The following is a 115,343-nucleotide window of genomic DNA, read 5'->3' as shown; positions in this document are numbered from 1 at the left end:
TGAATTCACTATCCAGATTTTAAGAAGAGGGTTTTTTGTATGGCGACAATGAAGGATGTTGCCCAGCTTGCCGGCGTATCAACTGCCACCGTTTCTCGTGCGTTGATGAACCCGGAAAAAGTGTCTTCTTCGACGCGTAAACGTGTGGAAGAAGCGGTTTTAGAAGCGGGTTATTCTCCAAATTCTTTAGCGAGAAACTTACGCCGAAATGAATCAAAAACGATCGTGACGATCGTACCTGACATTTGCGATCCATACTTCTCTGAAATTATTCGTGGTATTGAAGATGCCGCGATGGAGCATGGTTACCTTGTGTTACTTGGCGACAGTGGTCAGCAAAAGAAACGAGAGCATTCATTCGTCAATTTAGTCTTTACCAAACAAGCGGACGGCATGTTACTGCTTGGTACTGATCTGCCGTTTGATGTGAGTAAACCTGAGCAGAAAAATTTACCGCCGATGGTCATGGCGTGTGAGTTTGCCCCCGAACTTGAATTGCCAACCGTTCATATTGATAACTTAACGTCTGCGTTTGAGGCTGTGAACTATTTGACTCAGATGGGACATAAGCGCATTGCTGAAATTGCAGGGCCCAAAAGTGCGGCGCTATGCTCGTTCCGTCATCAAGGTTACCAGCAGGCATTACGCCGCGCAGGATTAACCATGAATGAAGATTATTGTATGTCAGGTGATTTTTCGTTTGAAGCTGGCGCGCACATTGTGACGCAATTATTGGCGCTGCCCCAAGCCCCCACGGCTATTTTTTGTCATAACGACACCATGGCGATTGGCGCAATTCAAAAAGCGAAACGCCTTGGCTTGCGCGTACCACAAGATTTATCGGTGGTTGGCTTTGACGATATTCAGTTCGCACAATATTGCGATCCACCATTAACGACAATTTCTCAGCCGCGCTATGAAATTGGGCGCCAAGCCATGCTGATGATGCTAGATGTATTACGTGGCCACGATGTTCAAGCAGGTTCACGTTTACTGGACGCTTCTTTAGTCGTGCGAGAAAGCACGGCACCGCCGCGTTCAGTACAGTGACGCCGATTGCGCTTTCGTCGTTTAATTTCGTCGTTTAATGATGTTTTCTGGGACAGTTTGTATTTCAATACTGTTCTATCCCAGAAAACTGCATTACCATGTGACATAAATTGTTAACTCTAGAATTCCTGTGGCTAATAAAGATTATGTAAGACGTGGTCGTAGTCAAAGTAAGCCGACCAAAAAAACGGCGCCAAAGCGTAAGCCGTGGCGCAGTGGTTTAATTGCTGTGATAGCGGTGTGTGCCTTTGGGTATGGTTTATCTGTGTTAAATTCAGATCCTGAGCCTAAAGCGCCACCTAAGCAGACTTCAGTACCTAAACCTGTAACGCAAAAAGTCGTTAAAGATAAAGAAAGCACTTTACCTCCTCCGCCGACGGAGAAGTGGCACTACGTGGACTCTCTTCCAAGTCGAGAGATTGAAGTGGTGCCGAAAGAGCTTAAAGTGTCTAAGATTCCTTATGTGATGCAATGTGGCGCATTTAAAACTATGCAGCAAGCTCAGCAGCGCAAAGCAAAAATTGCCTTTCAAGGCTTGAGCAGCCTGATTCGTAAACGTGAAGGCAGTAGCTGGTTTAGAATCGTACTTGGGCCTTATAAATTTAAACGTGAAGCAGAGAGTGATCGTCACAAGCTGCAACGCGCTAAAATCGAACCCTGCATTATCCTCAAAGATAACCAACAGTAATCTAACAATGCCACGTCATAGACTCTTGACGTGGCATTGTTTTTTCTCCCCTTGAATTCTTGCATCATGAACCCTATATAGGTTCTAACTCCATAGTGAAAAAAGATAAGAGGCTCTGACGTGACTACCATCGTTTCTGTACGCCGTAATAATAAAGTTGTCATCGCTGGTGACGGACAAGTATCACTGGGTAATACCGTGATGAAGGGCAACGCGAAGAAAATTCGTCGTCTATACAATAACAAAGTACTGGCTGGTTTTGCTGGTGGTACAGCAGATGCGTTTACTCTGTTTGAGCGGTTTGAAAGCAAACTGCAGATGCATCAAGGTCACTTGACGAAAGCGGCAGTAGAAATGGCGAAAGAATGGCGTAGTGATCGCGCGCTGCGACGTCTAGAAGCGATTTTGGCTGTGGCTGATGAAACGGCATCACTTATTATTACAGGTAATGGTGATGTACTGCAGCCAGAGAACGATTTGATTGCGATTGGATCTGGCGGTAACTTTGCTCAGTCTGCGGCAATTGCCTTGTTGGAAAACACCGAATTAGATGCACGCACTATCTGTGAGAAATCATTAAATATTGCCGGTGATATTTGTGTCTTCACTAACCATAATCATACGATCGAAGAACTCGAATATACCGAAGATGGTCAACCTGTGGCGGCGTTACCGAACGGGTAATCAATCAAGATAGTGATTTGTCACTGAATAAAAGGATTATGTATATGTCTGAAATGACACCTCGTGAAATTGTTGACGAACTAAACCGTCATATTATTGGCCAAGACACAGCAAAACGTTCTGTGGCTTTAGCACTACGCAACCGCTGGCGCCGCATGCAGCTTGATGAAAGCTTGCGTTCAGAAGTGAGCCCAAAAAACATTTTGATGATTGGTCCGACAGGCGTCGGTAAAACCGAAATTGCTCGCCGCTTAGCAAAATTGGCGAATGCACCCTTCATCAAGGTGGAAGCGACGAAATTCACCGAAGTGGGCTATGTGGGTAAAGAAGTTGATACCATCATACGTGATCTTACGGAAGTAGCGGTTAAGATGACTCGTGAGCAAGAAATGGAAAAAATGAAGTTTCGAGCTGAAGAGTTAGCAGAAGATCGCATTCTTGATGTGTTGATCCCACCAGCACGTGATGGTTGGGGGAAAACCGAAGAGCAAGAGCCAAAAGAATCTTCAGCACGTCAGTCATTTCGTAAGAAATTACGCGAAGGCCAATTAGACGATAAAGAAATCGAGATTGATGTGGCCGCACCACAAGCAGGTGTTGAGATCATGGCACCACCCGGTATGGAAGAAATGACCAACCAGCTACAAGGTCTGTTCCAGAACATGGGTAATGACACTACGAAAAAACGCAAAATGACGATCAAAGAGGCGTTTAAAGCCTTAACCGAAGAAGAAGCCGCTAAGCTGGTGAATACGGAAGATCTGAAAGAACAAGCGATTTTCAATGTGGAAAACCACGGCATTGTCTTCATCGATGAAGTCGATAAAATTTGTAAGAGTGGTCAAGGTTCTGGCCCTGATGTCTCTCGCGAAGGTGTACAACGTGACTTGCTGCCGTTGATTGAAGGGAGCAGCGTTAACACTAAGCATGGCATGGTGCACACGGATCATATTCTATTTATTACATCTGGGGCATTCCAAGTATCAAAGCCATCAGATTTGATTCCTGAACTACAAGGTCGTCTACCGATCCGCGTTGAACTCGATGCGCTATCAAGCCATGATTTTCGTCGTATTTTGACCGAGCCAAAAGCCTCTCTCACTGAGCAATATATTGCTTTGATGAAAACTGAAGATGTTCAGGTTACGTTTACTGAAGATGGTATCAAGAAAATTGCGGAAGCCGCATGGCAGGTCAATGAGACAACCGAAAACATTGGTGCACGCCGTCTACACACAGTGATGGAACGTTTAATGGATGAGATCTCTTATTCTGCGACGGAAAAAACAGGTGAGCATTTTGAAATTGACGGTGAATACGTCACATCTCGCCTAGGTGAATTGATTGAAGATGAAGATTTAAGTCGTTTTATTCTTTAATAAATTGATCAAAAACAAAGCATTGAAAGCCTGCCATATCGGCAGGCTTTTTTATGGGTAGGGTTGTGCATATACTGGCGCTATGGTCATCCACTGAGTGTCATTATGAATAATTCTCTGCGTATTTGGTTTGATGCAGCACGCCCCAAAACTTTACCTTTAGCGTTTGTATCTATCTTAACCGGTAGTGCGTTAGCCTTTTCGGCTGGGCATTTTTCATTACCTATTGCGTTACTGGCGTTGCTGACGGCGACCTTGCTACAAATCCTATCTAATCTTGCCAATGATTATGGCGACGCAGTGCAAGGGACGGATAATGAAAAACGGTTAGGTCCGATGCGAGCACTGCAATCAGGTGCGGTGAGCCTCCAAGATATGAAGCAGGCTATTTATTTGAATATAGCGCTGACCGTGATAATGGGGCTCGGTTTACTGTTATTTGCACTCGACAGCTTACAAAATATTTTGATATTTATTGGTTTAGGATTGTTGGCGATGGCGGCCGCCATCGCTTACACCGTCGGTAATAAACCATATGGTTACGTAGGGTTAGGGGATTTATCAGTCTTCACCTTCTTTGGTTTTTTGGGAGTGTCGGGGACGTATTTTTTACACACCGGCACTATTGATATGTCTTTGGTGTTACCTTCACTCGGTTGTGGTTTTTTGGCGGTTGCGGTATTAAACGTAAACAACATGCGTGACATTGAAAACGATGAACAGTGCGGTAAACGCACAATGGCCGTTCGCCTAGGTCAAGAGATGGCGAAACGCTATCATTATCTTTTGCTCGCCGGAGCGGTCGTAGCGTTTAGTGGCTACTTGCTTATGCAAGGTAAACCAGTGTGGATTAGTGTCCCATTTTTATTAAGCTTAATTTCGGTAATTAAACACAGCCGCGAGCTATGGTTTACACGCCAACCTGCCGACATTGCGCCAATGTTGCCTGTGATAGTGAAATGCTCGGTAATTACTAACCTATTGTTTGTAACAGTCGTTATTGTACAAACTCTGACAAGTTAATTTGCATCGAGTCATTGCAATGACCTAATGACTCGATATACTCGTACTAGGCTTTCACTAAGAGAACTCAGCTATGGAATACAACACCTCTGCACTATGTGATGTTTATCTCGATCAAGTAGATGTCGTGGAACCGCTTTTCAGTAATTTTGGCGGCAGTGCATCCTTTGCCGGACAAATCACTACAGTTAAATGTTTTGAAGATAACGGGCTAATTCGTGCCACATTAGAACAAGATGGTGTCGGACGTGTGTTATTGATTGATGGCGGTGGCTCTTTGCGCCGAGCATTGATTGATGCTGAGTTAGCTGCACTAGCCGAAGAAAACGAGTGGGAAGGCATTGTTGTGTACGGTAGCGTGCGTGAAGTCGATGAGCTAGAAGACATTGGCGTTGGCATTCAAGCTATGGCTTCAATTCCTGTTGGCGCGGCGGGCATTGCAACCGGTGAAGTCGATGTGGCTGTGAACTTTGGCGGAGTCACTTTCCTGCCGGAAGATTACTTATACGCAGATAATACCGGTATCATCTTGTCTCAAGAACCACTAGATCTTGAGACTGTCGACGAGCCTGAAGACGACGATAGCGTATTGGATGAGTTAGAAACGGCTTAACTGCGTGACTCATCATCCCAAAAGGAAAGTCGCATTAAATGCGGCTTTTTTTATGTTTATAATCTATTCAGAGGAGTCGGAAACCGAGCTGCTTATGTGGTGACGTTTAAGCTGCAACGTATAGCAATACCCCAAGATTCCACCTAAGATATTCCCCATCGCAATACCTGCAAATAATCCTTCGGCACCATATAGATACGATCCCAACCATGCACACGGTAAGGCTAACGCGAATAAGCGAAGTACGCTCCATGCCAGTGAGCTTTTCGGTTGATGAAGCGCGTTGAGTGCGGATATTAACATCATCACCACCCCTTGAAAGCCATAGCTGATCGGAACCAGTAACAGGTACTGACTTAAATAATGCTGCACCTGATGATCATGAGAAAAGAGTGTCGCTAGAGCGGAATTGAGTGGCAGCATGATAGCAAAGAGCCCACACTGAAACACCACACTAAAGCGCATACTGAGAAAGAGTCCAGAAAAACTGCGCTGGGGGTTGTGGGCGCCTAAGTTTTGCGACATAAACGGTGTTAACGCTGAGGTTAGCGACATGGTGACTAAAATAAGGAGTGATTCAATCCGCTGAGCGGCGCCATAAGCGGCGACAGCAGCATTGCCATGCTGTGAGAGTAAGCTCATGAGAATCGCACCAAATAAAGGTGTCATGGCGGTTGAAAATCCAGCCGGGGTGCCAATTTTTAAAATGCAGCGCCAGTGCCTTATTATTTGGGCGCAACATGGTCGGCAGAGCAGTTGTTTACGACGAATTAATACAAATACAATTCCAGAGCAGGCGAAAACCCAAGAAAAACCACTTGCAATGGCTGCGCCTTGAATACCAAGTTGCGGAAAAGGACCATAGCCGAAAATCAATAAAGGATCGAGCGCACCATTAATCACCCCAGAGCCAACCATGATGACCGCTGGAGTTTTGGTATCACCACTGGAGCGAATCGCGCTACTTCCGACCATCGGGATAACGAGTAGCGGAATCGCCACATACCATATCGACATATACTGATTGATGAGAGGTAGCAGCGTGCTATTTGCGCCTATCAAGGAAAAGAGCCGATCAATGGTCAACCATCCGAACGTAGAGGCTAGGGTAATCAGTCCCGCTGCCAATAAGATGCCGTGGGTGGTAAATAATGCTGCTTGGCGATGCTGGCCTTTACCGAGTAAACGACCCACATGCGTTGACACGCCAACCCCTAAGCCCATACCAATGCAGTTCAGTGCAAAGGTAATCGGAAAGGTAAAGCTCACTGCTGCGAGTGGCGCAGTCCCTAATAAAGAAATGAAAAAAGTGTCCACCAGATTGAACATCAATACTGCTAGCATGCCAAGTGTGGTTGGAATGGCCATCTTGCGCAGTACGACGCCGATAGGAGCAGAAAGGAGTCCGTGTTTATCTAACATAGAAGAGGCAATCTGAAGGAACAAAGGAGCACAGGATACTTGATTATCCCGCTAGGCTCTAGGTAAGTCTTTTGGTTTTTACAATAAAAAAAGCGAGCCAATAAGCTCGCTTTTTAGAATACAACGTGTGTGTATTGAGAGACGAATTACGCTTTTTTCGCTTCTGCTGCTGCCGCTGCGATAGCTGCGAAGCTGTCTGCTTTTAGTGACGCACCGCCAACCAAAGCACCATCAATATCAGGGTTTTGGAAGTAAGATTGCGCGTTTTCAGGCTTAACAGAACCACCGTATTGGATGATAAGCTGTTCAGCAACAGCGGCATCATGTTTAGCAACGTGGCTACGGATGAATGCGTGGATACGTTGTGCATCGTCGGCTGTTGCCGCTTTACCAGTACCGATTGCCCAGATTGGTTCGTATGCAATGATGGCACCGTTGAATGCTTCAATACCACAGTGATTAATTACGGCATCGATTTGACGAGAAACAACAGATTCTGTTTCGCCCGCTTCGTTTTGAGCATCAGATTCACCAATACACAGTACCGGAATTAGACCGTTTTCTTTTAGAAAAGCAAATTTCTTCGCGACGAACTCGTCAGATTCTTCGTGGTATTCACGACGCTCTGAGTGACCGATAATGATATGAGTCGCACCGAAATCTTTCAGCATTTCAGGTGACATATCACCAGTGAAAGCACCGCTGTTATTCACGTCAGTGTTTTGTGCACCTAGAATAAGCTTGCTCGCGTTTTCTTTGATCAGGCGTTCTGCTTGGTCAATGTAAAGAGCAGGTGGAGCGACAACGACATCAACACCATCGATATCTGCAGTCGCAGTGTTTAGTCCATTAAGAAGTTCAGTAACCATTGCTTTGCTACCGTTTAGTTTCCAGTTACCCATCACTACAGGACGACGCATAGGAATATCTCCGCTTTTCATTAATTAAAAAAATACTGGCTCTGAATATACCAGATAAAATTCGTCAGATCATGATGAGAGTCATGTCTTTCTCGGTTTATTGGTAAGCGCCGGTGTCTGATAGAAAAAAGAATAGATAAGCGTAATCAATCTCTCGGCTTTTTAGGGCGCGATTGACTATAGTTGATCATACCACGGTAAAAAATATGGATGTGAAGCATGCCGAATTTAATTATGGAATACTCGGATTCAGTGGATGAGCGAGTCAATGTGCAAAAGCTGTTAGAAGACTTACACCAGTTAGCTCTGGATTGTGGCTTATTTGCTAAAAGCGATGTGAAATCTCGGGCGATTGGCTGCCATGATTGGTTGATTGGCGAGGAGCAAGACTCGCAAGACTTCATTCACCTCACGGTCGAAATGTTATTCGGGAGAACGCAAGAACAAAAGCGCACCTTAGGGGAGCAGTTAATGGCCGTGTTGCAACAAGAAGCCAGCAATGTACGCAGCCTTAGTCTTAATATGCGTGATATGGATAGAGAAACATTTATTAAAGTCATCCAATCAACCTAGAGGGCGAGTTATGACAGTAAAATGGTTAATTTCATCGTTTGAAGGTCGCATACCAAGGCAGCTCTTTTGGTCGTGGAATGCCGTTTATTATGGCGTAATTATCTGTAGTTTAACGTTTGTTTCCCCGTTTATACCTACCTTATCCGCGTATGTATTACCGGTGGTGTTGCTAGTGTTGTTGGTCCCTGATTTAGCGGTTACTGCAAAGCGCTGGCACGATCGTAATAAAAGTAATAAGTGGTTATTGCTGAGCATACCTTTAATCATTAGTCGTTTGATGATGCCAGGGCAAATGGTCGGTGAAGGCGGGATTGTTGCCGGGCCATCAACCGTGGTTCAGTTGTTTTCTTTTTTTAGCTTATTATGTGGATTAGCGATCTTTATCGAGTGTGGATTACGCAAAGGCAATCCGCTTCGTAACCAATATGGAGAGCCTTACGTACATGACTCTTCAACCGAGCAAGAGGACAGTTCAGTCTAATCATTTACATTATATCTGCCTGTCATCACCTTCTTGCCGCCCCATAAAGTGACCGTCATACATCCTGTGCGGTCACGTTATATGCGTATTTTTCGAAAAGGTATAATATCGGCGCAGACTGGTGGCTGAGTGTCTTCTTCTCCATCCAGAGCATGGCGAAATTTCGCCATTTGCGTCGAAAGCTCATTCATCAGTGTCACATTGGCCTGGGTGGGGGTTTTACACCGTCCGACCACTAAATCGATATGGCTTTGTTGGGCGCGCAAGCGGTGCTGCATGTGTTGGGAAGTCGCATCAATGAGAGCATCACACATTGAGCGTTTAAAATGGTTAAACCCGTTTGGATCTTGTTCCGCCATGGCTACCAGCTCTTCAAATGGCGGAAGTTCTTGTTGTGGCCTTTCATTGCTCATGGCACTTTCCTCTTGCAAACTTATCGATGAACGCCCCTCACTTCCTATTAAGTTTAGGGAGAAACGGCAAATTAGCAGAGGAATAACTGAATTGTCGCAAAAATGAAAAAATAGTTAGCGGCGTGCAATTATTTTGTACGCACATCGTCTTTGCCCATCAATGATGTGTTCAGTACGTGTCACATCATAATCTTCGCCGAGTAAGGTTTGGAAAATGGTTAGTTCAGAATCACACAAATTCCGGCATTTTCTAGCGGCTTTGCAGATAGGGCAGTGATTTTCATATAACATATAGCCTTCGGGAGTTGCTTCAAACTCAGCCATATATCCTTCGCTTTCCCGTAATTCAACCAGCGTCACTAACTTACTTTCGATTGAATCACATGCTTGCATCGCAGCTTGATACGCTTCGAGTGTTTTGGCTTCGCGCTCAGCGGTGACTTTGGCAAGCCCCTCAGCCCCAAATAACTGCTCAACTGCATCAATGACTTGAATGGTTAATTCACCGTGCCTATCGGTAAATTTATCATGGCCAATTTGAGTGAGCGACCAATGACGAGTCGGGCGGCCAACTTTGGCTTTCACATCATGAAAAGCCAACACACCCTCTTCTTCTAAACTCTGCAAGTGCTGCCGAGCACCCATTGTCGTGATGCTGAGATCGTCGGCAAGTTGTTTTGCAGTGACCACACCTTCTCGCTTAATCGTATGCAAAATTTTGTCAACGGTTTTCATGTTGCTCCTCTAGTGAGGGTGAGTATTGACACACCTCATGAACAAAAAATCCAGAATTCTTATGCTCATTATGAAGTATCGATTTAGGTTGTTAAAGGGAAGTCTGGGGTTGCTTTCAAGAGGGATCAGTAAGACAGAGGTCATAGTGAACAGTTATCGAATGAAAATGTTAATCAAATCACATTTTTTTTCTGGTTCCCCCTTGGGTTAAATCAATTTATCCCCCACATATCAAACACAAGCTGAGCGATCAGCGTTTTATTAACTACAAGACGGAAAATCTTAATCAGGAGAGACGACAGATGAACATTCGTCCATTACATGACCGAGTTATCGTTGAACGCAAAGAAGTTGAATCAAAATCTGCTGGCGGCATTGTCCTAACAGGCTCTGCGGCTGAAAAATCGACGCGCGGTGAAGTTGTTGCCGTCGGTAAAGGTCGTATTCTAGAAAATGGCACAGTATTACCTCTTGATGTAAAAGTCGGTGATACGGTTATTTTCAGCGAAGGCTATGGCACTAAGTCAGAAAAAATTGAAGGCAAGGATGTCTTGATTCTGTCAGAAAACGATATTCTGGCAATCGTTGAGTAATTGCTCTGAAAAACGAACCAACAAAAACGAATTTAAAAGAGGAAATACAAAATGGCTGCTAAAGACGTAAGATTTGGTAATGATGCACGCATTAAAATGCTAGAAGGCGTAAATGTTCTAGCGGATGCAGTAAAAGTCACACTAGGCCCTAAAGGCCGTAATGTTGTGCTGGATAAATCTTTCGGTGCTCCAACGATTACTAAAGATGGCGTTTCTGTTGCGCGTGAAATTGAACTGGAAGACAAGTTCCAGAACATGGGCGCACAAATGGTTAAAGAAGTTGCTTCGCAAGCGAACGACGCAGCGGGTGACGGTACTACAACAGCAACAGTTCTTGCGCAATCTATTATTAGCGAAGGTTTGAAAGCGGTTGCTGCGGGTATGAACCCAATGGATCTTAAACGCGGTATCGAAAAAGCCGTAACCCACGCCGTTGAAGAATTGAAAAAACTGTCTGTTGATTGTACTGAATCAAGCGCAATTGCACAGGTAGGTACTATTTCTGCAAACTCTGACTCTACAGTCGGTGCTCTGATTGCAGAAGCGATGGAAAAAGTGGGTCGTGATGGTGTTATCACGGTAGAAGAAGGTCAAGGTCTGCAAGACGAGCTTGATGTGGTTGAAGGCATGCAGTTCGATCGCGGTTACCTATCTCCTTACTTCATCAATAACCAAGAAGCGGGTTCTGTTGATCTAGAAAGCCCATTCATCCTATTGGTTGATAAGAAAGTATCGAACATTCGTGAACTTCTTCCTGTATTGGAAGCGGTAGCGAAGACTTCTCGTCCGTTACTTATCATTGCGGAAGACGTAGAAGGCGAAGCGCTAGCGACATTGGTTGTTAACAACATGCGCGGCATCGTGAAAGTTGCAGCGGTTAAAGCACCAGGCTTTGGTGACCGTCGTAAAGCAATGCTACAAGATATTGCTACGCTAACTGGCGGTACGGTTATCTCTGAAGAGATCGGTCTAGAAGTTGAAAAAACCGCCTTGGAAGATCTTGGTCAAGCGAAGCGTGTGACTATCACCAAAGAAAGCAGCACCATCATTAATGGTTCTGGCGAGCAAGACATGATCGAAGGTCGCGTTGTGCAAATTCGTCAACAAATCGAAGAAGCAACCTCTGACTACGACAAAGAAAAACTTCAAGAGCGTGTCGCGAAACTGGCGGGCGGCGTTGCCGTGATTAAAGTTGGCGCAGCAACTGAAGTTGAAATGAAAGAGAAGAAAGACCGTGTTGAAGATGCCCTTCACGCGACTCGCGCAGCCGTTGAAGAAGGCGTTGTTGCTGGTGGTGGTGTCGCACTTGTCCGCGCTGCATCAGAACTAGCTGGCCTTACTGGTGACAACGAAGAACAAAACGTGGGTATCCGCGTTGCCCTTCGCGCAATGGAATCACCACTTCGTCAAATCGTTAACAACGCAGGCGATGAAGAATCAGTGGTTGCCAATAACGTGAAAGCGGGCGAAGGTAACTACGGTTACAACGCCGCAACAGGTGAGTACGGCGACTTAATCGCAATGGGTATTTTGGATCCAACCAAAGTGACTCGTAGTGCACTTCAGTTCGCTGCATCTGTCGCTTCTCTGATGATCACAACCGAAGCGATGGTAACTGATCTACCACAAAATGATGCCGGTTCAGCCCCTGATATGGGCGGAATGGGTGGCATGGGCGGAATGGGCGGCATGATGTAATCATCTAGCTCATATACTATAGCATCCTAAGAAGCCCGCAAAGCTATGTTTTGCGGGCTTTTTTATTGATTTTACTTCCTATTCCATCCGATAATATTTTACAACTTCCAAAAAGAACAAGGTATTAATGAGGGGTATCACTGAAATATTCAGTTTGATTTTATTCATATTTAATATGTATACCCCTCATGTAATGGTCCACTAATACTGGAGAGTTCTTAAGCCGCTTTTTTCATCTTTGCATAATGTTCGTGTGGAGTCATATAGTTGAGTCCGCTGTGCTTTCGCTTGTAATTGTAAAAATTAAGATAACTTTGTACTGCTGATATGACCGACTGATGATTGATAAAATTCAGTACGTTCAAGTGCTCCGACTTAAGTGTCCTAAAAAATCGCTCCATTACAGAGTTATCCCAACAATTCCCTCTTCTGCTCATACTTTGTTTTATATTTAAAGCACTTAAACGATTTCTAAAAGCATGAGAACTAAAATGGCAACCCTGATCTGAATGCACCATCAACTCACCTGTCATCGGTTTCTTATTTATGATTGCTTGATTGAGTGCAGCAAGCGTTAACTTTGTATCAGGCGAGCGTGATAACGCATATCCCACAACTTCTTTCGTGGCTAAATCCATAACACATGCGAGATAACTCCAACCTTGATGAGAACGAATATACGTCACATCTGTCACCCAATGAGTATTGTATGTCTCAGGATTAAAGTGCCGGTTAAGTAAGTTCGGTGCATATCGCTTTTCATCACCAAAATCAGGATAGTAATGCTTCCTTTTTGGGTAACGGACATAAATATTGAGTTTATTCATTAATTTAGCAACTCTATACAAACTTACATAAGTGCCTTGCTCTTTAAGTTCTTCTCTAATGCGCCGCTTGCCATAGGTGTGATTCGACTCACTTGCAATCACACGGATTTGATGACGTAATCGCGCGTCACTCTGTTTATCGCTTCTTTGGTAGTAAAAACTACTCAATGGCACTTCAAGAGCGTGACATATTTCGGAGACAGTGTAACGAGAGTGCGCTTTCTTCATTTGCCTTACGGCTTCTTGCTTCAATTGTCTCGCATGAACAAAGCGCTGGCTTTTTTTAATATGTCGATGTTTCGATTTGCTCTAGCTAGCTGTTTTTCAAGCTCTTGTATTCGTTGTTGCTCAGGAGTTAAGGCTTTTTGATTTTGCGGTGTAATACCTTGCTTTTCAGCTTTGTATTGCCGCTTCCAGCGGACAACAGCCGAAGAGCATGCCCCAGATATTTCTTGAATCTGTTGATTAGAGTAGCCATCTTCAACCATCATTTTTGCGTATTCTAGTTTTTGCTGATCGGAGATAATAATTCTTTCTTTTCGTTGCATCATAAACCTCAGTTAATCATTTGATTATAAGGCTTAATTGCTTTCCAAGATAATCGTACCATTACATAGGTAATCTTCACATTGATAACATTGACGCAGGGCAAGACAGGTCTACACTCAATACATATTCTGGTATGAAGGAGTAAGGAAATGGGGGTTAAAAAGTCATCACAACAGGTTAGCACACCACGAAGACGATTTGTTCAAGGCTTAATTGCAGGAGGTGTACTCATTGATAACATTGACGCAGGGCAAGACAGGTCTACACTCAATACATATTCTGGTATGAAGGAGTAAGGAAATGGGGGTTAAAAAGTCATCACAACAGGTTAGCACACCACGAAGACGATTTGTTCAAGGCTTAATTGCAGGAGGTGTACTCATTGATAACATTGACGTAGGGCAAGACAGGTCTACACTCAATACATATTCTGGTATGAAGGAGTAAGGAAATGGGGGTTAAAAAGTCATCACAACAGGTTAGCACACCACGAAGACGATTTGTTCAAGGCTTAATTGCAGGAGGTGTACTTGCTGCTTTTCCGAGTGTATTACATGCTGCATCATCTTTAGTAGCAGGAACAATAACAGGCACTGTGCCCGAACTTAGCGGCAAAGTAATTGATCTGGTTATAGATGAATCGCCGGTTAACTTTACTGGCGTAGTACGTATGGCGACAACTATCAATGGCTCTATACCCGCCCCTACCTTGCGCCTCAAAGAAGGCGATGACGTTACTATTAGAGTAACAAATAAGTTATCAGTACCGAGTTCAATTCATTGGCATGGCATTATTTTACCGTATCAAATGGATGGCGTACCTGGTATCAGTTTTAAAGGCATTATGCCTGGCGAAACCTTTGTTTATAAATTTAAATTACAACAAAGCGGTACATATTGGTATCACTCACATAGTGGCTTTCAAGAAATGACTGGCATGTACGGTGCATTAATTATTGAACCGCGAGAAAAAGATATTATTAGTGCAGATAACGAGCATGTTATTCAATTATCTGATTGGACTGATGATGACCCAATGGCGCTGTTCCGCAAATTAAAAATACAGAGTGATGTATTTAACTTCAATCAGCCCACTGTTCCAGAATTTTTTGATGACGTTTCAAATAGCGGTGTTTCGAATGCTTTGCAACGCCGCAAAATGTGGAATCAAATGAGAATGAATCCTACAGATTTAGCTGACTTATCTGCATCAGCAATGACCTTTTTAATGAACGGTAGTACGCCAATGTCAAATTGGCGAGGAATGTTTAAAGTTGGAGAAAAAGTAAGACTTAGGTTTATTAATGGCTCAAGCAATACTTTTTTTGACGTTCGTATTCCCGAACTAAAACTAACAGTTGTACAAGCTGATGGGCAAAACGTTGAACCAGTGACAGTTGATGAATTTAGATTCGGCCCTGGTGAGACCTACGACGTAATTGTTGAGCCTAAAAATGATGCCTATACGATTTTTGCTCAAAGTATGGATCGCTCTGGTTACGCAAAAGGAACTTTATCAAGCTCGCCTAATATTGATGCGCCAGTACCTGCACTTGACCCTGTTGAATGGTTAACGATGACCGATATGATGGGCAATATGACCCACGGCGGTGAGCATTCTGCAATGGCAGGTATGGCAGGTATGGCTGGCATGTCAGGTATGAACTCTAAAGAAATGGATCATAGCGCTATGGAGCACGGTGCAATGGCGATGGATCATAGCAAACATGGTATGTCTGAAAACCCATTGGCAGTTGCCAGCACTAAAGTGCGTCATGCCAAAACGGAGTATGGAGCTTCAGTTGATATGCGCGTTGATATGCCTAGAACAAATCTTGATGATCCTGGTATTGGTTTACGTAAAAATGGTCGCCGTGTTTTAACACTTGCAGATTTACACTCACTTGAAGGGATCACTAACCAGCAAGAGCCAGAAGCTGAAATTGAGTTGCATTTAACCGGAAATATGGAACGTTATAGCTGGTCATTTGATGGCTTAGAATTTGGTAAAAGCACGCCAGTGCATATGAAGCATAACCAACGTTTAAGAGTTATTTTACAAAACGATACCATGATGACGCACCCTATGCATCTGCATGGTATGTGGAGTGATTTAGAAAACGAGCAAGGTGATGTGCAAGTGCGACGTCATACAATACCTGTTCAACCCGCACAAAGAATCAGCTTTTTAACCACCCCTCACGATGTAGGGCGCTGGGCTTGGCATTGCCATTTATTATTCCATATGGATGCCGGCATGTTTAGAGAGGTAGTCGTATCATGAAACAATTAAAACTATCTAAATCATTTAGTTTATTAATGTTAACTGGGGCTTCATTAATTAGTTTCCCTTTATTAGCGCAAAGTGAAATGGCACAAATGAATAGCGCTAAGATGCAACCACAAGGAGGAAGTGCACCTAAAGATGCAAGAGACCCCCATGCTTACTCTGCGGGAACAACTTTAACAGAAGGCCCATATGCGCTTGAGGGCAATGAGCGATTAACACTCGCTGATGAGCATCCATTTTACGCATTACTAGGCGATCGTCTTGAATATAACGAGCAAGCAAACGCAGGTGTATTTGACTTACAAGCATGGTACGGCACTACCTTTGATCGATTGGTAATTAAAACCGAGGGTGATTTCAGCGAAGGAAGTATTGAAGAAAACCAAACCGATATTTTATGGGGTCACGCCGTATCAGCATATTGGGATACTCAAGCAGGTGTTCGTCTTGATTACAATAAAGAAGGTGAAAATCGGCAATGGTTGGCTTTTGGCTTACAAGGTTTAGCCCCTTATTGGTTTGAACTTGATATGACAGCATACGTAGGTGAGCGAGGCAATACCGCATTTACGTTAGAGGCAGAGTACGAACTACTACTCACGCAAAAGCTAATTATACAACCGCGAGCCGAAATTACACTTTATGGCAAAAAAGATAAACAAAACGAGCTTGGAAGTGGCCTATCAAGCAGCGCGATTGGCTTTAGGGTTCGTTATGAATTTACACGCCAGTTTGCGCCCTATATTGGCGTTGAATGGAGCAATAAATTTGGCAATACCGCCGACTATGCCACATCAAGAGGACAAAGTAGCAACAACACCGCATTTGTTGCGGGTATTAAATTTTGGTTTTAATCATTTTAAATAAGAGGTAATTATGAAGTTTTTTAACTCTGCAGTAGCCATTTTAGGTTTAGTGCTTACATTTTCCGCATCAGCGCATATATCACTCAAGCAATCAATACCTGCACAAGAAGCCATGTTAATGCAAGGACCAGAGGAACTTTCGTTAATTTTTAGTGGTGAAGTAAGGCTAGCAAAAGTCATCATCAAAGATGAAAAAAATAAAACAATAAACTTTGATTTCAAACCCAGCGCCACCCCAAGCACAGACTTTAATTGGTCATTACCGAGCCTAGCCCAAGGCACTTACACGGTTAAATGGACAGCACTGGGTGGTGATGGACATAAAATGACTGGCACGTTTAGATTTATGGTACATAAAAATGAATCGCATAAGATGATGTAAGAACAATCTAATACCCACAGCAAACATAATCATTGAGGAGCAACATCATGCAATTAAGTGAATGGTCAGTGCTCTTACTATTATTAAAACTAGCAAGCTATATAGCAATTGTAGGGCTTGCGGGCACTTTATTAATGCGCTTTATGTGTGGCAACAGCAATGTTGCAGGGCATCACTTAATTAGCTTTCATCAGTTCTTAAAACGTTGGCAAATTACGTGTGTAGTTACAGGTAGTATTGCTGCACTTTTACAAGTACCTATAGAAGCTGGAGCAATGGCTGAATCAGGCTTTATGGGAATGTTTGACCCCTTTATGCTTGAAATTGTTTGGCAATCAATCATAGGTGACCAAGCAAGGTTTAGAATACCAGCGCTTATTATTGCTCTAATTAGCGCATGTATGTGGAATGTGGAATCAGATGATAACGTAGCAGGTTATAAAAACGGTGCCGTTATACTAATCATGCTTGGGTTTATCGCTTATAGCTTCACTTTTACTGGGCACAGTGCAAACGAAAATGGGTTAGTGAAAAGTATTTTAACCTTTCACCTTATTGCCATTGCGAGCTGGTTAGGGTCATTGTGGCCGCTTTACAAAAGCTGCACTTTACTACCTACCAGTGAAGTAAAGCGGTTAATGCATTACTTTGGTCAACTCGCTATTGTTATTGTATTTGTACTACTTATTTCGGGCTTAACTCTGCTCCTGCAGTACCTAGAGTCATTTTCTGCATTGTTTACATCAGATTATGGGCAACTAATTTTATTAAAGCTGTTACTCGTCAGCGCGATGCTGCTCCTAGGTGCATGGCATAAGCTTTTTTTAGTCCCGCAAATCACTCAACAACACCATATAAGTATATTAAAACGCTCGATTACTGTTGAAATAGTAATTGCCCTGTTTGTGCTTATTACAACAAGTGTATTTACCACACTTGTTGGTCCGCCTATTTAACGATTAATAAAAAGGGAAACGTATGTTAATTAAATCCTTTAATTTAAAAATTTTATTGCTACTAATTTTTAGCACTGTTAGTTCTTTTACTGTTAGTGCACATGACGATGAAAAATATTCAAAAAAAGGCAAGGCCTTTGTCAATGTTGATAGCGAGGCTGCAAAAACAGTTAGCCTATTTCATGCATCTCTAAAACAAGGTAATCGCGAAGCTGATCTGCTCCAGCCAGACTGGACACTTCATTAAGCGACATTTTGCTGTTCAAAGTTAACAGGGCTTAGATACCCAAGAGCACTGTGCCTTCTTGTCCGATTATAATCAACCTCTATGTACTCGAAGATCGTTTGACGCATCTGGTCTCTCGTCATAATCGGCTCATATTGGATCGCTTCAACTTTCATCGAATGGAAGAAGCTCTCAACACAAGCATTGTCCCAGCAGTTTCCTTTCCTACTCATACTTTGCTTTAGATTATAAACAGTTATGAGGTCTCGATAATCTTTTGAGCAGTACTGACTACCTCGATCACTATGAACGATAACCTGCTCAGGAAATTCGCGACGGAACAAAGCCATTGATAGAGCATCACAGACCAGCGTAGCCGTCATTCTGGTATCCATAGACCATCCGATTACTTGTCTTGAGTAAAGGTCAATAATTACTGCCAAGTACAACCAGCCTTCGCTTGTCGCAACATAGGTGATGTCTCCCGCCCATTTTTCATTCGGAGCCGCTGCGTGCTCCATGCACGCAAAAGCCCCGTGATGATTCACGGGGCTTTTTTAATGCCTGCTAATAATGACTGACATCATTAAGATCGTCAGCTAAGGCCATGATATTGAACAACACCTAGTTCGTGACTTCTTGGTTTGCATCATTCCTCAGGTGCTGGTTATGTTATTGAACCATGATCACTAAGTGAACCTGCGGTTCTAGTAACTTTATGTTTTCGTTGCATTGCAAATGTTTTAATATGCGCGCGTGACACTCGGCCGTGATATGTGGCTGCTGTGTTTACAGTTTGATTATTGAGTAGGGCGCGAGCATTGCTCACCATTTTACTGAGCGTTGGGCGGGTCAAAACTCCGTGCGCCGGACGTATATTTGTTATGGAGTTATTTACAAAGGTTTATTATGAAAGATATATTTTTCTTCAACTCGATGCTCACTCCTAAAATTATCACTTTTGTTTATTGGCTAATGCTTCTAACTTCATTGATTTCTGGTTTAGGGATGATGTTTACCGCATATGGCGGCGGCTTTTTAAGCGGCTTAGGTATTATTATTGGCGGTGCGATTGGCGCAAGAATTTGGTGTGAGCTATTAATGGTTTTATTTAAAATTCACGAAAACCTACAAAAAATCGCTAATAAATCAGAATAAGATCATTTTTTGACTAAAGGCTATTATGGCGACTTTTTTGTGTTTAACTATGATCAGTAGATAAACACAACACTCTATGATGATAGTTACGATGTTCGATAAAATGATGTTGGTGCATGTCTGAGTGAACTCATGAGCATTCTCCTTATTCGCGAAAGCCCTGTGATTATTCACGGGGCTTTTTTGATGCCTTTATTCCTGCGAGATTGATGCGTAGAAGCCTGAACCAGACTTATTGTTATATGCCGACCACACCGAAGGTGAAAACCCGCTCGGAGTTATCCAAATTCAACGTATGTCAGAGCGGGCTGCACAGATCACTTAACACACTTACGCGGCTTCTTCGCTGAGCGCTTATCAATGAAAATTTCTGCGTACATATAGCGAGCGATGCAAATACTCGGTATGGTTAAGATATAAGTAGGGATGAGAAGTTAAGGATCGATAATATGAAAATTAGTCAGTTACAGCATACTGGCGAGTCGGCCTCATTACGGATAGATGAATGGGACATTGCACCGGGTCAGCATTGGGGCGTGTTTTCAACACATAGCCATGGCTCGTCATTACTGGTGAGTTTGCTTGCCAAGCAGCAAATACCAGAACGGGGCATAATTAGCGAAGCACCCGAGCGTATTGGCTGTGTGTCTTTGCATGAGCAGCAAAAGCTTTTAGATATTGAACTGGCGCGGGATGATACCGATTTTCTCGATCAAATTGATTATGGTACCAGTGTTGAAGGACTGATTTTAGAAGCCGGCTGTACGCGCAGTGAGCTGGAAGTGTTACTTGAGAAGACGGATTTAACCCAGTTACGTTTACGCGGTTTTCGTCAGCTCTCGACCGGCGAAACTCGGCGTTTAATGTTAGCGCGCGCATTAGCCACGCAGCCACAGATGTTGATTCTCGATGAGCCATATACTGGGCTCGATACTCACCATCGTCAGCAACTCTCCGCGTTACTGACTGAGCTTGCCAAGCAGATGACCTTAATAGTGGTGACCTCGCGCGAAGATGAACTGCCTGATTTCATCTCCCACATTGCCGTTTTTAATGAGCAAGCGCTCTCGCAAATCATGACGCGTGAGCAATGGCTTAATAATCCGTTGCTTGAGCAAATGAAGGCATTGTCTGCCGAGCGCAGTGACGCTTTGGTGGCTCTCATGGAAGCGGCGCCGAGCGAGGATCGTTACCCAAACCCACGCGTCATTATGCGTGATGTGGCGGTGGAATATGTCGATGCGCCGATTTTTTCTGGTGTCAACTGGGAGATTAAAGCGGGTCAGCATTGGCAAATCCGTGGCCCGAATGGCTGCGGCAAAAGTACCTTGCTTGGGCTCATTTTAGGGGATCACCCCCAGTGCTACAGCAATGATATTACCGTATTGGGGATGCAGCGCGGCAGTGGTGAAACCATCTGGGATGTGAAAAAGCACATTGGTTTGGTGTCTTCGGCTTTGCATTTACAATATCGCGTTGATTGCTCGGCGCTCGATGTGTTGTGCTCAGGGTTTTATGATTCGATTGGTTTGTATCAAAAGCCGAGTGCCAAAGAAGTGCAATTAGCGCAGCAGTGGTTAGCGTTGTTGGAAATGGCTGACATGGCGAAAGCCAGCTTTCGCAGTCTCGACTATGGACGTCAGAGGCTGCTCTTGATTGGCCGTGCGTTGATTAAGCAGCCGGCGTTACTGGTGTTAGATGAGCCGTATCAAGGCTTAGATTATATCAATCGTAAGTTGGTATTCCAGGCGCTTAATCGGATTGCGACGCTACACATGACACAGCTGATTTACGTCACCCACTATGAAGAAGATGCACTGCCGGCGATTGATCACTTTGTCGATTTTATTGCCAATGAGGGCAAGCCGGGGTATCACGTCGCGATTTATCAGGCGTAGTCACTCACTTACTTATTTACGAGGAGAGTCTTCACGCTCTCCTCGCGTTGTGAGGCGGCCTAATTTTTTGCTGAACGCCACGACGCAGACTTTGTAACGAGTTTTCAGTGTGTAAACTCATGCGATTATTTATGCTATCGATAAGGATTTTAAATCGAGCAAGTTAGATCACTCTAAATGCAGATCTAGTAGGGTCTTACTGGGGCGTCCACCAATTTCACGTGTCAGTTTGGGCATCAAATAGCCGGATACTTGCTCAATCACACCGGCCATGATGTGTTTCGCTTGGGCATCGCTAATGAAAAAGTGCGCGGCACCTTGTACCTTATCAAGTACATGCATGTAGTAAGGCAAAATACCCGCAGCAAATAACGCTTCGCTGAGATTAACTTGTGCGCTCACGCTATCGTTCACGCCCTTTAACATCACGCCCTGATTGAGCAAGGTGACATTGGCTTGCTTAAGCTTACTCATTTGCTGCGTAAACTCATCATCAATTTCTTGTGCATGATTAACATGGGTCACCATGATGGTTTGCAAGTGTGTGTTAGCCAACAGGTGACACAGCTCATCGGTGATGCGCGCAGGAATGACGACGGGTAAGCGTGAATGAATGCGTAAACGTTTTACGTGAGCGATTTGCTCGATACGTTCAATCAACCATGCCAGTTCTTGATCTTTAGCCATTAACGGATCGCCGCCAGAGAGGATAACTTCGTTAATGTGTGGGTGCGCCGCGATATAATCGAGACTCTCTTGCCATACCGATTTGGAGCCTTTGTTGTCGGCGTAAGGAAAGTGACGGCGAAAACAGTAGCGACAATTGACCGCACAGCCGCCTTTTAAAATCAATAACGCACGATTGTTGTACTTGTGCAGCAAACCCGGTTGTTCATTATCTTGCTCTGCCAGTGGGTCGACTGAAAACCCTTCGTGCACGTCAAACTCTTCTGATAACGGCAGTACTTGGCGTAATAGCGGATCATATGCGTTACCTTTTTCCATACGCGCGACAAAACTGCGTGGTACACGTAGCGAAAATAGCTGGCGCGCAGCAAACCCAGATTCCCATGGTGATGGGTCTATATCCAGTTGTTTGAGCAACGTAGCGGGATCTGAGATCGCATTCGCTAATTGTTTGAGCCAGTTTTGCTCAACAGAATCGATTTTTCGGGTTATGATGTGCGACATTGATTGAAACTCTAAGAATGTAAAGAGGATATAATGGCTACTGTTAGCACGAATGAATTTAAAGGCGGTCTTAAGATTATGCTTGATAATGAGCCTTGCGCCATTCTCGAAAACGAGTATGTGAAGCCAGGTAAAGGTCAAGCGTTTAACCGTGTTAAAATCCGTAAACTGCTGAGCGGAAAAGTGATCGAAAAAACGTTCAAGTCAGGCGACACCGTTGAAGTGGCTGATGTACTAGACGTGGATCTAGACTACCTATACAACGATGGCGAATTCTTCCACTTTATGGATAGCCAAACGTTTGAACAAATCGGTGCTGATGCCGCTGCAGTGGGTGAAAATGCGAAATGGTTGGTTGAAAACAACTCATGTACGCTAACCCTGTGGAATGGTAACCCAATTACTGTAACACCACCAAACTTTGTTGAGTTGGAAGTAACAGAAACTGATCCAGGCTTGAAAGGTGATACTCAAGGTACGGGCGGTAAACCTGCTACTGTTACAACGGGTGCTGTGGTTCGTGTACCACTATTTATCCAAATTGGTGAAGTGATTCGCGTTGATACGCGTTCAGCAGAATACGTTGGCCGTGTTAAATAACATGACTCATACAGAAAAAGGAGCGCATGGCGCTCCTTTTTTATGTAGCAAAGGTGAGTTATATAATGCCAAGGATATTCCACCACGCGAGCCCTGTTGCCATAAAGAGCACGCCACTACTTATAGCGATAACTAAACCAATTCGCATCCACTCGCCGTCCGTGTGGTAACCGTAACCGATCAATAATGGGTTTCTTGCGTGGCTATAGGTGGCGAGATTACAACCTAAAGAGCTGATACCCGCAATCGATAGTACCGCCAGCATCGGACTGACGTGCAAGGTGATCAGTGCGCCAATAAAGACTGGGGTAATCGCGACGACTTTGGCGGTCGCGGATGCAAAAAAATAGGCTAAAAATAAGTAGAACGTCATCATCGCCAGTAAGAATACAATAGGACTAGCACCGCCGAGTGTTTCCCCAAGAAATCCAGAGATTTGATGGCCCACCCAATCGGTGAAGCCTAAACGCTTTAAGTTATTGGCCATACCCATTAACACGGCGAACCACACTAAGGTATCCCAAGCGCCTTTTTCGCTTTTAATATCGTCCCAGTTTAATACTCCAAGCAGCAAAATTGCCGATAGGCCAATAAACGCCGCAGCGGTCGAGTAGAGCCCTAGGCTAGAGCCGCCGACCCAGCCAATGATTAACCCCACAAATACAAAGACCAGTTTCCATTCCATCACGCTCATTTTCCCCATTGTCGCTAATTCGGTTTTGGCAAACTGAGTCGCTTCGGGAGTTTCTCGGGTTTCAGGTTTGATCACTTTGTAGAGCAAGAAAGGCAGCACTACGAGGATAAATAATGCTGGCACTAATAAATACGCCGCCCAATGGGCAAAGTCTAACTGAATACCAGCGACGCTTGAGGCTATGCCAATTAAGGCGAGATTGCCTGAAAAGCCAGTTTGGAACCCTACGGCAGAGGCATCATTAATTGCGGCTGAAGAAGAAATTAAAAATTGCCCTAGCTTACGGTCATCCGCTTTGATGGTTTTTGCTAAGGAGTTGGCAATTGGAGAGACAATCGCTGAACGGGCGGTATTACTGGGCGTCGCCGGGGCAATTAAGAAATCCGCCACACCTAAACAGTACGCGACACGCAATGTCGACTGACCAAATTTACTTAGCAATAAGAGTGCGATCCGCCGTCCTAAGCCGGTTTTAATGAAGGCGCGAGCAATCGTAAACGCAATGATAATCAGCCAAATCAAAGGATTGTTAAAGTGCGTCATGCCATCAGTAACGGCTTCTTTCGGTGTGGCTGCGCCGCCAGCTCTCAGTACAATAAAGAAGGCTAAACTGAGAATGGCTAACGCTCCTGTTGGCATTACATTGGTAATGATCCCGGCAATCGTGGCCACGAAAATAATCGCTGTGTGGTATGCGGGAAGCGTTAGTCCTTGTGGAGGAGTGAACTGCCACACTATGGTTGCAATCAGAAGAATACTGATTAGTGGTATGGGTTTGGCTGCTATCCAGTTATGAGTGGTGGGATGAGACATAGAATGCACCTCGATTCAAATAAGAATGTGATGATATAACTGGGTGTTAAGATTTCAACACTCGTTGTGTGTCGGTTGGCGTAGTGTCTACCGGCTTTGGGGTGAATAAGGCGCCGCATTGGATACGTGCGGCGCTTGAGTGATTACCACAGCAGTATGATAAAGAGCACACCGATTAGAGTGAATAAGGCGCTGATGGCATAGCACGCTATTTTTCCGATGGTACCTGTATGAATTTTTAAATCATGCATACCGTGGTGAACGCGGTGCATGGCATGCCACATGGGAAGGGCAATACTTGCAATGATAAATAATGCTCCGAATAAATGCGTGACAAAAAATCTCGCCCGATCATAGTCGAAAGATGCTTTATCAATGACACCAAGCGGAACGAGTAAACCAATCACGAGAATGGTAATTGGAGATAACATGGCAAACCATGTGCCGCCTGCGCCAAATAAGCTCCACCAAATGGGTTCATCTGAGCGCTTAGGTTGAGTATTAATCATAAGTGTCTCCTTAGACGACATACAAAACAATCAGTGAAATTACGGCAACAATGCCCCACTGGGTGGCAATAATGAGTTTATTACTCACTAGCTGGCCTTTGATGCGGATAGGCACGACTTGCGGCATCATCTTAAAGTACGTGAACGCATGGAACAGACTGCCTGCTAGTGCAATGCAGTTGATGATGATGACAACTGGGTTTTGCATGAATTGTAGCCAGTGTTGCCACGATTCCGGTCCTTTCACGAGTGAGCCTAAGCCGATCGTGAGAAAAAGAGTAAAAAGAATCAGCGGTAGTACGGTGGCTTCACGCACCATGTAGTATTGATAAAATGGATGACCCTGCCACCAAGTGCGTTTGGTTTCTCGAATATACGGTTTACGGTTACTCATTATTTAGGCCTCCTGTGGTTTTAACATGGCAATCATGAAATCTTTGGTCGACTCCACTTTGCCTTGGTTGACCGCGGCTGCAGGATCCACGTGTTTTGGGCAGACTTGTGAGCAGTAACCGACAAAGGTACAGCCCCATGCGCCGTTATCACCGTTAATGAGCTTCATACGCTCCGCTTTACCGTTATCACGAGTATCGAGATTGTAACGGTGGGCTAATGTCAGCGCGGCTGGGCCTAAAAAGTCTGGGTTTAAGCCAAACTGCGGGCAGGCGGCGTAACAGAGTCCACAGTTAATGCAGGCAGCAAACTGTTTGTAACGCGCCATTTGATCGGGGGTTTGTGAGTTGGTGCCTTCGGCCACAGTACGGTCATTACCTAAGATATACGGTTTGATGGCTTCTAAGCGCTCAATGAACGGCGTCATATCGACAATCAAATCTTTTTCGATAGGGAAATTGGCTAGCGGCTCTAAGGTTACGCCATTTGGATAATCCCTTAGAAAAACTTTGCACGCGAGCTTAGGCACATTATTAATCATCATGCCGCAAGAGCCGCATATCGCCATACGACATGACCAGCGATAGGATAACTCTTTGTCGAGATTATCTTTAATGTAGCCGATGGCGTCTAACACTGACATGGTGTCATCGTAGGGCACATCAAAGGTTTGCAGATGAGGCTCATCATCCGTGGCCGGATCGTAGCGTAAAATAGTGACGGCTTTAATATTGGACATATTATTTCTCCTCCACGCTAGCTTTCTTAGCGGCGGCTTTTTCTGCAGCGTCGCCATATAAGCGTTCTTGAGGTTGAGATTTCGTGATGGTCACAGGGCTGTAATCAATGCGAGGTGATTGTTCCGCATCGTAGTAAGCCAATGTATGTTTTAGGTAATTTTGGTCATCACGGCTTTGGCAGCCGTCATCAAGGCGTTGGTGTGCGCCGCGTGATTCTTTACGTTGGTAGGCTGAGTGCACCATGGCTTCTGCCACATCTAAGCCATAACCGACTTCAATGGCATACAAGAGATCAGTATTAAAGACTTTGCCTTTATCTTTGATACTAATGCGTTGATAGCGCGCTTTAAGTTCTTTGATTTTATCCATGGTCTGTTGCATCAAGTGTTCTTCGCGGTAAATACCACATCCGGCTTCCATACTGTGACCCATTTCCGTGCGGATATCGGCCCAGTTTTCATCACCTTCTTGATTCATTAGGCGTTGAATGCGCGCTTCAACTTCTTGAACTTGTGCTTGGATGGCGTCTTCGTTCCAGCCCACAAACGTATTGGCATGTTTGACGGCGTTTTCTCCGGCCACTCGGCCGAAGACGACAAATTCTGCTAAGGAGTTTGAGCCTAAACGGTTGGCGCCATGCAGGCCTGATGATGCACATTCGCCCACGGCATACAGGCCTTTGATGCGTGTTTCACAATTGAGGTTGGCTTCGATACCGCCCATGGTGTAATGCACGGTTGGACGGATAGGAATCGGCTCTTTCGCTGGATCTACATTGACGTAGGCTTTGGCTAATTCACAGATGAAAGGGAGGCGCTCGTTCAGATACTCTTCACCTAGATGACGTAAATCGAGCAGGACAACATCACCAAGAGGGTGCTCAATCGTGTTGCCTTTTTGTTGTTCGTGCCAGAACGCTTGTGAGACTTTGTCACGTGGGCCTAATTCCATGTATTTGTTTTTAGGTTCGCCGACTGGGGTTTCTGGGCCCATACCATAGTCTTGTAGGTAACGATAACCATGTTTGTTAATGATGATACCGCCTTCACCACGGCAGCCTTCGGTCATCAAAATACCTGTGCCAGGAAGACCGGTTGGGTGATATTGCACAAATTCCATGTCTCTCAGCGGAATGCCATGACGATAGGCCAATGCCATGCCATCGCCAGTGACAATCCCGCCGTTAGTATTGCAATGATAAACCCGTCCGGCGCCACCTGTGGCTAAGACAACCGACTTGGCTTTAATTACCACCAGTTCGCCTTCTGACATATGCAGGCAAACAAGACCTTGAATTTCGCCTTCGTGCTCAATGAGATCGACCACGAAATATTCATCAAAACGTTTAATATTAGGGTACTTGATAGAGGTTTGAAAAAGCGTATGTAGCATATGGAAGCCAGTTTTATCGGCGGCAAACCAAGTACGTTCGATTTTCATTCCCCCAAAGCGGCGTACGTTGACGTCACCGTTTTCTTTACGACTCCACGGGCATCCCCAATGCTCCATTTGGATCATTTCATTGGTAGAGTGGGAAACAAAATAGTCAACGACGTCTTGATCACAGAGCCAGTCGCCACCACCAACGGTATCATTGAAGTGATTGTCGAGTGAGTCTTCGTCTTTGACGACCGCGGCGGAGCCACCTTCGGCTGCGACGGTGTGTGAGCGCATCGGATACACTTTAGAAATTAACGCGACTTCTAGATCAGGGTTGGCTTCTGCAGCGGCGATTGCGGTACGAAGACCCGCGCCACCTGCACCGATAATTGCGATATCTGTGGTGATTGTTTTCACAGTTATCCTCCCAGTAATGAGTGTAAAGCCGGACCGATTATGGTTGGCTAGTACCAGTGTTGTGATGAGGTCTCGCCACTACGCTTATGAGTGTTGGCGCGTAGGATGCGATGACCGCATACGTTTTTTCATCTGCTGGGAACAGTGTATGGAAAGCGACAGGCGCAAAAATTGATTTAAAAGGGTATTTACTGCGGTCTTTACTTTAGAAACATTAAAGTCACAGCTAAATGTGACCACATTCACATTTAATTCTGGTATAAATGTTTTGAAAGGTCATTGATATCAATACATCCACGAAAGGGTCACCTATGCAGCAATCAGGTCTTAATGATTGGACGCCGACGGCGTCTATTGAACAATTAAAAGCACGTGCTGGCATCTTGCATGCTATTCGTCAGTTTTTCCTGGCGCGCGATGTTTTGGAAGTGGATACGCCAACATTAAGCCATGCCACCGTGACCGATATTCATTTGCATACGTTTAAAACCCACTTCATTGGGCCAGATTTTGCCGATGGCCAAGCGGTCTACTTGATGACTAGTCCTGAATATCATATGAAGCGTTTATTGGCCGCCGGTAGCGGTTCGATTTATCAAATTAATAAAGCATTTCGTAATGAAGAAAATGGTCGTTACCACAACCCTGAGTTCACCATGCTTGAGTGGTACCGAGTGGGGTTTACCCATGTTGAACTCATGCGTGAAATGGATGATCTGTTGAGGTTGGTACTCAATACAGAGCCGGCGCAGACCATGAGTTATCAGCAAGCGTTTCAAAATACACTCAGTCTTTGTCCTTTAGAGGCCTCGCTGGAGGAACTTAAAGTGACCGCGAGCAACTTAGGGCTAGCCGACATTACTTGTGATGAAACCGATAGAGATACGGTGTTGCAATTGCTCTTTAGTGTGGGAGTTGAGCCTCATATTGGTCAAACAGCGCCCGCATTTGTGTATGATTTCCCAGCTTCACAAGCCGCATTAGCGAAGATTAATCCCCAAGACACACGAGTGGCCGAGCGGTTTGAAGTGTATTTCAAAGGCATTGAGCTCGCGAACGGCTTTCATGAGTTGGATAATGCGCAGGAGCAGCGGGCACGTTTTGAAGCGGATAACCAAAAACGCCTTGCCATGGGATTAGCCGCTCAACCTATTGATGAGCACTTACTGGCAGCGTTAGAGCATGGTTTGCCAGCATGCGCCGGAGTCGCTTTAGGTATTGATCGTTTGATCATGCTGGCGTTGGGCAAGGATCATATTGATACCGTGACAGCGTTTCCGTTTCCTCGCGCCTAATCGAGATCGCAGTTTGCACGTATGCTCGTGAGTTTCGCGTGCTTAATGCAAGGTAAACGCTCGCGTCATAGGGGTAACCTCGGTATACTTCTTATCTATTTTTGAACCGTCACTTAAAGAGCTCAGAATATGTCAGAGTACATTGATTTTTTCCATGAACATTTAGTCCTATCGGTCGTTTGGGTAGCCTTAGCCGGCGCATTGATCTTTAGTTACTACAAGTCTGCAACGAGTTCGTTTAAGACTATCTCGCCGTCAGAGTTAACCAACTTAACGAACCGTGAAAATGGTGTTGTGCTTGATGTCCGTAGCCGAGAAGAGTTTAAGCGTGGCCACATTACGGGTGCGTTAAACATCAAACCTGCTGATTTGAAAGAGGGGAATTTTGCAGGACTTGAAAGTCACAAATCCGACCCCATTATTGTGGTATGTAAAACGGGTCAAACTGCTCAGCAATCAGCAGATGTGCTGGCGAAAGCCGGTTTTGAACAAGTAAGTGTATTAAAAAGCGGATTGATTTCTTGGAATGAAGCAAATCTGCCACTTGTTCGTGGTAAAAAGTAACCACACGTTGACCCGCTCAGAGAATGTTGGCGAAAAAATAAGCATGTGGCGATAGGTTCTGTGATACGTCCCGCGTATTACTGTTCAAAAATCGTTATTTTATTGGCTCTTCGATAATCTCTGAACGTATTTTTGACCCGAATAAAATCGAATTAAGGACATTACAATGGCTGAAGAAGCACAACAAAACTTCACAATTCAACGCATCTACCTAAAAGATGTGTCTTTCGAAGCGCCAAACTCTCCAGAAGTATTCCAAAATGATTGGAATCCAGATGTGAACTTGGATCTTGACACGCAAAGCCGTGAGCTGGGTGAGTCAACTTACGAAGTGGTACTTCGTTTGACTGTCACAGTGAAAAACTCAGAAGACACCGCTTTCCTATGTGAAGTTCAACAAGCCGGTATTTTCACAGCAGAACAAATGGAAGAAGGTCAACTTGCCCATTGTCTAGGTGCATTCTGCCCTAATATCTTGTTCCCATATGCGCGTGAAACGATTTCTAGCCTAGTTGTGAAAGGTACATTCCCACAACTTAACCTAGCGCCAGTGAACTTTGATGCATTGTTCATGAACTACTTGCAGCAGCAAGCAGAAGAACAAGGTGTTGAACTAGACGCTTAAGCGCTAGCTTCACTCAATAGTACGAAAAAAATGCACACCGTGATTGTTAAATAACAATACGTTGTGCGTTTTTGTTTTAGACTCTATATTCCATTCCTTTTCGTCAGGCAACGCTATGCAAGATTCACAAGTACATAATTCTTACGCAAAACCCATTTCTATGGTTGTGATTGGTGCGGGCTCTTATGGCACGGCCTTGGCTATCTCGTTAGCTCGCCATGGCGAAAATGTGGTGCTTTGGGGGCATAACCCAGAAACCATGGCACGTTTAGACGCTGAGCGTGCCAATCATGCCTTGCTTCCTGATGCGCCATTTCCAGAGTCCTTGATCATTGAATCGGATCTCAATACGGCATTACAAGCTTGTCGTGATGTGTTGGTGGTCGTTCCAAGCCATGTGTTTGGTGATGTGCTCACCAAGATGCAGCCGCACTTACGGCACGATTCTCGTATCTGCTGGGCAACTAAAGGGTTAGAGCCAGGTACTGGACGTTTATTGCAAGATGTTGTCTTTGATGTGTTAGGACAGTCTCATTCGCTGGCGGTGCTTTCTGGGCCGACGTTTGCGAAGGAGCTGGCGAAAGGTATGCCGACGGCGATCTCTGTGGCCTCACCTGATGCCCAATTCTTAAATGACTTACAAGATAAAATTCACTGTAGCCGTTCGTTTCGTGTGTATGCCAATGATGATTTTATTGGCATGCAATTGGGTGGTGCGGTAAAAAATGTAATTGCAATTGGTGCCGGCATGTCAGATGGTATTGGTTTTGGTGCCAATGCTCGTACGGCGCTTATTACCCGCGGTTTAGCAGAAATGACACGCTTAGGTAGTGCATTAGGGGCGCAACCGGAAACTTTCATGGGGATGGCAGGGTTAGGGGATTTAGTGTTAACCTGCACAGATAATCAATCTCGTAACCGCCGTTTTGGTCTGGCGTTAGGCGCAGGCAAGGATGTTGATGTTGCCCAAGAAGAGATTGGCCAGGTAGTCGAAGGCTACCGTAACACCCAAGAAGTGTGGTTACTTGCTCAACGTGTAGGTGTCGAAATGCCCATCGTTGAACAAATTTATCAGGTACTTTATCAAGGTAAAGATGCTCATGTTGCCGCTCAAGATCTGTTAGCGCGCGACAAAAAATCAGAGCGAAACTAAGATTAAGTCGTTATCCAAATTATAAAATAAGTGGATATTTCTATGTCCGTCTTAAGGGAACTTAGGGCAGAGTGAATTCATTATGAAGCAATGCGCACAAACAAAAGTCTGGAAATCGGTTATTGATGAGTCACGCAAGCAGGCAGAACAAGAGCCAATGCTGGCGAGTTTTTATCATGCCACGATCATTAAACACGATAGTTTACAATCCGCGTTAAGTTACATTCTCGCTAACCGATTAAATACCCCCTCGATGCCCGCCATGGCAGTACGAGAGGTTATCGAAGAAGCATTCGCGTCTGACAGCAATATTGCGGATGCCGCCGCATGCGATATTTGCGCGACGGTCAATCGAGATCCGGCTGTCTCTATGTATTCTGTACCGTTATTGTATCTCAAAGGATATCACGCGCTGCAAGGTTATCGTGTGGCTAATTGGTTATGGAAGCAAGGCCGTATTGCGTTGGCGATGTACTTTCAAAATCAAATATCTGTGGCATGCCAAGTGGATATTCACCCTGCCGCGACAATTGGCCGAGGCATTATGCTCGATCATGCGACAGGCATCGTCATTGGCGAAACAGCCGTCATTTATGATGATGTATCTATTCTGCAAGATGTCACGCTTGGTGGTACAGGTAAAGAATCCGGTGATCGTCATCCTAAGATTCGTGAAGGCGTGATGATTGGCGCTGGTGCGAAAATACTCGGTAATATCGAAGTGGGCGAGGGGGCTAAGATTGGCTCTTGCTCTGTAGTTTTGCAACCAGTGCCGCCTCACACGACTGTGGCGGGAGTGCCCGCCAAAATTGTCGGTCGTCCCATGTCACAAAGACCGTCTTTCGATATGGATCAGCAGTTTAATGGGCGAGCACAAAACTTTATGTATGGTGATGGCATTTAGGTTTCCCCTGTGAACACATGACAGGATCGGCTTTCATGGCTCACCGCTTTGTGCGGTGAAAAACACAACATGAGCCATATAAAAAAGGATGATGTTTTACCATCATCCTTTTTTTATGCCTGCTGATTATTCACTAATCGTTTCTAGTTCAGCTAATGCTTCTTCGGCCCATTGTATCCAAGCTTGGCGAAGGAGTAGATTACGACGCAACGTAAGTCTCTCTAAACGTTGGGTGTTGTCTAGCTCGGCTGGCGCTGAGTAATGTGCCGCTTCAATATCTTGGTAGTGTGCGACCAATTTTTTTGACTCTTCAATCAAATCGACCAGTTGAATACGGAAGGGTGCTGACGGCTGTATTGCACAAGCCATAAGCTTGGCGCTAAATTCGTCACGAACGGTAGGGTGTTTGGTTGGTTGATCAAACCATTCACCTAATGCACTGCGTCCTGCATCGGTAATGGAGTAGACTTTACGATCAGGTTTACCATCCTGTGGTTCTAAGACACAAGAGACTAAGCCCGTTTGTCCCATTTTATTGAGTTCACGGTAAACTTGTTGGTGGCTTGCTTTCCAAAAATATCCGATGCTTGCGGAAAACTCTTTCGTGATATCGTAGCCCGTTGCATCGCGTGTACTTAGAACGGTAAGAATTACGTGTGGTAATGACATGTGTTTAATCCAAGTGTTAATCAAACTTTAATGTTGAGCCTAAACGTCAGCCGTGCTTCTTGTGGCACTATTCTTTGAGCGTTTAAGCGGCCTTGCGCACTTCCCGTTGTGCATTGGTGCTGCCTTTAAAGCCATTATCACCTAGACATGCGATTTATAATTAGTAGATGAACATCGCGTTGAGAACGTAGTATATCTAAATAATACGCACAAGGTAGAACAGCAATCAGGATCTAGATAAAAAACTGATAATAATCTCAGTAGTGGTTGTTAGGTAATATAAAAGGCCGCACAGCTGCGACCTTTTGGGGCTTTTACAGAATATTATACTGATTGTTATCCAGTATTACGCATACCTGCCGCAATTCCTGCAATAGTTGCCATGAGCGCTTCTTCGAGTTCTGCTGAAGGAGTTTCTGTTTTACGCGTACGATATAACAGCTCTACTTGTAGCATGTTAAGGGGTTCAACATAGATGTTACGTAAGCTTATTGATTCGTGTCCCCATGGGTCGCTTTGCATCAAGTTATCGTTATTCTCGACATTTAATATCGTCTTGATGTCTTTTTTCAATTGAATACGTAAATGTTCACCGAGTGGGCGTAGCTCTTCATCGACCAAACGCTCATCGTAATGCTGAGCAATATCGGCATTGCACTTGGTAAATAGCATTTCTAGCATACCAAGACGCGTTGAGAAGAATGGCCATTCACGGCACATTTCTTCGAGCAGTGCTTGGTGCCCTTTATCAATTGAATACTGAATCGCTTCGCCTGCGCCTAACCAAGCGGGTAGAACTAAGCGGTTTTGACTCCAAGAGAATATCCATGGAATCGCACGTAGGCTTTCAACACCGCCATTTGGGTTACGTTTGGATGGGCGAGAACCCAGCGGTAATTTTCCTAGCTCTAGCTCTGGAGTTGCTTGGCGGAAATACGGTACAAATTGTGGTTGTTCACGCACTACTTTTCGATAAGCATCACAAGAGACTTGTGAAAGAACTTCCATTAAATCACGCCATTCTTGTTTAGGTGCTGGTGGCGGTAGGAGATTCGCTTCTAAAATCGCACTGGCATACATATTGAAGCTATTAACGGCGATTTCAGGCAGGCCAAGTTTGAAGCGGATCATTTCACCTTGTTCAGTGACTCGTAGGCCGCCTTTGAGGCTGCTCGGCGGTTGAGAAAGTAAGGCTGCATGCGCAGGAGCACCGCCACGCCCAATTGTACCGCCACGCCCATGGAATAGGCGAAGATCGACGCCAGACTCTTCACAGACGCGAACTAAAGATTCCATCGCATGATATTGTGCCCAGCCTGCCGCCATGCCGCCAGCATCTTTAGCGGAGTCAGAATAACCAATCATGATCATCTGCTTGTTATTAATAAAGCCTCGGTAGAGGTCGATATCCATTAATTGCTGGGTGACCGCTTCTGCATTATTCAAATCTTCCAAGGTTTCGAACAATGGACATACATCAATACGATATGGGCAGCCAACTTCTTGTAAAATTAAGTGTACCGCTAGGACATCAGACGCGGTTCTCGCCATAGAAATAATGTAAGCACCAAATGCATCGCGCGGCTGAGATGCAACGATTTTACAGGTATCAATGACTTCTTGAACGTCTGCCGATGGTTGCCAGTTGGTGGGCAGTAATGGGCGCTTTGAGGCTAGCTCAGTGGTTAAGAAAGACAGTTTATCTTGTTCGCTCCAATGCGCGTAGTCACCAATGCCAAGATGACGCGTTAGCTCAGAAAGGACATCGGCATGGCGTGTACTTTCTTGGCGAATATCGAGTTGAACAAGATGTACACCAAATGTCTTAATACGGCGCAAAGTATCGAGGAGTGAACCATCGGCGATAACGCCCATGCCACATTCATGCAATGACTCGTAGCAGGTTAATAACGGTGTCCAAAGCTGTTCGGAATAGCGTAATGGTGCTTTTTCTGCAAGGACTTGCCCATGAATTTTGGCATCCAGAACATCTTTCGTCTGTTGCAATAAATCACGCAGTTGTTTCAGAATTTCACGGTAGGGTTCGTGTGCGTCTGGGCCAGCGAGTTCACGCACTTTATCATTACATTTAATCATCGACAGTTCGCTGATTAACTCATTGATATCCCCTAAGTATAAATCTGCCGCTTTCCAACGAGACATGCGCAGCACTTCACGTGTGATGGTGTGAGTGACATGTGGGTTACCATCGCGGTCACCGCCCATCCACGATGAGAAATGGATCGGTCTGGCATCGATCGGCAAAGCTTCACCATAGTAATTGATGCAACGTTCACTTAAGTCTCGTAAGAAATCCGGAGCGGCTTTCCATAGCGAGTTTTCGACGACTGCAAATCCAGACTTGGCTTCATCAAGTGGTGTTGGGCGCTGTTTACGCACCACATCAGAGTGCCAAGCTTGCGCAATTAATTGCTCAAGGCGTAGTTCAGTGCGGCGACGTTCTTTCGGTGATAGCTCGCTGAGCTCAAGATCAGACAAACATTCGTTAATTTTGACGAGTTTGTTGATCATGGTACGACGTGTAATTTCGGTTGGGTGCGCCGTGAGAACTAGCTCAATGTCTAGCTCGCGAATCGCTTGGCCGCTATCGATTTTACTAATATTATTGCTATCGAGTTTCTCAAGCAGCGCGTCAATCGGGTCGGTTGACATGGTATTCGCGTCACAGTGACGAGAAATAGAGTGGTATTGGTCAGCGATATTAGTGAGGTTAAGAAATTGGTTAAATGCTTTCGCAATCGACGGCATTTGGTCGTCAGGAAGGGATTCAATTTCTTCAATCAGATGTTGCCTATCTTCGTGGTTACCTGACCGGGCAGATTTAGATAACTTTCTGATTTTTTCTACTTTTTTCAATATAACATCGCCGTCAGCATCTTGAATGGTTTTACCCAGAAGATGCCCTAGCATGCTCACGTTGCTTTTGAGAGCGGCGTAGTTCTCTTTCATGTTCTCGTCGTCCTGTTTTTAAAAAATGACATCCAATGTTGTTTTTATTAACGCTTCAATCTAACCCTGTTTGTGACTCCTCGTCAAATTAAGGGGAAGAATTATCTTCCTAATTTACTTTCCATTGATATAAAACAGGTTGCCCCGTTGTAAGAGAACCTTGGTGCTATCAACACTGCATCCAAGGCGCTCATTAGGCTCGGTGGATAGTTAAAAACAATATTTCCACATGGTTTTAGATAACACATCAATGGTTGGATCGATAAACTCAAACGCTAGGAATTCATCCGGTTGGTGCGCTTGCTCAATGGAACCTGGACCGAGCACTAAGGTTGGGCAGACCTCTTGTAAGAATGGCGCTTCAGTACAGTAGTTCACCGTTTGTGCTTCCAATTGACTAAGTTCGCTCATTTGGGTCACGAATGGGTGGTCATGAGCACATTCATAACCAGGAATGGGAGCATGTAGTGGGGTAATGTCGATACGTCCGGGCCACTTGCTAGCGACTTCTTTGAGGGCGTCGGTGAGTAAGTTATGCAAACCATCTAAGCTCATACCAGGAAGCGGGCGCACATCATAGTGTAGTTCGCAGCAGCCACAAATACGGTTGGGGCTATCACCACCATGAATATGACCAAGGTTGAGTGTCGGTGAGGGGATTTCAAAGCCGGGGTGATGATAAGTCCGAGATAATTGATCGCGTAATTGCAGCATTGGTGCTAATACTTCATGCATGATCTCAATGGCATTAACGCCATACGCTGGATTGGATGAATGCCCAGATTTTCCGGTAATACGAATGGCATTAGCTACATGTCCTTTATGACCGTATACCGGTGTTAAGCTAGTCGGCTCACCAATAATGCAATAATCCGGCTTGAATGGTGTGGTGGCAGAAAAATGACGCGCGCCAAGCATGGTAGTTTCTTCATCACACGTCGCCAAAATATAGAGCGGTTTTTTCTGGTGAGACCAATCCTCAATCTTTTTCACCGCTTCCATAACGAACGCAAAGAAACCTTTCATGTCGGCGGTTCCCAAACCATAAAAGCGCTGGTTATCTTGGGTTAATGCATGAGGATTATAATTCCAACGACCTTCATCAAATGGCACAGTATCTGTGTGTCCTGCCATTAATAGGCCGCCTTCGCCTTCTCCTTTTTTTGCCATTAAGTTGATTTTACCGGGTTCAACCTCTTCGCTTTCTACTTGAAAACCGAGCGCTGTAAGCCAGTCGGCCATTTTTTCGCACACCTTGGCATTACCTTCATCTAAGCTCGGATCTGAGGAGCTGATAGAGGAAGTTGAAATTAATCCTTCATAAACCTCGAGAAAACTAGGTATTTGCATAGAAACTTGGCTCCTACTATTGACAGAAATAGATTGAAAAGGTAAAACACATATTAAATCACTTTTTATGAATAAAAAACCGAAATCAGCTTTATTTTAAAAATTTATAATCATAAGTTGAGAGCAGTTTTCACAAGAATACAGTGGGTGTATCACGATGCTAAAAACGACAATTGTTGGCGCAAGCGGCTACGCAGGTTCAGAACTGGCTCTTATGGTGAAAAAACACCCAGAGCTAACGCTATCAGGTTTATTTGTTTCCGCCAATAGTGTTGATGCTGGCAAACCTATGTCGCAGTTATATGGCAAGTTACTTGGTTTAGTCGATGAGCCAGTTGAGCCATTAACGGATGTTGTTGCTGTTGCCAAAGAAAGTGATGTGGTTTTTTTAGCGACTGCCCACCAAGTGAGCCACGATTTAGCGCCTATTTTTTTAGAACATGACTGTCAGGTATTTGACTTGTCTGGTGCGTACCGTGTCGATGATGCGAATTTTTATTCTTCTTATTATGGCTTTGAACATCAACACCCTCAGTGGTTAGAAAAAGCCGTTTATGGCTTAGCGGAATGGAACGCTGATGCCATTAAACAAACGCCGCTTGTTGCTGTTGCAGGTTGTTACCCCACCGCCTCTCAATTGGCGATTAAACCTTTATTAGCGTCTCAATGTGTTGATAACCAGCAGTGGCCAGTGATTAACGCGGTGAGCGGCGTGTCGGGCGCAGGACGCAAAGCGTCAATGACAAACAGTTTTTGTGAAGTCAGTTTAGCGGCTTATGGTGTGTTTACGCATCGCCATCAACCTGAGATTGCTGAGCATTTGGGGTGTGATGTTATCTTTACTCCACATTTAGGCAACTTTAAGCGTGGTATTTTGGCGACGATTACCATGAAATTAAAACCGGGCGTGACGGCAGCTGACGTCGCTGACGCTTATGATAGCGCTTATGCTGATAAGCCTGCCGTTCGGCTTGTTGGCGACACATTACCAACGATTGATAATGTTGCTAATACACCGTTTTGCGATATTGGTTGGAAGGTACAAGGTCAGCACATCATCGTGGTATCTGCCATTGATAACCTGTTGAAAGGTGCCTCTTCGCAAGCAATGCAATGTCTGAATATCCATTATGGTTTCAATGAACTCACGGCTTTGGTTTAAGGGGTAGACATGTCAGATACTAAGCAAAGTCCACTCGTTGTTAAGCTCGGCGGCGCGGCATTAGAAAATCATGACACGTTGGCGGCATTATTTACAGCGATTGGGTCTTATCAGCAGCAAGCGAATCGTCCTATTGTTATCGTACATGGTGGCGGTTACTTGGTTGATGACCTAATGGAAAAATTGCACATTGAAACGGTGAAAAAAGACGGTTTACGTGTCACTCCTTATGATCAAATTCCAGTTATTGCCGGTGCTTTAGCTGGTACAGCAAACAAAATGCTGCAAGGGCATGCGATTAAAAATGGTTTAAATGCTGTCGGCCTGTGCCTTGCTGATGGTGGTTTATGCCAAGTGGAAGAGCTGCACCCTGAGCTTGGTGCAGTGGGTAAAGCATCAGCCGGCGATGCGACCGTTTTAAAAGCGATGTTAAGCCAACACACGTTACCGATTATCAGTTCTATTGGCTTAACGACCAATGGACAAATGATGAATGTCAATGCAGATCAAGCTGCTGTTGCAGTGGCACAAGCGTTAGAAGCAGAGTTAGTCCTTTTATCGGATGTGAGTGGTGTTCTTGATGCTCAAGGTCAGTTGCTGACGTCTTTAAATGAATCCCAAGCTGATGCTTTGATTAAAAGCCATGTGATTACCGATGGCATGATCGTCAAAGTGCAAGCGGCATTAGGTGCAGCCAAAGATCTTGGTCGCCCAATAGAGGTCGCGACTTGGCGTTACCCTGAAAAGCTGACTGAGCTTTTTGCGGGTCAAAGTATTGGTACGCAGTTTTTACCGCAGTAATCAAAAAATTTAATACAAACAATCCTGAGCGAAATACGTTTAGGTGATGTGGAGAAAAATTATGAGCAAAGTAGAAGTCAAAAAAGTTGTTGTCGCTTATTCTGGTGGTCTTGATACGTCGGTTATCATTCCATGGTTGAAAGAGAACTACGGCTGTGAAGTTATCGCATTTGTGGCGGATGTCGGTCAAGGTGACGAAGAGTTAGTGGGTATTGAAGAAAAAGCGATCGCTTCTGGTGCATCAGAGTGTTACGTCGCGGATCTGAAAGCGGAAATGGTAAAAGACTATATCTACCCAACGCTAAAAACGGGCGCTTACTATGAAGGTAAATACCTACTTGGTACGTCAATGGCTCGTCCGATTATTGCCAAAGCGCAAGTTGAAGTGGCACGTAAAGTGGGCGCGGATGCACTTGCTCATGGTTGTACCGGTAAAGGTAATGACCAAGTACGTTTTGAAGGTGCTTTTGCGGCACTCGCCCCAGATCTTCACGTAATTGCGCCTTGGCGTGAGTGGGATCTTGTGAGCCGTGAAGAGTGCCTAGATTACCTTGCCGAACGTAACATCCCTTGTGCCGCATCTCTGACAAAAATCTATTCTCGTGACGCGAATGCATGGCACATCTCAACTGAAGGCGGTGTACTAGAAAGCACTTGGAATGCGCCAAACGAAGATTGCTGGGTATGGACTGTTGATGCTGAGCAAGCGCCAAACGAAGCTGAGTATGTAACGTTAAACGTTGAGAAAGGCGAAGTTGTGGCTATCGACGGCAAAGCTGTTACGCCATACGAAGCATTATTAGACCTTAATGAAAAGGGTGCAAAACACGGCGTTGGTCGTATCGACATCGTAGAAAACCGTTTGGTTGGTATGAAGTCTCGTGGTTGTTACGAAACTCCAGGAGGTACCATCATGATGGAAGCGTTACGTTCTGTTGAGCAGCTCGTACTGGATAAAGCTTCATTTGAGTTCCGTGAAGAACTAGGCATTAAAGCGGCGCAGTTGGTTTACGATGGTCGTTGGTTCACGCCTTTATGTGAATCAGTAATGGCAGCGTCTGAGTCATTGGCACAAGATGTAAACGGTGAAGTTGTGATCAAACTGTACAAAGGTCAGGCGGTTGCTACTCAAAAACGCTCTGATAACAGCTTGTACTCAGAAGAGTTTGCAACGTTTGGTGAAGACGAAGTTTACGACCAAAGCCATGCCGGTGGTTTCATCCGTTTATACTCTCTCGCGAGTCGTATCCGTGCAATGAACGCTGCAAAGAAGTAAAATAACCGTAGTAAAAGATAAATAACAATACTAATAAAGGGAGCAGCAACGCATGCTCCCTAAATTAATCCTCACTGGCAGAAAGAAGCAATCTAGTCACCTCCTTAGTGATTAGGCACTAAAGTTTTAGGAGAAACGCAATGGCATTATGGGGCGGAAGATTCACCCAAGCAGCAGACACCAGATTTAAACAATTTAATGATTCATTGCGCTTTGATTACCGACTAGCAGAACAAGACATTGTCGGTTCTATTGCTTGGTCTAAAGCTTTACTGTCTGTGAATGTTTTGACAGAAGAAGAACAGCAGCGTCTAGAACTTGCATTGAATGAACTTAAAATGGAAGTAATGGAAGATCCTGAGCAAATTCTGGCGTCTGACGCAGAAGATATCCACTCATGGGTTGAGCAGCAGTTGATTAATAAAGTGGGGGATTTAGGTAAAAAACTTCATACCGGTCGTTCACGTAATGATCAAGTCGCGACTGATTTAAAGCTGTGGTGTCGTCAGCAAGGTCGTCAAGTACTTATGACATTAGATCAAATGCAAAACCAATTGGTGAATGTCGCTTCTCAACACCATGACACGGTGCTACCTGGATATACACACTTACAACGTGCTCAACCCGTCACGTTTGCGCACTGGTGTTTGGCTTACTCTGAAATGTTCGAGCGTGATTATTCACGTTTAGAAGATGCCATTAAACGTTTAGATACTTGCCCATTAGGTTCTGGCGCACTCGCAGGAACCGCTTATGCGATTGACCGTGAAAATCTTGCCTATAACTTAGGGTTCCGCCGTGCGACACGTAACTCATTGGATTCGGTTTCTGATCGTGACCATGTGATGGAGCTTATGTCTGTAGCGTCGATTTCTATGCTGCACTTATCACGTATGGCGGAAGATTTAATCTTCTATAACTCAGGTGAGTCCGGTTTTATTGAGTTAGCTGATACGGTAACGTCTGGCTCATCATTGATGCCGCAAAAGAAAAACCCAGATGCCTTGGAATTAATCCGTGGTAAAACTGGTCGTGTTTACGGCTCGCTCGCTGGCATGATGATGACGGTAAAAGCGCTACCACTTGCTTATAACAAAGATATGCAAGAAGACAAAGAAGGTTTGTTTGATGCATTGGATACGTGGAACGAGTGCATGGCCATGGCCGCTTTGTGTTTTGAAGGCATTAAGATTAACAAAGAACGTACTTTAGAAGCAGCGAAACAAGGCTATGCGAATGCCACTGAGCTGGCGGATTATCTGGTATCAAAAGGCATTCCATTCCGTGAAGCCCACCATATTGTCGGTGTTGCGGTGGTTGAAGCGATTCGTCGTGGCATGCCACTGGAAGATTTAAGTTTAGACGAGTTAAAAGTATTTTCTCCGGTAATCGAAGAGGATGTCTACGAAATACTGACGATTGAGTCTTGTTTGTCGAAGCGGTGTGCCAAAGGCGGTGTTGCCCCTCATCAAGTGCGTTATGCGGTTGAAGAAGCGCAGAAGCGTTTGGATACGCGTGTGAGTTCAGACATTCAGGTACGTCCGGCTCGTTTGACCGATGTGGAGTCTCTTGAAGGTATGGTCGCTTATTGGGCGAACATGGGGGAGAACTTACCTCGTTCAAGAAACGAAATTGTGCGCGATATTGGTTCATTTGCGGTCGTGGAACATAACGGAGAAATTACTGGGTGTGCCTCTTTGTATGTCTATGATTCTGGATTAGCGGAAATCCGCTCTTTAGGGGTTGAGGCAGGATGGCAAGGTCAAGGGCAGGGCGCAGCGATTGTCCACTATCTCGTCAACAAAGCTCGTAATATGGCCATTAATAAGGTGTTTGTCTTAACACGTACACCTGAGTTCTTTATGAAGCAAGATTTCTTACCGACATCGAAAATGCTATTGCCAGAGAAAGTCTTGAAAGATTGTGAGCAATGCCCGCGTCAACATGCTTGTGATGAAGTCGCGTTAGAAGTTAATTTGAACGAGCAATTGATCATGCAAACGACATCGTTGTAATGTCTCGCATAATGCTTGGTGTCGAAAATTATCTTCACTAAGGAACCAAACAAAAAAAGCAGGGTCTATTTAAGGACCACTGCTTTTTCTTAGAATGTTCTAAGAGGCCTCAAAGCTACTTATTCTAGTTTTGAGGTTTTTTTGTGCCTATTTATTGTTGATCGCCGTCGTGTCGCTTTTTTAAAGGTAAGACGACAAACTTCATCCATAAATGGAGAAATAAAAGTACGTTACAAGCAAAGCCTGCGAAGAGTAAGGCGATAGAGCCAATACTACTTGGTGTCTCTTTAAACCATACGAACCATACCACCCAGCAGATAACGGATAATGAGGTCAGTTGATCCATACACCGTTTGCAGCGGCCAAGTTTTTTCCAAAACCAATTTTCAGAGCAGTCACGACAAGCCATAACCTAGATAACCTCAATGCGTCTATACGATGAGTATATCGCTTTGGGGTTTTATCTGACAAATCGATGGGGCTTAATGATAAAAAAAAGCCCGAGTGGATGGCTCGGGCGAAAGTGCAGGGTGCGTTATTGTTTTGTTATTATTATAGGATTATTGATATCAGTACTTAGCAGCCAGGGCCGCAGTCTAAGCAATGTTTCACCATTTCTGGACCTAGGTGTAATTTTGCGTTCACATCTCTGAGTGCGGTGCGTACGCCTTCTTCAATCACTGGGTGATAAAATGGCATATCGAGCATTTCTGAAATGGTCATTTTATTTTGATGTGCCCAAGCTAATAAATGCGCTAAGTGTTCGGCATTCGGCCCCATCATTTCTGCGCCAAGGAAACGTCCAGTGCCTTGCTCTGCATACACGTGCAGCAAACCTTTATTGCGTAACATGACGCGAGAACGGCCTTGTCCTTCGAAAGACACTTCACCTGTCTCAAAACAGCCACAGTTACCAAGACGTTGTTGTAGTTGGCGATGTGTTTCACCGACCATCGCTATTTGAGGATCTGAGAATACGGCTGAAATGGTGGAGCGACGCAGTCCGGCGCGAATATCAGGGAAGCGTCCAGCGTTATCGCCCGCAATACGTGCTTGATCCGCCGCTTCATGCAGTAACGGTAATTGATTACTGGCATCGCCAGCAATGAAAATATGCTTGGCTGACGTCTGTAGTGTGAAGGTGTCTGCTGTCGGTACACCACGCTCATCTAACTGTAATGAAGTATGTTCTAAGCCCAGCTTATCGACATTAGGACGGCGACCAGTGGCTGCTAATACGTAATCGGTAATAAAGGTTTCTTGTGAACCATCAAGATTGGTAAAGCGAATCATGACCTTATCGCTATGCTCGACGCGCGTCATATTGTCAATTTGCACGTTCGGGTCGAGGTAAAACTCTTCTTGAAAGGCTTCTTTGGCGTAGTTCATCACTTTAGGGTCGGTTAATGGGCCCACTTGCCCACCTAGGCCGAACACCTTCACTTTAACGCCAAGGCGGTGTAATGCTTGCCCAAGTTCTAAACCAATGACACCAGGGCCGAAGACAGCAACGGAATGCGGTAAGTCATCCCATGCAAAAACATCATCGTTAATGATCAGGCGATCGCCCAATTCATTCCAAACCGCAGGATAAGCAGGGCGTGAACCCGTAGCAATAACGATGCGATCTGCGGTTATTTCGGTATGATCATCAACAATAAGTATATGATCATCTTTAAATTTCGCGTAACCACTGATCTTGTCACTGGCCGGAATTTCTTCAACACCTTCTAAGACAAACCCAACGAAGCGATCGCGCTCTCGTTTGACGCGGTCCATCACTTCACGACCATTAATCACAGCAGGACCATTGGGATGCACACCAAACGCAGGCGCTTTTTCTATGTTGTGAGCACTTTCTGCAGCGGCAATAAGTAGTTTGGACGGCATACAACCCACACGTGCACACGTGGTCCCAAATGGGCCGCCTTCAATCATTACCACATTTTCATTGTGAGCTTTGGCTGCACGATACGCACCCAGTCCTGCTGTGCCACCGCCAATGACGGCCACATTTACTTGAATTTTTTGCATAACGGGTCCTTAGCAATGAATGACTTCATTACTGATAAACATAATTTCTGAATATCGGACCGGTTAAGGTCCTGAGTTAGGAAGGCAGGGAGAGGTGAGCCTCTCCCTTAATGTATCGATGAATTAAGCTAAGTAAGCTTCAAGTTCTTCGCTACCACCGATGTGTTTACCACCGATAAAGACTTGAGGAACGGTGTCACGGCCAGTAATGGCACGCACACTTACGGTAGTGGCATCTTGACCAAGTACAACTTCTTCGTATTGAAGGTGTGCATCGTGCAACGCTTGTTTCGCTTTAGCACAGTAAGTACAACCTGGTTTAGTGAACACTGTGATTGATTCTTGAGTTTTGTGCGCCGGTGCAATGTGGCGGAGCATAGTGTCTGCATCTGACACTTTGAACGGGTCGCCTGGTTCATTTGGCTCGCTAAAGATTTTCTCTACAACGCCATCTTTTACTAGCATGCTGTAGCGCCATGAACGCTTGCCAAAGCCGAGATCGTTTTTCTCAACCAGCATACCCATACCGTCAGTAAATTCGCCGTTACCATCAGGAATAAACGTAATGTTGTTGGCTTCTTGGCTGGCTTTCCATGCGTTCATAACAAAGGTATCGTTAACAGAAACACATAGGATGTCATCAACGCCGTATTGCTTAAATACAGAGTGCAACTCGTTGTAACGTGGTAGATGGCTTGATGAACAAGTAGGGGTAAACGCACCTGGTAAGCTAAATACGATAACGGTCTTACCTTTGAATAGCTCATCTGTGGTGACGTTAACCCATGCATCGCCTTGGCGAGTTGGGAAAGTGACTTGAGGGACGGTTTGGCCTTCTTTTGCGATAGTCATAAAATCGTATTCCTATTTAGTAGTATTCGTATATAGAGCTTAGTTGTTACTAGCTTGTTTTGATGTGATTAAGATAATACAAATGCTTTGATAGTCATAATCGTTTAATGCTATTGTTTTAATAGGTTTGTTCTATGTGGAGAAGCAATGAATATTCGTGACTTTGAATATCTAGTAGCGTTGGCGGAGCATCAACATTTTCGTAAAGCGGCCGAGGCTTGTTTTGTCAGCCAACCAACCCTAAGCGGGCAAATCCGCAAGCTCGAAGATGAATTAGGTAGTGTACTCTTAGAACGTAGTAGCCGCAGAGTTCTGTTTACTGATTCAGGCTTGAAGTTGGTACAGCAGGCGAAACGTATTTTAAGTGAAGTAAAAATGTTTAAGGAAATGGCCAGTGAACAGGGCGGTTCGATGAGTGGGCCGATCCACATGGGGTTTATTCCAACTTTAGGACCTTATTTGTTGCCCAAAGTGGTCCCAGAGCTTAAAAAACAATTTCCAGACTTAGAGCTGTATTTGCATGAAGCCCAAACCCAGCAATTGGTACATTTACTGGAAGAAGGCAAGTTAGACTGCTTAGTATTAGCGTCTGTACAAGAAACTGAGGCCTTTAAAGAAATCGAATTCTATATTGAGCCATTAAGTATTGCTGTTCCCTGTGATCATGCGTGGGCTGAGTATGATGAAGTAAATATGCAAGCTCTCAAAGGGCATACGGTGTTATCACTTGGGGATGGGCATTGTTTACGCGATCAAGCTCTAGGTTTCTGTTTTGCTGCTGGAGCAAAAGATGATGAAAGCTTTAAAGCCACCAGTTTAGAAACCTTGCGTAATATGGTAGCCGCGGGTAGTGGTATTACGTTATTGCCAGAACTGTCTTTACCGGACGCCAAGCAAAAAGATGGTGTTGCTTATGTAAAAGCGGTTAATCCGGTGCCATCGCGCCGTTTGGTTGTTGTGTATCGACCAGGGTCACCATTGAAAGATCGTTTTGAGCAACTAGCCGAAGTGATGGAGCAGCGTTTGTATGGGCTGCGAAAACAGGCTTCTGGAGAATAAAAAAAAGCTGACCGAGAGGTCAGCTTTTTTATGTTGAGCGCTTAAAACAAGCTATCGCCACCATCACTTGGTGAGGTATAGATATTATTTGATTGGCTATCAGACACGTATTCTGTTGGCTGAGTCCCATCAATGAAGTACTCAAACATTGATGTATAGTCGGATTTGTTCGTTAACAGTCCTGTCGCCCTGTCAATACGTACACGGACAATGCCATCTGGCACGTGTTTGTGTTGAGCGGGCACATCCGCCAAAGCGTGCTTCATAAAGTCAATCCACGCTGGTTGTGCGGTTTTTGCACCAGATTCACCACCATGCATATCATTTTTGATATTTGGGTTGGCTGTTGTATGGCCAAGGTTGCGACTATGATTGTCAAACCCTACCCAAGAGGTTGCAACCAGATCAGGCCCAAAGCCATCATACCAAGTATCTTTGGAATCATTGGTTGTACCGGTTTTACCACCAATATCACGGCGGTGGAGAGCTTGAGCTCGCCAGCCGGTACCGTTCCAGCCGGTACCATGACTCCAGTTACCGCCACCCCAGATGTTGCTATACATCATTTCACGCACTAAAAATGCATTCTGAGCTGAAATAACGCGAGGGGCGTAGTGAACATCGCTGTCGGCATCTTGTTCATCAAACCCAGCGGTATTATCGTTGCTTTGACATTCCTTATCGCAGATAACATTAGGTTTCGCTTTGTACTCGGTTTTACCAAATGGCCCATCGACTTTTTGGATAAAGAAGTGATCCACATAATAACCGCCGTTAGCAAAGACAGAGTACCCTTGTGCTAGTTTCATTGGGGTTAGGCTACCTGCGCCCAAAGCAATGGTCTCAGAACGTGGTAACTTGTCTAAATCAAATCCAAAGCGAGTTAAATAGTGACGCGCCTTTTCTAAGCCAACCTCACGTAATGTTCTCACTGCCATGACGTTTTTCGACTGGGCAAGGCCGATACGAATACGCGTAGGGCCGCGATAGCGTGGTGGCGAGTTCTGCGGACGCCATGCTGTACCTTGACTCTTATCCCATTTATTAATCGGGGCGTCATTGACTAACGTCGCCAAGGTCATGCCACTATCTAATGCTGCTGAGTAGATGAATGGTTTAATACTCGAACCCACTTGTCTTACCGATTGGGTTGCGCGATTAAATTTATTATGTACAAAGTTAAAGCCACCCACGAGTGCTTTCACGCCGCCATTTTCTGGATTCATGGCGATGAATGCGGTATTCGCTCTCGGCACCTGACTTAATTTCCAGTGGCTAAACTGCTCGCGATCTAATTGATTGGGATCTTCTGACGACAAGTCGTCCGGTTGATCGCTACCAGGTAGAGGTTGTACCCAGATTTGATCGCCTTGACTGAGAATATCACTCGCACTTTGTGGTAATGGACCTTGGCGATCGTCAGTAATATAACGACGTGCCCAGTTCATATCTTGCCACGCAATCACTTGCGTGCCGTGATGCTTAACCACAACCGTCGCTGTTTTGTCATCCACCTTAGTCACGATTGCTGGATATAGCTCGCCGTAAGTCGGCTCGTCATCAAGGTAATGTTTAATTTTATCGGTATCCCAAGCTTTGCTTGGCGTTTTCCATAGCTGGTTAATAGCTCCACGGAAACCATGACGCTCATCGTAGTTCAGTAAGTTAGTGACCGCTGCTTTATTAGCCGCTTCTTGCAGTTTTGAGTCAATGGTGGTGTAGACCTTTTTCCCTGAGGTATAGACATCATCACCATATTTTTTCACCATCCATGAACGTGCCATTTCGGCAACATATGGCGCATTAAGTTGGACTTCAGCTCCATGGTAGCTGGCAACGATTTTCTCTGATTTCGCCTGATTATATTGCTCACGAGTGATGTAATGCTCATCAAGCATACGAGCTAATACAACATTACGACGGTGTGTTGCACGTCGTAATGAATAAATAGGGTTCATAGTTGAAGGTGCTTTTGGTAAACCTGCAATCGTGGCCATTTCACTTAATGTCAGATCTTTAACTTCTTTACCAAAATACACTTGTGCTGCTGCGCCGACACCATAAGCACGGTAGCCTAAGTAAATTTTGTTTAAGTACAAATCAAGAATTTCGTCTTTCGTTAAGAGTTGTTCAATATGTACCGCAATAAAGATTTCTTTGATCTTACGAATGATTTTCTTCTCATTTGAGAGGAAGAAGTTACGAGCAAGCTGTTGGGTAATCGTACTCGCCCCTTGTGACGCGCTACCCGAGATCATTACCGCAACAGCAGCACGGGCAATACCAATTGGATCGAAGCCATAATGTTCGTAAAAGCGCGAATCTTCGGTCGCAATGAAGGCATCGATCAGCTCTTTCGGCATTTGATCAATTTTTAAAGGAATACGGCGCTTTTCGCCAAACTGAGCCATCAGTTTGCCGTCTTGGCTATACACCTGCATTGGAGTTTGTAGTTTCACATCTTTTAATGTCGCGACATCGGGTAGTTCAGGTTTTACGTATAAATAAAAACCAAAAACAGTCGTGGCTCCAAGAATGATGCAAATTAATGAGAATATTAATAAACGCTTTATGAACTTCACCGGAGAATCCCTGTTTAATAGAGGCTGCTGTTTAGCAAACCCTTGTACTCTAGTGTTCTAGTCAGCTTGAGGCAATCATTTGTGTATTAACTTTTCATGCACAAACAAGCTGGGCACCTGGAATCACTGGAGCGGAGCTGCATGGGTATATCATCACGAGTTACAGGTATTGATTTTGGTCACCATAGCATAAAAGCGGTGACTTTAACGCCGTCAAGCCATCATACGTATAACGTAGTGGCATGTTCTGAGCTACCCGTTCCCGATTGTATTTTCGCTGATAATGGCATGCTGGGTTATCAGAAAATTGTAAAGAAACTCAAAGAACTAAAAAAGACTTTCCCGCGATTTAGTCGCAAAGTCGCGATAACCTTATCCGACTCAGCCATAATTACCAAGGAATTACAATTAGATAGCTACGAAAATCCAGACGAAAAATTGTTAGCTATCATGAGTGAACAATGCGGTATTTTACCTGAAGAATTAGCCATCGATTATCTTGCTTTGCCCTATGAGGCGAATTTATCAGGTTTTGGGCCAACTTACCGAGTGTTTGCAACGCGCAAAACACTGATTAATAACCGCGTGAAAGCACTAAAAGCGGCTGGTTTAATACCTTACTTGATCAATAGCCATAGCCAAGGTTTGTTGCAGTTGTATCAATCTTTAAGCAGGGGCTCCACGCTTGCTACCAGTGTGTTGCTGTATATTGGTCACAAGCAGGCCACGCTTTGTTTTTGTTCGCAAAGCCAAGACTTGTGTTTTCATACTTTTTCTTATGCCGCGTTTGAGCCATCGGCGTCTGTCGTTTATCCACAGGAGTGGTTAACGCGTATTACTCCTTCTATCCAACGATTCCAATCTTTGTATATGCGAGCTGCCCCACAGTGTGTGTGGATCGCTGGTATAGGGAGTGATGATGGCCAAGCGGTGGCAAGGCTAGGGCGGCAACTTGATTGGCCATGCCAAATGTTGTCCTGGAACGGTTTTTTACATCATGTTGAACACCACCCGCGGTGTAATGCACGCTTTGCTGGCGCGGTTGGGATTGCAATGCAGGGATTGTGTTGGCAGAGAAATCATCATGCATGAGGTAATGAATCTCTTGCCTTGGCGTGAGGCGTATCAACGGCATTGTCAGTGGCGGCTATTGATAATGCTGAGCCTATTGATTACCAGCGTTATGTTGAGTATTTACCTGCCTTTTATGTGGTTTCAACATGAGAAATTACAGCTGCAAAATGAGCAACATCACTGGCAAGAAAAAGCACGTCAATTACAGCCTAAGTATAAAAAATGGCAAATGGAATCCCAACATGATCGACAGGTTAAGTCGGATTTTTACCGTTTATCGCAGCGTATTCACCGGCATAACCAACTAATTGTGTTAATGAATAAGATGCCGAAACTATTACCTCAAGGGACCCACCTTGAGAGCATGCGATGGTTTCAACAGCAGATAGAAATTGTGGGAGCCACTGACAATAAGGCGGCTTTGCAGCAGTTAGTGAGCGCCTTACAAGCGATACCAGAATTTGAGCGTGTCACCTTATCATCGGTCATGGTGACAAAGCGTCAGCCCGTTGAACATGTGTTTAAGCTTAAAATTGACCAGCCGAGGGAATCTGCGGATGAGGTACGTTAAATACTGGGTTCAGTCTGTCATTTTACGGTATTCATGGCGTCAACAGCTGGGGGGATTCCTTGGCCTGTGGGGGATAATTCAATGCCTCATCGTGCTTTTGCTATGGCGCCCGTCTTACCAACAATTACAGGATCACCAGCAACGAGTACGGCTTGAACAACAGCGATGGGAGCAACGCCATCAGCGGGTAATGATGTGGCAACACTCGCATCGTACCGCCATGGTTATGAAGCATCAATTGGCACAAGTGCAGCGCGCGTCTTATCAACCTGATGTTGTCACTTGGTTTACTCAGCAGGCGCGGCATGTGGGATTAGTCGTTGAGTACGTCATGGTGAGTAGCGCTCATTCATCTGGCGCTGTGACAGAAATTCGCTTCAAAGTCATTGGTCACTATCGGCTGTTGGGTGAGTTAATCAATGTACTGACGCACTACGGACGTGATGTAGAGATGCTCGAACTTAAGTGGCAATCTCGTTCTCAAACACAAGATAGTATCAGGTTATCAGGGCGCTTGCGGATATTGCCATGGTCTAAGGCGGTCGCTCATGATTAGGTGGGTAATATGGCTGTTGTTGATAGCAGCAACCAAGGGTGCCTTGGCTATTCAAGGCCAAACACAGATAATTGACGATTTTAGCGACAGTTCACGCCATTCCTCTACTGTGACAACACTCCCTGATTTGCGAGGGGTTGTTGCTAAACATTCGCCTTTTATACTCAGTGGCGCGCAGGAAGTCGGCGTTAGCGTCAGCCTCTCTACTTGTGTTATTTATGGCCGCAGCCCCCAGTCACAGCGTTCATCGTTTGAAAACATCGCTCCTACCCATCATCGATTTGAGTTACAGGGGATTGTTCAAGAGCACGGAGAGTATTTTGCGATTATTGGTTTGCCATCAAAACAACTAATTTGGGTGCAGGCAGGGGATGATTTGTTACACGGCCAAGCGTTGGTACAACAAGTGAACGCGCTGGGCGTTGCTATTCTAGAGCGTTCTGATAATGGGCGCTGTGATCAATCCTGGTTGTCATTATCGTCAAAGGAGGAAAGCGATGAACACTAGATTATGGAGTGTGATTATGTATTGGTGTCGCGGTGGACTCTTGTTATGGACGATGATGTCGTTTCCAGCTTTGGCTCAGGATGAAGTACGCGATACCTCATCGAATCTCATATCATTACAGTTTCAATCAATCGAAGTGAGAAGAGTCTTAACACTATTGGCACAAAAGCATGGATTTAATGTGGTGATTGATGAGGAAGTCACCGGAACTATTTCGGTGAATTTACATAATGTGCCTTGGCAGCGTGCGCTAGACACCATTTTAAGGATGAAGGGTCTAAGTTATCAAGCGGATAATAATGTGTTGTGGGTAGCACCGCTCAACGTGATTCAGAATTATCAGAGCAAGGCCAATGCTTTAGCTGAGCATCGGCAATACCAGAAAATTCCTGTTCATTACGCTAAAGCTGATGAGCTGATTGAAGTAATAACTGCAAAAAATGGAGAGGATGTTTTATCGACCACAGGCAGTGTACAAGTGGATAAAAGGACAAATTCGTTATTGTTACACGATACCGCGACCCATATACAGCGCGTAAAAGAGCTGGTGTCTATGCTCGATGTTCCGATGAAACAAGTATTGATTGAAGCGCGTATCGTGACGATGAGCCAAGGCGAGCTAGTTGATATTGGTGTTCGGTGGGGAACCTTTCAAGGACAGCGTCCTACGAAGATCGCTGGAACTCTAGAGGGGCTGCGCCCGACGCAGGAAAACAGTATTACCGATGATCTCACAGTGCAATTACCCAGTGCCTCCCCACGAGCGGCCAGCATTGCGTTTCAGGTGGCGACATTGGGGCCTAATACCTTGTTAGATCTTGAGCTTTCGGCTTTACAAAGCGAGTCGAAAGCGGAAATTATTTCGAGTCCGCGTTTACTGACCACCAATGAAAAACCTGCCTATATTGAACAAGGTACTGAAATTCCCTATTTAGAAGCGGCGTCTAGTGGAGCGACGTCGGTTTCTTTTCGCAAGGCGGTACTCAGTTTGAAGGTGACTCCGCATATTACACCTAACAATCAAATGCTGTTAGATTTGAATGTAACTCAAGACCGGCCCGGAAGTTCAGTGGCAATTGGTACGGGCGATGCCGTAGCGATTCAAACGCAGCGAATTGGCACTCAGGTAATGGTCAATGATGGCGAAACGATCGTTTTAGGTGGAATTTATCAACACAGCTTAACGAAAGGGGTGGAAAAAGTACCACTCTTGGGTGACTTACCGCTGCTCGGACAGCTATTTCGGCGTAGTTATGAAGAAAAAGACAAAAATGAATTGGTGATATTTGTGACGCCAAAGGTTGTTATTCAATAACTTAGCAAAATAAATGCAACAATCTTTAAAATTAAAGTTGCATTACTGGAGTCAGATCTAGATAATTTCGGGTCTTATCACGAAATATCTGTGAGGAATAGGTGCCGCAAGCATTCCTATCGTTTTATTCTGTCTGGACAATCTTGCGGCGATGTCATTGAATTAACGTTGTAAATTACTGCTAAACATGGCTGAAAAACGCAATATTTTTCTTGTTGGGCCTATGGGCGCTGGCAAAAGTACAATTGGTAGACACCTTGCTCAACAACTCCATATGGATTTTGTTGACTCAGACACGGTTATCGAAGAGCGCACTGGTGCGGATATCTCTTGGGTATTTGATGTCGAAGGTGAAGAAGGTTTCCGCAAACGCGAAGAAACTGTTATCAACGACCTAACGGAGCAGCAAGGTATTGTGCTCGCAACTGGTGGTGGCTCAGTAATGAGTAAAGAAAACCGCAACCGCCTATCTGCGCGTGGGATTGTGGTTTACTTAGAAACCACGATAGAAAAACAGTTAGCCCGCACAAACCGAGACAAAAAACGTCCTTTGCTGCAAACGGATCAACCACGCGAGGTATTAGAAGCACTAGCGGAAGAACGTAATCCGCAGTATGAAGAAGTCGCCGACATTGTCGTGCGTACTGATGATCAAAGTGCAAAAGTGGTAGCCAACCAGATTGTAAAAATGCTAGAAGAACATTAATAAGTTCTTTTTTGCACAGGAGTCGATCCCATGGAACGGATTACGGTCAATTTAGGTGAACGTAGTTACCCAATCTCCATTGGCGCCGGGTTATTTAATAATCCGGCGCTGCTTTGTTTATCTGAAAAACAGAAAGTGCTGGTGATAAGTAATGTCACTGTTGCGCCGTTGTACGCAGATAAAATAGTGTCGATGTTAGATTCATTACAATGTGAATCTTCTGTCTTAGCACTGCCGGATGGTGAGAAGTATAAAAGCCTCGACACCTTCAACACCGTGATGACTTACTTGCTTGAGCATAATTACAGCAGAGATGTCGTAGTGATTGCTTTAGGTGGTGGCGTTATCGGTGATTTGGTGGGCTTTGCTGCATCTTGCTATCAGCGTGGTGTGGATTTTATTCAGATCCCAACGACATTATTGTCGCAGGTGGATTCTTCTGTCGGTGGTAAAACCGCAGTGAATCATCCTATGGGTAAGAATATGATTGGTGCATTTTATCAACCACAATCGGTTCTGATTGATACAGAATGCCTAAAAACGTTACCTCAGCGTGAGTTAGCGGCAGGTATGGCGGAAGTGATTAAATACGGCATCATTTATGATGGCGAGTTTTTTGCTTGGCTCGAAGCGAATATGGACTCCTTGTATGCACTTGACGAACAAGCTTTGGCGTATGCCATTGCGCGTTGCTGTGCAATCAAAGCTGAAGTGGTAGCAAAAGATGAAAAAGAAGCAGGCATTCGTGCTTTGCTTAATCTTGGACATACTTTTGGTCATGCCATCGAAGCGGAACTCGGTTATGGTAATTGGCTACACGGCGAAGCGGTCGCCGCTGGTACGGTTATGGCTGCACGCACTGCTCAGCTTGAAGGGTTACTTTCTGCAGAGCAAGTTGAACGAATCATTGCTATCTTTAAAAAAGCGCAACTTCCCGTAGAGACGCCGGCAAGTATGTCGTTTGATGATTTTATTAAGCATATGATGCGCGATAAAAAAGTATTGGCAGGGGAGCTACGTCTGATTCTTCCGACAACCATAGGAAGAGCAGAAGTAGTGAAAGGGGTCTCAAATGAGATCATGGCTCAAGCAATTGAGCTTGGACGTTAACCTAAATTCTGTCATTATTGGTGAGACGCTGTTAAATCAATAGGATGACTCGATGAACTTGGCGCATGAACTGGAATTAGATTCGCAAACTGAATTGTTGGAGCGGTTACAGCTGCTGACAAGGTTTGGTTCCAATTTAGTGAATGTTTATGGCAGCGAAGGCGCGGGTAAATCTTGGCTAGCGCAACGCTACCTTGAAGAGTATGCCGATGACACCAACCAAGCGTTGGTGTTATGTCATCCACAACAAACCGATGAACAGCGTCGTACCACCATCCTTTCTCAACTGGTTTCTGAACCTCTCTTTAATCCTAAAGATTCGCTTATTGATAGTTTCTCGGCTTTATTTGCGGACAGTCGCTGTAATATTGCTGTGGCTATTGACGATGCTCATTTATTGTCAGAGACCTTAGTGTCTGAACTCTGGATGTGGATTCTCGAATGCCAAGATAATCCTGCCTGGACAATTAATGTGATGTTATTTGTCGAGTCCAATCGTTTAGAAACACTACTAACTCGCTTAACTTACGGGCAAGAATTAAAACCTATCGATCTGGAAATTGAGCGGTTAAGTGAAGAAGAGGCGGATCGGTTATTTGAAAATCGAGTTATGCGGTTTATTGAGGATGCGATGGAAAAACGCGTCCGTAACGCATATAAAAAAGTCCAACGCACACCGGGAGCGATTATGGCATTGGCTGATAAAAAAACTGAAAAACGAGTTGTTGTTAAGTCTATTGTTGGTTCGCCGTTTAATATTGCGCTGCTGGTGGTGATCATTACCTTATTAATTGGCGCTGGATATTGGTGGATGCTTTCTCAACCAGAACCGGGAGAAAATAGCCACACTGGCGTTAAAAAAGTCGTCGAGCAAACCGCTATCCCAACGTTACCCCAAACAGATTCGTCATCAAGTAATACTTCCGACCCGGTGACTTCTCAACCGCAAACACCACGCTCATCGACCGTGGTCGGTACGCATGCTCAGCCAAGCTCTACATCGCAAGAGCAAGTTGATACGATTCCTAATGATGATGCCTCATCGTTACCTCCTGAAGTCAAAGAAGATATGACAGGAGTAGGGGGTAAACCAGAAGATGAGCAGAACCGAGTTGTCATTAATTCTGATGTGGTTGATGCGTTAGTCGATGATGGTGATAAAAAGCCACAACCGAGCAATATGGCGCAAGCTCAGCAGCAAGCCGAGCAGCAACAAGATGAATTATCTCAATCTTTTGATGCTGCACGTGCGGATCTTAACAGCATGTCGCCACGTAGTTACACGTTACAGTTGGCGGCGGCCAAATCGTTAAGTGAAGTTCGTAAGTTTTTGAATGAGTTCCAATTGGATGGCAGCGTTAATGTTTATCCCACTCTGCGTAGTGGGACGACATGGTATATCATTACGTATGAAAATTATCCGACGATTCAGATGGCCAGGGACGCGGTGAGTACACTTCCAGGGCGACTACAGTCTTTAGGGCCTTGGGCGAAGTCTTTACGTCAAGTGCAAAGAGAGTTAACTCGTACGAAATAAACCTGAGCTTCGCATGAAAATATGTTACATTCCGCCACCTTATTTGGTGGCGATTGAATTAGAGCAGTAGATGAAAAAGCAGCGTGCCTTTCTGAAGTGGGCTGGTGGTAAATTTGGTTTGGTAGAAGATATTCAACGTAACCTACCAGAGGCAGATCAGTTAGTGGAACCTTTTGTTGGGGCAGGATCGATTTTCCTGAATACCGATTATCAACATTATCTGTTAGCCGATATCAATCCGGACTTGATCAATCTATATAACCTGATAAAAACTGAGCCTGATCGCTATATAGCGGAGGCCAGACGATGGTTTGTGCCTGAAAACAATCGCAAAGAAGCCTACCTAGATGTACGCCAAACTTTTAATGGCACGAATGATATCTTTTATCGTTCGTTAGCCTTTTTATATATGAACCGTTTTGGTTTTAATGGCTTATGCCGTTATAACAAAAAAGGGGGATTCAATGTCCCGTTTGGTTCGTATAAAAAACCGTACTTTCCTGAAAAAGAACTGTGGTTTTTTGCTGAAAAAGCGCAACAAGCCGAGTTTGTTTGCACCACGTATGAAAACACGTTTGCTCAAGCGGCAGATAACAGTGTGGTGTATTGCGATCCCCCGTATGCGCCATTATCGACGACAGCAAACTTTACCTCATATTCTGGTAATGGTTTTACACTTGATGATCAAGCGAAGCTGGCCGATGTTGCCGAGCGGACTTCGATTGAGCGCGGTATACCAGTCTTAATATCGAATCATGATACTTTACTAACACGTCGTCTGTATCATGGTGCGCACCTTGATGTCGTCAAGGTTAAGCGCACGATCAGCCGGAACGGCGGTGGGCGTAATAAAGTCGATGAATTGCTCGCATTATTCGATATATCAGCGGTTAAAAAATCGCAAAAATAATCGCCTTATAAGAGTCGCACGCGTTTGACTAGGATCTTCCCTCTGCCTTATGTAGAATGATCTGACATTGATTGGTACGCGTGCATGATTGCTCGAGAGGTTAAGAATGAAAGATTTCATTATTGCTCCATCCATCTTATCTGCTGATTTAGCCCGATTAGGTGAGGATGTCGAAAGGGTTCTTGCTGCAGGAGCTGATGTTATCCACTTTGATGTTATGGATAACCATTACGTTCCCAACCTGACTTTCGGCGCTCCGTTATGTAAAGCCCTGCGTGATTACGGCATTACTGCTCCGATTGACGTTCATTTAATGGTGAAACCGGTCGATCGCATTATCCCTGATTTTGCTAAAGCTGGTGCTTCGATGATCACCTTTCATGTCGAGGCTTCTGAGCACGTCGATCGAACTTTACAGCTGATTAAAGAGCAGGGCTGTAAAGCTGGCGTAGTCATCAATCCCGGCACACCGTTACATTATCTTGATCATATAATGGATAAACTCGATATGATTTTATTAATGTCGGTGAATCCTGGTTTCGGTGGGCAGTCGTTTATCCCTCATACTCTTGATAAGCTGCGTGCCGTACGTCAGCGCATTATCCATAGCGGTCATGATATTCGTTTAGAAATTGATGGTGGTGTAAAAGTGGATAACATTCGAGAAATTGCTGAAGCTGGCGCTGATGTATTTGTTGCCGGTTCCGCTATCTTTGGTCAACCCGATTATGATGCGGTGATTAAAGCAATGCGTGATGAGTTAGCGCATGTGCCTAAGTGTAAGCAAAACGTGTTACCAGAGCGTTCTTAACATCCATTAAGTTGTAGGATAAATATTGTGACGATTAAGTTAATAGCCTTTGATCTCGATGGCACTCTTTTAGACAGCGTGCCAGATTTAGCCGTTGCGGCGGACCAAACTGTACAAGCCTTAGGCTTTTCTAGTGTTGCAGAAGAGCAAGTACGAGATTATGTGGGCAATGGTGCCGATTTATTGATTGGACGGGCGCTCAGTCAAAGTATGCAAGTTTCCGCAGAACTTAGCCCAGAATTGCTCAAGCGAGCTCGGGTTATGTTTGATGATAACTATGGTAAAACCGGCCATAAAAATAGTCACTTGTATCCAAATGTACGTGACACATTAAATACGTTACACCAAGCAGGCTATGTTTTAGCGGTGGTGACGAATAAACCATCGCAGTTTGTCCCTGACATTTTGGCGCAACATGAGATTGATGGTTTCTTTTCTGATGTTCTAGGCGGTGATGCCTTTACAGAGAAAAAGCCTAATCCAATGCCACTGAATTATTTGCTTGAGAAGTACCAAGTGAGCCCAGAGCAAATGCTCATGGTTGGTGATTCTAAAAATGATATTTTGGCGGCTAAAAATGCCGGCTGTGCATCGTTTGGTTTAACTTATGGTTATAACCATGGAGAGCCAATTGAGCAATCACAACCAACATATGTCGCTGATAATGTTAGTGAGCTATTGAAGATTGTTAATCTAGCTGAGTAATTTTATACTTTACCCCTAGTAAAATACTCGCCAGTGAGTACACTGGATGACCGTATGGATTCTATGCCATACGGTTTTATTATTTTTATCGTCTCTTTTTCTCTTATTTGGTAACAAGGAAATCATTCTCATGAGCAAGCCCATCGTATTGAGTGGTGTTCAACCGTCAGGTGAACTTAGTATCGGTAATTATTTGGGTGCGCTACGTCAGTGGCAGCAAATGCAAGATGATTATGATTGCCAATATTGTGTTGTAGATTTGCATGCGATTACGGTTCGCCAAGATCCACAGGCACTGCGTGAGGCCACTTTAGATGCGCTCGCGATTTGCCTTGCGGTGGGTGTTGATCCAAAGAAAAGCACACTATTTGTGCAATCCCATGTGCCTGAACATGCGCAACTTGCCTGGATTTTGAATTGCTACACGCAAATGGGCGAGCTTAACCGTATGACCCAATTTAAAGATAAATCGGCTCGTTACGCGAATGATGTGAATGTCGGCTTGTTTGATTATCCAGTATTAATGGCTGCTGATATCTTGTTATATGGCGCTCATCAAGTACCAGTTGGTAGTGACCAAAAACAGCACCTTGAATTAGCCCGTGATATTGCGACGCGTTTTAATAATGTGTATAGCCCAGAAAGCCCGTTGTTCACTGTACCAGAGCCGCATATTGCGCAAGTCAATGCGCGAGTGATGAGCCTGCAAGATGCGACTAAGAAAATGTCTAAGTCAGACGATAATCGTAAGAACGTGATAACGTTGCTTGAAGAGCCGAAATCGATCATTAAGAAAATTAATAAAGCGCAAACGGATGCCCAAACGCCACCACGTATTGCCCATGATATTGAAAATAAAGCCGGTATTTCGAATTTGATGGGGCTGTATTCTGCTGCGACAGGTAAAACTTTTGCAGAAATTGAAGCAGAATACGAAGGCGTCGAAATGTATGGTCCATTTAAGAAAGACGTCGGTAATGCGCTGGTTGAAATGTTGGCTCCTGTGCAGGCCGAATACCATCGTATTCGTGAAGATCGTGCGTATCTAGATAGCGTTATGCGTGAAGGTGCTCAAAAAGCTTCTGAAAAAGCGCATAAGACTTTAGTCAAAGTACAGGAAGCGGTTGGCTTCGTAACACGACCATAAGATATTTATTTAAAACAAAGACTTTAAATAAAGCCTCAGTTTATGAACTGGGGTTTTTTTTATCTGATGATCGAGAATATTGTGCGATGTGATGCATTCCTTACATTGGATTCTGGAAGGAAAGATGTATTTATTAAAAATTGATAGGTCGCTTATAAGTCAATGTCTTACCATGACAAGGTATCATATGCATAGAAATGCGCTTACTTATACTTAGGAAAAGATGAGAATGAATCAGCGAACTAAATTAATTATATGTGCTTGGTTGGGCGCCATGTTTACCAGCTATGTTCAGGCGGATGTTCTCATCTCAGAATATATAGAAGGCAGCGGGTATAACAAAGCGTTAGAGATCGTGAATACTGGCGCCGAGCCCGTCAGCCTAGACGGCTATACGCTGAAAAAATCAACCAATGGTGCGACTACTTGGGGCGTATCCTTACCACTCGATGGTTATCAGCTTGCTTCTGAGCAAACCTTGGTCATAGTGAATAGCCGAGCGGAAGAGAGCCTATTAAGCCAAGCCGATATTACTGGAAGCGCTATCACGGGGTTTAATGGCAATGATCCGATTGGATTATTTTTTAATGGTGCATTACATGATGTGATTGGTGTCGTAGGGAGTACGGCTTACTGGGGTAAAGATGTGACGCTTATACGCCGCGAAACCTCGCAGGCAAGCGAAGAATATCAACCAGAACAATGGCAAGAATATGCGACCGATGATTTTTCTGGTTTAGGGGAGTGGGCCCCTGCCACTGATGATGATTCCAGCTCGGAAAGCGGATTTACCTGCACTTTACCCAATGGTCAAGATCCCGATTTTACACCTATTTATGACATTCAAGGCTCTGGTTCACGCTCTCCTTTAGTGCCTAGGGGCGCGAATCAATCGCCAGATTCCTACTATGTTAAAGGGGTCGTGAGCGCGGTAACTTATGGGCTTACTAAAGGCTTTTATCTACAATCGCTGCAAGCCGATAGCGATATTCATACCTCTGAAGGGGTCTTTGTGTTTACCAACCAGTCTCAATCTAACCTGCAACCAGGCGATGTGGTTTGTGTACAAGGCATTGTTCAAGAGTACTACCAACTGACCCAGTTAGTGCCTAATGACCAAAACTGGAAAGTCCTTGGGCACCAGCAAGTCCCACAAGCACAAGATATTGAAGTTGATTCCAGTGATAAGTCATTTGCAGAGACTCTTGAACGTTATGAGGGCATGTTAGTGCGCTTGCCGATGTCTTTGGATATGAGAATTACACGTACATTTGGTTTCGATTACGACGCGTATCGCAATAATATGGTATTAGCGCAAGGGCAAGTCAATTATCATCCCAATCAATTTTACCCTGCTGCGAGTGAGCAAAGTCAAGCTACACAGCGAGCTAATCAACAGCGGACATTAGTGATTGAAACCGATAATCAAGCTTCTGGTGGTGACATTCCTTACTATCCAGATTTTGCACGAGTTGATCGTGACCAAGATGGTTCGGCGGATGATTATTTACGCATAAACGATACGATTGCGAATTTAGAGGGGGTGATTACTTATAGTTATTCGAATTATCGTCTATTAGTCAATAACATCATCAGTGAGCAAGACATTACCCATAACACGCCGCGAACCGATTCTCCTCAGGTTGGCAAGGGAGATGTAAGAATTGCCTCGTTTAATGTACTTAATTATTTCACCTCGCCATTTAATGGTGATCCTAACCAGTTTGGCAGTAATCGTGGGGCAGAGAGTTATCGTGAATTTGAGCGACAACAAGAAAAAATAGTGACAGCATTGGATCATCTTGATGCTGATATTGTCGGCTTAATGGAAATTGAAAATAACGGGTTTGGAGATGGCGCAGCTATACGTCAACTGGTTACACAACTGAATTTACGTCAATCGGATTACGATCAATACGACTTTGTACGTGTTGACTCAAATCAAGATGGAGTGGCCGATGAAAATGATTCCGTTGGAACGGATGCGATTGCGGTTGGTGTGATATATCGACCACACAAAGTGTCATTACAGACAACCCGTGTGATTGCGATGCCAGAGCAAAATGCCCCATCTATCCGTGATAGTGATGGTAACGTTATTGATAATGGGCATCATCAGCAGCGTGATTCATTAGCGCCGACATTTCGAGTGATTAACAGTGGGGATGTTCTGACCGTCGCGGTGAATCATTTTAAGTCGAAAGGCTCGAAGTGCTGGGAAGATAATGCTCCCGTGAGTGACGGTGGTCAAGCGGGGAGCGATCCGGATCAACAAGGTTCCTGTGAGAATTTTCGCGTAGCGGCAGCGGTAGCACTGGGTGATGCTTTGCAAAACATAGATGGCTACAAAGTCGTTTTGGGCGATATGAACTCTTATGCGAAAGAGGACCCAATTTTAGTTTTAACCGACTACTCACAAGACAAGTATGATAAAAAGATTCATGCCGCACGTAATACTTACATTGCTGGCCAGCAGCAATTTGGTGATGCAGGTGCAACGATTACTCACAGTTATGGATACTTGAACGCCGTGCCGATGTATCATCCGAAAAGTTGGAGCTATTCCTATAACAATACTGTGGGTACGCTGGATCACATACTGATTAGTCCTGACTTAAAATCTCGGGTTGTTGGAGCGAATGAATGGCATATTAATGCGGACGAATCGACGTTATTTGATTATACCGATGACAATAAAGCAGATGACTTTCCTCATTATGGTGACCAGTTCCGCGCCTCGGATCATAACCCTGCCGTGCTGGAGTTACGTTTCCAAGAGTAGTCTGTATCAGAAGGCCACTCTCAGAATAAAGAAAGGCAAGTCATAGGCTTGCCTTTCTTATTGTCTGCGGCACAATACTCGCAATGACAATATAGCCATCATGGAAAAACCAGTGCTGTTAATTATCGATAACTATGACTCTTTTACTTATAACCTTTATCAGTACTTTTGCGAGTTGGGTGTAGACGTTCAAGTCAAACGCAATGATGCAGTGACTCTTGATGACATAGAGGCCTTGTCACCGACGCATTTGGTCATTTCGCCTGGTCCTGGCACGCCAAACGATGCTGGTATTTCGCTACAAGTGATTGAGCATTTTTCAGGGCGAATTCCGATATTAGGCGTGTGTTTGGGGCATCAAGCGATAGCGCAGGCTTTTGGTGGTCATGTGGTACGGGCTAAAGCGGTAATGCATGGTAAGACATCGCCGATTCGTCACAACGCAACCAGTGTATTTCGTGGCTTAGCCAATCCATTGACTGTGACACGCTATCACTCACTGATAGTGGATAAAACATCGCTACCCGAGTGCTTTGAGTTAACCGCTTGGACTGAAAGTAACAGTGGGGAGTGTGATGAAATTATGGGATTCCAACATCGAACGTTAGCCGTTGAGGCGGTACAGTTTCATCCTGAGTCAATTAAAACTCAGCAAGGACATGAGTTGTTGCAAAACTTTTTAGATCGCTAGTCGCGACTCACCCGATGACTAACTCACAGTGCAACGCTGTTTGAGATCACTTCTCACTCTATTTCTAAGGGTATTTTTGCGTGTGATTGGAAATGAACAATTATGCGCAATATTTTCCACTATTCACTTCAAGCCCTGCTATTTAATTAAAAACCTAATGATTCTAAGTGCATCTTGAAAATTGGGTAAATAAATTTTTATTTTAAATGCATAAATAATCAAAAGTAGTTAAGGTATACAACGAAGCTTTTGAGATTACAGCAGAAGCAACTATTGAAAATAGAAAAATTTTATCAATACAATGTGGATAGTTCTTGAGCACCATGTGAAATCTTATGTGTAGTCTAAAATATAAGTAATTGTTCATGATGCCGCATGTGTACCTTAAGGGGATGTGCAATGACAACGGAAATGAAAGTAGATCGTAGTGTATTCGATGATGTGATGGTGCCTTGTTATAGTCCGATGGAGTTTGTTCCTGTGGAAGGCAAAGGCTCTCGAGTATGGGATCAAGAAGGTAAAGAATATATTGATTTTGCAGGTGGCATTGCGGTGAGTTGCTTAGGTCATTGCCACCCGGCGATGGTAGAGGCGTTAACGGAGCAAAGCAAAAAATTATGGCATCTTAGTAATGTGATGACCAATGAGCCTGCGTTACGTTTAGCGAGCAAACTAGTGGAACACACCTTTGCTGAAAAAGTGTTTTTTGCTAACTCTGGCGCAGAAGCCAACGAAGCGGCGCTCAAGCTAGCACGTCGTTATGCCGCTGATGTATATGGAGCAGAAAAGACGGAAATTTTAGCTTTCGTCCAAGGTTTTCATGGTCGAACATTTTTCACGGTTACAGTCGGTGGGCAAACGTCATACTCTGATGGTTTTGGGCCTAAACCAGCAGATGTGACACACATTCCATACAATGATATTGATGCGCTAAAAGCTCACCTTTCTGATAACACCTGTGCCGTGATGATGGAACCATTACAAGGTGAGGGTGGGATTGTATCGCCAGACCCTGAGTTTGTTCAGCAAGTCCGCCAATTATGTGATGAGCATAATGCCTTACTTATTTTTGATGAAGTACAAACAGGCAATGGCCGCACTGGCGACTTGTATGCGTATCAAGGGTTAGGTGTTACTCCCGATATTTTGAGTACCGCTAAATCATTAGGCGCAGGGTTCCCAATTGGTGCCATGCTGACCACGACCGCTATCGCGAGCCACTTTAAAGTGGGAGTGCACGGTTCTACCTACGGAGGCAACCCACTCGGTTGTGCGGTGGCTAATGCGGCGCTAGATATTATTACCCAGCCAGAGACTTTAGCAGGAATCAAAGAGCGTGAAGTCTTATTTAAGGCGGGTTTAGAGCGTTTAAATCAAAAATATCATATTTTTAGTGATATCCGCGGTAAAGGTTTGTTAGTGGGAGCCGAACTGAATGAAGCTTGGCAAGGGCGCGCTCGTGACATTTTAGTCGCCGCCGGGAAACACGGTTTAATGTTATTGGTTGCTGGGGCTAACGTGGTGCGTTTAACGCCATCACTGGTGATCCCTGAGCAAGATATTGAAGAAGGTTTAGCTCGCCTAGATAAAGCAATTGCCACGCTAGTGTGAGTGGGTATTACCACCTCGTAAAATGCGCAATGTGCAGAGTGTGTGGTGATAAACGCAGTAGGGCCCGATATGGGCCCTTAGCATCTGGAGGGAAAGTTGATGCTAGTGATTCGCCCTATCGCAATGTCAGATTATGAAGCACTCCATCGGTGTGCGGTTGAGTCAGGTCATGGTTTTACCTCACTGCCAGTTAATGAAGTTTTGCTAAAAAATCGTATTCAACACTCTGAAAACAGTTTCGCTAAAGCGTCGGTTAATGAGCCCGGCGATGAAGGATATCTGATGGTTGGTGTTGACTCGGTAACGGGAGAAGTCGCTGGTACGACAGGCATTGAAGCAGCAGTTGGTTGGGATGTGCCTTTTTACTCTTATCATATCAGCACCATTGTGCATTCTTCACGGCGCTTAAACGTAAAAAATATCGTTAAATTGCTAACTTTTGGGAATAATTATACTGGGTGTTCTGAAATATGTACGTTATTTCTGCGTCCTCAATTTCGTGGCGGCTTGAATGGTCGTCTATTATCTAAATGCCGATTACTGATGTTGGCAGAACATCCTGAACGCTTTTCGCGTACTATTTTTGCGGAAATGCGTGGTGTTTCAAATGCTGATGGGCATTCACCATTTTGGCAGTGGCTACAGCAGCACTTCTTTTCTATTGATTTCACCATGGCTGATTATCTTACCGGCACAGGTAAAAAAGGTTTTATTGCCGATCTCATGCCCAAGCTCCCTATCTACGTCAATTTATTGAGTCCCGAAGCACAAGCGGTCATTGGTAAGGTTCATGAGAATACAAAGCCTGCATTACGCTTATTAGAGCAAGAAGGGTTTGTATGTCGAAACTATATCGATATTTTTGATGGCGGCCCAACGGTCGAGTGTGATCGTGACCATATAGAGTCAGTGCGGCTATCGCAGTGCTACTCGGTAGAAATAGCTGACCATACCAGTTGTCGGGATTACTTGCTGACTAATACGGAATTTCAATGTTTTCGAGCGACAGCGGCCAAAGCGGCTGTCAATGTAGAGAACCAAAGCGTCATTATCGCGCCTGATGTTGCTCAGGCATTGCTCGTGACTACGGGGGATCGGGTGCGCATATTGGCATGTTAGCTCAATAAGGAATGACACCATGACACATTGGATTGCAGGAGTATGGGTAAAAGGGAAAGGAGACGCATTGTGCTCGATGACACCTTATGATGCGAGCCTATTATGGCAAGGCAGCAGCGCGACTACCCAGCAAGTGGAGTCAGCCGTTAAAGCGGCACGTTTGGCGTTGCTGGAGTGGCGACAATACACGTTTGCTCAGCGTGAGGCATATGTCAGTGCGTTTATTGAAGAAGTTAAGCGTAATAAAGAACGGATCGCCGAAACGATTGCAAAAGAAACAGGTAAGCCCATCTGGGAAACTCGCACTGAAGTGGCAGCCATGATCGGTAAAGCCTCAATCTCCGCGCAGGCGTTTCATGAAAGGACAGGAGAGCGAGCGCGGTCAGTGAATGGCAGTCAGGTTGTATTACGTCATAGACCACTTGGCGTTATGGCGGTATTTGGTCCGTATAATTTCCCTTGTCACTTACCGAATGGTCATATTATTCCTGCGTTATTAGCAGGTAACACCGTTGTATTTAAACCTTCCGAGCAAACTCCCTTAAGTGGTGAAGTCATGGTGCGTTTATGGCAGCAAGCTGGCTTACCTGAAGGGGTTCTCAATCTTGTGCAGGGGGCTAAGGACACCGGTATAGCACTGTCGCAATCGAAAGAGATTGATGGACTCTTATTTACTGGAAGTGCCCAGACCGGGCAATTATTACATCAGCAGTTTGCTGGGCAGCCAGGAAAAATGTTAGCTCTAGAAATGGGGGGGAATAATCCTTTAGTCGTCTCTGAACAGTATGGCGATCTCGATGCTAGCGTATATACCATTGTCCAATCAGCATTTTTGAGTGCAGGTCAGCGTTGTACCTGTGCGCGTCGGCTGTTGATTCCTGAAGGAGAGCAAGGCGACCGTTTGTTAGAGCGGTTAGTTGATATTACACAACGTATTGTAATGGGGACACCTTTCGCTGAGCCCGCCCCATTTATGGGGACGCTGATCTCCGAATCTGCCGCTAAGTGTATTCTACAAGCACAAGCTCATTTGCAATCTTTGGGTGGCTACTCATTACTTGAAGCCCAACAGGGCCAGCATGCTTTTGTTTCTCCGGGAATTATTGATGTCAGCGTGATTGCTGATTTACCGGATGAAGAATATTTTGGTCCTCTTCTACAAGTTATTCGTTATCAAACCTTTGAACAAGCCGTTGAGCTAGCTAATGACACTCGGTTTGGTTTATCTGCAGGTTTAATCTCTACCGATGATAGCGAATGGGCATACTTTATTGACCATATTCGTGCGGGGATTGTGAACCGTAACCGTCCATTGACGGGGGCCAGCAGTGATGCGCCATTTGGTGGTCCTGGTGATTCGGGTAACCTACGGCCAAGTGCTTACTATGCCGCCGATTATTGTGCTTACCCGATGGCATCGATGGAAGGGACTCACACTTTACTACCGGAACAACTGAGTCCTGGCTTACATTTTAGTGATTAATACCAGTATCGATTTAATAAGTTGATATGAAGAGGAGAAAGCATCATGCATATTCATGACGTATTTGAGGCGCTATGGAAAGATTATACTGAGCGATTATGTCCTTCAGCATCAAAAGTGCATGCATTGCTGCAGGAAGATTCGCAATTAATTAACGATCATATTGCGCTACGTACGTTTGCGTATCGTGATATTGGGTTAGATGTATTAGCACAGCCTTTTATTCAATTAGGTTATCAAGCAGAAGGTGAGTACCATTTTGAATCTAAGCATCTGTATGCGAAGTATCTACGTCATCCTGATCCCACACGTCCTAAAGTGTTTATTAGTGAATTACTGGTTGAGGAATGCAGTCCTGCGCTGCAAAACATTGTCGCCAAGTTAATTCGACAGATTGATGACCTACCGTGGTCGACTCCTGATCTGTTGTGGCAAGGTCGGCCGTGGGATGTGACCTATTCTGAATATTTTGAGCTTGCGCAAGAGAGTGAGTACGCCGCATGGGTGGCCGCCCATGGTTACGGTGCCAATCACTTTACGGTAAGTGTTAATCAGCTTAAGCGCTTCACGAGTGTGGAAGCGGTCAATGAATATCTCAAACAATCCGGTTTTATACTCAATGAGGCGGGAGGCGTGGTTAAAGGGACACCACAAGTTTTACTTGAGCAGTCCTCCACCATGGCCGATGACGTAGCCGTCATCTTTGCGGATATGGACGCGACCATCCCCGGTGGGTTTTATGAGTTTGCTAAACGTTATCCGCAACAAGATGGTGAGCTTTATCAAGGTTTCGTTGCGGCGAATGCCGATAAAATATTTGAAAGTACGGATAGACAACAATAGCCATGGATTAGGCATAAAAAACCACCGTGTAGGTGCGGTGGTTTTGGGAGATACGAACGACGTTAAAACTTAACGTGTACCGTAAACAACAATGGTTTTACCGTGGGCAGAAATCAAGTTCTGCTCTTCTAGCATTTTTAATATACGGCCCACTGTTTCGCGAGAGCAACCAACGATTTGGCCGATCTCTTGGCGCGTAATCTTGATTTGCATACCGTCTGGGTGAGTCATTGCATCTGGTTGTTTCGCTAGGTTTAATAGCGTTTGAGCAATACGACCCGTCACGTCTAGGAAGGCAAGATCACCGACCTTTTGACTTGTAACTTGAAGACGACTTGCCATTTGACCAGAGAGACGCATCAGAATATCAGGGTTAACCTGAATTAACTGACGGAATTTCTTGAATGAAATTTCAGCCACTTCACAAGGTGACTTAGCACGAACCCAAGCGGTACGTTCCTGTCCTTCCTCAAAAAGACCAAGTTCACCAATAAAGTCACCTTGGTTCAAGTAGGAAAGGATCATCTCCTTGCCTTCTTCATCTTTAATCAATACCGCCACTGAGCCTTTCACAATGTAGTACAATGTTTCAGCCTTCTCGCCCGCATGAATTAGCGTGCTTTTAGAAGGGTACTTATGAATGTGACAATGTGAAAGAAACCACTCTAAAGTTGGGTCGGTTTGAGGTTTACCTAGAACCATAATATCTCACTTCCTCTGCAGGGTACGCTTGCCGCTATCCATATTTAATTTAGCGAAGCCTCATGACTTCCCAGAATAAGAAGAGTTTGGATTCACCGCAAGTTTTCTTTGTTTCCGTTATGAAATAGTATCCTTTTTCACGCGGAATTTCTTGATTTAAATCGCTTACAAAGAGGGATTTACTGCGCAAAAATGTGCTTATGATCACGGTATGAAAAGTAAGCGACATTTACGTGTAATCAATTACCCAATTTTTCCGCTTTCGATGAGTTGTTGCAGGATTGGACGCACAATTAGCTCCATTGCGAAACTCATTTTTCCACCTGGAACAACAATCGTATTATGCCTAGACATAAATGAACCATCAATCATAGAAAGTAGATATGGAAAGTCGACATTTTTGATACCACGCAGACGAATCACCACAAAACTTTCATCTAAACTCGGAATCCCTTTGGCATTGAGCGGGTTGGAAGTATCAACGGTGGGGACGCGTTGAAAGTTGATGTGAGTGCGAGAAAACTGTGGCGTAATATAGTTGAGGTAATCGTCCATAGAGCGAACGATGGAGTCCATGACTGCTTCGCGCGAATGGCCACGGTCACGAGTGTCTCGGACGTATTTTTGAATCCATTCCAAGTTCACTATCGGAACCATACCGATCAGAAAATCGACATGCTGGGCAACATTAATATCGCCATCGACAACACCACCATGTAAGCCCTCATAAAATAGGACATCGGTTTGCTCTGGTATGTCTTGCCATGGAGTGAATGTACCTGGCATTTGGTTATAAGGGACGGCTTCATCAAAGCTGTGTAGGTAGCGACGAATTTTCCCCGAACCATCTTTGCCATATTGACGGAAAAACTCGCCGAGTGAAGCAAAGTCATTAGCTTGTGGGCCAAAATAACTAATATGACGCCCTTGCTCTCGTGCTTTACGGATCGCCACATCCATTTCTGGTCGGGTATAACGATGAAAACTGTCGCCTTCGACCCAAGCGGGTTTGACCGACATCATATTAAACATTTTACGAAATGCTTCTGATGTGGTGGTAGTTCCAGCTCCAGAGGAGCCAGTGACTGCAATAATGGGATGTTTCGCTGACATGACAAACCTTGTCTTAATGATTCCTGACTAAAACGAATGAGTCGTGGTGGATTTACTATAGCACGGAATAACGCTCTGTCCTTGAGCCTGATTTACAGGTCGCGTTTTATATCGACTGTTTCATGTAACTCCGAGTACACCACCATGGCGTCACCGGATTGAATCTGCTGTTTAACTTGTTGTACCTTTTGATCTAACGTTACTTCTTGTGAGCCGTAATCTGTGCCTTCACGAAGGACAAATTCACGAATGAGATTGTCGAGTGTGTCGGCATCAATTTGTTGCCAAGGGATGATCATAATATCCTCATTGAAATAGTTTCGCGCCAGTATGTCATGCTGTTAGGATTTTTCCAGTCTACGATGATGTCTCTTCATGGAGGTAGTGCGCATAATAGGCAGGTAAACTTTCTTCTAACCAATAATGAGGTTGTCGCCAGTTACCACTGACAAATCCCACGTGACCACCATGCTCTGTCAAACAATAATGGATATGACTAGGAAGCGTAAACGTGGGAATGACAGATTCATTCATAAATGGGTCATCTTTCGCTTGAATAAAACGCGTCGGTACCGTGATGTCGTTTAAACGTTGCATACCAGAGCATTGTTGATAATAGTCGTTAGCGCTGGCAAACCCGTGCAACGGGGCGGTAATCAGCTCATCAAAATCTGATAAACGGCGTAGTTGTTTGATGTCGTTTTTCTCAATACCTAAAAGCGGTTTAAGTAAGTGTATTTTGAGCAATGCATTGCGTTTTAATGAGTCCATTAAATAGCGGCGATACACTCGTGAAACACCTTGTTCAATACGCTCAGAACAAGCTGCGAGATCCAGAGGGGCTGAAATAATCGTTGCTGCACTTACGATAGGATCATGATTAAAGCGTGCCAGATAATTTGTCAGCATATTGCCGCCCAAAGAGACGCCAGCTGCAATAATAGGCCGGTTAGGACATAAGCGTTTGACATGCTCCAGAGTTAAGCGGGCATCGTCGGTTTCTCCAGAGTGATAAGCGCGGGCTTGTCGATTAGGTCGTCCGCTACATCCGCGAAAGTGCATCAGTACGGCTATCCATCCCTGCTGCTTAAAGGCATGCATGAGACCATTGGCATACGGGCTTTCAAAACTGCCTTCAAGGCCGTGGAATAAAACGAAAACTGGCTTTTTTGAATGTTTGACAGCGCGATAGTCCACACTCCAAGCGAGGTCGAGAAAATCGGCATCTGGCGTATCAATGGTTTCTCTGTAGGGAGTAAACAAAGGCTTACGACGGAAAAAACGCGGTAATATGGTTTGCAAATGAGGATTGGTCATTCCGATCGCAGGAGTAAAAACATCCATGGTATTGAGTACCTTGCGTTATAAATTGTGTGATTGAGACGAGACAGGCTGAATAAAAATACGTACTAAGCGTTCTGCTCCCAATTGTAGGCAATATTGTTCGACCAGGTGTGGATGTTCACAATCGGTAAGGGTGAGCGAATTAATGCAGTTCACCAATGCAGTCTGCTGCTGTTTTTCAAGTTGTAGCTCAAAGTGCAGGGTTTCTTTGTATAAAGAGTCGCTAACGTGTACTTTGAGTTTACGTCTTAGTTCGCGGTAATCGCGTAACAACGACTCTATATTACCCAAACTTTGGGTTATTTTGCTCCAATCCTGCGGCGCAAACGTCAACTTGGCTTCATCGAGCCATTTCAGCATAAGAAGTAAGTTGACGTTACCATGGAAATGGTTTTGTAAGTGTAAACATGCCTCTTTTATTTCTCGCGCACTATAGTATTGCAAACTAAATTGCCAAAGTTGGTCAAGTGTTAAGGGCAAACGGGCATGTTGACTCATTACTGGTTATATTCCTGCTCCATCGCTTCGAGGGTTTCTTGCTCCATCATCCACTCCATCTCGACTTGTTCCAGTTCGGATTTACTGGTGGCTTGCTTGGCGAGAATATCAGTGAGTTTGGCTTTATTTTGTGCTTCATATAATTGCGCATCTGAAAGCGATTCTTCGGCTGCGGCAATTTGAGCATTCAATTTATCGAGCTTAGTTTCGAGTTGTGTCAGCTTTTTGCGAATTGGTCCAGTTTGTTTGCGAAATTCTGCATCGCGGCGCTTTTGCTCTTTTTTGGCCGCAGCGCTGTTGCCTGTATCTTTATCTGGAGTGCTATTCGCTTCTGACACTTCTTTGCGATCAATTTTCTGCTGTTCGGTCAACCATTTGTAGTAATCATTTAAATCGCCATCAAATGGCACGACTTGCTGATCATGAACGAGGTAAAGATCATCGGTCGTAGCACGTAGTAAGTAGCGATCGTGGCTGACAATCACCATTGCCCCTTCATAACTTTGTAGGGCCATAGTTAAAGCTTGGCGCATATCTAAATCAAGGTGGTTGGTTGGTTCATCAAGTAATAATAAGTTGGGTTTTTGCCAAACTAACAACGCGAGAACCAAGCGAGCTTTTTCGCCACCAGAGAATGGGCCTACCGGATCGAGTGCTTTTTCGCCTTGGAAGCCAAAGCTACCCAGGTAGTCACGCAGTTGTTGTTCTGTGTGATGACTCGCCACTTGCATTAGGTGCTGTAGTGGGGTTTCTTCTGGGTGAAGCGTTTCTAACTGATGCTGGGCAAAGTAACCAATTTTTACGCCTTGCGAGTAGCTCAGCTTACCGGCTTGCGGAGATAAATCATCGGATAATAGTTTGATGAGGGTTGATTTACCTGCGCCGTTACGTCCAAGTAGCCCAATGCGACTTCCGGGTACTAAGTTAAAGCGGATATTTTTCAGAATGAGTTTATCGCCATACCCTGCATGAACTTCATCCATCATAATGATTGGGTTTGGTAACGCATGTGGTTCACGGAATTCGAAGGTAAATGGGTTATCAAATTGTGCCGGTAACACTTTTTCCATTTTTTCGAGAGCTTTGATTCGACTTTGCGCTTGGCGAGCTTTAGATGCTTTATAGCGGAAGCGATCAATATAGCTTTGCATATGCGACATTTGTTTCTGCTGCTTTTCAAATGAGGCTTGTTGTAGCAGCAGCTTTTGAGCACGTTGAGTTTCAAACGATGAATAGTTACCCGTGTATTCGTTGAGTTGGTGATTCTCAATCTGCACGATACGGTTCACTATCGGGTCGAGAAAATCTCGGTCGTGAGAAATAATGATCAGTGTGCCTGGGTAGTTTTGTAACCAGCGTTCTAACCACATGACAGCATCTAAATCCAAGTGGTTGGTCGGCTCATCGAGCAGCAGTAGATCGGAGCGACACAGTAGAGCTTGTGCTAAGTTTAAACGCATACGCCACCCCCCAGAGAACTGGGTGAGATGCCATTGCATTTTTTCTTGGGTAAAGCCGAGGCCATCCAATAACTCGGCAGCACGCGCATTGATGCTATAGCCTCCGATAGTTTCCATCTTGCCATGCAACTCAGCGACAAGATTGCCATTATCTTCGAGGTTTGCTTGTTCGAGATCTTTCTCAAGTCGACGGTACTCGCGGTCACCATCAATCACATAATCGAGGGCGGTACGCTCTAATGCCGGGGTTTCTTGTGCAACCCAAGCGAGTTCCCACTGAGTCGGCTGGCTTAAGCTGCCACCATCGAGGGTTAATTCATCTTTGAGTAATGCAAATAGTGTGGATTTACCACAGCCGTTTTTGCCAACAAGGCCGACCTTGTCGCCAGGGTGAATCGTTGCGGATGCACCGTCTAGCAGCGGTTTACCGCCACGGAGTAACTGTATGTCTGAGAAGATAATCATATAGGTTGCTTTTCCTCGAAATTGCGCAAGGAATAGTAGGGGTTATCAGGATAAATGTCGATCATTATACAAATTGGGTTATGATACTAAAGACTTTAGAAAACACGTCTGGAGAGGGAGTCAGATATGAACGACCCACATTTATCGACAAAACCCTTACCAAAAATACTGATCATATATGCGCATCCAGATCCAGATCAGTCGGTAGCGAATAAGGTACTAATCCGTAAGGCTCGTCAGTTAGAACATGTCACCATTGTGGACTTGTACGCCACATATCCAGATTTTTTTATTGATGTCCACGCTGAGCATCAGCGGCTGTTATCTCATGATGTGATTGTTTTTCAGCACCCCTTGTATATGTATTCATGTCCCTCATTACTTAAAGAATGGATTGATTGTGTGCTAGGTAAGGGATTTGCTTTTGGCGACTATAGTGCACTCAAAGGTAAATATTGGCGACATGTCATTACCACGGGGGGACGAGAAGATGCGTTTAGTACTCGGGGTTATAACCGCTTTACCATTCATGACTTATTACGACCTTTTGAAATTACGTCGGCGTTGTGTCAAACCCATTGGGTTGAGCCTTTAGTTTTATATTGGGCCCGCAATGTTTCGGACCTTGAGCGTTATCACCAAGCAGAACATTATAAGCAATGGCTAGATAATCCAGAATTGAGTTAGGAGAACGTATGGCAACATCAACAACCGAGTTGTTACAAAGTGGCTCGATTTTCTTAGCTGCTGCTGTGGTTGCGGTGCCGTTGGCGCAGCGATTAGGGCTAGGATCAGTTATCGGCTATTTATTAGCAGGTGTCGCGATTGGTCCTTGGGGCTTAGGTTTAATTAGAGATGTTCAAGCTATTTTGCATTTCGCCGAGTTTGGCGTGGTGTTGTTATTGTTTTTAATCGGATTAGAGCTCAATCCTAAACAACTTTGGCGAATGCGGATTCCGATTTTGGGAGTCGGCGGAGCGCAAGTCGTGATAACCACCGGCATACTCTCGAGTCTGACTTATACCTTAGGTCTGGATTGGCGAACCAGTTTAGTGATTGGGATGGGGCTCGCATTATCATCGACGGCCATTGCACTTCGCGTGATTGATGAGCAAGATCTTTCACGCACGGAAGCCGGGCAAACGGGTTTTTCTGTTTTGTTGTTCCAAGATATTGCCGTGATTCCGATGTTGGCGCTGATGCCTGCTCTAGCCGGAGTAACCGGAGGGAGTTGGATAGATGGTTTGTGGATGATCTTGGGCATTGTTGGCCTTATGGTGGGTGGACATTATTTATTAAACCCCATTTTTCGTTACATCATACTGACTGGAGTACGTGAGCTATTCACGGTGGCGTCCTTATTGTTGGTGATCGGCATTGCGTTAATGATGGAGCAAATTGGTCTATCCATGGCGCTCGGGGCATTCATTGCTGGTGTGTTGCTCGCGGAAAGTGAATTTCGCCACGAGTTAGAAGTGGCGATTGAGCCTTTTAAAGGGTTATTACTGGGTCTGTTCTTTATCGCCGTTGGTATGTCCGTGGATCTTGGATTGTTACTGGTACACCCTTGGATGATTCTTGGTTGTGTTATTGCTCTGGTAGCGATTAAGGGAGGCATTTTATATCTATTGGCTCGGGTGGCCGGTATTGGTTCGGGTTCAAGAAGTAAAATGGCCGCTATTTTAAGCCAAGGTGGCGAATTTGCGTTTGTCATTTTTACCGCGGCCCAAGCGGATAAATTATTGTCGCAAGATCAAGTCGATTATTTGCTTGTGATCGTGAGTTTATCGATGGTGACGACACCCTTGATTTTAAAAGCTCAGCAATACTGCTTATCTCGTCAACTTAACCAGCAAGATAGAGAAGACTTATCGCATGATGTAGAAGATAAAGAACCTCGGGTTATTATTGCCGGTTTCGGCCGATTTGGTCAGGTGATTGGCCGGTTATTGTATGCGAATAAAATTAAATTGACCGTTTTGGAAAGCGATGCCAGCCAGATAAAGTTGCTACGTAAGTTTGGTTATAAGGTGTTTTATGGTGATGCATCGAGTTTAGAACTGTTACGAGCGGCAGGAGCTGATAAAGCCGAAGCGATTGTTATTTGTACGGATGTGCCACAAGAAGTACTGAATATCGTGAATTTATGCCAACAACATTTTCCGAACTTAAAAATACTGGCACGGGCACGCAGCCGAGTAGAGGCATATCAATTGATTAATTTGGATGTGTCGGGCTACTCGCGAGAAACCTTTTTAGGTGCGTTAGATTTAGGTCGTAAAGCGCTAGTGGCGCTGGGTATGCATCCATATCAAGCAAGGCGAGCAGAAAATCATTTTGAACGCTTGGATACGGCAATGCTCACGCAGTTATTGCCACAGCAAGGCGAAGATAAAAAACTGTCATTACGAGCTAAAGAAGCACGCAAGGAATTGGAAGAAATTTTTGGGCGAGAAATGGAAAGTGATCGCCGCGCTTTTGGTCAATGGGATGAGGAGTAACAAGACCATGACAATCAAAAAACGTTTTATTGCTGGTGCAAATTGTCCGAGTTGTCATGCTCAGGATACACTGCGCTGGTGGATTGAAAATAATATCGAGATGGTCGAATGTGTGGAATGTCAGCACACAGATCAGCGAGTTCCAAAGGAAGCACAGAGCTCGAAACACACTCAAGAGCACATGATTGGTATTTTTAAGCCAGAATAATTGAGATTCTTGTGAGGATCTTCATAATACACTGTATCTAATATATGCTTTAGCTAAATATAAAGCTAAACAAACTCGACTCTTTGGAGCTGTTATGAAAATTGAAAATGATGTGGTAGCAAGTCTCGCGTACCAAGTAAAACTAGAAGACGGTGTGGTTGTTGATCAGTCAACAACTGAAGCTCCACTAGATTACCTACACGGTAAAGGCAACCTAATTGTTGGTCTAGAACGTGAACTTGAAGGTAAAGAAGCTGGCGATGCATTCTCTGTTACTGTGTCTCCAGATGATGCATACGGCGAACACAGCGATATGTTAGTACAACGTGTTCCAGCTGATGTATTCCAAGGCGTTGATGAGATCGAAGTCGGTATGCGTTTTCTAGCTGACACAGACCAAGGTCCTGTGCCAGTTGAAATCACTGAAGTAGACGGCGACGAAGTTGTGGTTGATGGTAACCACATGCTAGCAGGCAAAACGTTGACGTTTGACGTAGAAGTAGTTGCCGTACGCGCTGCGACAGCAGAAGAACTTGAACATGGTCATACACATCAAGATGATGGCCATGTACACGATGAAAACTGTTCTCACTAATTCATTGATACCAACGCCCATATGTGGGGCGTTATTCAGTGAATAAGTTGCTCAGTAAGCGCAAACTGATCCATTCGGTTTGCGCTTTTTTTATTGATTAGATACGAACGGATTAACAGGAAGTCATGATGTCAAAGCCATTTTCGATTGCGATTCACGGTGGTGCAGGAACCATCTTACGTGAAAAAATGACCCAAGAATTACAAGATGAATTTTTACATCAACTCGAAAAGTCACTGCGTGCAGGGCATAAGGTATTAGCCCAAGGTGGCAGTGCGGTAGACGCAGTGGTCAGTGCGGTCACGGTAATGGAAGATTCACCACTATTTAATGCCGGCAAAGGTGCGGTAATGACCAGTAAAGAAATGGTAGAAATGGATGCGTCTATCATGGATGGTCAAGATCACAATGTGGGTGCGATTGCCGGAGTGCAGCATATTAAAAACCCGATTCATCTGGCCCGGCAAGTGATGCAAGACAGTGAGCATGTATTTTTGATTGGTGAAGGGGCAGAAGCATTTGCATTTGATAACGGTTATGCGTTTACCGAGCAAGACTACTTCTTTACGGAGCGTCGCTACGAGCAATTACTGAGAATGAAACAAGCACAAGGTTTTGCACTTTCAGAGTCTGAATACCCTGATGACGATAAACATGGCACCGTGGGCGCGGTTGCACTTGATCAGCAGGGCAACCTGGCAGCTGCAACCAGTACGGGCGGGGTCACTAATAAGCAATATGGCCGTGTCGGTGACTCGCCGATTATTGGTGCAGGAACCTACGCGGAAAACGGCAATGTTGCAGTCTCTTGTACTGGAATGGGGGAGTTTTTTATTCGTAAAATGGTTGCTGGAGATGTTGCGGCTCGTATGCGTTATTTACAAGAAGATATCGCAACTGCGTGCGACACCATTATTCAAGGAGAGCTGAAACGTATCGGTGGTGAAGGTGGTTTAGTCGCGATGGATGCACAAGGTCAAGCCCACTTTTCGATGAATAGTTCGGGGATGTATCGTGGCGCAATCGATACCGTTGGAAACTTGACTGTAAAAATCTATTCAGATGAATAAGTTATATATAAAGATCTAAAAGTAATAAAGAGGGTTTTTTTATTACTTTTTCTTGCTTAAAAAGTGACTGCATCGCCCATCGATCAGTGCTAGAATCCTTTTTTAACTAGCAATCAGACTGGAAAAATGGGAAATAATGTAGTCGTCCTCGGCACTCAATGGGGTGACGAAGGAAAAGGAAAAATAGTTGATCTTCTGACGGAAGACGCAAAATACGTTGTTCGCTATCAAGGTGGCCATAATGCGGGTCACACGCTTGTTATTGATGGTGAAAAAACAGTCCTCCACCTTATTCCATCAGGTATCCTTCATAAAAATGTAAAATGCATCATTGGTAATGGCGTTGTTGTTTCGCCGGATGCAATGTTGCATGAAATGAAAGAACTTGAAGATCGCGGTGTCCCTGTCCGTGAAAACCTTTATATTTCTGAAGCATGCCCGCTAATTCTGCCATATCACATTGCCTTAGATCAGGCACGTGAAGCGGCGCTTGGTAAGAAAGCTATTGGTACAACTGGACGTGGTATCGGCCCGGCATACGAAGATAAAGTGGCTCGTCGTGGCCTACGTGTCGGCGATCTTGCTAACAAAGAAACGTTTGCAGAAAAGCTGAAAACGGTGATGGAATATCATAACTTCCAGCTTGAACATTTCTATAAAGTAGAACCGGTAAGTTACGAAGACGTTCTTGAGCAAGCAATGAGCTATGCTGATTTGCTAACCTCTATGGTTATCGATGTGACCGATGAACTTGATGGCGCTCGTAAACGTGGTGATAAAATCATGTTTGAAGGCGCGCAAGGTACATTGCTTGATATCGATCACGGTACTTACCCTTACGTGACGTCTTCTAATACGACAGCAGGTGGCGTAGCTGCCGGCTCTGGTTTCGGTCCGGCTCACTTAGGTTACATTTGCGGTATTGTAAAAGCTTACTGTACACGTGTTGGTGCTGGCCCATTCCCGACAGAATTATCTGACGATGTCGGTTATCACTTAGGTACTAAAGGTGCTGAGTTTGGTGCAACCACTGGCCGTCAACGTCGTTGTGGTTGGTTTGATGCTGTGGCTCTACGCCGTGCAGTACAAATTAACTCTGTGACTGGCTTCTGTTTGACCAAGCTTGATGTACTTGATGGCTTAGAAGAAGTGAAGATCTGTACCGGTTACCAGCTTGCTGATGGCACAGTCTTAGAAGTCTCGCCACTGGCGGCTGATGCATACGAAAACATTACTCCGATTTATGAAACTCTGCCAGGTTGGTCGGATATTACGTTTGGTGTGACATCGATTGATGGGCTTCCTCAAGCTGCTCTTGATTATATTAAGCGCATCGAAGAGTTAACGGGTGTTCCAGTTGATATGATTTCTACTGGCCCTGACCGCCGCGAAACGATTATTAAGTCTCACCCATTTGAAGCTTAATGACATGTTCGTTTAAAAAAAACCGACTTACGAGTCGGTTTTTTTGTATCTATACTTAGTCGTATACATTCTCAATGGCAAAAAATTGCCGCTGATCGACAAGTTTTGCCTAAAGAGATAACAGGCTTGGTCGATAAAAGTAACAGATTAGCCAGTATGCCCCCGTATACTTTAAATTAATGGCTAAGTTATGAACTAAGAGTGCAGCAATGAAGCTACGATTTGTCGCGGCTTCGCTGATGTTGGGCCTATGTGCATCACTTCCCGTTGCGAAAGCGAACGAAATGGGTGATGTTGGCAAGCCGGTGCCAATCTACAGCGAGTCTGAGCTCATCAGGTTGATTGAGCAAAATAAACACTTACAGCGTGTTAAGGCGGACAAGTGCCAATTGGTCGAGGACATTATTGCTCGTGCCACGCGGATTAATTTGCCATCTTATGAGTTCCTGTACGGCGATATGCTGTCTTGGGGGGTATGTGTTGATAAAGATATTGAGCTTGGGTTGTATTATATTAAAAGTGCGGCTCATCAAGGCTTGCCATCGGCTTTAGAACGGATGGGGAGTTATTACGCACATGGCACCTTTGTCCAACAAGATCGTGAACGCGCCATCCCATATTTAAGAGAAGCCGCCGGTATGGGCGATCTGAATGCGCGAATTCAGTTAGCTGAGCTGTTATTGCGTGATTATGGGAGTCCACTTGATTATGAAGACGCTTATCGTTGGCTATATAACTCAGTCACTGATAGTCAGCGCCAACACAAACGCATTGCCCTGCTACGTGAAGGACTAGAGCAGCGTATGCCGCAAAATATTATTGCGCGCGCTAAACGTAAAGAAACGTATTGGTAACCAGCAGGGACGAGCCCTGCTGATGAGACATACGATACGGCTATTGTCTCGCTGCTAATGCGACTTTCTGTTCCTGTTTTTGCAGTTCATACATCGCACGATATCGACCCTGTTCGATATTCATCAATGACTGATGATTGCCTTCTTCGATCAACTCCCCGTCATCTAATACCAAAATAGTGTCAGCATTACGTATGGTGGATAAGCGGTGAGCGACGACTATCATGGTGACTTTTCCATATAAATTCGCTAACGCTTTTTGTACCACCTGTTCGGTTTCACTGTCGACATTGGCCGTCGCCTCGTCGAGTAGTAATATTTTAGGTGAGCCAGCCAATGCACGAGCAATGATTAATTGTTGCCGTTGCCCGGTAGATAAACGCGAGCCGCCTTCACCAAGGTGCGTTTGATAGCCATCAGGCATCTCCATGATGACCTCGTGTAAGTGGGCATCTTGTGCGGCAATCTCAACTTGCTGTGCCGTGAGTTCTCGACCCATTGCAATATTGTCAAAAATACTTGAAGCCAAAATGAAAGGTTCTTGAGGAATGAATCCAATACCTTGCCTTAACATGTCATGGCTAAACTCGCTTAAGTTGTGCTTATCGACTTGGATACTGCCTGATTGTGGCTGGTAGAAATTTAGTAGCAGGCTTAATAAGGTACTTTTCCCGCTGCCTGTATGGCCGATGACCGCAAAGAAGCGCCCTGCAGGAATGTCGATATTGATATTTTTAAGCACTGGTTTGTCAGGGTTGTAACCAAAGACAACATGATTAATGCTGATATGTCCATCGCTAAGCTGCGCGTTGGTATGCGGGGTATCCGCTAAAGCGGTCTCACTGAGTAACGTGTTGACGCGACTCCCCGCGACCATAGCTTGTTGGTAAAGGCTAAATTGCTGCGCAATTTCCATTAAAGGTTGGGTGAAACGCCCTAAATAATTAAGATAGGCATATAAAACCCCAATCTCTGTCACGCCTTGCACCACTTTTATACCAAAAAACCACACGATCGCCGCAGTGACCACGACACTCATTAAATTGATGGCAGGCCGCAGTAATAAGCTAGCCATGGTCATTGTTTTTAAGCGAGTACGATAGTGGCGGTTGTTGATACGATTAAACTGATTGAGCTTTGATTCCTGTTGATTAGTCGATTGAATGACTGCCATACCACCAATCGATTCACTGATTGTGGCATTGATATCGGAGCGTAGCTGACGGCTTTCAGCGACCACGCTGCCACTAAGTTTCTGGTAAATATAGATAATAATGGCAACGGCTGGCATTAACGCTAACGCAATCAGCATTAATTGCAGGTCTAAAATCGCCATCGCAATTAAAATACCGAACAACATTATGACGTTAGAAACGACATTCGATAAAAATTGCACATAAACGTCTTTGATAGATTCCGTATCATTGGTGATGCGACTGACCAGTTGTCCGGTACGGGCATAATCGAAATAGGCCATGGGTAAATTTAATACGTGATGAAAAGCACGTTTACGAATATCTAAAACCGCATTGAGTGCAAGGTCGACAAACTTGAGCGTTTGTTGATACTTCAAAATCGTAGAAAGAAGAATACTCACCACATAGAGTAGAGTAATCCCAATCACTGGCCATTTAGGATACGTATCTGGGATGATGAAATTATCAATAAAAACTTTCGAAATCATCGGTCCAATGACATCGAGCGCAGTGGCAAATACGACGAGAGATAACGCTTTATAAAGTAGTGGGCGGTCTTGAAACACATAACCAATGAGTAGGTTAAATGCCCCAGCAGTATGTTTGGCTGATTTAGTCTTCGTCATGATAGTCCTTATCTAACGCTTGCTCCATTTGTTGATAGGCGACCATTTGAGAATACCACCCGCTATTTTGACTCAGTTGCTGATGGGTGCCGCGTTCGGTAATTCTCCCATGGGATAGCACGATAATTTCATTCGCGTGCTCAATCGCAGAGAGTCGGTGCGTGATAATGATGACACTCTGTGATTCTCTAGCACGTAAATGGTTAATAATGGTCTGTTCGGTGCCGACATCCACTGCCGATAGCGCATCATCCAGTATGAGAATGGGCGCTTCGCTAATGAGCGCTCGAGCAATCGAGACACGCTGTCGTTGACCGCCTGATAATGTCACGCCACGCTCACCCACTAAGGTTTGATAGCCTTCCGGAAACTGCACAATATCATCATGAATAGCGGCTAAGCGTGCGGCTTCGTAAATATCTTCATCACTGGCGTTGGGCTTACCCATGCGAATGTTTTCTAAAATTGAGGTACTAAATAAAAACGCATCTTGTGGGACATAGGCAAACTGTTCTCGCAAAGCGTGTAAGGAAATGTCTTGCAAAGGCATGCCACTCAGCTTTATCTCGCCAGTATCGATGTCCCAGTAGCGCATTAATAATTGAAGTAACGTTGATTTTCCCGCCCCGGTAGGCCCGGCAATGCCGAGTACACTTTGCTCTGGTAAGTGTAGGTCGATATTGCTCAAGCTTGGCTGTTGGCTGTTCGGGTAAGTAAACGTTAAAGAATCAATCGTCACCTCATGACTATGAGGGACGTTTTCGCCTGAATCTTCAATCGTGTCCGGTAAAGACAGTAATTCATATAAACGGCCAATCGCAGCATTACCACGTTGTAAAATATTCATGAGCCAGCCAAACGCAAACATCGGCCAAATCAGTTGTGATAAATACAAACTAAAGCTGGTGAGCTGGCCAACCGTCAATTGCTCTTTATGTATGAGCCACCCACCCATCAATAAGGTGAGGAGCATAGAAGACCCTAAGCTAATTTGAATAACGGGATCAAATTTAGCTTCTGAGCGTTCAACATGATAATTACTTTGTGCCGCTTGTTCTGCAATGTTATCAAACTGCTGTTTTTCAATTGCTTCTCGCCCCATGGCTTTAATCATTCTTACGCCGACAATCGCTTGTTGAGTTTGCTCATTTAGCGTCGAGAATTTATCTAATGTATCGCGAAACTGATGGTGAATGGTACTGGATAAACGATAAAAGAACAGCCCCATAAATGGGAAAGGAATCAAGGCAACGGCGGCTAGACGCCAGTCAATGAACACAAACATCATTACGACCACGAGAAGAAACGTACTCATACCGTCAAAACCGGATAAAATACCTTCTCCGGCGGCAGATTCTACCGCATCTATATCATTGGTTGCTCGCGCCATTAAGTCACCCGTAGAGTGAGCACTGTAGAAAGCTTGGCCTTGTTTGGTGAGGCGTTGATAAAACTGACGACGAAAAAGGTTCGCTAAATGGAAAGAAGTGCCAAATAACAGGCGTCTCCAGCCATAACGTAAGAGATAAATCGCGATCCCACAAAAGAGTAATATCAGAAGGTAGTGTTGGGTATTATCCATGCTATGAGTCGCAAGTATTTGGTCGACAGAGCGTCCGATAACCCAAGGGATTGCCATATTTAATAAGCCGACTATAAATAACATAGTCAGAGCCAGTGAATAGGTATACCAATAGCGCCGGAAAAACCAGCCTAGGCGTCGGAAAAGCAGCATAAGGTGTCCATTCCTTTGATAAGATGTTATTGTAGACAGTTAGATATAGCACCACCATAGATATGAATTTGAGTATTCGCCCACGGGTAACAACGTCATGGTTCGACACTGATGACATAAGCAATTTAGTGACTATGGTATGCTAGTTAGAGTAACATTTTTTATACAGCTGTATCAGGTTTTTCTATCAGTAACTGTAGCTTAGGCATTGACTCAGATATACTAACAACAGCTTCCTTCCTATCAAGCACAATTAGGCCAATCTATGTCAGAGAAGACCAATCAAGACCCATTTGCTGAGCGTGAATCGCAGAATTACGAGAACCCTATTCCGAGCCGAGAATACATTCTCGAGTTTCTGAGAACAGCGAATGTTCCCATGAACCGCAATGATTTATTTGCCGCATTAGAATTGCAAGGTGAAGATCATTATGAAGGCTTACGCCGTCGCTTAAGAGCCATGGAGCGTGATGGACAGCTAGTATTCACTCGCCGGCAGTGTTATGTCTTGCCAGAAAAACTCGAGCTCATAAAAGGGTATGTCATTGGACACCGTGATGGGTTTGGTTGGGTCCGCCCAGAAGGTAGCCTTGGCAAAGACAACGACATCCTGTTACCGCATCACCAAATGAAAACGATTATTCATGGTGATTACGTGTTGGTGCAGCCGTCAGGTACTGACAAAAGAGGGCGTAAAGAAGGCCGCTTGATTCGAATTTTGGAAGCGAGAAATGGACAAATTGTTGGACGTTTCTTCTTCGAACAAGGCTGCTCATATGTCGTGCCTGATGACTCTCGTATTCATCAAGATATTCTGATCCCCGATGAACACCGTTTCGGTGCGCGTATGGGCAATGTGGTGGTGATTGAGATCACTGATCGTGGTGCGCGTAACCGCAGCATGATGGGAAAAGTCGTGGAAGTCCTTGGCGAAAATATGGCTCCGGGAATGGAAACACAAATTGCTATCCATACTCACCAGCTGCCGTGTGAGTGGCCTGAAGAGGTGACCAAGCAAATTGAACATCTTGGTGAAGACGTTCCTGAAGACGCAAAGCAAGGTCGTGTAGATTTACGTGACCTACCATTAGTGACGATTGATGGTGAAGATGCACGCGACTTTGATGACGCCGTATATTGTGAAGCGAAGAAAGGTGGCGGTTGGCGTCTTTGGGTAGCGATTGCTGATGTGAGCTATTACGTTCGCCCTGGCAGTGCCTTGGATAAAGAAGCAATTAACCGTGGTAACTCGGTTTACTTCCCATCACAAGTTGTGCCTATGCTACCGGAAGTGCTGTCTAACGGATTGTGTTCGTTGAATCCTCAAGTGGATCGCCTATGTATGGTGTGTGAGATGACCATTTCAGAAGCGGGTAAGCTATCAGGCTACAAGCACTATGAAGCTGTCATGAACTCCCATGCACGGCTTACCTACAACAAAGTGTCTCATATCCTTCAAGGTGATGAAGATTTACGCGAACGTTATCAAGCGAATGTCCCTCATTTAGAAGAACTTCATCGCATGTATAAAGTGCTGAAGAAAACGCGTGATCAACGTGGCGCGATTGAGTTTGAAACGGTTGAAACGAAATTCATTTTCAATGCTGAGCGTAAAATCGACAGAATTGAGCCTGTGGTACGTAACGATGCTCATAAAATCATTGAAGAATGTATGATTTTAGCCAACGTAGCGTCTGCGTCTTACGTGGAAAAGGCTAAGGAACCCGCGTTATATCGTGTTCATGAAGCCCCAGGCGAGCAACGCTTAGTTGGTTTCCGTGATTTCCTAAGCGAGTTAGGCCTAAATCTGACTGGTGGGCTTGAACCGTCTCCAACGGATTATGCCGACTTAATGCATCAAATTGGTGATCGCCCAGATAAAGAATTGATTCAAACGATGCTGCTGCGTTCAATGAAACAGGCGGTATACAATGCGGACAATTGTGGTCACTTTGGCCTTGCATTGAAGCGCTACGCGCACTTTACTTCTCCAATCCGTCGTTACCCTGATTTATTATTGCACCGTGCAATTAAGTACCTTATTGCTAAAGAAAAGGGACAAAATCAGGATCGCTGGACTCCAACAGGCGGCTATCATTATTCATTTGATGATATGGACTTCTACGGTGAGCAGTGTTCCACCACAGAGCGCCGTGCTGATGATGCTACTCGTGATGTCTCTGATTGGCTCAAATGTGAATACATGCAAGATCACGTCGGTGAAGTGCTTGATGGTGTAATTGCCAATGTGACTGGTTTTGGTTTCTTTGTCCGATTATCGGAACTGCACATTGATGGTTTAGTCCATATTTCATCATTGGCGAATGATTACTACCACTTTGACCCAGTAGGTCAACGCTTGAAAGGGGAGTCCTTTGGCGCTATTTACCGTTTGGGTGATAGCGTAAAAGTCAAAGTGCAAGCGGTTAATCTTGATGACCGTCAAATCGACTTTGCGCTAGAAGGCACGGAACGTAAAGCGCGAGGTGAGGGTAAAACAGCGAAAAAACGCGTTGCAGAAGCCAAAGCTAAAGCCAAAAGTAAAAAGGTAGCTTCAAAAGGTAAAGCGGTTCCAGCTGTGGAACCACCCAAGCGACCAGATGATGAAGCCGCTGATCGTAAGCGCAAAAAAACGAAAGCGTCTAAAGCTCGTAAAAATAAAGCCCGCAGTAAGCCGGCCAAGCAAGAAAAGAAATAGGTAAACGATGAGTAGTGAACTGATTTATGGTATCCATGCTATTAAAGCGGTATTAGAGCGTGACCCCGCCCGTTTTATTGAAGCATATGTCTTAAAAGGCCGTCAGGATGATCGTCTATTACCCGTGCTAAATGAGCTGGCGAGTATGGGAATTTCGATTCAAGAAATGAACCGAAAAACATTGGATGACAGAGCGAAAGGGGCGAATCATCAAGGCGTAATGGCTAAAGTTAAGGCCGCTAAGGTTCTTAATGAAAACGACTTGGATGATATTCTTGCTAAACAAGAAACACCATTGTTATTAGTGTTGGATGGTGTTACCGATCCGCATAACCTTGGGGCATGTCTGCGTAATGCAGATGCAGCAGGTGTTGTAGCTGTCATTGTTCCTAAAGATAAATCAGCACCATTGAATGCGACTGTCAGCAAAGTGGCTTGTGGCGCAGCAGAAACGGTGCCACTGATTCGGGTGACCAATCTTGCTCGTACGATGCGCGCACTTCAAGAGCAAGGCGTTTGGTTTGTCGGCACCGCCGGTGAAGCGACTCATGATGTGTTTCAGACAAATCTGAAAGGTTCATTGGCTATCGTGATGGGAGCGGAAGGTGACGGTATGCGTCGTTTAACACGGGAAACCTGTGACGATCTCATCAAAATACCCATGGCCGGAACAGTGTCGAGCTTGAATGTCTCAGTTGCGACAGGTGTCTGTTTATTTGAAGCGGTACGCCAACGCACCGCATAGTCCACATGGTCTGCGAGTATCGCCAAACAGCGTGATAATTCATCACGCTGTTTGTACTTAAGTAGAACGGACAATAAACGTCGTATATTTTTCACGCACTACTTGCAAGCCCGATCTATATCTGTATAATGCACCGCACTGGCTTAAGTCAGTTGTGAACCAATGAGCGGCGAGGAGCCATATAATCTCAGTATTGATTGGGTAATGTATACTCTGCTTAAGTTCGCAGTTAATAATTACTAGATAACTAATTTATCTTTTTTTGTTAGCTGACAATGTGTCCAATTAGGACGCTACGGTTTCACATAAATCAATCGACATTCTCTCACCTTTAGTGAGTTAGAGTGGCGATATTGTTTGTGTAATTTTTATAAATATTGGAGCTCTGTCTCATGCAGAACCAACGCATCCGTATCCGCCTAAAAGCTTTCGATTACAAATTGATCGATGCTTCTACTGCGGAAATCGTTGAAACAGCTAAACGTACCGGCGCACAGGTTCGTGGTCCTATTCCACTGCCTACTCGTAAAGAGCGTTTCACTGTTCTTACTTCTCCACACGTAAACAAAGATGCGCGTGACCAGTACGAAATTCGTACTCACAAGCGTCTGATCGACATCGTTGAACCGACTGACAAGACTGTTGATGCTCTGATGCGTCTTGATCTTGCTGCTGGTGTAGATGTTCAAATCAGCCTAGGTTAAGGGGAGTTAGAATAATGATTGGTCTAGTCGGACGTAAAGTGGGTATGACCCGCGTATTTACCGAAGAAGGCGTTTCTATCCCTGTAACAGTAGTTGAGGTTGAAGCGAACCGTGTAACTCAAGTGAAATCACTTGATACAGATGGTTACGCAGCAATCCAAATTACTGCTGGTGATAAGAAAGCTAGCCGTGTATCGAAGCCTGAAGCTGGTCACTTTGCGAAAGCAGGTGTTGAAGCTGGCCGCGGTCTTTGGGAATTCCGTTTAGAAAACGGTGAAGAATTTGAAGTTGGTGCTGAACTAACTGTTGAATTGTTCAATGAAATTAAAAAAGTAGACGTTACTGGTTCATCTAAAGGTAAAGGTTTCCAAGGCGCTGTTAAGCGTTGGAACTTCCGTACTCAAGATATGACTCACGGTAACTCCTTGTCTCACCGTGCTCCTGGTTCTATTGGTCAATGTCAGACTCCAGGTCGCGTATTTAAAGGCAAGAAAATGGCAGGTCAAATGGGTAACGAGCGTGTAACGACTCAAAACCTAGAGATCGTACGTGTTGACGCTGAGCGTAACTTACTTCTTATTAGAGGTGCAGTTCCAGGCTCAACAGGCGGTAACGTGATCGTAAAACCAGCTGTAAAATCATAACGTCTAGGAGTAAGTAATGGAATTGATGGTTAAAGGTGCTGATGCACTAACTGTTTCCGAAACTACTTTCGGACGTGAGTTCAACGAAGCTCTTGTACACCAAGTAGTTGTTGCGTATGCAGCAGGTGCTCGTCAAGGTACTCGTGCTCAAAAGACACGTTCAGAAGTTTCTGGCGGCGGCGCTAAGCCATGGCGTCAAAAAGGTACTGGCCGTGCTCGTGCTGGTACAATCCGTAGCCCGATCTGGCGTACAGGTGGTGTTACTTTTGCTGCGAAACCACAAGATCACAGCCAAAAAGTAAACAAAAAAATGTACCGCGGTGCTATGAAGAGCATTCTTTCTGAGCTAGTTCGTCAAGAGCGTTTAATCGTTGTTGATAACTTCACAGTTGAAGCTCCAAAAACTAAAGAGCTAGTAGCTAAGCTTAAAGAACATGAGCTTAACGACGTTCTTGTCGTTACTGGCGAAGTAGACGAGAATCTATTCTTAGCTGCTCGTAACCTTTACAAAGTTGATGTGCGTGATGTTTCTGGTATCGACCCAGTAAGCCTAATCGCATTTAACAAGGTTCTTATGACTGCTTCTGCAGTTAAGCAAGTTGAGGAGATGCTGGCATGATTCGTGAAGAGCGTCTACTAAAAGTTTTGCGTGCTCCGCACATCTCTGAAAAAGCTACTATGGCTGCAGAGAAAGCGAACACTATTGTTTTCACAGTTGCAATTGACTCTACTAAAAAAGAAATCAAAGCTGCTGTAGAAAAACTATTTGAAGTTGAAGTTAAGTCTGTAAATACTCTTATCACTAAGGGTAAGACCAAACGTCAAGGTCTACGCCAAGGTCGCCGTAGCGACGTTAAAAAAGCGTACGTTACTTTGAACGAAGGTCAAGATCTTGACTTTGTTGGCGGCGCGGAATAACAGGAGTAGTTGAAAAATGGCTATTGTTAAATGTAAGCCGACTTCGGCTGGTCGTCGTCACGTTGTTAAAATCGTAAATGCTGACCTTTATAAAGGTAAGCCTTACGCACCGCTTTTAGAGAAAAACTCTAAGCACGGTGGTCGTAACAACAACGGTCGAATTACAGTTCGTCACATCGGTGGTGGTCACAAGCAACATTACCGTGTGATTGATTTTAAACGTACTAAAGATGGTATCCCTGCAACGGTTGAGCGTATTGAATACGATCCAAACCGTAGTGCGAACATCGCTCTAGTACTATATAAAGACGGTGAACGTCGTTACATCATTGCACCTAAAGGCGTAAAAGCTGGTGACCAAGTTCAATCTGGCGTTGATGCAGCAATCAAAGCGGGTAACGCTTTGCCAATGCGCAACATCCCAGTAGGTTCAACTGTACACAACGTTGAACTAAAACCTGGTAAAGGTGCACAGATCGCACGTTCAGCTGGTGCCTATGTACAAATCGTCGCTCGCGACGGTGCGTATGTAACACTTCGTCTACGTTCTGGCGAAATGCGTAAAGTTCTGTCTGAATGCCGTGCAACTATCGGTGAAGTAGGCAACCACGAACACATGCTTCGTGAACTTGGTAAAGCTGGTGCTAGTCGCTGGCGCGGTGTTCGTCCTACCGTTCGCGGTGTGGTAATGAACCCTGTTGATCACCCACACGGTGGTGGTGAAGGTCGTACTTCTGGTGGCCGTCATCCAGTATCTCCATGGGGTGTTCCTACTAAAGGCTTCAAGACCCGTAAGAACAAACGCACTGACAAGTACATCGTACGTCGTCGTAATAAGTAATCTATTAAAGAGGATAAGCCATGCCACGTTCTCTCAAGAAAGGTCCATTTATTGACCTACACTTGCTGAAGAAGGTAGAGAAAGCGGTGGAAAGCGGAGACAAGAAGCCTTTAAAGACTTGGTCCCGTCGTTCAATGATCATTCCACAAATGATTGGTTTGACCATCGCTGTCCATAATGGTCGTCAACACGTGCCAGTTTTCGTAACTGACGAGATGATCGGTCACAAACTGGGCGAATTCGCACCTACTCGTACTTACCGCGGTCACGCTGCGGATAAGAAAGCTAAGAAGAAGTAAGGAGTAAATAATGGAAGCTTTAGCTAAACATAACTTTGCTCGCATTTCTCCTCAGAAAGCTCGCTTAGTAGCAGATCTTATTCGTGGTAAAAGCGTAGATCAGGCTCTAGAAACGCTAACTTTCAGCAACAAAAAAGCTGCTGAATTAGTGAAAAAAGTTCTAGAGTCAGCAATCGCTAACGCGGAACACAACGAAGGTGCTGACATTGACGATCTACGTGTCGCTAAAATCTTCGTAGATGAGGGCCCGATCATGAAGCGTATTATGCCTCGTGCTAAAGGTCGTGCGGATCGTATCTTGAAGCGTTCAAGCCACATTACTGTGGTTGTCGCAGATCGCTAAGAGACTAGGAGAGTAAGCAATGGGTCAGAAAGTACATCCAAATGGTATTCGTCTAGGCATCGTTAAGCCTTGGAATGCTACATGGTTTGCTAATACCAATGAGTTCGCTGACAACCTAGACGGCGACTTCAAGGTACGTCAATTCCTCAATAAGGAATTGGTAAAAGCGTCTGTAGCGCGCATCGTTATCGAGCGTCCTGCGAAGAGCATTCGTGTGACTATTCACACAGCTCGTCCAGGTGTTGTTATCGGTAAGAAAGGCGAAGACGTTGAGAAGCTACGTGCAGCTGTAGCTAAAATTGCAGGTGTACCAGCACAAATTAACATCGCTGAAGTACGTAAGCCTGAATTAGACGGTCAACTAGTTGCTGATGGCATCGCTTCTCAGCTAGAGCGTCGTGTGATGTTCCGTCGTGCTATGAAGCGCGCGGTACAAAACGCAATGCGTCTAGGTGCGAAGGGTATCAAAGTTGAAGTAAGTGGTCGTCTAGGCGGCGCTGAAATCGCACGTACAGAATGGTATCGTGAAGGCCGTGTGCCTCTACATACTCTGCGTGCAGACATTGATTACGCGACTTCTTCTGCTCACACTCAATATGGTGTGATTGGCGTTAAAGTTTGGATCTTCAAAGGTGAGATTCTAGGCGGTATGCCAGTTGCTGAACCTAAGAGTGAAAAGCCTAAGAAGCAGCGTAAAGGCCGTAAGTAAGGAGTCGACAGATGCTACAACCTAAACGTACTAAATTCCGTAAGGTTCAGACTGGTCGTAACCGTGGTCTAGCTAAAGGTACTGAAGTATCATTCGGTACTTTCGGTTTAAAAGCTGTTGGCCGTGGTCGTCTGACTGCTCGTCAAATCGAAGCGGCACGTCGTGCAATGACACGTCACATTAAGCGTCAAGGGCAAATCTGGATCCGTGTGTTCCCAGACAAACCTATCACAGAAAAACCACTTGAAGTTCGTCAAGGTAAGGGTAAAGGTAACGTTGAGTACTGGGTAGCCCAAATCCAACCTGGAAAGGTTATGTACGAAGTTGATGGTGTACCTGAAGAGTTGGCACGTGAAGCGTTCCGCCTAGCGGCTCGTAAACTGCCATTCAAAACCACATTTGTAACTAAGCAGGTGATGTGATGAAAGCACTTGATCTACGCGAGAAAAGCGTTGAAGAGCTTAATGCTGAGCTACTGAATTTGTTGAAAGAACAGTTCAACTTGCGTATGCAAGCTGCTACTGGTCAGCTACAACAAACTCACACTCTAAAAGCTGTACGCCGTGATATCGCACGTGTGAAAACTGTTTTGACTGAGAAGGCAGGCGCATAATGAGCGACAAAATTCGTACTCAACAAGGTCGCGTTGTTAGCAACAAAATGGACAAGTCTATTGTTGTTATCATTGAACGTTTCGTAAAACACCCAATTTACGGCAAGTTCATGAAACGCACCACAAAACTGCACGCTCACGATGAAAACAACGAATGTAGCCAAGGCGATATCGTTGAAATCAAAGAGTGTCGTCCACTGTCTAAGACTAAGTCTTGGACATTGGTTAAAATTGTAGAAAAAGCGAAAGTTTAATTTCAATTTTCTATAGTTAAAATAAGCGGCTACGGGAAAATTTTCGAGCCGCTTGTTTTTTGACTACCTTTTCTAAAAAAAGGGTGGTACAATTCGCGTCCCTTTTAAAGAGGCAGCCCGACCCGAGATGGGTCTAGTTTTTTTATATTTAGCGGAGCACTAACATGATCCAAATGCAAAGTATGCTGGACGCAGCTGATAACTCAGGCGCTCGCAGCGTAATGTGTATTAAGGTTCTGGGTGGCTCTCACCGCCGTTACGCTCATGTGGGCGACATCATCAAAGTTACTGTTAAGGAAGCAATTCCTCGCGGTAAAGTAAAAAAAGGTGATGTAATGAAGGCAGTGGTAGTTCGCACCCGTAAAGGCGTACGTCGTCAGGACGGTTCTGTCATTCGCTTCGACCGTAATGCTTGTGTGTTGTTAAACAATAATACTGAGCAACTAATCGGTACACGTATCTTTGGTCCAGTGACTCGTGAACTTCGCAATGCGAAATTCATGAAATTAGTTTCACTGGCTCCAGAAGTTCTGTAAGGAGCGGCAAACAATGGCAGCTAAAATCCGTCGTAACGACGAAGTAATCGTTCTTGCTGGTAAAGATAAAGGCAAGAAAGGTAAAGTAAGCAAGGTTCTTGAAACTGGTAAAGTTATCGTTGAAGGTATCAACCTAGTTAAGAAACATCAGAAACCTGTTCCAGCTCTAGGTACCCAAGGTGGTATTGTTGAGCAAGAAGCAGCAATCGATGTATCTAACGTGGCTCTCTTCAATGAAGCTACTGGTAAAGCGGACCGTGTAGGTTTCCGTTTTGAAGATGGCGCTAAAGTGCGTTTCTTCAAGTCTAACGGTGAAACAATTAAGTAATTTGGAGTTCTACTATGGCGAAACTGCATGATTACTACAAGTCGTCTGTAGTCGCTGAACTGACCAAACAGTTCGGTTACACAAGCGTCATGCAAGTCCCTAGAATTGAGAAGATCACCCTCAATATGGGCGTTGGTGAAGCAATCAACGATAAGAAACTATTAGAAAATGCAGCATCTGATATGGCTACGATTTCAGGTCAGAAACCTTTAATCACTAAAGCTCGTAAATCTGTTGCAGGTTTCAAAATTCGTGAAGGCTACCCAATTGGTTGTAAAGTAACCTTGCGTGGCGAGCGCATGTGGGATTTCTTTGAGCGTTTGATTTCTATCGCTCTACCACGTGTACGCGATTTCCGCGGTGTTAGCGCTAAGTCTTTTGACGGACGCGGTAACTACAGCATGGGCGTTCGCGAGCAAATCATCTTCCCGGAAATCGACTACGATAAAGTCGATCGAGTACGCGGTCTTGATATCACTATCACGACTACAGGTGCTACCGATGAGGAAGGCCATGCTCTGCTGGCTGCCTTTAACTTCCCATTCCGTAAGTAAGGTGAAGGGTTACTGTTATGGCTAAACAATCAATGAAAGCACGTGACGTTAAACGTGCCAAGCTAGTAGCACAGTACGCAGAAAAGCGTGCCGCGCTTAAAGCTATCATCAGCGATGTAAACGCATCAGAAGAAGATCGTTGGAATGCAGTTCTTAAACTGCAAACTCTTCCACGTGATTCAAGTGCATCACGTCAGCGCAACCGTTGCAACCAAACTGGTCGTCCACACGGTTACCTACGTAAATTCGGTCTAAGCCGTATCAAAGTTCGTGAAGCTTGCATGAAAGGCGAGATTCCTGGACTTCGTAAGGCGAGCTGGTAATTGCCACTTAATCATTTGGAGTAAAGTTTATGAGCATGCAAGATCCGATTTCGGATATGCTGACCCGTATTCGTAACGGTCAGGCAGCACAAAAAGTTGCTGTTACAATGCCTTCTTCAAAGCTTAAAGTTGCAATTGCTGCACTACTTAAAGCTGAAGGTTACATCGTAGACTTCGCGGTAAACAGCGAAGTTAAACCTGAGCTAGAAGTTACTCTTAAGTACTTCCAAGCTAAACCAGTAATTGAGCAAATCCAACGTGTTTCACGTCCTGGTCTGCGCGTCTACAAGAAAAAAGACGAGCTTCCATCAGTGATGGGCGGTCTGGGTGTTGCCGTAGTTTCTACTTCCAAGGGTCTGATGTCAGACCGTGCCGCGCGTAAAGCCGGTCTTGGTGGTGAAATCATTTGCTACGTAGCGTAATTTAAGGAGTAGGATATGTCTCGTGTTGCTAAAGCACCTGTCGCTATTCCAGCTGGCGTAGAGGTGAAACTAAACGGCCAAGAGATCACCGTAAAAGGTGCTAAAGGTGAAATGACTCGCGTGCTTAACAACCTAGTTGCTATTGCACAAGAAGAAAATTCCCTTACTTTCGGTCCAGTCAACGAACGTGTTACTCACTCTTGGGCTCAAGCAGGTACTGCTCGTGCACTAGTGAACAACATGATTCTTGGTGTTACTGAAGGCTTCTCTAAGAAGCTAACTTTGAAAGGTGTCGGTTACCGTGCTGCTATTAAAGGCAATGCTGTAGCTCTAACTCTAGGCTTCTCTCACCCTGTTGAGCATGAATTGCCTGCAGGTATTAAGGCTGAGTGTCCTAGCCAAACTGAGATCGTAGTATCTGGTTGTGATAAGCAACTAGTCGGTCAAGTTGCGGCAGATATTCGTTCTTACCGTGAACCTGAACCTTATAAAGGTAAAGGTGTTCGTTACGCAGATGAAAATGTGCGTACTAAAGAAGCTAAGAAGAAGTAAGGTAACGCTATGGATAAGAAAGCATCTCGCATCCGTCGTGCCCTTCGTGCACGTCGTAAGATTGCAGAACTGGGTGCAACTCGCCTAGTAGTACACCGTACTCCTCGTCACGTGTACGCACAGGTGATTGCAGCTAACGGCTCTGAGGTTATCGCAGCAGCTTCTACTGTAGAAAAAGCGATCCGTGAGCAGGTTAAAAACACCGGTAACATCGATGCTGCACAAGCAGTAGGTAAAGCTATTGCTGAGCGTGCGCTTGAAAAAGGCGTGACTGCAGTTGCATTTGATCGTTCTGGTTTCCAATACCACGGTCGAGTAGCGGCGCTAGCAGAGACTGCTCGCGAAGCTGGTCTGAAATTCTAAGGTAGGGTTGGAAGATGGCTAAAGAACAACAACAAGCTAATGATTTGCAAGAAAAGCTAATCGCCGTTAATCGTGTTTCTAAAACGGTTAAAGGTGGTCGAATCATGAGCTTCACTGCACTAACAGTCGTTGGTGACGGTAATGGTCGTGTAGGTTTCGGATACGGTAAAGCCCGTGAAGTACCTGCAGCGATTCAAAAAGCAATGGAAAAAGCGCGTCGTAACATGGTTACTATCGCACTTAACGAAGGCACTCTTCACCATCACGTGAAAGGTCGCCACTCGGGTTCTAAGGTTTACATGCAGCCTGCTGCAGAAGGTACAGGTGTTATCGCCGGTGGCGCAATGCGTGCTGTACTAGAAGTAGCTGGTGTACATAACGTACTATCAAAAGCGTATGGTTCAACTAACCCAATCAACGTTGTTCGTGCAACAATCGATGCATTGGGTAGCATGAAGTCACCTGAAATGGTTGCTGCTAAACGTGGTCTGACTGTTGAATCTATTTCGGAGTAAGAACACCATGGCAACTATTAAAGTAACTCAAACTAAAAGCTCAATTGGTCGCCTACCTAAGCATAAAGCTACTTTGCGTGGACTAGGCCTTCGTCGCATCAACCATACGGTTGAACTTCAGGACACACCATGTATTCGTGGTATGGTCAATAAAGTTCACTATATGGTTAAAATTGAGGAGTAATCAGAATGCGTTTGAATACTCTATCACCGGCTACAGGATCTAAACCTTCTAAGAAGCGTGTAGGCCGTGGTATCGGTTCGGGGCTTGGTAAAACAGGTGGCCGTGGTCACAAAGGCCAAAAATCGCGTTCAGGCGGTTCAGTTCGTCCAGGTTTTGAAGGCGGTCAAATGCCATTGAAACAACGTTTGCCAAAATTCGGCTTCAAATCTCGTAAAGGATTTGTATCTGCTGAAGTTCGCTTAAGCGAATTCGCAAAAGTAACTGGCGAAGTTGTTGATTTAAATAGCCTTAAAGCAGCAAACGTTGTTGCGAAGAACATCGAAAATGTTAAAGTTGTTCTTTCTGGCGAGATCAACAAAGCAGTGACTGTAAAAGGTCTACGCGTGTCGAAAGGCGCTAAAGCTGCGATCGAAGCTGCAGGCGGTAAAATCGAGGAATAATCTCGAGGATTGAGGTACAGATGGCTAAGAAACCAGGACAAGATTTTCGTAGTGCTCAAGGCGGCTTAAGTGAGCTAAGATCGCGCCTATTATTCGTAATATGTGCACTTTTAGTATTCCGAGCGGGCTCCTTTGTGCCTATTCCTGGGATTGACGCTGCTGTACTCGCCGATTTGTTCGAACAGCAGAAAGGCACCATCATTGAAATGTTTAATATGTTCTCTGGTGGTGCACTTTCGCGTGCATCTATATTCGCACTGGGCATCATGCCGTATATATCGGCATCAATTGTTGTTCAGTTGTTGACTGTGGTTCATCCCGCGTTAGCCGAACTCAAGAAAGAGGGTGAGGCAGGCCGAAGAAAAATCAGCCAATATACGCGCTACGGCACGCTTGTACTTGCAATATTCCAAGCCATTGGTATCGCAACCGGCTTACCAAACATGGTCCCTAATCTGGTCGTTATCGACCAAACCATGTTTACGCTAATTGCGACCGTAAGTTTAGTAACCGGCACCATGTTTTTGATGTGGTTAGGTGAACAGATTACAGAGCGAGGTATTGGTAATGGTATATCATTACTAATTTTTGCAGGTATTGTTGCTGGATTGCCTAAGGCAATCGGACAAACTATCGAGCAAGCGCGTCAAGGTGAATTGCATATTCTTCTCTTGTTGTTTATTGCAGTCATTGCTTTTGCCACCATCTACTTTGTTGTTTTCATGGAGCGTGGTCAACGTCGTATCGTCGTTAACTATGCGAAGCGTCAACAAGGTCGTAAGGTATTTGCAGCGCAGAGTACTCACTTGCCGTTGAAAATTAATATGGCTGGTGTAATCCCTGCGATTTTTGCTTCGAGTATAATCCTATTCCCTGGCACATTAGCTCAGTGGTTTGGTAAGAGCGGTAACCCAGCATTCAGCTGGTTGACCGATGTCTCATTGGCACTAAGCCCGGGACAGCCGCTTTATGTTATACTGTATGCAGTTGCGATTATTTTCTTCTGTTTCTTTTATACAGCGTTGGTATTTAACCCACGTGAAACAGCAGACAACTTGAAGAAGTCAGGTGCGTTCGTACCCGGTATCCGCCCAGGTGAACAGACAGCGATGTATATCGACAAGGTAATGACCCGCCTTACATTGGCAGGAGCGTTATATATTACCTTTATTTGTCTGATTCCCCAGTTCATGATGTCAGCATGGAACGTAAGGTTCTATTTTGGCGGCACCTCACTACTTATCGTAGTAGTTGTAATCATGGACTTTATGGCACAGGTACAGACCCATATGATGTCAAATCAATATGAGTCTGTGTTGAAAAAGGCTAATCTTAAAGGTTATGGTCGTTAATAGACTTCCATACCGTTCTGATTGATTTTACGGAGTTTAGCAATGAAAGTTCGTGCTTCCGTTAAAAAAATCTGCCGTAACTGCAAAGTTATCAAACGCAACGGTGTTGTGCGCGTAATTTGTAGTGAGCCAAAGCACAAGCAGCGCCAAGGCTAATAAGCAGAAATTTTTACTTGAAAAATAAGGTAGTGTCGAGTATATTTCTCGACCTACCTTTTGCGTGCAAAAGAAGTAGTATACCGCAGCGTATCCTCAACGGGCTCTGCTGCGGGTAATTCTTTATATAAAGTACCTAGGAGTGAATAGTGGCCCGTATAGCAGGCATTAACATTCCTGATCAAAAACATGCTGTGATTGCTTTAACATCAATCTACGGCGTTGGTAAAACTCGTTCTCAGTCAATTTTGGCTGAAGTGGGTATTGCTGAAAATGTTAAGATCAGTGAACTAACTGAAGAGCAGATCAATCTACTGCGTGATGGTGTAGCTAAGTACACTGTAGAAGGTGATCTACGTCGTGAAGTTTCCATGAACATCAAGCGTCTAATGGACCTTGGCTGTTACCGTGGTCTTCGTCATCGTCGCAGTCTACCACTACGTGGACAGCGTACTAAAACCAACGCACGTACCCGTAAGGGTCCGAGCAAGCCGATCAAGAAATAGTCGGGAAGGGTAGAGTACAATGGCAAAACAACCAAGTCGCGCACGTAAGCGCGTCCGCAAGCAAATTGCAGATGGTATAGCGCATATCCACGCATCTTTCAATAACACAATCGTGACCATTTCTGATCGCCAAGGTAACGCTCTAGCATGGGCTACTGCAGGTGGTTCAGGTTTCCGTGGTTCTCGTAAATCTACACCGTTCGCAGCACAGGTTGCAGCAGAACGTTGTGCAGAGATGGCTAAAGAATATGGCCTAAAGAACTTGGAAGTTATGGTTAAGGGTCCTGGTCCAGGTCGTGAATCTACAGTTCGCGCACTTAACGCCGCTGGTTTCCGTATCACAAACATCGTTGATGCGACACCAATCCCTCATAACGGTTGTCGTCCACCTAAGAAACGTCGCGTTTAACGTTTCTGGGAACATTGGAGAAAGATCATGGCAAGATATTTGGGTCCTAAGCTGAAGCTTAGTCGCCGCGAAGGTACCGACTTATTCCTTAAGTCAGGTGTTCGCGCGATTGATACCAAGTGTAAAATCGATAACGCCCCAGGTGTACACGGCGCACGTCGCGGCCGTCTGTCTGAATATGGCGTTCAGCTTCGCGAGAAGCAAAAAGTTCGTCGTATGTATGGCGTTCTAGAAAAACAATTCCGTAACTACTACAAAGAAGCCGCTCGCCTTAAAGGTAACACTGGTGAGAACTTACTTCAGCTTCTAGAAGGTCGTCTAGATAACGTAGTTTACCGCATGGGCTTTGGCGCAACTCGCGCAGAAGCACGTCAGCTAGTTAGCCACAAAGCTATCCTAGTTAACGGTAAAGTTGTTAACGTTCCTTCTTTCAAAGTTGCGGCAACCGACGTTGTTGCTATCCGTGAGAAAGCTCAAAAGCAATCTCGCATCACAGCGGCTCTAGAAGTTGCTGAACAACGCGAAAAACCAACTTGGATTGAAGTAGATGGTAGCAAGATGGAAGGAACATTCAAGCGTTTGCCTGAACGTTCAGATCTGTCAGCTGACATCAACGAACAATTGATCGTCGAGCTTTACTCTAAGTAAGGTTTAAACTAAAGAGAGGACACAATGCAGGGTTCTGTAACAGAATTTCTTAAGCCACGTCTAGTTGACATCGAACAGATCAATGAGACACACGCAAAAGTAACTCTTGAGCCGTTAGAGCGTGGTTTTGGCCACACTCTGGGTAATGCACTTCGCCGTATTCTTCTATCTTCTATGCCTGGCTGTGCAGTCACGGAAGTAGAGATTGAAGGCGTACTTCACGAATACAGCACCAAAGAGGGTGTTCAGGAAGATATCTTAGAGATTCTTCTTAACCTGAAAGGTTTAGCTGTTCGCGTTGCTGACGGTAAAGATGAAGTGTTCATTACACTGAACAAATCAGGCTCGGGCCCTGTGGTTGCAGGTGACATCACCCATGATGGTGATGTGGAGATCGTAAACCCTGAGCACGTTATTTGTCATCTTACCGATGATAGCTCTGAGATCGCTATGCGTATCAAAGTTCAACGTGGTCGTGGTTATGTTCCAGCTTCAGCCCGTATTCATACTGATGAAGATGAGCGTCCTATCGGTCGTTTGCTAGTCGACGCAACTTACAGTCCAGTAGACAAAATTGCCTACTCAGTGGCTGCAGCGCGTGTTGAACAGCGTACTGACTTGGACAAGCTAGTCATCGATATGGAAACTAACGGGACTCTTGAACCTGAGGAAGCTATCCGTCGCGCAGCAACAATTCTTGCTGAGCAATTGGATGCATTCGTAGATCTTCGTGATGTGCGTGTTCCTGAAGAGAAAGAAGAGAAGCCGGAATTCGATCCTATCCTACTCCGTCCTGTAGACGATCTTGAACTAACAGTTCGCTCTGCTAACTGTCTAAAAGCAGAAGCGATTCACTACATCGGTGATCTTGTGCAACGTACCGAAGTTGAGCTTCTGAAAACGCCGAACTTGGGTAAAAAATCTCTTACAGAGATTAAAGACGTTCTTGCATCACGCGGTCTTTCTCTTGGCATGCGCCTAGAGAACTGGCCACCAGCGTCGATTGCAGAAGATTAATCGATACTAGTTAGAAGGATTAGGTCATGCGCCATCGTAAGAGTGGTCGTCAACTCAACCGCAACAGCAGTCATCGCAAAGCGATGTTCAGCAATATGGCTAGCTCTCTAGTACGTCATGAAATTATCAAGACTACTGTGCCAAAAGCTAAAGAGCTACGTCGCGTCGTTGAGCCTTTGATTACACTAGCTAAGACTGACAGCGTTGCAAACCGTCGTCTAGCATTTGCTCGCACTCGTGATAACGAAGTTGTAGCAAAACTATTTAACGAACTAGGTCCACGTTTCGCAGCACGTCAAGGTGGCTACACTCGTATTCTTAAGTGTGGTTTCCGTGCTGGTGATAAAGCTCCAATGGCATACATTGAGCTTGTTGAACGTTCAGAAGCTGAAGAAGCGGCTGAATAAACAGTTCGAAATATGAGAAAAACCGAGCATGAAAATGCTCGGTTTTTTTGTGTCTATAACATCTACGTTTCCTTATTTACGCTTTCCATAATTCGCTCAGAGAATTGATTAACCCACTACTCGCGTTACGCTCTCCTAAATACTTCAGAACAATAGGCGCAAATTGGCTTATCATGGCTGGATCCAATCCTAATTTAGTAAATACTTGATTGACTTGGCCTAAAGAGTTGATGCTCGAACTCAACTTAGAACCCCCGCTTAAATTAAGGTTAGTAAGCTGACTTATACCTGGAATGAGATGATTTAATTCTTGGGTATTTTGAGAACTGAGTTGATTTTTGGCGAGGGCGAGTAAAGCACCAGCACCACTGGCGGCTTGGCTTGGCTTTACGTTAAGTTGTTGGCTTATATCAGAAGTGAGTTTAGTTGTACTTTTGACTTGGTTGAATGCACCATTTAACGTATTGGCGATATTATCGTTATCTTTTCCAAAATTGAGAAATGCGTAGCTTGGTGTGCTGATGATAGTGGCACTGAGAGCCAGTACGCTGAGTAGGGAGCGTTTCATCATAGTTTATCCTCGAGTCGTTATCGTGTTCCCCTCTACTGTAGATCAAAAAAAGCGGCGCATTGCGCCGCTTGAAGTTAAATGTTTGCTAGTTTTCTTACAGAATATCGAGTAGTTCTACTTCAAATACTAGAGCTGCAAATGGTGGAATAGCCGCACCTGCTCCGCGCTCACCGTATGCAAGTTCTTGAGGAACGTAAAGTTTCCATTTAGAACCAGCTGGCATCATTTGTAGAGCTTCAACCCAACCTTGAATAACACCCGTTACTGGGAATTCAACAGGTTCGCCACGTTGAACAGAGCTATCGAAGACACTTCCGTCAGTCAATTGGCCATGGTAGTGCACACGTACAGTTTTATCTGAAGTTGGAACTTCACCTGTACCTTCAGTGATGATTTCGTACTGTAGGCCAGATTCTAGAACGTTAACTTCAGGACGTAGTGCGTTGTCTTTTAGAAACGCTTCGCCTTCAGCTGCTGCTACTTTTGCTAGTTCGTTACGAGCTTCTTCCGCGCGTTGGTGAATAGCTTGTAGTGCTTGGTTGATGTCATCGATAGCAACGGCTGGTTCTTCACCTTTTAGTGCAGTTGCGATACCTGCAGCGATTGCATCGACGTTTAGGCCTTCTAACCCGCTACCAGCAAGTTGTTGACCCATTTGAATACCAATACCGTAGCTTGCTTTTTGCTCTACTGTTTCGAATGTTACTTCAGACATAAACGTTACTCTTTCGCGTCAATTATAAAGCCAAAAGCATACCAGTTTCGAGCTAGTGATGAAACGGCTCGTAGTAAATACCTTTATAAAGGTGTTAAGGTGTGATCAATTACAGGCAATGATGAGACAATGGCTTGAAAATTATTAATAATAATCAGATATAGTGATAATTTCTTATACAATAAAGACAGTCATTTTTTGAGATTAGCGTAGGTATTGGACAGGAATATGAATCACCGCAGACGTAAAAAAACTAAACCTGAAAGTGATTTGATAGAGCGCTGCCAGCAACGATTATCCGCTATTAATTGGTCCAGCTTGCTTGCTCGTGTGCAACATGAATGGCGGGCAATGCCTACCAAACATCGCTTATGGCTCACTATCTTGACACCGGTCGTTATCTTGATTGCTTTAGTGCCTGTCCCTAAAAGTGATAATGAGCCGCAACCGCCACAACAGACTCAAGTTGACGTGAATAGTATTGGTTTGAGTCGTCAAATCAGTGACGATGGGCGCTCACCACAAGCTCCTAAAGTTTGGCACCAATACATCGTTAAACAAGGGGATACGTTAGCCGCTGTATTTCGCGAAAATGACCTGTCATTAGCTGACTTGCACGAGCTAGTTAAGGTCGAAGGAGCTGGTAAGCCATTGAGTCGGATAAAGAAAGGTCAGCTTATCCGTTATAAACTAACGGATAAACAGCAATTAGATATTCTTCAGCTAGAAAAAAGTGATAAGTCAGTCATGTTTTTCCGCATGGCGGATGGCTCGTTTGGGCGAAGCGAGTAAATTGATACCATCAGGGACGCATGAGCCGTCCCTTATGCCAAGGTCATCTCAATATGAGAAATACCATCAAGATCAAAAGGTAGCGATTGTGTTGCAAATCCATGCTTTTGATAAAAGCGTTCAAGATGTGTTTGTGCTTCAATACTGATTTTTTTACCTAACCAATAATGCTGATTATATTGTATCGCCATCTTAATTAATTGATCGCCAACCCCTTTTTTACGGACGATAGATTTAATTAATACTCGACCAATACTGCTACAATTAGCAACACTACTCCCTGGTGGCAATAAGCGTGCATACGCGACGAGCTCATCACCCACATATCCCAGCAAATGTTTTACACCTTGCATGCGGTCTTTATTATCTAATTCTTCATAAGCACAATTTTGCTCTACGACAAATACGTCTACTCGGAGTTTTACGACATCATAGAGCTGATGAGTAGAAAGCTGCGTAAAGTCTAAACAAAGCCATTGAATATCCATGTAGTTCTATCCTGCTGTGAGTAAATAGAAATCATAACATGGAAAATCACAGGTGTAAGGTCGCACATTTTTCTCTTTATTCCCCCCGAACTTACTGACTAAATATAACAATTGGATATATCACCTAACTATAGCTCCATAAAATCACGAGCACTGACATCTTCTTATGTCGGTAAATGAATGGCTTCAATAAGAAAAAATCAATTTTTTCATAAGGTTAGTTTGGGTTTGATTTTATATTGTTGATTACCGTTATTGCTTATCAGTTTTTCGCATAAAAAATGAAATTATAGAATTTCAGGTAATATTTGCGACTCTCCATAATGCAGCCATGAACGAATGTAAGGGACAACACTCATGGCTGATGTAATCGATGTGGCTAAACTCGCCTATCGCCGCGGTACGACAAATTCGTCTCCATATAGTGATAAGAATATTCAGCATGTTTTTACCACGATGAACCCATCCTCTTTGCTGCCAGGACAAGTTGCGTTAGTTGGTGCTGGGCCGGGCGATCCGGAGTTACTGACGATGAAAGCACTAAGCTTTTTATTACAAGCCGATGTGGTGCTGTTCGACTATTTAGTCTCTGAAGACATTATGGCGTTAGTGCCCGACGACACTATTTGTGTTTGTGTCGGTAAACGAGCAGGCCACCATAGCGTACCACAAGAAAAAACCAATCAGTTGCTGGTCGATTTTGCCAAGCAAGGGCATCGGGTGGTTCGCATCAAAGGTGGCGATCCATTTATGTTTGGCCGTGGTGGTGAAGAGTTAGAAGTATTATTTCAAGCCGGTGTATCGTTTCAAGTGATTCCCGGTATCACCGCTGCCGCTGGTGCAACGGCCTATGCTGGGATTCCTCTCACACATCGTGATTATGCACAATCGGCATTATTTGTAACTGGCCACTGTAAGTCGGGTAGTCAGGTACAGGACTGGCAGACGCTGGCTCGGGCGAACCAGACCTTAGTTATTTATATGGGGTTGATGAATGCGCAAACTATTTGTGATGAATTGATTGCCCACGGGCGCAGTTCTACCACGCCTGTGGCGGTGATTGAGCGAGGTACGCAATCATCTCAGCAAGTGAGTGTCAGCACTTTAGATAAGCTTCCTGTCATTACCGCACATGCACAATCTCCCGCGTTAATTGTCGTTGGTGAGGTCGTGCAATTGGCAGATAAACTTCAATGGTTTTCTACTAATCCCCAGAATTCTCAACATTATCGTACAGCATAACGACGTTAAGTGAACGCCGCTATTGAACAACGAAAGGACGTGATGATATGGATCAACAACGCTTAACTCACTTACAACAGCTTGAAGCTGAAAGTATTCACATTATTCGGGAGGTGGCTGCAGAGTTTTCGAATCCTGTCATGATGTACTCGATCGGTAAAGATTCTTCTGTGATGTTACACCTCGCCCGTAAGGCCTTTTATCCAGGCAAGATTCCATTTCCGCTGTTACATGTGGATACCAATTGGAAATTTCAGGAAATGATCCGTTTTCGTGATGATACGGCCAAAAAATACGATCTGGATCTGATTGTTCATAAAAATCCAGAGGGATTGGCGATGGGGATCAGTCCTTTTGAACATGGTTCGGCCAAGCATACCGATATCATGAAAACGCAAAGCTTGAAGCAAGCACTGAACCAACATGGTTTTGATGCCGCTTTCGGTGGGGCAAGACGAGACGAAGAAAAGTCTCGTGCTAAAGAACGTGTGTATTCATTTCGCGATCGTCATCATGGCTGGGATCCTAAAAATCAACGGCCAGAGTTATGGCACACCTACAATGGTCAGGTCGATAAAGGCGAAAGTATTCGGGTTTTCCCATTATCAAATTGGACTGAATTAGATATTTGGCAATATATCTATCTAGAAAATATCGATATTGTTCCATTGTATTTTGCCCAAGAACGTCCTGTTATTGAGCGTGACGGCATGTTGATCATGAAAGATGACGACAGGATGGAATTACTTGAAGGTGAAACATTGGAGCATCGCAAAGTACGTTTTCGTACGCTCGGATGTTATCCACTGACGGGGGCTATCGAATCACAAGCGCAAACATTGCCAGAAATCATTGAAGAAATGTTAGTGACGACATCGAGTGAAAGGCAAGGACGAGCGATCGACCGTGATCAGTCCGGATCGATGGAAATGAAGAAACGTCAAGGGTACTTTTAGGGAGCAAGGCATCGTATGAATAGCGCAGTACAAGCTCAACTCGAAGAGCTAGGAATTGAAGGGTATTTGCATCAGCATCAGCATAAGTCACTATTAAGATTGTTAACTTGTGGTTCGGTGGATGACGGTAAAAGTACGTTAATAGGGCGTTTACTGCATGATTCTCAGCAGATTTATGAAGATCAATTGGCCGCAGTCCATACGGATAGCCAAAAAGTGGGTACAACAGGTGAAAGGCCAGATCTCGCTTTATTAGTGGATGGTTTGCAAGCAGAGCGCGAGCAAGGGATTACTATCGATGTTGCATATCGATATTTTTCCACAAAAAAACGCAAATTCATCATTGCAGATACTCCAGGGCATGAGCAGTACACTCGTAATATGGCGACAGGCGCCTCTACGTGTGATTTGGCGGTGATTTTGATTGATGCTCGTAAAGGGGTGTTGGATCAAACACGGCGTCATTCTTTTATTGCGAATTTGCTCGGTATTAAACATTTTGTTGTCGCGATCAATAAAATGGATTTAGTCGATTATTCTGAATTAAGTTTTCAACAAATTAAGCAGCAGTATTTAGAGTTTTCGAAGCACCTAGATGACGATATTACGATCACGTTAGTCCCTTTATCTGCGTTAGAAGGGGATAATGTCGTAGACGCAAGTAAAAATATGTCATGGTACCAAGGTCCAGCATTGTTAGAGATTTTGGAAGATGCCGAAATTGATGCACTGAAAGGCAGCGGAGAATTTCGCTTTCCGGTCCAGTACGTGAATAGACCTCATCTTGATTTTCGCGGATTTGCAGGAACGGTTTCGGCTGGTCAAATCTCGGTAGGTGACACTATCGTTGCTCACCCATCGGGTAAGTCTTCCACTGTGACTCGTATCGTCACATTTGATGGTGATTTAGAGCGAGCTCAAACGGGTCAAGCGGTGACACTGACACTGGCTGATGAAATTGATATTAGTCGCGGGGATTTGCTGACCAAGGCGGAAGCTTATATTGCGCATACTAGCCAGTTTTTAGCAGATGTCGTATGGATGGGGGAAACGCCTCTGGATCCATTACGTGATTACGATCTTAAAATTGCTGAAAAGAAAACCATCGGGCGAGTCGAAAATATCCGCTATCAATATGATATTAATACACTAGAAACCTTTAGTTCAGAGCAATTACCGTTAAATGGCATTGCAATGTGTGAGTGGTCACTTACAAGCAACTTACCGATTGATGTCTATCGTGCTTGTGCCGATACCGGTGGGTTTATTATTATCGATCGCCTAACTAACGTGACTGTGGGAGCTGGGTTGATTCGTGAACCATTAGAAACCCGTCAACCGTCTCAGGAGTTTAGTTCGTTTGAATTAGAGTTAAATGATCTGATGCGTCGTCATTTCCCTCATTGGGAAATAAAAGATCTACGCACGCTTATCAAATGATGGAGGGTCTCTAGTGAGTGAACAAGAGGCGATAGTGTGGCATCAACACTCGGTGACAAAAACATCACGGGCGGCCCTGAAACAACAAAAACCTGCCGTTTTGTGGTTTACTGGGTTATCAGGCGCGGGAAAGTCGACCATTGCGGGTGCACTAGAAGTAAAACTGGCTGAGCTCGGCTATCACACTTATTTATTAGATGGTGATAATGTTCGTCATGGGCTATGCCGTGATTTGGGTTTTTCTCAACAAGATCGTCGTGAAAATATTCGCCGTATTGGTGAGTTAGCCGCTTTAATGGTCGATGCTGGTTTAATTGTGCTTACCGCTTTTATTTCGCCGCATCGGAGTGAGCGAGATATGGTTCGCCAAATGCTTCCAGAGACTGAATTTATCGAAGTGTTTGTCAATACCGACTTAGCCGTGTGTGAAAAGCGAGACCCTAAAGGGCTCTATGAGAGAGCCCGACGAGGTGAGATTACTCAATTTACGGGGATCGATTCAGCTTATGAAGCGCCCTTACATCCAGATATTGATCTGCCAGCGGGAGATGCGACACTGGATGAATTAGTACAACATTGCCTAGATGTCTTACAAAATCGAGGTATTGTGGCGAAATAGTCATGATTTAAACGGTATGGTGCATACTGCTGGTTGCGTCAGTTTGCACCGTAAACCGTTGGCCAAGTAAGGCGATAAGTTGATCATAATAAGTCATGTTCGGCTTATTACCGAGTAATCGACATAATTCATGCCCTGTGGGAGTAAAGCGGTAGTATAATAAGCGCACTCCCCGGGTATGAGTTTGCAGTGACAAATGCTTACCTTGATAATCCAATGTCAATGGCGGCTCTGGTTCAATTTCCCCAGATTCTAATTCTGATCCATGCAATAAACCTAGCTCAATCAGAACTAACAAACTTGAGTAGGGCAGATGGAAATTCCCAATATTAATGGTTGCCGTCATATTGCGTTTGCCAAAGCGGAAAATACTGCCATTTTGCATTTTTAAGCCAAACAACAGTTTAAGGCTATGATCACTGCCATAGCTGCATGCCAACGCTGCTGCTCTTTGCATGGTTTGTGCTTCTTTTGGAGTCATGTCTTGCAAGACTTTCAAGGCTTTCATCGAAGTAAAGCCAGGATTGGTCACTTCTCGTTTGAGCACTTGTGCCCATAAGCGCTGCATTGAGGAGTTATGAATATCTTGGGCCATATCGAAAAACCGATGTAACCAATCTTGATCTGGCTCGCCAGCTAATTCATTGTGACAAGCACCAAATGCCAGTTTCATTATTTTTTCTAAATTACGCTGGCGAACTTCTTTACGTTGACGTTCTCGTTTTAGCGCTCGTTGTATTAATGTTGTTTCTGGTTTTTCGTCTGCCAATAGAGCGTCTAATCCTTGCTGCTGAGCAATATGGATAATTCTACTCGCGCTGTCTTTACTCTTAGCGTGCTTTTTTTCGTTTTGCGGTGTGGTATCGCCCGCAACAGGAGCGGCGTTATCGATAACAACAGGCGGTTTAGACGTTGACATAGACTTCCCTGAAAGCAGATATATATATGTATAAAATGTACTCGTTTATTATCCTAGGAGCCAGTAAAACTCTCCCGCAGGTGCGATAAATTTCGCTACCTTAAATGATAACAGTTTGTTAAAATTGTTAAACATTTTGGAGGCCAGTATGAGGAATGAGCTTAAAGCGCGAAAGCATCTATCGATAGGGATGATTTTTGTGTCGTATATAGCGGTATTAATTTATTTATCGAGCTATCTCTATTAGAACGTCATCCGTCGACACGACTGACGTCTCCACACTCTGTTCTTTTGCCTTCCTATAGACTAATGAGGTGTTGGTTACCGCACTATAGTGCTGGTATAGAGATAAGGCTCTTACAATGTAAGTAATTACTTACTATTTTTTGATAGTCTAATATATAAAAGCTTTGAAATTTTAGTGATGAATCAGATCGCTCGTTATGTGTATCAATGTATTAATCGTATGATCATCAAGACGACCACGTTTTATAAATTTTATCTTCCCTTTCCTATCGACGACGAGTGTGGACTGCTCATGGTGAGTTAAGTGCCAGCGCTGAGCGACTTGACCATTTTCATCAAAAATTACCATCATCCATGAGTATTGTTTTTTGAGCGCCATTGCCGATGATTTGACAAACATCTCTGTCCCCCAAAATGCATCATTTGCATTGATAATCGTCGTGGTTTGGTACTGTGTTGTATCAAACTCTGCGCGTGAAATCGCGTGTATAAGGTGCTGGTTTAATGTTCGCGCATCCGCTTTGCCGGGAACTAATTGGATAATACGGACTTTACCGAGTAAAGCGCGGCTAGACCATGGTGAAAAGACGACTTGTTTCTGTTGTAAGTGGATCTCACCTAAGTGCTGAACCGAAACCGATGGTATTTCATCACCGATAGCCATCGTTTGAGTATACCCCAGACTAGAGAAGAGTATTGTTGCTACCGTCAGTAAGTAGCGTAAGAAAGTTGCACAGCAATTGAGCCAAGTAAACACGAGAATAATCAGTTTGTGTAGGGGAGCAATGATCATTAGTCAATACCTTGCTGAAAGAGTTCCAGCAAGGTGTGTGATGAGTTAGTCCTGTAAGCTGGGTGGAAAACAGAGACCAGTGCCACCAATACCGCAGTATCCTTGGGGATTTTTTGCTAAGTATTGTTGATGAGCATTTTCTGCATAGTAATAATGGCCTGCAGGCTCAATCGTGGTTGTAATCGCATCATAGTCATTATGAGAAAGTAAATCTTGATAGGCTTGCTTGGTTTGTTCTGCCACCGCTTTTTGCTCGTCATTAACATAATAAATCGCTGAGCGGTATTGTGTGCCAATATCGTTACCTTGCCGCATGCCTTGTGTCGGATTATGATTTTCCCAAAAGTAATTCAAAAGCCGCTGGGTTGATAAAAGGTTGCTATCGTAAATGACACGTACCACCTCTGTATGCCCGGTTTCTCCAGAGCAGACTTCCTGATAGGTTGGGTTGGGAGTAAAGCCGCCTGCATACCCGACAGAAGTGGAAATGACGCCCTCTAATTGCCAAAACAGACGTTCTGCTCCCCAAAAGCACCCCATGCCAAGGATTATGACCTCTTGGTCGTTTGATGGCTGTGCGGTTAGCTGGGTTTGATTGACAAAATGTGTATCGTTCAAGGCTAAAGGTGTGGTACGCCCAGGAAGCGCATTATCAGCCGTGATCATCACTTGTTTTGCTAGCATTTGCTCTATCCTTAGTGGTTGACGATTATCGACGTTTTATATTGTATTAAAGTAGATTATTGACTGTTCTCATACAGACTGACTTGATGTTTATCGGTATGATGTAAACTAGTCTCTGGAACCCAATAAATTACGGTGCCCTTAATTAAGCATGAGAAGTCCTTCTTTACCAGCGTTAATCTTGCTAACGTTTTTTTCTGCCCCCTCTCTCGCTGATGTAGATCTGGATCTGCAAGGTTTAGCTGGACCATTAAAAAAAAACGTCAATAGTTACCTTGCCGCAATTCCTGAAAAAGACTATTCAACAACTCTCAGGTTTCAGTCTCGCGTCAAAAAAGAGGTTGTGCAAGCGCTTAATGCGTTAGGGTATTATCATCCTACCGTACGCTTTTCCGTGTCTGATGATCAAGACGAACTCGTTATCCATGTGAGTGCTGGGCCTGTCACGACGATCAAGCAATTAGATATTGATATTTCTGGTGAAGCTCAAGATGACAAAGACTTTCTTAACCTTATCAAAAATAGTGGTTTGAAAGTTGGCGAAGCGTTAAATCATAGCCAGTATGACAATCTGAAAAGTGATATTAGCAGCTTAGCTTTACAAAAAGGCTACTTTAATGGTCACTATGATACCAGTCGTTTAGGCGTTTCTCCTGAATTAAATGAAGCGGCGATTACTTTACATTTTGATAGTGGGATCCGGTATAACTTTGGCAAGACGACCATCGAAGGCAGTCAGATTGAAATGCAACGGGTGGCCTCTTTGCAGCCTTATCATGAAGGCGAACCCTATGATGTTCGTAAAGTAGGGCGTTTTAATCAAACCCTCTCTAGTACGGAATGGTTTTCTTCTGTTCTTGTAGAACCCGATTTATCACATTTAGATTCAGAGCGAGATTTACCTGTCAAAGTGTCTCTGGCTCCGCAAGCGCGTAATCAGATTGAAACAGGATTGGGCTACTCGACTGATGTTGGCCCACGTATGACATTAAGCTGGAAGCAGCCTTGGGTGAATAAGTACGGCCATAGCTTTGACAGTCGTTTTTCCATTTCAGGTCCAGAACAGGCGGTAACCTTAGGATATAACATTCCTTTAGAAGATGTATTGCATCAATATTATCGTTTATCTTACGGGATGAAACATGTTGATGATCGTGATACGAAAAGTATTGAATCGAATTTATCTGTTGAACGTCATTGGCGATTAGATGATGGTTGGCATAGAACTTTATTTACTCGCTACCTTATTGAAAATTATCAACAAGGAGAATTAGATGATGTGGGCCACTTTGTTTTACCTGGTATGACGTTTACTCGCACACGTACTCGTGTCACCGATTCGTTGATTACTTGGGGAGATAAACAGAGCATTACGCTTGAGTATGGTGATCCGGCTTTATTTTCTGAAACTCAAATTTTACGAGTTTTAGCTGGCACCTCTTGGATTCGTACTTATGGTAGTAATCATCGTGGTTTGTTAAGAGTCAATGGTGGCGCTAACTTTGCAGAAAACTTTGCTCGTGTTGCGCCTTCACTGCGTTTCTTTGCTGGTGGTGATAGTAGTATCCGGGGTTATGGGTACGAATCCATTTCACCTCGTGATTCCACAGGGGCATTAGCGGGCGCTAAGTATATGGTGACCAGCAGTTTAGAATATCAATATCGGATTACCGGAGATTGGTGGGGCGCTGTGTTTGTGGATACCGGCGATGCTTTTGACACGACTCCTGACTGGAAAACTGGCACGGGTTTTGGTGTGCGTTGGGTATCACCAGTTGGCCCACTACGTTTAGATTTTGCTTGGGGCTTGGATGAAGATCCAGGCGATCAGTTCCGCATTCACTTTACTTTAGGACCTGAGCTATGATCCATGTTGCATTAAAATGGACCAAGATCTTCTCTATTTTTACCGCTATTTTGCTGCTTATTATGGTGTGTTTGATTGCAGGTCTTTTTCTTACTAATACGGGATTGGAAACCGCTTTGTATGGTGCGCAGAAGTTTGTACCACAACTCAAAGTCGGGAAAACCGACGGCGCTCTATTCCCCGATTTTACGTTACATGATGTTCGTTATGTCGATAAAAAGCTGGGCGTTGATTTTAAAGCTCAAGATATACAATTAGGATTAAAAGCTGACTGCTTTATGGATGCAGCGGTGTGTATTAAGCATCTCAATACACAAGGTGTTACTTTGACACTGACGCAGACCAAGCAGGACGCTCCACCACCGCAAGACACCGGTCCTGTCAGCATTGCCACGCCAATCCCTATTTATATTGGTGGGATCAACGCTGACAATACTGATCTCGATATTATGGGCACTAAGTTGCAATGGCAGCATTTAGCACTGCGTGCGTTTATGCGTGGCAATGCGCTACATTTAGATAAATCAGTCTGGAAAAAGATTCGTTTAAGCGTACCGAAAACGCAGCCAGCAACACAATCGCAAGCCTCCTCTAAGCCGGTAAAAGCGCAAGATATTCAGTTAGCACTGGCGAAAATAACCCTGCCTCTCAATGTGTATGTAAAGCAGTTCGATGTGTATGATTTTCAATGGTTATCATCGACGCCGCTGGTGATTGATCACTTAGGGTTAAAGGGAGAGGCCGTCAACGATCGAGTGAAGATCGAGACGTTGGCAGTAAAAAGCCCACAGGGTCACGCACAGTTAAGTGGTCACGCGCAATTGGCTGGTAACTACCCATTAGATATCTCGTTAAAAGGCGCGACCCAAGGTCAGCCTTTAGATGGCCAAGCTTTTGATGTGAAAGCATCGGGCAGTTTAGCTAAGTTACAATTACAGGCGCAGCTACAGGGCCCATTGAGCAGCCAAATACAAGGCAAGGTAGCACTGATGACCTCAGCCATGCCGTTTGAACTTAATCTGACCAACACTCAGGGTCAATGGCCTCTAGACGGCGTTGCTGATTATAAAGTGCAACCCTCTAATTTGACGATTAACGGCGATTTATCCAAGTACAAATTTAGCTTAAAGAGTGGTATTAGCGGTAAGACAATTCCTGATACTCAGGTAGCTATGCAGGGGATGGGCAGCTTATACCACATCGATATTAAGCATATGTTGATGGAGACATTGAAAGGGCAAGTGTCCGCCGATGCATCAGCGAGCTGGAAAGACACCGTACAATGGCAAGGTCATATTGCACTCAAGAATATTCAACCCGGTGTGCAATGGCCAGATGTGCCAGGAAAGCTCCAAGGTCAGCTGCAAACATCAGGTCATTTAACCCAGCAAGGTGGTTGGCAAGTCAGTGTTCCTAAGTTGTCATTAACGGGTCAGTTACGTCAATCACCGTTGAACGTGCAGGGCGAACTAGAAGCTCGCGATACCGAAGGCAATGGCGCTGTGTATGTGGCTACGAGTGGATTAGATCTTTCTCACGGTCCTAATCATGCTGAAGTTAAAGGATCGTTGAGTGATCGGTGGGATATGGCGGTGACGTTGAATATGCCTGACCTTAATCAATCCCTTAAGCAAGCTCAAGGCGCGATTACGGGGAAATTGTACCTGCAAGGCGTAATGAAGCAGCCCAATGTTCAGTTGGCGTTAAAAGGAAAATCGCTGGCATGGGAACAATTGGCATCATTAGATAAGGTGTCTATTTCTGGAACTGTTGCGCCTTTAGTGGCTC

120 protein-coding genes and 3 pseudogenes (1 of these 123 only partly in view) are annotated in these 115,343 nt (G+C 44.6%); 90 read left to right on the top strand and 33 right to left on the bottom strand.

What is annotated here, in order from left to right; all coding sequences use genetic code 11:
• Positions 1-3: 3 nt before the first annotated feature.
• The 6 genes from cytR (at position 4) to rraA (ending at position 5,437) form a co-directional block, all read left to right on the top strand.
• The gene (gene cytR / locus OCU30_RS11335; RefSeq protein ID WP_261821308.1) at positions 4-1,050 is read left to right on the top strand and encodes a DNA-binding transcriptional regulator CytR; all 1,047 of its coding nucleotides are present in this window, start codon (positions 4-6) and stop codon (positions 1,048-1,050) included.
• A gap of 130 nt (positions 1,051-1,180) precedes the next feature.
• Entirely contained in the window at positions 1,181-1,738 is a 558-nt protein-coding gene (locus tag OCU30_RS11330; RefSeq protein ID WP_077315139.1) for an SPOR domain-containing protein, read from the top strand.
• A 120-nt stretch (positions 1,739-1,858) separates the two neighbouring features.
• Positions 1,859-2,422: an ATP-dependent protease subunit HslV gene (gene hslV / locus OCU30_RS11325; protein WP_077315138.1), complete on the top strand. Its 564-nt coding sequence runs from the start codon at positions 1,859-1,861 to the stop codon at positions 2,420-2,422.
• A 44-nt stretch (positions 2,423-2,466) separates the two neighbouring features.
• Positions 2,467-3,801 (top strand): HslU--HslV peptidase ATPase subunit, encoded by a 1,335-nt coding sequence (gene hslU, locus OCU30_RS11320; RefSeq protein ID WP_077315137.1) that lies wholly within the window; start codon positions 2,467-2,469, stop codon positions 3,799-3,801.
• Between the two features lie 105 nt (positions 3,802-3,906).
• Positions 3,907-4,824 carry a 1,4-dihydroxy-2-naphthoate polyprenyltransferase gene (locus OCU30_RS11315; RefSeq protein WP_077315136.1) on the top strand — a complete coding sequence of 306 codons (918 nt, stop codon included), beginning with the start codon at positions 3,907-3,909 and terminating at the stop codon, positions 4,822-4,824.
• A 73-nt stretch (positions 4,825-4,897) separates the two neighbouring features.
• Positions 4,898-5,437, top strand: a complete 540-nt coding sequence (rraA, locus tag OCU30_RS11310) for a ribonuclease E activity regulator RraA (protein WP_077315135.1) — start codon at positions 4,898-4,900, stop codon at positions 5,435-5,437.
• 63 nt (positions 5,438-5,500) lie between these two features.
• On the opposite strand, the gene OCU30_RS11305 is transcribed toward rraA, so the two are convergent.
• Together OCU30_RS11305 and tpiA are read right to left on the bottom strand one after the other, a co-directional pair.
• Positions 5,501-6,859: an MATE family efflux transporter gene (locus OCU30_RS11305; RefSeq protein WP_077315134.1), complete on the bottom strand. Its 1,359-nt coding sequence runs from the start codon at positions 6,857-6,859 to the stop codon at positions 5,501-5,503.
• Between the two features lie 146 nt (positions 6,860-7,005).
• Positions 7,006-7,779, bottom strand: a complete 774-nt coding sequence (gene tpiA, locus OCU30_RS11300; RefSeq protein WP_077315133.1) for a triose-phosphate isomerase — start codon at positions 7,777-7,779, stop codon at positions 7,006-7,008.
• A gap of 219 nt (positions 7,780-7,998) precedes the next feature.
• Between tpiA and OCU30_RS11295 the strand changes: the two genes are divergently transcribed.
• Together OCU30_RS11295 and OCU30_RS11290 are read left to right on the top strand one after the other, a co-directional pair.
• Positions 7,999-8,352, top strand: coding sequence for a 5-carboxymethyl-2-hydroxymuconate Delta-isomerase (locus OCU30_RS11295; protein ID WP_077315132.1), 354 nt, complete (start codon positions 7,999-8,001; stop codon positions 8,350-8,352).
• 10 nt (positions 8,353-8,362) lie between these two features.
• Positions 8,363-8,833, top strand: coding sequence for a DUF805 domain-containing protein (locus OCU30_RS11290; protein ID WP_077315131.1), 471 nt, complete (start codon positions 8,363-8,365; stop codon positions 8,831-8,833).
• Positions 8,834-8,910: 77 nt separating this feature from the next.
• Here OCU30_RS11290 and OCU30_RS11285 read toward each other — a convergent pair whose 3' ends face one another.
• Both OCU30_RS11285 and OCU30_RS11280 read right to left on the bottom strand, forming a co-directional pair.
• Positions 8,911-9,246, bottom strand: coding sequence for a DUF3135 domain-containing protein (locus OCU30_RS11285; protein ID WP_077315130.1), 336 nt, complete (start codon positions 9,244-9,246; stop codon positions 8,911-8,913).
• A gap of 114 nt (positions 9,247-9,360) precedes the next feature.
• Positions 9,361-9,981: a helix-turn-helix transcriptional regulator gene (locus OCU30_RS11280; protein WP_077315129.1), complete on the bottom strand. Its 621-nt coding sequence runs from the start codon at positions 9,979-9,981 to the stop codon at positions 9,361-9,363.
• A 302-nt stretch (positions 9,982-10,283) separates the two neighbouring features.
• On the opposite strand from OCU30_RS11280, the gene OCU30_RS11275 reads away from it, so the two are divergent.
• The gene (locus OCU30_RS11275) at positions 10,284-10,574 is read left to right on the top strand and encodes a co-chaperone GroES (RefSeq protein ID WP_077315128.1); all 291 of its coding nucleotides are present in this window, start codon (positions 10,284-10,286) and stop codon (positions 10,572-10,574) included.
• Positions 10,575-10,625: 51 nt separating this feature from the next.
• Positions 10,626-12,272, top strand: coding sequence for a chaperonin GroEL (gene groL, locus OCU30_RS11270; protein ID WP_077315127.1), 1,647 nt, complete (start codon positions 10,626-10,628; stop codon positions 12,270-12,272).
• Between the two features lie 218 nt (positions 12,273-12,490).
• Here the strand turns inward: groL and OCU30_RS11265 are convergent.
• Positions 12,491-13,647 (bottom strand): IS3 family transposase gene (locus OCU30_RS11265; RefSeq protein WP_261821307.1). Its coding sequence is split into 2 segments (ribosomal slippage): positions 12,491-13,386 and positions 13,386-13,647, totalling 1,158 coding nucleotides; the frame shifts between segments, so codons are not numbered across the junction.
• Positions 13,648-14,099: 452 nt separating this feature from the next.
• Between OCU30_RS11265 and OCU30_RS11260 the strand changes: the two genes are divergently transcribed.
• Genes OCU30_RS11260 through OCU30_RS11240 form a run of 5 tightly spaced genes read left to right on the top strand, consistent with a single transcriptional unit; the run spans position 14,100 to position 18,389 of the window.
• Positions 14,100-15,932, top strand: coding sequence for a copper resistance system multicopper oxidase (locus OCU30_RS11260; protein ID WP_077314169.1), 1,833 nt, complete (start codon positions 14,100-14,102; stop codon positions 15,930-15,932).
• Positions 15,929-16,792, top strand: a complete 864-nt coding sequence (locus OCU30_RS11255) for a copper resistance protein B (RefSeq protein WP_077314168.1) — start codon at positions 15,929-15,931, stop codon at positions 16,790-16,792. The genes OCU30_RS11260 and OCU30_RS11255 overlap by 4 nt, the downstream gene beginning before the upstream one ends.
• Before the next feature lie 22 nt (positions 16,793-16,814).
• A complete protein-coding gene (locus tag OCU30_RS11250; RefSeq protein WP_077314167.1) occupies positions 16,815-17,186 on the top strand; it encodes a copper resistance CopC family protein in 372 nt (123 codons plus the stop codon).
• Between the two features lie 47 nt (positions 17,187-17,233).
• Entirely contained in the window at positions 17,234-18,142 is a 909-nt protein-coding gene (locus tag OCU30_RS11245) for a copper resistance D family protein (protein WP_077314166.1), read from the top strand.
• A gap of 22 nt (positions 18,143-18,164) precedes the next feature.
• Positions 18,165-18,389 (top strand): hypothetical protein, encoded by a 225-nt coding sequence (locus OCU30_RS11240; RefSeq protein ID WP_235861848.1) that lies wholly within the window; start codon positions 18,165-18,167, stop codon positions 18,387-18,389.
• Here OCU30_RS11240 and OCU30_RS11235 read toward each other — a convergent pair.
• Positions 18,386-18,880 (bottom strand): annotated as a pseudogene (locus tag OCU30_RS11235) (IS3 family transposase); the annotation flags it as partial. The gene OCU30_RS11240 and the pseudogene OCU30_RS11235 sit on opposite strands and share 4 nt — an antisense overlap.
• A gap of 397 nt (positions 18,881-19,277) precedes the next feature.
• Here OCU30_RS11235 and OCU30_RS11230 point away from each other — a divergent pair.
• Complete coding sequence (locus OCU30_RS11230) at positions 19,278-19,526, top strand: DUF4282 domain-containing protein (protein WP_077314165.1); 249 nt, start codon at positions 19,278-19,280, stop codon at positions 19,524-19,526.
• A 449-nt stretch (positions 19,527-19,975) separates the two neighbouring features.
• Complete coding sequence (modF, locus tag OCU30_RS11225; RefSeq protein WP_077314164.1) at positions 19,976-21,424, top strand: molybdate ABC transporter ATP-binding protein ModF; 1,449 nt, start codon at positions 19,976-19,978, stop codon at positions 21,422-21,424.
• A gap of 168 nt (positions 21,425-21,592) precedes the next feature.
• On the opposite strand, the gene epmB is transcribed toward modF, so the two are convergent.
• On the bottom strand, positions 21,593-22,615 hold the full coding sequence (gene epmB / locus OCU30_RS11220; RefSeq protein WP_077314163.1) for an EF-P beta-lysylation protein EpmB: 1,023 nt from the start codon (positions 22,613-22,615) through the stop codon (positions 21,593-21,595).
• 33 nt (positions 22,616-22,648) lie between these two features.
• Between epmB and efp the strand changes: the two genes are divergently transcribed.
• Complete coding sequence (efp, locus tag OCU30_RS11215) at positions 22,649-23,215, top strand: elongation factor P (protein WP_077314162.1); 567 nt, start codon at positions 22,649-22,651, stop codon at positions 23,213-23,215.
• 58 nt (positions 23,216-23,273) lie between these two features.
• Here efp and OCU30_RS11210 read toward each other — a convergent pair whose 3' ends face one another.
• From OCU30_RS11210 to frdA, 5 genes are all read right to left on the bottom strand, one after another.
• Positions 23,274-24,722 carry a DASS family sodium-coupled anion symporter gene (locus OCU30_RS11210; protein WP_077314161.1) on the bottom strand — a complete coding sequence of 483 codons (1,449 nt, stop codon included), beginning with the start codon at positions 24,720-24,722 and terminating at the stop codon, positions 23,274-23,276.
• Positions 24,723-24,865: 143 nt separating this feature from the next.
• On the bottom strand, positions 24,866-25,231 hold the full coding sequence (gene frdD, locus OCU30_RS11205; protein WP_077314160.1) for a fumarate reductase subunit FrdD: 366 nt from the start codon (positions 25,229-25,231) through the stop codon (positions 24,866-24,868).
• A gap of 10 nt (positions 25,232-25,241) precedes the next feature.
• Positions 25,242-25,625, bottom strand: a complete 384-nt coding sequence (gene frdC, locus OCU30_RS11200; protein ID WP_077314159.1) for a fumarate reductase subunit FrdC — start codon at positions 25,623-25,625, stop codon at positions 25,242-25,244.
• Positions 25,626-25,628: 3 nt separating this feature from the next.
• Positions 25,629-26,363 (bottom strand): succinate dehydrogenase/fumarate reductase iron-sulfur subunit, encoded by a 735-nt coding sequence (locus OCU30_RS11195; RefSeq protein WP_077314158.1) that lies wholly within the window; start codon positions 26,361-26,363, stop codon positions 25,629-25,631.
• Between the two features lies 1 nt (position 26,364).
• On the bottom strand, positions 26,365-28,161 hold the full coding sequence (gene frdA / locus OCU30_RS11190; protein ID WP_077314157.1) for a fumarate reductase (quinol) flavoprotein subunit: 1,797 nt from the start codon (positions 28,159-28,161) through the stop codon (positions 26,365-26,367).
• Between the two features lie 311 nt (positions 28,162-28,472).
• Between frdA and epmA the strand changes: the two genes are divergently transcribed.
• From epmA to cysE, 5 genes are all read left to right on the top strand, one after another.
• Positions 28,473-29,456: an elongation factor P--(R)-beta-lysine ligase gene (gene epmA, locus OCU30_RS11185; RefSeq protein WP_077314156.1), complete on the top strand. Its 984-nt coding sequence runs from the start codon at positions 28,473-28,475 to the stop codon at positions 29,454-29,456.
• Positions 29,457-29,585: 129 nt separating this feature from the next.
• Positions 29,586-30,020 carry a rhodanese-like domain-containing protein gene (locus tag OCU30_RS11180; protein ID WP_077314155.1) on the top strand — a complete coding sequence of 145 codons (435 nt, stop codon included), beginning with the start codon at positions 29,586-29,588 and terminating at the stop codon, positions 30,018-30,020.
• A 166-nt stretch (positions 30,021-30,186) separates the two neighbouring features.
• On the top strand, positions 30,187-30,645 hold the full coding sequence (gene secB, locus OCU30_RS11175) for a protein-export chaperone SecB (RefSeq protein ID WP_077314154.1): 459 nt from the start codon (positions 30,187-30,189) through the stop codon (positions 30,643-30,645).
• 115 nt (positions 30,646-30,760) lie between these two features.
• Positions 30,761-31,798, top strand: a complete 1,038-nt coding sequence (gene gpsA / locus OCU30_RS11170; RefSeq protein WP_077314153.1) for an NAD(P)H-dependent glycerol-3-phosphate dehydrogenase — start codon at positions 30,761-30,763, stop codon at positions 31,796-31,798.
• Between the two features lie 82 nt (positions 31,799-31,880).
• The gene (gene cysE, locus OCU30_RS11165) at positions 31,881-32,702 is read left to right on the top strand and encodes a serine O-acetyltransferase (protein ID WP_077314152.1); all 822 of its coding nucleotides are present in this window, start codon (positions 31,881-31,883) and stop codon (positions 32,700-32,702) included.
• Between the two features lie 126 nt (positions 32,703-32,828).
• On the opposite strand, the gene OCU30_RS11160 is transcribed toward cysE, so the two are convergent.
• The 3 genes from OCU30_RS11160 to argE all read right to left on the bottom strand — a co-directional run bounded on the left by OCU30_RS11160 (position 32,829) and on the right by argE (position 37,691).
• Entirely contained in the window at positions 32,829-33,371 is a 543-nt protein-coding gene (locus tag OCU30_RS11160; protein WP_077314151.1) for a PadR family transcriptional regulator, read from the bottom strand.
• A gap of 336 nt (positions 33,372-33,707) precedes the next feature.
• Positions 33,708-36,341, bottom strand: a complete 2,634-nt coding sequence (ppc, locus tag OCU30_RS11155; protein WP_077314149.1) for a phosphoenolpyruvate carboxylase — start codon at positions 36,339-36,341, stop codon at positions 33,708-33,710.
• A gap of 210 nt (positions 36,342-36,551) precedes the next feature.
• The gene (gene argE, locus OCU30_RS11150) at positions 36,552-37,691 is read right to left on the bottom strand and encodes an acetylornithine deacetylase (protein WP_077314147.1); all 1,140 of its coding nucleotides are present in this window, start codon (positions 37,689-37,691) and stop codon (positions 36,552-36,554) included.
• Between the two features lie 157 nt (positions 37,692-37,848).
• Between argE and argC the strand changes: the two genes are divergently transcribed.
• The 4 genes from argC (at position 37,849) to argH (ending at position 42,945) form a co-directional block, all read left to right on the top strand.
• Positions 37,849-38,853, top strand: a complete 1,005-nt coding sequence (gene argC, locus OCU30_RS11145) for an N-acetyl-gamma-glutamyl-phosphate reductase (RefSeq protein WP_077314145.1) — start codon at positions 37,849-37,851, stop codon at positions 38,851-38,853.
• Positions 38,854-38,862: 9 nt separating this feature from the next.
• Positions 38,863-39,654, top strand: coding sequence for an acetylglutamate kinase (gene argB, locus OCU30_RS11140; protein WP_077314143.1), 792 nt, complete (start codon positions 38,863-38,865; stop codon positions 39,652-39,654).
• Positions 39,655-39,715: 61 nt separating this feature from the next.
• Entirely contained in the window at positions 39,716-40,930 is a 1,215-nt protein-coding gene (locus tag OCU30_RS11135; RefSeq protein WP_077314142.1) for an argininosuccinate synthase, read from the top strand.
• Positions 40,931-41,070: 140 nt separating this feature from the next.
• On the top strand, positions 41,071-42,945 hold the full coding sequence (argH, locus tag OCU30_RS11130) for an argininosuccinate lyase (RefSeq protein ID WP_077314140.1): 1,875 nt from the start codon (positions 41,071-41,073) through the stop codon (positions 42,943-42,945).
• A gap of 151 nt (positions 42,946-43,096) precedes the next feature.
• Here the strand turns inward: argH and OCU30_RS11125 are convergent, their stop codons facing one another.
• The 3 genes from OCU30_RS11125 to OCU30_RS11115 all read right to left on the bottom strand — a co-directional run bounded on the left by OCU30_RS11125 (position 43,097) and on the right by OCU30_RS11115 (position 45,831).
• A complete protein-coding gene (locus OCU30_RS11125; protein WP_077314139.1) occupies positions 43,097-43,354 on the bottom strand; it encodes a DUF3624 domain-containing protein in 258 nt (85 codons plus the stop codon).
• A gap of 167 nt (positions 43,355-43,521) precedes the next feature.
• A complete protein-coding gene (locus tag OCU30_RS11120; RefSeq protein ID WP_077314137.1) occupies positions 43,522-44,979 on the bottom strand; it encodes a dihydrolipoyl dehydrogenase in 1,458 nt (485 codons plus the stop codon).
• A 123-nt stretch (positions 44,980-45,102) separates the two neighbouring features.
• Positions 45,103-45,831, bottom strand: a complete 729-nt coding sequence (locus OCU30_RS11115; RefSeq protein ID WP_077314135.1) for a glutathione peroxidase — start codon at positions 45,829-45,831, stop codon at positions 45,103-45,105.
• 147 nt (positions 45,832-45,978) lie between these two features.
• On the opposite strand from OCU30_RS11115, the gene oxyR reads away from it, so the two are divergent.
• Positions 45,979-46,890 carry a DNA-binding transcriptional regulator OxyR gene (oxyR, locus tag OCU30_RS11110; protein WP_077314133.1) on the top strand — a complete coding sequence of 304 codons (912 nt, stop codon included), beginning with the start codon at positions 45,979-45,981 and terminating at the stop codon, positions 46,888-46,890.
• A 41-nt stretch (positions 46,891-46,931) separates the two neighbouring features.
• Here the strand turns inward: oxyR and OCU30_RS11105 are convergent, their stop codons facing one another.
• Positions 46,932-49,472: a penicillin-binding protein 1A gene (locus OCU30_RS11105; RefSeq protein WP_077314132.1), complete on the bottom strand. Its 2,541-nt coding sequence runs from the start codon at positions 49,470-49,472 to the stop codon at positions 46,932-46,934.
• Positions 49,473-49,613: 141 nt separating this feature from the next.
• Here OCU30_RS11105 and pilM point away from each other — a divergent pair, with 141 nt between their 5' ends.
• The 18 genes and pseudogenes from pilM (at position 49,614) to OCU30_RS11015 (ending at position 68,951) form a co-directional block, all read left to right on the top strand.
• Positions 49,614-50,564: a pilus assembly protein PilM gene (gene pilM, locus OCU30_RS11100; protein ID WP_159439121.1), complete on the top strand. Its 951-nt coding sequence runs from the start codon at positions 49,614-49,616 to the stop codon at positions 50,562-50,564.
• Positions 50,557-51,117, top strand: coding sequence for a PilN domain-containing protein (locus tag OCU30_RS11095; RefSeq protein WP_159439120.1), 561 nt, complete (start codon positions 50,557-50,559; stop codon positions 51,115-51,117). Before pilM ends, OCU30_RS11095 begins: the two co-directional genes overlap by 8 nt.
• On the top strand, positions 51,104-51,673 hold the full coding sequence (locus OCU30_RS11090; protein ID WP_077314126.1) for a hypothetical protein: 570 nt from the start codon (positions 51,104-51,106) through the stop codon (positions 51,671-51,673). Before OCU30_RS11095 ends, OCU30_RS11090 begins: the two co-directional genes overlap by 14 nt.
• The gene (locus OCU30_RS11085; protein WP_077314124.1) at positions 51,666-52,181 is read left to right on the top strand and encodes a hypothetical protein; all 516 of its coding nucleotides are present in this window, start codon (positions 51,666-51,668) and stop codon (positions 52,179-52,181) included. The genes OCU30_RS11090 and OCU30_RS11085 overlap by 8 nt, the downstream gene beginning before the upstream one ends.
• On the top strand, positions 52,171-53,496 hold the full coding sequence (locus OCU30_RS11080) for a type IV pilus secretin PilQ (protein WP_159439119.1): 1,326 nt from the start codon (positions 52,171-52,173) through the stop codon (positions 53,494-53,496). The genes OCU30_RS11085 and OCU30_RS11080 overlap by 11 nt, the downstream gene beginning before the upstream one ends.
• Before the next feature lie 187 nt (positions 53,497-53,683).
• Entirely contained in the window at positions 53,684-54,202 is a 519-nt protein-coding gene (gene aroK, locus OCU30_RS11075; protein WP_077314121.1) for a shikimate kinase AroK, read from the top strand.
• 30 nt (positions 54,203-54,232) lie between these two features.
• Positions 54,233-55,312 (top strand): 3-dehydroquinate synthase, encoded by a 1,080-nt coding sequence (gene aroB, locus OCU30_RS11070; protein ID WP_077314119.1) that lies wholly within the window; start codon positions 54,233-54,235, stop codon positions 55,310-55,312.
• 52 nt (positions 55,313-55,364) lie between these two features.
• Positions 55,365-56,849: an SPOR domain-containing protein gene (locus OCU30_RS11065; RefSeq protein WP_077314118.1), complete on the top strand. Its 1,485-nt coding sequence runs from the start codon at positions 55,365-55,367 to the stop codon at positions 56,847-56,849.
• A 70-nt stretch (positions 56,850-56,919) separates the two neighbouring features.
• Positions 56,920-57,759: a Dam family site-specific DNA-(adenine-N6)-methyltransferase gene (locus OCU30_RS11060; RefSeq protein ID WP_077314116.1), complete on the top strand. Its 840-nt coding sequence runs from the start codon at positions 56,920-56,922 to the stop codon at positions 57,757-57,759.
• A 106-nt stretch (positions 57,760-57,865) separates the two neighbouring features.
• Positions 57,866-58,570 carry a ribulose-phosphate 3-epimerase gene (gene rpe, locus OCU30_RS11055; protein ID WP_077314114.1) on the top strand — a complete coding sequence of 235 codons (705 nt, stop codon included), beginning with the start codon at positions 57,866-57,868 and terminating at the stop codon, positions 58,568-58,570.
• 24 nt (positions 58,571-58,594) lie between these two features.
• Entirely contained in the window at positions 58,595-59,275 is a 681-nt protein-coding gene (locus OCU30_RS11050) for a phosphoglycolate phosphatase (protein ID WP_077314112.1), read from the top strand.
• A gap of 130 nt (positions 59,276-59,405) precedes the next feature.
• A complete protein-coding gene (trpS, locus tag OCU30_RS11045) occupies positions 59,406-60,422 on the top strand; it encodes a tryptophan--tRNA ligase (RefSeq protein ID WP_077314110.1) in 1,017 nt (338 codons plus the stop codon).
• A 229-nt stretch (positions 60,423-60,651) separates the two neighbouring features.
• A pseudogene (locus tag OCU30_RS11040) lies at positions 60,652-63,189 on the top strand (ExeM/NucH family extracellular endonuclease); the annotation flags it as partial.
• A 115-nt stretch (positions 63,190-63,304) separates the two neighbouring features.
• Positions 63,305-63,895: an aminodeoxychorismate/anthranilate synthase component II gene (locus OCU30_RS11035; protein ID WP_205408791.1), complete on the top strand. Its 591-nt coding sequence runs from the start codon at positions 63,305-63,307 to the stop codon at positions 63,893-63,895.
• 399 nt (positions 63,896-64,294) lie between these two features.
• Positions 64,295-65,506, top strand: coding sequence for an aspartate aminotransferase family protein (locus tag OCU30_RS11030; protein WP_077314106.1), 1,212 nt, complete (start codon positions 64,295-64,297; stop codon positions 65,504-65,506).
• A gap of 99 nt (positions 65,507-65,605) precedes the next feature.
• Positions 65,606-66,625, top strand: a complete 1,020-nt coding sequence (gene astA, locus OCU30_RS11025) for an arginine N-succinyltransferase (protein WP_077314104.1) — start codon at positions 65,606-65,608, stop codon at positions 66,623-66,625.
• Positions 66,626-66,644: 19 nt separating this feature from the next.
• The gene (gene astD, locus OCU30_RS11020; protein WP_077314102.1) at positions 66,645-68,108 is read left to right on the top strand and encodes a succinylglutamate-semialdehyde dehydrogenase; all 1,464 of its coding nucleotides are present in this window, start codon (positions 66,645-66,647) and stop codon (positions 68,106-68,108) included.
• A 45-nt stretch (positions 68,109-68,153) separates the two neighbouring features.
• Positions 68,154-68,951: a DUF1338 domain-containing protein gene (locus OCU30_RS11015; protein ID WP_077314100.1), complete on the top strand. Its 798-nt coding sequence runs from the start codon at positions 68,154-68,156 to the stop codon at positions 68,949-68,951.
• 69 nt (positions 68,952-69,020) lie between these two features.
• On the opposite strand, the gene crp is transcribed toward OCU30_RS11015, so the two are convergent.
• The 6 genes from crp to OCU30_RS10985 form a co-directional block, all read right to left on the bottom strand.
• Positions 69,021-69,653 carry a cAMP-activated global transcriptional regulator CRP gene (crp, locus tag OCU30_RS11010; protein ID WP_077314098.1) on the bottom strand — a complete coding sequence of 211 codons (633 nt, stop codon included), beginning with the start codon at positions 69,651-69,653 and terminating at the stop codon, positions 69,021-69,023.
• 243 nt (positions 69,654-69,896) lie between these two features.
• Positions 69,897-70,766 (bottom strand): phosphoribulokinase, encoded by an 870-nt coding sequence (locus tag OCU30_RS11005; RefSeq protein ID WP_077314097.1) that lies wholly within the window; start codon positions 70,764-70,766, stop codon positions 69,897-69,899.
• A 92-nt stretch (positions 70,767-70,858) separates the two neighbouring features.
• Positions 70,859-71,065, bottom strand: coding sequence for a YheU family protein (locus tag OCU30_RS11000; RefSeq protein WP_077314096.1), 207 nt, complete (start codon positions 71,063-71,065; stop codon positions 70,859-70,861).
• A gap of 58 nt (positions 71,066-71,123) precedes the next feature.
• Entirely contained in the window at positions 71,124-72,110 is a 987-nt protein-coding gene (locus OCU30_RS10995) for a hydrolase (protein WP_077314094.1), read from the bottom strand.
• Between the two features lie 18 nt (positions 72,111-72,128).
• Positions 72,129-72,608, bottom strand: a complete 480-nt coding sequence (locus OCU30_RS10990; protein WP_077314092.1) for a TIGR02444 family protein — start codon at positions 72,606-72,608, stop codon at positions 72,129-72,131.
• The gene (locus OCU30_RS10985) at positions 72,608-74,533 is read right to left on the bottom strand and encodes an ABC transporter ATP-binding protein (protein ID WP_077314090.1); all 1,926 of its coding nucleotides are present in this window, start codon (positions 74,531-74,533) and stop codon (positions 72,608-72,610) included. Before OCU30_RS10985 ends, OCU30_RS10990 begins: the two co-directional genes overlap by 1 nt.
• 126 nt (positions 74,534-74,659) lie before the next feature.
• Here OCU30_RS10985 and kefG point away from each other — a divergent pair, with 126 nt between their 5' ends.
• From kefG to motX, 7 genes are all read left to right on the top strand, one after another.
• A complete protein-coding gene (gene kefG / locus OCU30_RS10980; RefSeq protein WP_077314088.1) occupies positions 74,660-75,220 on the top strand; it encodes a glutathione-regulated potassium-efflux system ancillary protein KefG in 561 nt (186 codons plus the stop codon).
• 8 nt (positions 75,221-75,228) lie between these two features.
• The gene (gene kefB, locus OCU30_RS10975) at positions 75,229-77,034 is read left to right on the top strand and encodes a glutathione-regulated potassium-efflux system protein KefB (RefSeq protein WP_077314086.1); all 1,806 of its coding nucleotides are present in this window, start codon (positions 75,229-75,231) and stop codon (positions 77,032-77,034) included.
• A 7-nt stretch (positions 77,035-77,041) separates the two neighbouring features.
• Entirely contained in the window at positions 77,042-77,242 is a 201-nt protein-coding gene (locus OCU30_RS10970; protein ID WP_077314084.1) for a YheV family putative zinc ribbon protein, read from the top strand.
• A gap of 94 nt (positions 77,243-77,336) precedes the next feature.
• A complete protein-coding gene (gene slyD, locus OCU30_RS10965) occupies positions 77,337-77,837 on the top strand; it encodes a peptidylprolyl isomerase (RefSeq protein WP_077314083.1) in 501 nt (166 codons plus the stop codon).
• Between the two features lie 128 nt (positions 77,838-77,965).
• The gene (locus OCU30_RS10960) at positions 77,966-78,907 is read left to right on the top strand and encodes an isoaspartyl peptidase/L-asparaginase family protein (RefSeq protein ID WP_077314082.1); all 942 of its coding nucleotides are present in this window, start codon (positions 77,966-77,968) and stop codon (positions 78,905-78,907) included.
• A 126-nt stretch (positions 78,908-79,033) separates the two neighbouring features.
• Entirely contained in the window at positions 79,034-80,332 is a 1,299-nt protein-coding gene (locus tag OCU30_RS10955; RefSeq protein ID WP_077314081.1) for an adenylosuccinate synthase, read from the top strand.
• A 209-nt stretch (positions 80,333-80,541) separates the two neighbouring features.
• Positions 80,542-81,186, top strand: coding sequence for a flagellar protein MotX (gene motX / locus OCU30_RS10950; protein ID WP_077314079.1), 645 nt, complete (start codon positions 80,542-80,544; stop codon positions 81,184-81,186).
• 40 nt (positions 81,187-81,226) lie between these two features.
• Here the strand turns inward: motX and OCU30_RS10945 are convergent, their stop codons facing one another.
• Entirely contained in the window at positions 81,227-83,008 is a 1,782-nt protein-coding gene (locus OCU30_RS10945) for an ABC transporter ATP-binding protein (RefSeq protein WP_095532904.1), read from the bottom strand.
• Positions 82,995-84,743 carry an ABC transporter ATP-binding protein gene (locus tag OCU30_RS10940; RefSeq protein ID WP_077314076.1) on the bottom strand — a complete coding sequence of 583 codons (1,749 nt, stop codon included), beginning with the start codon at positions 84,741-84,743 and terminating at the stop codon, positions 82,995-82,997. Before OCU30_RS10940 ends, OCU30_RS10945 begins: the two co-directional genes overlap by 14 nt.
• 265 nt (positions 84,744-85,008) lie before the next feature.
• On the opposite strand from OCU30_RS10940, the gene rnr reads away from it, so the two are divergent.
• From rnr to rplQ, 30 genes are all read left to right on the top strand, one after another.
• Entirely contained in the window at positions 85,009-87,441 is a 2,433-nt protein-coding gene (gene rnr, locus OCU30_RS10935) for a ribonuclease R (protein WP_077314074.1), read from the top strand.
• A 7-nt stretch (positions 87,442-87,448) separates the two neighbouring features.
• Complete coding sequence (gene rlmB, locus OCU30_RS10930; RefSeq protein WP_077314072.1) at positions 87,449-88,186, top strand: 23S rRNA (guanosine(2251)-2'-O)-methyltransferase RlmB; 738 nt, start codon at positions 87,449-87,451, stop codon at positions 88,184-88,186.
• Between the two features lie 392 nt (positions 88,187-88,578).
• The gene (rpsJ, locus tag OCU30_RS10925; protein WP_004736761.1) at positions 88,579-88,890 is read left to right on the top strand and encodes a 30S ribosomal protein S10; all 312 of its coding nucleotides are present in this window, start codon (positions 88,579-88,581) and stop codon (positions 88,888-88,890) included.
• 14 nt (positions 88,891-88,904) lie between these two features.
• The gene (gene rplC / locus OCU30_RS10920) at positions 88,905-89,534 is read left to right on the top strand and encodes a 50S ribosomal protein L3 (RefSeq protein WP_077314070.1); all 630 of its coding nucleotides are present in this window, start codon (positions 88,905-88,907) and stop codon (positions 89,532-89,534) included.
• 16 nt (positions 89,535-89,550) lie between these two features.
• A complete protein-coding gene (gene rplD, locus OCU30_RS10915; RefSeq protein WP_077314068.1) occupies positions 89,551-90,153 on the top strand; it encodes a 50S ribosomal protein L4 in 603 nt (200 codons plus the stop codon).
• On the top strand, positions 90,150-90,452 hold the full coding sequence (gene rplW, locus OCU30_RS10910; RefSeq protein WP_077314066.1) for a 50S ribosomal protein L23: 303 nt from the start codon (positions 90,150-90,152) through the stop codon (positions 90,450-90,452). The genes rplD and rplW overlap by 4 nt, the downstream gene beginning before the upstream one ends.
• Before the next feature lie 16 nt (positions 90,453-90,468).
• Positions 90,469-91,293 carry a 50S ribosomal protein L2 gene (rplB, locus tag OCU30_RS10905; protein ID WP_077314064.1) on the top strand — a complete coding sequence of 275 codons (825 nt, stop codon included), beginning with the start codon at positions 90,469-90,471 and terminating at the stop codon, positions 91,291-91,293.
• 20 nt (positions 91,294-91,313) lie between these two features.
• A complete protein-coding gene (gene rpsS / locus OCU30_RS10900; RefSeq protein WP_026959667.1) occupies positions 91,314-91,592 on the top strand; it encodes a 30S ribosomal protein S19 in 279 nt (92 codons plus the stop codon).
• A 10-nt stretch (positions 91,593-91,602) separates the two neighbouring features.
• Positions 91,603-91,935 (top strand): 50S ribosomal protein L22, encoded by a 333-nt coding sequence (rplV, locus tag OCU30_RS10895; protein WP_077314062.1) that lies wholly within the window; start codon positions 91,603-91,605, stop codon positions 91,933-91,935.
• A 19-nt stretch (positions 91,936-91,954) separates the two neighbouring features.
• Positions 91,955-92,644, top strand: coding sequence for a 30S ribosomal protein S3 (rpsC, locus tag OCU30_RS10890; protein WP_077314060.1), 690 nt, complete (start codon positions 91,955-91,957; stop codon positions 92,642-92,644).
• A gap of 11 nt (positions 92,645-92,655) precedes the next feature.
• A complete protein-coding gene (rplP, locus tag OCU30_RS10885) occupies positions 92,656-93,066 on the top strand; it encodes a 50S ribosomal protein L16 (RefSeq protein ID WP_077314058.1) in 411 nt (136 codons plus the stop codon).
• Positions 93,066-93,257, top strand: coding sequence for a 50S ribosomal protein L29 (rpmC, locus tag OCU30_RS10880; protein WP_004728606.1), 192 nt, complete (start codon positions 93,066-93,068; stop codon positions 93,255-93,257). Before rplP ends, rpmC begins: the two co-directional genes overlap by 1 nt.
• Positions 93,257-93,511 carry a 30S ribosomal protein S17 gene (rpsQ, locus tag OCU30_RS10875; protein ID WP_077314056.1) on the top strand — a complete coding sequence of 85 codons (255 nt, stop codon included), beginning with the start codon at positions 93,257-93,259 and terminating at the stop codon, positions 93,509-93,511. Before rpmC ends, rpsQ begins: the two co-directional genes overlap by 1 nt.
• A 164-nt stretch (positions 93,512-93,675) precedes the next feature.
• Positions 93,676-94,047 carry a 50S ribosomal protein L14 gene (rplN, locus tag OCU30_RS10870; RefSeq protein WP_077314055.1) on the top strand — a complete coding sequence of 124 codons (372 nt, stop codon included), beginning with the start codon at positions 93,676-93,678 and terminating at the stop codon, positions 94,045-94,047.
• Positions 94,048-94,060: 13 nt separating this feature from the next.
• Positions 94,061-94,375, top strand: a complete 315-nt coding sequence (gene rplX / locus OCU30_RS10865) for a 50S ribosomal protein L24 (RefSeq protein ID WP_077314053.1) — start codon at positions 94,061-94,063, stop codon at positions 94,373-94,375.
• 14 nt (positions 94,376-94,389) lie between these two features.
• A complete protein-coding gene (gene rplE / locus OCU30_RS10860; protein ID WP_077314051.1) occupies positions 94,390-94,929 on the top strand; it encodes a 50S ribosomal protein L5 in 540 nt (179 codons plus the stop codon).
• Between the two features lie 17 nt (positions 94,930-94,946).
• Positions 94,947-95,252: a 30S ribosomal protein S14 gene (gene rpsN, locus OCU30_RS10855; protein ID WP_077314049.1), complete on the top strand. Its 306-nt coding sequence runs from the start codon at positions 94,947-94,949 to the stop codon at positions 95,250-95,252.
• Between the two features lie 29 nt (positions 95,253-95,281).
• The gene (gene rpsH, locus OCU30_RS10850) at positions 95,282-95,674 is read left to right on the top strand and encodes a 30S ribosomal protein S8 (RefSeq protein ID WP_077314047.1); all 393 of its coding nucleotides are present in this window, start codon (positions 95,282-95,284) and stop codon (positions 95,672-95,674) included.
• 15 nt (positions 95,675-95,689) lie between these two features.
• Positions 95,690-96,226 (top strand): 50S ribosomal protein L6, encoded by a 537-nt coding sequence (gene rplF, locus OCU30_RS10845; RefSeq protein ID WP_077314046.1) that lies wholly within the window; start codon positions 95,690-95,692, stop codon positions 96,224-96,226.
• 9 nt (positions 96,227-96,235) lie between these two features.
• Positions 96,236-96,589, top strand: coding sequence for a 50S ribosomal protein L18 (gene rplR, locus OCU30_RS10840; protein ID WP_077314044.1), 354 nt, complete (start codon positions 96,236-96,238; stop codon positions 96,587-96,589).
• Between the two features lie 14 nt (positions 96,590-96,603).
• Positions 96,604-97,104 carry a 30S ribosomal protein S5 gene (gene rpsE, locus OCU30_RS10835; RefSeq protein ID WP_077314042.1) on the top strand — a complete coding sequence of 167 codons (501 nt, stop codon included), beginning with the start codon at positions 96,604-96,606 and terminating at the stop codon, positions 97,102-97,104.
• 7 nt (positions 97,105-97,111) lie between these two features.
• Complete coding sequence (gene rpmD, locus OCU30_RS10830; protein ID WP_077314040.1) at positions 97,112-97,288, top strand: 50S ribosomal protein L30; 177 nt, start codon at positions 97,112-97,114, stop codon at positions 97,286-97,288.
• 5 nt (positions 97,289-97,293) lie between these two features.
• Complete coding sequence (rplO, locus tag OCU30_RS10825) at positions 97,294-97,728, top strand: 50S ribosomal protein L15 (RefSeq protein ID WP_077314038.1); 435 nt, start codon at positions 97,294-97,296, stop codon at positions 97,726-97,728.
• 20 nt (positions 97,729-97,748) lie between these two features.
• Positions 97,749-99,080 (top strand): preprotein translocase subunit SecY, encoded by a 1,332-nt coding sequence (secY, locus tag OCU30_RS10820; protein ID WP_077314037.1) that lies wholly within the window; start codon positions 97,749-97,751, stop codon positions 99,078-99,080.
• 42 nt (positions 99,081-99,122) lie between these two features.
• Complete coding sequence (gene rpmJ / locus OCU30_RS10815; RefSeq protein WP_000868186.1) at positions 99,123-99,236, top strand: 50S ribosomal protein L36; 114 nt, start codon at positions 99,123-99,125, stop codon at positions 99,234-99,236.
• A gap of 149 nt (positions 99,237-99,385) precedes the next feature.
• Positions 99,386-99,742, top strand: coding sequence for a 30S ribosomal protein S13 (gene rpsM, locus OCU30_RS10810; RefSeq protein WP_077314036.1), 357 nt, complete (start codon positions 99,386-99,388; stop codon positions 99,740-99,742).
• Between the two features lie 19 nt (positions 99,743-99,761).
• Positions 99,762-100,151, top strand: a complete 390-nt coding sequence (rpsK, locus tag OCU30_RS10805; protein ID WP_077314034.1) for a 30S ribosomal protein S11 — start codon at positions 99,762-99,764, stop codon at positions 100,149-100,151.
• A gap of 27 nt (positions 100,152-100,178) precedes the next feature.
• A complete protein-coding gene (gene rpsD, locus OCU30_RS10800) occupies positions 100,179-100,799 on the top strand; it encodes a 30S ribosomal protein S4 (protein WP_077314032.1) in 621 nt (206 codons plus the stop codon).
• Positions 100,800-100,823: 24 nt separating this feature from the next.
• Complete coding sequence (locus tag OCU30_RS10795; protein ID WP_077314030.1) at positions 100,824-101,816, top strand: DNA-directed RNA polymerase subunit alpha; 993 nt, start codon at positions 100,824-100,826, stop codon at positions 101,814-101,816.
• 26 nt (positions 101,817-101,842) lie between these two features.
• Complete coding sequence (gene rplQ, locus OCU30_RS10790) at positions 101,843-102,223, top strand: 50S ribosomal protein L17 (RefSeq protein WP_077314028.1); 381 nt, start codon at positions 101,843-101,845, stop codon at positions 102,221-102,223.
• Positions 102,224-102,299: 76 nt separating this feature from the next.
• Here rplQ and OCU30_RS10785 read toward each other — a convergent pair whose 3' ends face one another.
• Together OCU30_RS10785 and OCU30_RS10780 are read right to left on the bottom strand one after the other, a co-directional pair.
• On the bottom strand, positions 102,300-102,794 hold the full coding sequence (locus tag OCU30_RS10785) for a DUF2780 domain-containing protein (RefSeq protein WP_235861847.1): 495 nt from the start codon (positions 102,792-102,794) through the stop codon (positions 102,300-102,302).
• A 94-nt stretch (positions 102,795-102,888) separates the two neighbouring features.
• On the bottom strand, positions 102,889-103,509 hold the full coding sequence (locus OCU30_RS10780) for a BamJ family beta-barrel-assembly machinery protein (protein ID WP_077314026.1): 621 nt from the start codon (positions 103,507-103,509) through the stop codon (positions 102,889-102,891).
• A gap of 228 nt (positions 103,510-103,737) precedes the next feature.
• Between OCU30_RS10780 and OCU30_RS10775 the strand changes: the two genes are divergently transcribed.
• The gene (locus tag OCU30_RS10775) at positions 103,738-104,301 is read left to right on the top strand and encodes a LysM-like peptidoglycan-binding domain-containing protein (RefSeq protein WP_077314024.1); all 564 of its coding nucleotides are present in this window, start codon (positions 103,738-103,740) and stop codon (positions 104,299-104,301) included.
• A 32-nt stretch (positions 104,302-104,333) separates the two neighbouring features.
• Here the strand turns inward: OCU30_RS10775 and OCU30_RS10770 are convergent, their stop codons facing one another.
• Positions 104,334-104,789 (bottom strand): GNAT family N-acetyltransferase, encoded by a 456-nt coding sequence (locus OCU30_RS10770; RefSeq protein WP_077314022.1) that lies wholly within the window; start codon positions 104,787-104,789, stop codon positions 104,334-104,336.
• 465 nt (positions 104,790-105,254) lie between these two features.
• Between OCU30_RS10770 and cobA the strand changes: the two are divergent.
• The 4 genes and pseudogenes from cobA to cysC form a co-directional block, all read left to right on the top strand.
• A pseudogene (cobA, locus tag OCU30_RS10765) lies at positions 105,255-106,031 on the top strand (uroporphyrinogen-III C-methyltransferase); the annotation flags it as partial.
• 47 nt (positions 106,032-106,078) lie between these two features.
• On the top strand, positions 106,079-106,987 hold the full coding sequence (gene cysD / locus OCU30_RS10760) for a sulfate adenylyltransferase subunit CysD (protein ID WP_077314019.1): 909 nt from the start codon (positions 106,079-106,081) through the stop codon (positions 106,985-106,987).
• Positions 106,988-107,002: 15 nt separating this feature from the next.
• Positions 107,003-108,427: a sulfate adenylyltransferase subunit CysN gene (cysN, locus tag OCU30_RS10755; protein WP_077314017.1), complete on the top strand. Its 1,425-nt coding sequence runs from the start codon at positions 107,003-107,005 to the stop codon at positions 108,425-108,427.
• Entirely contained in the window at positions 108,405-109,046 is a 642-nt protein-coding gene (gene cysC, locus OCU30_RS10750; protein ID WP_077314015.1) for an adenylyl-sulfate kinase, read from the top strand. The genes cysN and cysC overlap by 23 nt, the downstream gene beginning before the upstream one ends.
• 7 nt (positions 109,047-109,053) lie before the next feature.
• Here the strand turns inward: cysC and OCU30_RS10745 are convergent, their stop codons facing one another.
• From OCU30_RS10745 to msrA, 3 genes are all read right to left on the bottom strand, one after another.
• Complete coding sequence (locus tag OCU30_RS10745; RefSeq protein WP_077314013.1) at positions 109,054-109,965, bottom strand: TIGR03899 family protein; 912 nt, start codon at positions 109,963-109,965, stop codon at positions 109,054-109,056.
• Positions 109,966-110,383: 418 nt separating this feature from the next.
• The gene (locus OCU30_RS10740) at positions 110,384-111,004 is read right to left on the bottom strand and encodes a YtfJ family protein (RefSeq protein ID WP_077314011.1); all 621 of its coding nucleotides are present in this window, start codon (positions 111,002-111,004) and stop codon (positions 110,384-110,386) included.
• Positions 111,005-111,049: 45 nt separating this feature from the next.
• The gene (gene msrA, locus OCU30_RS10735; RefSeq protein WP_077314010.1) at positions 111,050-111,688 is read right to left on the bottom strand and encodes a peptide-methionine (S)-S-oxide reductase MsrA; all 639 of its coding nucleotides are present in this window, start codon (positions 111,686-111,688) and stop codon (positions 111,050-111,052) included.
• Between the two features lie 151 nt (positions 111,689-111,839).
• Between msrA and tamA the strand changes: the two genes are divergently transcribed.
• Complete coding sequence (gene tamA / locus OCU30_RS10730) at positions 111,840-113,555, top strand: autotransporter assembly complex protein TamA (RefSeq protein ID WP_077314008.1); 1,716 nt, start codon at positions 111,840-111,842, stop codon at positions 113,553-113,555.
• Positions 113,552-115,343: the 5' portion of an autotransporter assembly complex protein TamB gene (gene tamB / locus OCU30_RS10725; RefSeq protein WP_077314007.1), read on the top strand. 1,973 nt of this gene lie beyond the right edge of the window; 1,792 of the gene's 3,765 nt are visible here — the first part of the coding sequence; it begins with the start codon at positions 113,552-113,554; its stop codon lies beyond the right edge, outside the window. The genes tamA and tamB overlap by 4 nt, the downstream gene beginning before the upstream one ends.

The organism is Vibrio palustris, assembly GCF_024346995.1.
In the GTDB taxonomy this organism is placed as follows: domain Bacteria; phylum Pseudomonadota; class Gammaproteobacteria; order Enterobacterales; family Vibrionaceae; genus Vibrio; species Vibrio palustris.
This window is presented reverse-complemented; position numbering and strand designations above follow the sequence as displayed.

Bases quoted from the DNA above. Each gene is read 5' to 3' on its own strand.
- hslU (WP_077315137.1), top strand. From the start codon at position 2,467: ATGTCTGAAATGACACCTCGTGAAATTGTTGACGAACTAAACCGTCAT.
- OCU30_RS11315 (WP_077315136.1), top strand. From the start codon at position 3,907: ATGAATAATTCTCTGCGTATTTGGTTTGATGCAGCACGCCCCAAAACT.
- rraA (WP_077315135.1), top strand. From the start codon at position 4,898: ATGGAATACAACACCTCTGCACTATGTGATGTTTATCTCGATCAAGTA.
- OCU30_RS11305 (WP_077315134.1), bottom strand. From the start codon at position 6,859: ATGTTAGATAAACACGGACTCCTTTCTGCTCCTATCGGCGTCGTACTG.
- tpiA (WP_077315133.1), bottom strand. From the start codon at position 7,779: ATGCGTCGTCCTGTAGTGATGGGTAACTGGAAACTAAACGGTAGCAAA.
- OCU30_RS11295 (WP_077315132.1), top strand. From the start codon at position 7,999: ATGCCGAATTTAATTATGGAATACTCGGATTCAGTGGATGAGCGAGTC.
- OCU30_RS11290 (WP_077315131.1), top strand. From the start codon at position 8,363: ATGACAGTAAAATGGTTAATTTCATCGTTTGAAGGTCGCATACCAAGG.
- OCU30_RS11285 (WP_077315130.1), bottom strand. From the start codon at position 9,246: ATGAGCAATGAAAGGCCACAACAAGAACTTCCGCCATTTGAAGAGCTG.
- OCU30_RS11280 (WP_077315129.1), bottom strand. From the start codon at position 9,981: ATGAAAACCGTTGACAAAATTTTGCATACGATTAAGCGAGAAGGTGTG.
- OCU30_RS11275 (WP_077315128.1), top strand. From the start codon at position 10,284: ATGAACATTCGTCCATTACATGACCGAGTTATCGTTGAACGCAAAGAA.
- groL (WP_077315127.1), top strand. From the start codon at position 10,626: ATGGCTGCTAAAGACGTAAGATTTGGTAATGATGCACGCATTAAAATG.
- OCU30_RS11260 (WP_077314169.1), top strand. From the start codon at position 14,100: ATGGGGGTTAAAAAGTCATCACAACAGGTTAGCACACCACGAAGACGA.
- OCU30_RS11255 (WP_077314168.1), top strand. From the start codon at position 15,929: ATGAAACAATTAAAACTATCTAAATCATTTAGTTTATTAATGTTAACT.
- OCU30_RS11250 (WP_077314167.1), top strand. From the start codon at position 16,815: ATGAAGTTTTTTAACTCTGCAGTAGCCATTTTAGGTTTAGTGCTTACA.
- OCU30_RS11245 (WP_077314166.1), top strand. From the start codon at position 17,234: ATGCAATTAAGTGAATGGTCAGTGCTCTTACTATTATTAAAACTAGCA.
- OCU30_RS11240 (WP_235861848.1), top strand. From the start codon at position 18,165: ATGTTAATTAAATCCTTTAATTTAAAAATTTTATTGCTACTAATTTTT.
- OCU30_RS11230 (WP_077314165.1), top strand. From the start codon at position 19,278: ATGAAAGATATATTTTTCTTCAACTCGATGCTCACTCCTAAAATTATC.
- modF (WP_077314164.1), top strand. From the start codon at position 19,976: ATGAAAATTAGTCAGTTACAGCATACTGGCGAGTCGGCCTCATTACGG.
- epmB (WP_077314163.1), bottom strand. From the start codon at position 22,615: ATGTCGCACATCATAACCCGAAAAATCGATTCTGTTGAGCAAAACTGG.
- efp (WP_077314162.1), top strand. From the start codon at position 22,649: ATGGCTACTGTTAGCACGAATGAATTTAAAGGCGGTCTTAAGATTATG.
- OCU30_RS11210 (WP_077314161.1), bottom strand. From the start codon at position 24,722: ATGTCTCATCCCACCACTCATAACTGGATAGCAGCCAAACCCATACCA.
- frdD (WP_077314160.1), bottom strand. From the start codon at position 25,231: ATGATTAATACTCAACCTAAGCGCTCAGATGAACCCATTTGGTGGAGC.
- frdC (WP_077314159.1), bottom strand. From the start codon at position 25,625: ATGAGTAACCGTAAACCGTATATTCGAGAAACCAAACGCACTTGGTGG.
- OCU30_RS11195 (WP_077314158.1), bottom strand. From the start codon at position 26,363: ATGTCCAATATTAAAGCCGTCACTATTTTACGCTACGATCCGGCCACG.
- epmA (WP_077314156.1), top strand. From the start codon at position 28,473: ATGCAGCAATCAGGTCTTAATGATTGGACGCCGACGGCGTCTATTGAA.
- OCU30_RS11180 (WP_077314155.1), top strand. From the start codon at position 29,586: ATGTCAGAGTACATTGATTTTTTCCATGAACATTTAGTCCTATCGGTC.
- secB (WP_077314154.1), top strand. From the start codon at position 30,187: ATGGCTGAAGAAGCACAACAAAACTTCACAATTCAACGCATCTACCTA.
- gpsA (WP_077314153.1), top strand. From the start codon at position 30,761: ATGCAAGATTCACAAGTACATAATTCTTACGCAAAACCCATTTCTATG.
- cysE (WP_077314152.1), top strand. From the start codon at position 31,881: ATGAAGCAATGCGCACAAACAAAAGTCTGGAAATCGGTTATTGATGAG.
- OCU30_RS11160 (WP_077314151.1), bottom strand. From the start codon at position 33,371: ATGTCATTACCACACGTAATTCTTACCGTTCTAAGTACACGCGATGCA.
- ppc (WP_077314149.1), bottom strand. From the start codon at position 36,341: ATGAAAGAGAACTACGCCGCTCTCAAAAGCAACGTGAGCATGCTAGGG.
- argE (WP_077314147.1), bottom strand. From the start codon at position 37,691: ATGCAAATACCTAGTTTTCTCGAGGTTTATGAAGGATTAATTTCAACT.
- argC (WP_077314145.1), top strand. From the start codon at position 37,849: ATGCTAAAAACGACAATTGTTGGCGCAAGCGGCTACGCAGGTTCAGAA.
- argB (WP_077314143.1), top strand. From the start codon at position 38,863: ATGTCAGATACTAAGCAAAGTCCACTCGTTGTTAAGCTCGGCGGCGCG.
- OCU30_RS11135 (WP_077314142.1), top strand. From the start codon at position 39,716: ATGAGCAAAGTAGAAGTCAAAAAAGTTGTTGTCGCTTATTCTGGTGGT.
- argH (WP_077314140.1), top strand. From the start codon at position 41,071: ATGGCATTATGGGGCGGAAGATTCACCCAAGCAGCAGACACCAGATTT.
- OCU30_RS11125 (WP_077314139.1), bottom strand. From the start codon at position 43,354: ATGGCTTGTCGTGACTGCTCTGAAAATTGGTTTTGGAAAAAACTTGGC.
- OCU30_RS11120 (WP_077314137.1), bottom strand. From the start codon at position 44,979: ATGCAAAAAATTCAAGTAAATGTGGCCGTCATTGGCGGTGGCACAGCA.
- OCU30_RS11115 (WP_077314135.1), bottom strand. From the start codon at position 45,831: ATGACTATCGCAAAAGAAGGCCAAACCGTCCCTCAAGTCACTTTCCCA.
- oxyR (WP_077314133.1), top strand. From the start codon at position 45,979: ATGAATATTCGTGACTTTGAATATCTAGTAGCGTTGGCGGAGCATCAA.
- pilM (WP_159439121.1), top strand. From the start codon at position 49,614: ATGGGTATATCATCACGAGTTACAGGTATTGATTTTGGTCACCATAGC.
- OCU30_RS11095 (WP_159439120.1), top strand. From the start codon at position 50,557: ATGCATGAGGTAATGAATCTCTTGCCTTGGCGTGAGGCGTATCAACGG.
- OCU30_RS11090 (WP_077314126.1), top strand. From the start codon at position 51,104: ATGAGGTACGTTAAATACTGGGTTCAGTCTGTCATTTTACGGTATTCA.
- OCU30_RS11085 (WP_077314124.1), top strand. From the start codon at position 51,666: ATGATTAGGTGGGTAATATGGCTGTTGTTGATAGCAGCAACCAAGGGT.
- OCU30_RS11080 (WP_159439119.1), top strand. From the start codon at position 52,171: ATGAACACTAGATTATGGAGTGTGATTATGTATTGGTGTCGCGGTGGA.
- aroK (WP_077314121.1), top strand. From the start codon at position 53,684: ATGGCTGAAAAACGCAATATTTTTCTTGTTGGGCCTATGGGCGCTGGC.
- aroB (WP_077314119.1), top strand. From the start codon at position 54,233: ATGGAACGGATTACGGTCAATTTAGGTGAACGTAGTTACCCAATCTCC.
- OCU30_RS11065 (WP_077314118.1), top strand. From the start codon at position 55,365: ATGAACTTGGCGCATGAACTGGAATTAGATTCGCAAACTGAATTGTTG.
- OCU30_RS11060 (WP_077314116.1), top strand. From the start codon at position 56,920: ATGAAAAAGCAGCGTGCCTTTCTGAAGTGGGCTGGTGGTAAATTTGGT.
- rpe (WP_077314114.1), top strand. From the start codon at position 57,866: ATGAAAGATTTCATTATTGCTCCATCCATCTTATCTGCTGATTTAGCC.
- trpS (WP_077314110.1), top strand. From the start codon at position 59,406: ATGAGCAAGCCCATCGTATTGAGTGGTGTTCAACCGTCAGGTGAACTT.
- OCU30_RS11035 (WP_205408791.1), top strand. From the start codon at position 63,305: ATGGAAAAACCAGTGCTGTTAATTATCGATAACTATGACTCTTTTACT.
- OCU30_RS11030 (WP_077314106.1), top strand. From the start codon at position 64,295: ATGACAACGGAAATGAAAGTAGATCGTAGTGTATTCGATGATGTGATG.
- astA (WP_077314104.1), top strand. From the start codon at position 65,606: ATGCTAGTGATTCGCCCTATCGCAATGTCAGATTATGAAGCACTCCAT.
- astD (WP_077314102.1), top strand. From the start codon at position 66,645: ATGACACATTGGATTGCAGGAGTATGGGTAAAAGGGAAAGGAGACGCA.
- OCU30_RS11015 (WP_077314100.1), top strand. From the start codon at position 68,154: ATGCATATTCATGACGTATTTGAGGCGCTATGGAAAGATTATACTGAG.
- crp (WP_077314098.1), bottom strand. From the start codon at position 69,653: ATGGTTCTAGGTAAACCTCAAACCGACCCAACTTTAGAGTGGTTTCTT.
- OCU30_RS11005 (WP_077314097.1), bottom strand. From the start codon at position 70,766: ATGTCAGCGAAACATCCCATTATTGCAGTCACTGGCTCCTCTGGAGCT.
- OCU30_RS11000 (WP_077314096.1), bottom strand. From the start codon at position 71,065: ATGATCATCCCTTGGCAACAAATTGATGCCGACACACTCGACAATCTC.
- OCU30_RS10995 (WP_077314094.1), bottom strand. From the start codon at position 72,110: ATGGATGTTTTTACTCCTGCGATCGGAATGACCAATCCTCATTTGCAA.
- OCU30_RS10990 (WP_077314092.1), bottom strand. From the start codon at position 72,608: ATGAGTCAACATGCCCGTTTGCCCTTAACACTTGACCAACTTTGGCAA.
- OCU30_RS10985 (WP_077314090.1), bottom strand. From the start codon at position 74,533: ATGATTATCTTCTCAGACATACAGTTACTCCGTGGCGGTAAACCGCTG.
- kefG (WP_077314088.1), top strand. From the start codon at position 74,660: ATGAACGACCCACATTTATCGACAAAACCCTTACCAAAAATACTGATC.
- kefB (WP_077314086.1), top strand. From the start codon at position 75,229: ATGGCAACATCAACAACCGAGTTGTTACAAAGTGGCTCGATTTTCTTA.
- OCU30_RS10970 (WP_077314084.1), top strand. From the start codon at position 77,042: ATGACAATCAAAAAACGTTTTATTGCTGGTGCAAATTGTCCGAGTTGT.
- slyD (WP_077314083.1), top strand. From the start codon at position 77,337: ATGAAAATTGAAAATGATGTGGTAGCAAGTCTCGCGTACCAAGTAAAA.
- OCU30_RS10960 (WP_077314082.1), top strand. From the start codon at position 77,966: ATGTCAAAGCCATTTTCGATTGCGATTCACGGTGGTGCAGGAACCATC.
- OCU30_RS10955 (WP_077314081.1), top strand. From the start codon at position 79,034: ATGGGAAATAATGTAGTCGTCCTCGGCACTCAATGGGGTGACGAAGGA.
- motX (WP_077314079.1), top strand. From the start codon at position 80,542: ATGAAGCTACGATTTGTCGCGGCTTCGCTGATGTTGGGCCTATGTGCA.
- OCU30_RS10945 (WP_095532904.1), bottom strand. From the start codon at position 83,008: ATGACGAAGACTAAATCAGCCAAACATACTGCTGGGGCATTTAACCTA.
- OCU30_RS10940 (WP_077314076.1), bottom strand. From the start codon at position 84,743: ATGCTGCTTTTCCGACGCCTAGGCTGGTTTTTCCGGCGCTATTGGTAT.
- rnr (WP_077314074.1), top strand. From the start codon at position 85,009: ATGTCAGAGAAGACCAATCAAGACCCATTTGCTGAGCGTGAATCGCAG.
- rlmB (WP_077314072.1), top strand. From the start codon at position 87,449: ATGAGTAGTGAACTGATTTATGGTATCCATGCTATTAAAGCGGTATTA.
- rpsJ (WP_004736761.1), top strand. From the start codon at position 88,579: ATGCAGAACCAACGCATCCGTATCCGCCTAAAAGCTTTCGATTACAAA.
- rplC (WP_077314070.1), top strand. From the start codon at position 88,905: ATGATTGGTCTAGTCGGACGTAAAGTGGGTATGACCCGCGTATTTACC.
- rplD (WP_077314068.1), top strand. From the start codon at position 89,551: ATGGAATTGATGGTTAAAGGTGCTGATGCACTAACTGTTTCCGAAACT.
- rplW (WP_077314066.1), top strand. From the start codon at position 90,150: ATGATTCGTGAAGAGCGTCTACTAAAAGTTTTGCGTGCTCCGCACATC.
- rplB (WP_077314064.1), top strand. From the start codon at position 90,469: ATGGCTATTGTTAAATGTAAGCCGACTTCGGCTGGTCGTCGTCACGTT.
- rpsS (WP_026959667.1), top strand. From the start codon at position 91,314: ATGCCACGTTCTCTCAAGAAAGGTCCATTTATTGACCTACACTTGCTG.
- rplV (WP_077314062.1), top strand. From the start codon at position 91,603: ATGGAAGCTTTAGCTAAACATAACTTTGCTCGCATTTCTCCTCAGAAA.
- rpsC (WP_077314060.1), top strand. From the start codon at position 91,955: ATGGGTCAGAAAGTACATCCAAATGGTATTCGTCTAGGCATCGTTAAG.
- rplP (WP_077314058.1), top strand. From the start codon at position 92,656: ATGCTACAACCTAAACGTACTAAATTCCGTAAGGTTCAGACTGGTCGT.
- rpmC (WP_004728606.1), top strand. From the start codon at position 93,066: ATGAAAGCACTTGATCTACGCGAGAAAAGCGTTGAAGAGCTTAATGCT.
- rpsQ (WP_077314056.1), top strand. From the start codon at position 93,257: ATGAGCGACAAAATTCGTACTCAACAAGGTCGCGTTGTTAGCAACAAA.
- rplN (WP_077314055.1), top strand. From the start codon at position 93,676: ATGATCCAAATGCAAAGTATGCTGGACGCAGCTGATAACTCAGGCGCT.
- rplX (WP_077314053.1), top strand. From the start codon at position 94,061: ATGGCAGCTAAAATCCGTCGTAACGACGAAGTAATCGTTCTTGCTGGT.
- rplE (WP_077314051.1), top strand. From the start codon at position 94,390: ATGGCGAAACTGCATGATTACTACAAGTCGTCTGTAGTCGCTGAACTG.
- rpsN (WP_077314049.1), top strand. From the start codon at position 94,947: ATGGCTAAACAATCAATGAAAGCACGTGACGTTAAACGTGCCAAGCTA.
- rpsH (WP_077314047.1), top strand. From the start codon at position 95,282: ATGAGCATGCAAGATCCGATTTCGGATATGCTGACCCGTATTCGTAAC.
- rplF (WP_077314046.1), top strand. From the start codon at position 95,690: ATGTCTCGTGTTGCTAAAGCACCTGTCGCTATTCCAGCTGGCGTAGAG.
- rplR (WP_077314044.1), top strand. From the start codon at position 96,236: ATGGATAAGAAAGCATCTCGCATCCGTCGTGCCCTTCGTGCACGTCGT.
- rpsE (WP_077314042.1), top strand. From the start codon at position 96,604: ATGGCTAAAGAACAACAACAAGCTAATGATTTGCAAGAAAAGCTAATC.
- rpmD (WP_077314040.1), top strand. From the start codon at position 97,112: ATGGCAACTATTAAAGTAACTCAAACTAAAAGCTCAATTGGTCGCCTA.
- rplO (WP_077314038.1), top strand. From the start codon at position 97,294: ATGCGTTTGAATACTCTATCACCGGCTACAGGATCTAAACCTTCTAAG.
- secY (WP_077314037.1), top strand. From the start codon at position 97,749: ATGGCTAAGAAACCAGGACAAGATTTTCGTAGTGCTCAAGGCGGCTTA.
- rpmJ (WP_000868186.1), top strand. From the start codon at position 99,123: ATGAAAGTTCGTGCTTCCGTTAAAAAAATCTGCCGTAACTGCAAAGTT.
- rpsK (WP_077314034.1), top strand. From the start codon at position 99,762: ATGGCAAAACAACCAAGTCGCGCACGTAAGCGCGTCCGCAAGCAAATT.
- rpsD (WP_077314032.1), top strand. From the start codon at position 100,179: ATGGCAAGATATTTGGGTCCTAAGCTGAAGCTTAGTCGCCGCGAAGGT.
- OCU30_RS10795 (WP_077314030.1), top strand. From the start codon at position 100,824: ATGCAGGGTTCTGTAACAGAATTTCTTAAGCCACGTCTAGTTGACATC.
- rplQ (WP_077314028.1), top strand. From the start codon at position 101,843: ATGCGCCATCGTAAGAGTGGTCGTCAACTCAACCGCAACAGCAGTCAT.
- OCU30_RS10785 (WP_235861847.1), bottom strand. From the start codon at position 102,794: ATGATGAAACGCTCCCTACTCAGCGTACTGGCTCTCAGTGCCACTATC.
- OCU30_RS10780 (WP_077314026.1), bottom strand. From the start codon at position 103,509: ATGTCTGAAGTAACATTCGAAACAGTAGAGCAAAAAGCAAGCTACGGT.
- OCU30_RS10775 (WP_077314024.1), top strand. From the start codon at position 103,738: ATGAATCACCGCAGACGTAAAAAAACTAAACCTGAAAGTGATTTGATA.
- OCU30_RS10770 (WP_077314022.1), bottom strand. From the start codon at position 104,789: ATGGATATTCAATGGCTTTGTTTAGACTTTACGCAGCTTTCTACTCAT.
- cysD (WP_077314019.1), top strand. From the start codon at position 106,079: ATGGATCAACAACGCTTAACTCACTTACAACAGCTTGAAGCTGAAAGT.
- cysN (WP_077314017.1), top strand. From the start codon at position 107,003: ATGAATAGCGCAGTACAAGCTCAACTCGAAGAGCTAGGAATTGAAGGG.
- OCU30_RS10745 (WP_077314013.1), bottom strand. From the start codon at position 109,965: ATGTCAACGTCTAAACCGCCTGTTGTTATCGATAACGCCGCTCCTGTT.
- OCU30_RS10740 (WP_077314011.1), bottom strand. From the start codon at position 111,004: ATGATCATTGCTCCCCTACACAAACTGATTATTCTCGTGTTTACTTGG.
- msrA (WP_077314010.1), bottom strand. From the start codon at position 111,688: ATGCTAGCAAAACAAGTGATGATCACGGCTGATAATGCGCTTCCTGGG.
- tamA (WP_077314008.1), top strand. From the start codon at position 111,840: ATGAGAAGTCCTTCTTTACCAGCGTTAATCTTGCTAACGTTTTTTTCT.